Source organism: Nannocystis pusilla (assembly GCF_020073745.1).
Lineage (GTDB): Bacteria > Myxococcota_A > Polyangia > Nannocystales > Nannocystaceae > Nannocystis > Nannocystis radixulma.
The window spans coordinates 1-115,343 of sequence record NZ_JAIRAU010000020.1 but is presented as its reverse complement, the minus strand read 5'-3'; the positions used below and the strand labels follow the sequence as shown (position 1 = coordinate 115,343).

General features: G+C 71.0%; 92 protein-coding genes and 1 tRNA gene (1 of these 93 running past the window's edge). 26 read left to right on the top strand and 67 right to left on the bottom strand.

Features of this window, described 5'->3' with window-relative positions; translation table 11 throughout:
- Positions 1-387, top strand: part of the annotated coding region (locus tag K7C98_RS16630) for a hypothetical protein (RefSeq protein WP_224192659.1) (this coding region is incomplete at its 5' end). Its footprint begins 492 nt before the window's first position; 387 of its 879 annotated nt are in view.
- 344 nt (positions 388-731) lie between these two features.
- Here K7C98_RS16630 and K7C98_RS16625 read toward each other — a convergent pair.
- The gene (locus K7C98_RS16625; protein WP_224192658.1) at positions 732-1,451 is read right to left on the bottom strand and encodes a Crp/Fnr family transcriptional regulator; all 720 of its coding nucleotides are present in this window, start codon (positions 1,449-1,451) and stop codon (positions 732-734) included.
- 142 nt (positions 1,452-1,593) lie between these two features.
- Here K7C98_RS16625 and K7C98_RS16620 point away from each other — a divergent pair, with 142 nt between their 5' ends.
- The 3 genes from K7C98_RS16620 (at position 1,594) to K7C98_RS16610 (ending at position 5,533) form a co-directional block, all read left to right on the top strand.
- On the top strand, positions 1,594-3,096 hold the full coding sequence (locus K7C98_RS16620) for an HAD-IG family 5'-nucleotidase (RefSeq protein ID WP_224192657.1): 1,503 nt from the start codon (positions 1,594-1,596) through the stop codon (positions 3,094-3,096).
- A 15-nt stretch (positions 3,097-3,111) separates the two neighbouring features.
- Positions 3,112-3,531, top strand: a complete 420-nt coding sequence (locus tag K7C98_RS16615) for a secondary thiamine-phosphate synthase enzyme YjbQ (RefSeq protein WP_224192656.1) — start codon at positions 3,112-3,114, stop codon at positions 3,529-3,531.
- Positions 3,532-4,267: 736 nt separating this feature from the next.
- The gene (locus K7C98_RS16610) at positions 4,268-5,533 is read left to right on the top strand and encodes a sigma-54-dependent Fis family transcriptional regulator (RefSeq protein ID WP_224192655.1); all 1,266 of its coding nucleotides are present in this window, start codon (positions 4,268-4,270) and stop codon (positions 5,531-5,533) included.
- 104 nt (positions 5,534-5,637) lie between these two features.
- Here K7C98_RS16610 and K7C98_RS16605 read toward each other — a convergent pair whose 3' ends face one another.
- The 9 genes from K7C98_RS16605 to K7C98_RS16565 form a co-directional block, all read right to left on the bottom strand.
- Entirely contained in the window at positions 5,638-6,405 is a 768-nt protein-coding gene (locus tag K7C98_RS16605; RefSeq protein WP_224192654.1) for a sterol desaturase family protein, read from the bottom strand.
- Positions 6,402-6,776 (bottom strand): hypothetical protein, encoded by a 375-nt coding sequence (locus K7C98_RS16600; protein ID WP_224192653.1) that lies wholly within the window; start codon positions 6,774-6,776, stop codon positions 6,402-6,404. The genes K7C98_RS16605 and K7C98_RS16600 overlap by 4 nt, the downstream gene beginning before the upstream one ends.
- A 141-nt stretch (positions 6,777-6,917) precedes the next feature.
- Entirely contained in the window at positions 6,918-7,838 is a 921-nt protein-coding gene (locus tag K7C98_RS16595) for an N-formylglutamate amidohydrolase (protein WP_224192652.1), read from the bottom strand.
- Between the two features lie 57 nt (positions 7,839-7,895).
- The gene (locus K7C98_RS16590; RefSeq protein WP_224192651.1) at positions 7,896-8,999 is read right to left on the bottom strand and encodes an LBF_2804 family protein; all 1,104 of its coding nucleotides are present in this window, start codon (positions 8,997-8,999) and stop codon (positions 7,896-7,898) included.
- Between the two features lie 366 nt (positions 9,000-9,365).
- Positions 9,366-10,166, bottom strand: a complete 801-nt coding sequence (locus K7C98_RS16585) for an ABC transporter permease (RefSeq protein WP_224192650.1) — start codon at positions 10,164-10,166, stop codon at positions 9,366-9,368.
- Positions 10,167-10,319: 153 nt separating this feature from the next.
- The gene (locus K7C98_RS16580; protein WP_224192649.1) at positions 10,320-11,285 is read right to left on the bottom strand and encodes an ABC transporter permease; all 966 of its coding nucleotides are present in this window, start codon (positions 11,283-11,285) and stop codon (positions 10,320-10,322) included.
- 6 nt (positions 11,286-11,291) lie between these two features.
- Complete coding sequence (gene thpR / locus K7C98_RS16575) at positions 11,292-11,837, bottom strand: RNA 2',3'-cyclic phosphodiesterase (protein WP_224192648.1); 546 nt, start codon at positions 11,835-11,837, stop codon at positions 11,292-11,294.
- Between the two features lie 33 nt (positions 11,838-11,870).
- The gene (locus tag K7C98_RS16570; RefSeq protein WP_224192647.1) at positions 11,871-12,440 is read right to left on the bottom strand and encodes a response regulator transcription factor; all 570 of its coding nucleotides are present in this window, start codon (positions 12,438-12,440) and stop codon (positions 11,871-11,873) included.
- A 66-nt stretch (positions 12,441-12,506) separates the two neighbouring features.
- On the bottom strand, positions 12,507-13,820 hold the full coding sequence (locus K7C98_RS16565) for a sensor histidine kinase (protein ID WP_224192646.1): 1,314 nt from the start codon (positions 13,818-13,820) through the stop codon (positions 12,507-12,509).
- Positions 13,821-13,907: 87 nt separating this feature from the next.
- On the opposite strand from K7C98_RS16565, the gene K7C98_RS16560 reads away from it, so the two are divergent.
- The 5 genes from K7C98_RS16560 (at position 13,908) to K7C98_RS16540 (ending at position 20,570) form a co-directional block, all read left to right on the top strand.
- Positions 13,908-14,891: a hypothetical protein gene (locus K7C98_RS16560; protein WP_224192645.1), complete on the top strand. Its 984-nt coding sequence runs from the start codon at positions 13,908-13,910 to the stop codon at positions 14,889-14,891.
- Positions 14,892-14,933: 42 nt separating this feature from the next.
- The gene (locus tag K7C98_RS16555) at positions 14,934-16,106 is read left to right on the top strand and encodes an SMP-30/gluconolactonase/LRE family protein (RefSeq protein ID WP_224192644.1); all 1,173 of its coding nucleotides are present in this window, start codon (positions 14,934-14,936) and stop codon (positions 16,104-16,106) included.
- Positions 16,107-16,129: 23 nt separating this feature from the next.
- Positions 16,130-17,266 (top strand): hypothetical protein, encoded by a 1,137-nt coding sequence (locus tag K7C98_RS16550; protein ID WP_224192643.1) that lies wholly within the window; start codon positions 16,130-16,132, stop codon positions 17,264-17,266.
- Positions 17,266-18,417: an MYXO-CTERM sorting domain-containing protein gene (locus K7C98_RS16545; RefSeq protein WP_224192642.1), complete on the top strand. Its 1,152-nt coding sequence runs from the start codon at positions 17,266-17,268 to the stop codon at positions 18,415-18,417. Before K7C98_RS16550 ends, K7C98_RS16545 begins: the two co-directional genes overlap by 1 nt.
- 617 nt (positions 18,418-19,034) lie before the next feature.
- Entirely contained in the window at positions 19,035-20,570 is a 1,536-nt protein-coding gene (locus K7C98_RS16540) for a prealbumin-like fold domain-containing protein (protein WP_224192641.1), read from the top strand.
- Positions 20,571-20,843: 273 nt separating this feature from the next.
- Here K7C98_RS16540 and K7C98_RS16535 read toward each other — a convergent pair whose 3' ends face one another.
- From K7C98_RS16535 to K7C98_RS16490, 10 genes are all read right to left on the bottom strand, one after another.
- Entirely contained in the window at positions 20,844-21,647 is an 804-nt protein-coding gene (locus tag K7C98_RS16535; protein ID WP_224192640.1) for a hypothetical protein, read from the bottom strand.
- A 259-nt stretch (positions 21,648-21,906) separates the two neighbouring features.
- On the bottom strand, positions 21,907-22,362 hold the full coding sequence (locus K7C98_RS16530) for a putative ABC transporter permease (RefSeq protein WP_224192639.1): 456 nt from the start codon (positions 22,360-22,362) through the stop codon (positions 21,907-21,909).
- Positions 22,362-24,035 (bottom strand): CAP domain-containing protein, encoded by a 1,674-nt coding sequence (locus tag K7C98_RS16525; RefSeq protein ID WP_224192638.1) that lies wholly within the window; start codon positions 24,033-24,035, stop codon positions 22,362-22,364. The genes K7C98_RS16530 and K7C98_RS16525 overlap by 1 nt, the downstream gene beginning before the upstream one ends.
- Before the next feature lie 58 nt (positions 24,036-24,093).
- Positions 24,094-25,347, bottom strand: coding sequence for a carbohydrate-binding family 9-like protein (locus K7C98_RS16520; protein WP_224192637.1), 1,254 nt, complete (start codon positions 25,345-25,347; stop codon positions 24,094-24,096).
- Between the two features lie 239 nt (positions 25,348-25,586).
- Positions 25,587-26,111 (bottom strand): hypothetical protein, encoded by a 525-nt coding sequence (locus tag K7C98_RS16515; RefSeq protein WP_224192660.1) that lies wholly within the window; start codon positions 26,109-26,111, stop codon positions 25,587-25,589.
- An 81-nt stretch (positions 26,112-26,192) separates the two neighbouring features.
- The gene (locus K7C98_RS16510; RefSeq protein WP_224192636.1) at positions 26,193-29,189 is read right to left on the bottom strand and encodes a DUF5682 family protein; all 2,997 of its coding nucleotides are present in this window, start codon (positions 29,187-29,189) and stop codon (positions 26,193-26,195) included.
- A gap of 10 nt (positions 29,190-29,199) precedes the next feature.
- Positions 29,200-30,351, bottom strand: coding sequence for an ATP-binding protein (locus K7C98_RS16505; protein ID WP_346660291.1), 1,152 nt, complete (start codon positions 30,349-30,351; stop codon positions 29,200-29,202).
- Positions 30,352-30,446: 95 nt separating this feature from the next.
- On the bottom strand, positions 30,447-31,949 hold the full coding sequence (locus K7C98_RS16500) for a vWA domain-containing protein (protein WP_224192634.1): 1,503 nt from the start codon (positions 31,947-31,949) through the stop codon (positions 30,447-30,449).
- Between the two features lie 3 nt (positions 31,950-31,952).
- Positions 31,953-33,362, bottom strand: coding sequence for a hypothetical protein (locus K7C98_RS16495; protein WP_224192633.1), 1,410 nt, complete (start codon positions 33,360-33,362; stop codon positions 31,953-31,955).
- Entirely contained in the window at positions 33,362-33,817 is a 456-nt protein-coding gene (locus tag K7C98_RS16490; protein WP_224192632.1) for a hypothetical protein, read from the bottom strand. Before K7C98_RS16490 ends, K7C98_RS16495 begins: the two co-directional genes overlap by 1 nt.
- A gap of 317 nt (positions 33,818-34,134) precedes the next feature.
- On the opposite strand from K7C98_RS16490, the gene K7C98_RS16485 reads away from it, so the two are divergent.
- Positions 34,135-35,475, top strand: coding sequence for a PQQ-binding-like beta-propeller repeat protein (locus tag K7C98_RS16485; protein ID WP_224192631.1), 1,341 nt, complete (start codon positions 34,135-34,137; stop codon positions 35,473-35,475).
- A gap of 560 nt (positions 35,476-36,035) precedes the next feature.
- Here the strand turns inward: K7C98_RS16485 and K7C98_RS16480 are convergent.
- Entirely contained in the window at positions 36,036-36,797 is a 762-nt protein-coding gene (locus K7C98_RS16480; protein ID WP_224192630.1) for a hypothetical protein, read from the bottom strand.
- Positions 36,798-36,887: 90 nt separating this feature from the next.
- Here K7C98_RS16480 and lnt point away from each other — a divergent pair, with 90 nt between their 5' ends.
- The gene (lnt, locus tag K7C98_RS16475) at positions 36,888-38,480 is read left to right on the top strand and encodes an apolipoprotein N-acyltransferase (protein ID WP_224192629.1); all 1,593 of its coding nucleotides are present in this window, start codon (positions 36,888-36,890) and stop codon (positions 38,478-38,480) included.
- Here lnt and K7C98_RS16470 read toward each other — a convergent pair.
- From K7C98_RS16470 to K7C98_RS16445, 6 genes are all read right to left on the bottom strand, one after another.
- The gene (locus K7C98_RS16470) at positions 38,452-38,910 is read right to left on the bottom strand and encodes an NUDIX domain-containing protein (protein ID WP_224192628.1); all 459 of its coding nucleotides are present in this window, start codon (positions 38,908-38,910) and stop codon (positions 38,452-38,454) included. The two genes, lnt and K7C98_RS16470, sit on opposite strands and share 29 nt — an antisense overlap.
- Before the next feature lie 77 nt (positions 38,911-38,987).
- A complete protein-coding gene (locus K7C98_RS16465; protein WP_224192627.1) occupies positions 38,988-40,076 on the bottom strand; it encodes an alpha/beta hydrolase in 1,089 nt (362 codons plus the stop codon).
- A gap of 34 nt (positions 40,077-40,110) precedes the next feature.
- Entirely contained in the window at positions 40,111-43,278 is a 3,168-nt protein-coding gene (locus tag K7C98_RS16460; RefSeq protein ID WP_224192626.1) for an efflux RND transporter permease subunit, read from the bottom strand.
- Entirely contained in the window at positions 43,271-46,897 is a 3,627-nt protein-coding gene (locus K7C98_RS16455; protein ID WP_224192625.1) for an efflux RND transporter permease subunit, read from the bottom strand. Before K7C98_RS16455 ends, K7C98_RS16460 begins: the two co-directional genes overlap by 8 nt.
- A gap of 3 nt (positions 46,898-46,900) precedes the next feature.
- Entirely contained in the window at positions 46,901-48,091 is a 1,191-nt protein-coding gene (locus K7C98_RS16450) for an efflux RND transporter periplasmic adaptor subunit (RefSeq protein WP_224192624.1), read from the bottom strand.
- A gap of 157 nt (positions 48,092-48,248) precedes the next feature.
- Complete coding sequence (locus K7C98_RS16445; RefSeq protein WP_346660290.1) at positions 48,249-48,938, bottom strand: hypothetical protein; 690 nt, start codon at positions 48,936-48,938, stop codon at positions 48,249-48,251.
- A gap of 199 nt (positions 48,939-49,137) precedes the next feature.
- On the opposite strand from K7C98_RS16445, the gene K7C98_RS16440 reads away from it, so the two are divergent.
- From K7C98_RS16440 to K7C98_RS16410, 7 genes are all read left to right on the top strand, one after another.
- Entirely contained in the window at positions 49,138-50,346 is a 1,209-nt protein-coding gene (locus K7C98_RS16440; RefSeq protein ID WP_224192622.1) for an FHA domain-containing serine/threonine-protein kinase, read from the top strand.
- A 193-nt stretch (positions 50,347-50,539) separates the two neighbouring features.
- Positions 50,540-50,613, top strand: a tRNA-Pro gene (locus K7C98_RS16435).
- 394 nt (positions 50,614-51,007) lie between these two features.
- The gene (locus tag K7C98_RS16430; protein ID WP_224192621.1) at positions 51,008-52,576 is read left to right on the top strand and encodes a vWA domain-containing protein; all 1,569 of its coding nucleotides are present in this window, start codon (positions 51,008-51,010) and stop codon (positions 52,574-52,576) included.
- Positions 52,577-52,744: 168 nt separating this feature from the next.
- Complete coding sequence (locus tag K7C98_RS16425; protein WP_224192620.1) at positions 52,745-55,003, top strand: RCC1 domain-containing protein; 2,259 nt, start codon at positions 52,745-52,747, stop codon at positions 55,001-55,003.
- A 365-nt stretch (positions 55,004-55,368) separates the two neighbouring features.
- Positions 55,369-56,103, top strand: coding sequence for a hypothetical protein (locus tag K7C98_RS16420; protein ID WP_224192619.1), 735 nt, complete (start codon positions 55,369-55,371; stop codon positions 56,101-56,103).
- Between the two features lie 75 nt (positions 56,104-56,178).
- Positions 56,179-57,642: an NCS1 family nucleobase:cation symporter-1 gene (locus K7C98_RS16415; RefSeq protein ID WP_224192618.1), complete on the top strand. Its 1,464-nt coding sequence runs from the start codon at positions 56,179-56,181 to the stop codon at positions 57,640-57,642.
- A gap of 77 nt (positions 57,643-57,719) precedes the next feature.
- Positions 57,720-58,394 carry a hypothetical protein gene (locus tag K7C98_RS16410; RefSeq protein WP_224192617.1) on the top strand — a complete coding sequence of 225 codons (675 nt, stop codon included), beginning with the start codon at positions 57,720-57,722 and terminating at the stop codon, positions 58,392-58,394.
- 75 nt (positions 58,395-58,469) lie between these two features.
- Here the strand turns inward: K7C98_RS16410 and K7C98_RS16405 are convergent, their stop codons facing one another.
- Positions 58,470-59,444: a peptidyl-prolyl cis-trans isomerase gene (locus tag K7C98_RS16405; protein ID WP_224192616.1), complete on the bottom strand. Its 975-nt coding sequence runs from the start codon at positions 59,442-59,444 to the stop codon at positions 58,470-58,472.
- Between the two features lie 390 nt (positions 59,445-59,834).
- Between K7C98_RS16405 and K7C98_RS16400 the strand changes: the two genes are divergently transcribed.
- The 4 genes from K7C98_RS16400 (at position 59,835) to K7C98_RS16385 (ending at position 63,390) form a co-directional block, all read left to right on the top strand.
- Positions 59,835-62,198, top strand: coding sequence for an SIR2 family protein (locus K7C98_RS16400; RefSeq protein WP_224192615.1), 2,364 nt, complete (start codon positions 59,835-59,837; stop codon positions 62,196-62,198).
- 270 nt (positions 62,199-62,468) lie between these two features.
- Complete coding sequence (locus K7C98_RS16395) at positions 62,469-62,717, top strand: hypothetical protein (RefSeq protein WP_224192614.1); 249 nt, start codon at positions 62,469-62,471, stop codon at positions 62,715-62,717.
- Positions 62,714-62,941: a hypothetical protein gene (locus K7C98_RS16390; protein ID WP_224192613.1), complete on the top strand. Its 228-nt coding sequence runs from the start codon at positions 62,714-62,716 to the stop codon at positions 62,939-62,941. The genes K7C98_RS16395 and K7C98_RS16390 overlap by 4 nt, the downstream gene beginning before the upstream one ends.
- Complete coding sequence (locus tag K7C98_RS16385; protein WP_224192612.1) at positions 62,938-63,390, top strand: hypothetical protein; 453 nt, start codon at positions 62,938-62,940, stop codon at positions 63,388-63,390. The genes K7C98_RS16390 and K7C98_RS16385 overlap by 4 nt, the downstream gene beginning before the upstream one ends.
- Positions 63,391-63,567: 177 nt before the next feature.
- Here the strand turns inward: K7C98_RS16385 and K7C98_RS16380 are convergent, their stop codons facing one another.
- The 4 genes from K7C98_RS16380 to K7C98_RS16365 are packed head-to-tail and all read right to left on the bottom strand — an operon-like array spanning position 63,568 to position 67,072.
- Complete coding sequence (locus K7C98_RS16380; protein WP_224192611.1) at positions 63,568-64,023, bottom strand: hypothetical protein; 456 nt, start codon at positions 64,021-64,023, stop codon at positions 63,568-63,570.
- A 9-nt stretch (positions 64,024-64,032) separates the two neighbouring features.
- Positions 64,033-64,974, bottom strand: coding sequence for an NAD(P)-binding domain-containing protein (locus K7C98_RS16375; protein WP_224192610.1), 942 nt, complete (start codon positions 64,972-64,974; stop codon positions 64,033-64,035).
- Positions 64,971-66,683 (bottom strand): 1-acyl-sn-glycerol-3-phosphate acyltransferase, encoded by a 1,713-nt coding sequence (locus K7C98_RS16370; RefSeq protein ID WP_224192609.1) that lies wholly within the window; start codon positions 66,681-66,683, stop codon positions 64,971-64,973. Before K7C98_RS16370 ends, K7C98_RS16375 begins: the two co-directional genes overlap by 4 nt.
- Positions 66,684-66,736: 53 nt before the next feature.
- Positions 66,737-67,072, bottom strand: a complete 336-nt coding sequence (locus K7C98_RS16365; protein WP_224192608.1) for a hypothetical protein — start codon at positions 67,070-67,072, stop codon at positions 66,737-66,739.
- 231 nt (positions 67,073-67,303) lie between these two features.
- Here K7C98_RS16365 and K7C98_RS16360 point away from each other — a divergent pair, with 231 nt between their 5' ends.
- The gene (locus K7C98_RS16360; protein ID WP_224192607.1) at positions 67,304-68,224 is read left to right on the top strand and encodes a hypothetical protein; all 921 of its coding nucleotides are present in this window, start codon (positions 67,304-67,306) and stop codon (positions 68,222-68,224) included.
- 38 nt (positions 68,225-68,262) lie between these two features.
- Positions 68,263-68,658, top strand: a complete 396-nt coding sequence (locus tag K7C98_RS16355) for a hypothetical protein (protein WP_224192606.1) — start codon at positions 68,263-68,265, stop codon at positions 68,656-68,658.
- Positions 68,659-68,670: 12 nt separating this feature from the next.
- Here the strand turns inward: K7C98_RS16355 and K7C98_RS16350 are convergent, their stop codons facing one another.
- On the bottom strand, positions 68,671-69,171 hold the full coding sequence (locus K7C98_RS16350) for a hypothetical protein (RefSeq protein WP_224192605.1): 501 nt from the start codon (positions 69,169-69,171) through the stop codon (positions 68,671-68,673).
- Between the two features lie 23 nt (positions 69,172-69,194).
- On the bottom strand, positions 69,195-70,217 hold the full coding sequence (locus tag K7C98_RS16345) for a hypothetical protein (protein ID WP_224192604.1): 1,023 nt from the start codon (positions 70,215-70,217) through the stop codon (positions 69,195-69,197).
- A 92-nt stretch (positions 70,218-70,309) separates the two neighbouring features.
- Between K7C98_RS16345 and K7C98_RS16340 the strand changes: the two genes are divergently transcribed.
- On the top strand, positions 70,310-70,951 hold the full coding sequence (locus K7C98_RS16340; protein WP_224192603.1) for a hypothetical protein: 642 nt from the start codon (positions 70,310-70,312) through the stop codon (positions 70,949-70,951).
- A 232-nt stretch (positions 70,952-71,183) separates the two neighbouring features.
- Here the strand turns inward: K7C98_RS16340 and K7C98_RS16335 are convergent, their stop codons facing one another.
- The 6 genes from K7C98_RS16335 to K7C98_RS16310 form a co-directional block, all read right to left on the bottom strand.
- Positions 71,184-72,653, bottom strand: a complete 1,470-nt coding sequence (locus K7C98_RS16335) for a YfaP family protein (RefSeq protein WP_224192602.1) — start codon at positions 72,651-72,653, stop codon at positions 71,184-71,186.
- 110 nt (positions 72,654-72,763) lie between these two features.
- Entirely contained in the window at positions 72,764-74,143 is a 1,380-nt protein-coding gene (locus K7C98_RS16330) for a tetratricopeptide repeat protein (RefSeq protein ID WP_224192601.1), read from the bottom strand.
- A 10-nt stretch (positions 74,144-74,153) separates the two neighbouring features.
- Positions 74,154-74,864 (bottom strand): NnrU family protein, encoded by a 711-nt coding sequence (locus K7C98_RS16325; protein WP_224192600.1) that lies wholly within the window; start codon positions 74,862-74,864, stop codon positions 74,154-74,156.
- 30 nt (positions 74,865-74,894) lie between these two features.
- On the bottom strand, positions 74,895-76,439 hold the full coding sequence (locus K7C98_RS16320; protein ID WP_224192599.1) for a reverse transcriptase family protein: 1,545 nt from the start codon (positions 76,437-76,439) through the stop codon (positions 74,895-74,897).
- Positions 76,440-76,804: 365 nt separating this feature from the next.
- Entirely contained in the window at positions 76,805-78,484 is a 1,680-nt protein-coding gene (locus tag K7C98_RS44840) for an SWIM zinc finger family protein (protein ID WP_224192598.1), read from the bottom strand.
- Positions 78,474-81,671 carry a WGR domain-containing protein gene (locus K7C98_RS16310; RefSeq protein ID WP_224192597.1) on the bottom strand — a complete coding sequence of 1,066 codons (3,198 nt, stop codon included), beginning with the start codon at positions 81,669-81,671 and terminating at the stop codon, positions 78,474-78,476. The genes K7C98_RS44840 and K7C98_RS16310 overlap by 11 nt, the downstream gene beginning before the upstream one ends.
- A gap of 234 nt (positions 81,672-81,905) precedes the next feature.
- On the opposite strand from K7C98_RS16310, the gene K7C98_RS16305 reads away from it, so the two are divergent.
- Complete coding sequence (locus K7C98_RS16305; RefSeq protein WP_224192596.1) at positions 81,906-83,510, top strand: M66 family metalloprotease; 1,605 nt, start codon at positions 81,906-81,908, stop codon at positions 83,508-83,510.
- A 78-nt stretch (positions 83,511-83,588) separates the two neighbouring features.
- Here K7C98_RS16305 and K7C98_RS16300 read toward each other — a convergent pair whose 3' ends face one another.
- The 27 genes from K7C98_RS16300 to K7C98_RS44835 all read right to left on the bottom strand — a co-directional run bounded on the left by K7C98_RS16300 (position 83,589) and on the right by K7C98_RS44835 (position 115,032).
- Entirely contained in the window at positions 83,589-85,091 is a 1,503-nt protein-coding gene (locus tag K7C98_RS16300; RefSeq protein ID WP_224192595.1) for a hypothetical protein, read from the bottom strand.
- 267 nt (positions 85,092-85,358) lie between these two features.
- Entirely contained in the window at positions 85,359-86,567 is a 1,209-nt protein-coding gene (locus K7C98_RS16295) for a hypothetical protein (protein ID WP_224192594.1), read from the bottom strand.
- 160 nt (positions 86,568-86,727) lie between these two features.
- Positions 86,728-90,213, bottom strand: coding sequence for a TonB-dependent receptor (locus K7C98_RS16290; RefSeq protein WP_224192593.1), 3,486 nt, complete (start codon positions 90,211-90,213; stop codon positions 86,728-86,730).
- 239 nt (positions 90,214-90,452) lie between these two features.
- Positions 90,453-91,307, bottom strand: coding sequence for a glutamate racemase (gene murI / locus K7C98_RS16285; protein ID WP_224192592.1), 855 nt, complete (start codon positions 91,305-91,307; stop codon positions 90,453-90,455).
- A gap of 1 nt (position 91,308) precedes the next feature.
- Positions 91,309-92,454, bottom strand: a complete 1,146-nt coding sequence (locus tag K7C98_RS16280) for an acyl-CoA dehydrogenase family protein (RefSeq protein WP_224192591.1) — start codon at positions 92,452-92,454, stop codon at positions 91,309-91,311.
- A 40-nt stretch (positions 92,455-92,494) separates the two neighbouring features.
- The gene (locus K7C98_RS16275) at positions 92,495-92,692 is read right to left on the bottom strand and encodes a hypothetical protein (protein ID WP_224192590.1); all 198 of its coding nucleotides are present in this window, start codon (positions 92,690-92,692) and stop codon (positions 92,495-92,497) included.
- Entirely contained in the window at positions 92,689-93,009 is a 321-nt protein-coding gene (locus tag K7C98_RS16270) for a hypothetical protein (RefSeq protein WP_224192589.1), read from the bottom strand. Before K7C98_RS16270 ends, K7C98_RS16275 begins: the two co-directional genes overlap by 4 nt.
- The gene (ccsA, locus tag K7C98_RS16265) at positions 93,006-93,686 is read right to left on the bottom strand and encodes a cytochrome c biogenesis protein CcsA (RefSeq protein WP_224192588.1); all 681 of its coding nucleotides are present in this window, start codon (positions 93,684-93,686) and stop codon (positions 93,006-93,008) included. The genes K7C98_RS16270 and ccsA overlap by 4 nt, the downstream gene beginning before the upstream one ends.
- A complete protein-coding gene (locus K7C98_RS16260) occupies positions 93,683-94,435 on the bottom strand; it encodes a heme exporter protein CcmB (protein WP_224192587.1) in 753 nt (250 codons plus the stop codon). The genes ccsA and K7C98_RS16260 overlap by 4 nt, the downstream gene beginning before the upstream one ends.
- A gap of 76 nt (positions 94,436-94,511) precedes the next feature.
- Positions 94,512-95,267 (bottom strand): ABC transporter ATP-binding protein, encoded by a 756-nt coding sequence (locus tag K7C98_RS16255; RefSeq protein WP_224192586.1) that lies wholly within the window; start codon positions 95,265-95,267, stop codon positions 94,512-94,514.
- Positions 95,264-97,147 carry a carboxypeptidase-like regulatory domain-containing protein gene (locus K7C98_RS16250; protein WP_224192585.1) on the bottom strand — a complete coding sequence of 628 codons (1,884 nt, stop codon included), beginning with the start codon at positions 97,145-97,147 and terminating at the stop codon, positions 95,264-95,266. The genes K7C98_RS16255 and K7C98_RS16250 overlap by 4 nt, the downstream gene beginning before the upstream one ends.
- Before the next feature lie 38 nt (positions 97,148-97,185).
- Positions 97,186-97,881: a hypothetical protein gene (locus K7C98_RS16245; RefSeq protein ID WP_224192584.1), complete on the bottom strand. Its 696-nt coding sequence runs from the start codon at positions 97,879-97,881 to the stop codon at positions 97,186-97,188.
- A 2-nt stretch (positions 97,882-97,883) separates the two neighbouring features.
- Positions 97,884-99,899 carry a heme lyase CcmF/NrfE family subunit gene (locus tag K7C98_RS16240; protein ID WP_224192583.1) on the bottom strand — a complete coding sequence of 672 codons (2,016 nt, stop codon included), beginning with the start codon at positions 99,897-99,899 and terminating at the stop codon, positions 97,884-97,886.
- 19 nt (positions 99,900-99,918) lie between these two features.
- Positions 99,919-100,338: a cytochrome c maturation protein CcmE gene (locus tag K7C98_RS16235; protein WP_224192582.1), complete on the bottom strand. Its 420-nt coding sequence runs from the start codon at positions 100,336-100,338 to the stop codon at positions 99,919-99,921.
- A 6-nt stretch (positions 100,339-100,344) separates the two neighbouring features.
- Complete coding sequence (gene moaA, locus K7C98_RS16230; RefSeq protein ID WP_224192581.1) at positions 100,345-101,394, bottom strand: GTP 3',8-cyclase MoaA; 1,050 nt, start codon at positions 101,392-101,394, stop codon at positions 100,345-100,347.
- Between the two features lie 135 nt (positions 101,395-101,529).
- Entirely contained in the window at positions 101,530-102,078 is a 549-nt protein-coding gene (locus K7C98_RS16225) for a cytochrome C oxidase subunit IV family protein (protein ID WP_224192580.1), read from the bottom strand.
- 22 nt (positions 102,079-102,100) lie between these two features.
- Complete coding sequence (locus K7C98_RS16220; RefSeq protein ID WP_224192579.1) at positions 102,101-102,784, bottom strand: cytochrome c oxidase subunit 3 family protein; 684 nt, start codon at positions 102,782-102,784, stop codon at positions 102,101-102,103.
- A 33-nt stretch (positions 102,785-102,817) separates the two neighbouring features.
- A complete protein-coding gene (ctaD, locus tag K7C98_RS16215; protein WP_224192578.1) occupies positions 102,818-104,461 on the bottom strand; it encodes a cytochrome c oxidase subunit I in 1,644 nt (547 codons plus the stop codon).
- A 31-nt stretch (positions 104,462-104,492) separates the two neighbouring features.
- Positions 104,493-105,521: a cytochrome c oxidase subunit II gene (coxB, locus tag K7C98_RS16210; protein ID WP_224192577.1), complete on the bottom strand. Its 1,029-nt coding sequence runs from the start codon at positions 105,519-105,521 to the stop codon at positions 104,493-104,495.
- Positions 105,522-105,544: 23 nt separating this feature from the next.
- Entirely contained in the window at positions 105,545-106,384 is an 840-nt protein-coding gene (locus tag K7C98_RS16205) for an SCO family protein (RefSeq protein WP_224192576.1), read from the bottom strand.
- A gap of 31 nt (positions 106,385-106,415) precedes the next feature.
- Entirely contained in the window at positions 106,416-107,183 is a 768-nt protein-coding gene (locus tag K7C98_RS16200; protein ID WP_224192575.1) for a hypothetical protein, read from the bottom strand.
- A 17-nt stretch (positions 107,184-107,200) separates the two neighbouring features.
- A complete protein-coding gene (locus K7C98_RS16195; RefSeq protein ID WP_224192574.1) occupies positions 107,201-108,457 on the bottom strand; it encodes a hypothetical protein in 1,257 nt (418 codons plus the stop codon).
- Between the two features lie 2 nt (positions 108,458-108,459).
- Positions 108,460-109,113 carry a c-type cytochrome gene (locus tag K7C98_RS16190; protein WP_224192573.1) on the bottom strand — a complete coding sequence of 218 codons (654 nt, stop codon included), beginning with the start codon at positions 109,111-109,113 and terminating at the stop codon, positions 108,460-108,462.
- Between the two features lies 1 nt (position 109,114).
- Positions 109,115-109,660, bottom strand: a complete 546-nt coding sequence (locus K7C98_RS16185; protein WP_224192572.1) for a DUF3341 domain-containing protein — start codon at positions 109,658-109,660, stop codon at positions 109,115-109,117.
- Between the two features lie 3 nt (positions 109,661-109,663).
- Entirely contained in the window at positions 109,664-111,067 is a 1,404-nt protein-coding gene (nrfD, locus tag K7C98_RS16180; RefSeq protein ID WP_224192571.1) for an NrfD/PsrC family molybdoenzyme membrane anchor subunit, read from the bottom strand.
- Between the two features lie 15 nt (positions 111,068-111,082).
- Positions 111,083-114,352 carry a Fe-S-cluster-containing hydrogenase gene (locus K7C98_RS16175; RefSeq protein ID WP_224192570.1) on the bottom strand — a complete coding sequence of 1,090 codons (3,270 nt, stop codon included), beginning with the start codon at positions 114,350-114,352 and terminating at the stop codon, positions 111,083-111,085.
- A 26-nt stretch (positions 114,353-114,378) separates the two neighbouring features.
- Positions 114,379-115,032: a cytochrome c3 family protein gene (locus tag K7C98_RS44835; RefSeq protein ID WP_224192569.1), complete on the bottom strand. Its 654-nt coding sequence runs from the start codon at positions 115,030-115,032 to the stop codon at positions 114,379-114,381.
- Between the last annotated feature and the right edge of the window lie 311 nt (positions 115,033-115,343).

Here is a 115,343-nt window from a genome sequence, read left to right as displayed (position 1 = left end):
CTCGGCGGCCCGGTCGCGCGCAAGGACATCCCCGGCGGCAAGCAAGGGTTCGACGGCGGCACTGACGAGAGCGTGAAACAGTTCGCCAAGCCCGACGTACGCCTCGCCGGCATCGTCGTCGACAGCGACGCGAAGCTCGACCCCGGCGAGGTCAGCGCCCTGCTCGTCGGCCAGATCGACGGCGCCGAGCTCAAGCGGTGGAAGACGGCCCCCGACGGCCCCGAGGCCCGCGCCGCCTTTCAGATCCCCGCCGGCGAGGCGGCACTCATCGTCCTCGACCCGCAGGGCAACATCGCCATGCGCGAGCTCGGCCGCGTGCCGATGTACAAGTTCGGCGTCCTTTCGGAGTTCATCGGCGTCGAGCTCAGCGACCGCGACGAGCCCTGAGCGTGGTCCGACGCGAGCGTCGAGAACAGACGCACGAGTCCCTGCACGCACCATCCGGGCGACTGCTCGGCTCCCGGCCCTTCGCTGAGTCCGGAGACATGTTTGAAAGGACATGCCCTCTCGACCAGAGAGACGGACGGGTCGCTCCCGCCTGCGGCCCACGCTCCAAGCGCGCCGCCCGGCGAGCGGGTCCGGCGCTCCGCGGTCTCGTCGTCCGTCGACGGCGAGGTTCACCCGCTCCGGCGCGCCATCCTCTGTGGACTCGCGGAGCCTGCCCGGGCACGAAAACCTGTTCGGCGGCGGCCCCGCCGGAGCCGCTCGGCAGTCCGCGGAGGAACCGCTCCCTAGCAGAGCGCCGCGAGACCTTCGAGGTCGACGAGCACGACTGTACGTCCCAGCAAGTTCACGAGGTTGCGCTTGCGAAAGCTCGCCAACGCCAGGGAAATTGTCTCGCGCGTCGACCCGATCAGGTTGGCCATCTCCTGATGCGTGATCTTGAGGTCGACCTTGATCCCATCCTCGGTCTCGTGGCCGTATTCGCGGCCGAGCTCGAGCAGGAGCGCCGCCAGCTTGGCGTGGACATCCCGAAACACGAAGTGCTCGAGCCTGGTCTCGGCGCTGCGCCGCCGTTGCGCCAACACCTGGGCGAAGCGAAACGCGAGCACCGGATCGGCGAAGATGAGGTCGCGCAGCGCTTCTCGCGGCAATAGCGCCACGATCGCGTTCTTCATCGCTTCCGCCATCTCCTCGCGCGGCGCGCCCGCGAACACGCAAAGCTCGCCGAAGAACGCCCCCGGGCCGTGATAATCGAGGGTCAGCTCCTTGCCGTCGCGCGACACCTTGCTGCACTTGACCCGCCCGCCCTGCAGGAAGAACACGTGCTCGCCGGGGTCGCCGGGCAGGTACACGATCTGCCGCCGGCGAAATTCCCTGATCTCGACCACCGCGGCGAGCGCCCTCAGGCGCTCGCTGGCGACGCCCTCGAACAGCGGGATCTTGCGCAGGTACCAGAGCACGCGGCGCTCGTCCCTGGGCGGAGCAGGCTCCTTGGCGGCTTGATGCATGCGCGCTCTCGCTACCTCCTAAGCTACGAGGCTTTGCGGATCCGCGCAATCCGGGAAACGCCCCGCCACCAGCGGCCTGCGCTGCTACCCTGAACGTCCCCCCATGTCGATCGCCAGCGGGCTCCCGTCTCCCATCCGCAGAGTGCTTCAAGAGGGCGAGCTCGTCCTCGAGGCCCCCTTTACCCGCCGGATCTTCACCAACCGTGACCTCGCCTTCGATCAGATCGGCGTCATCGGCTTCGACATGGACTACACCCTCGCGCTCTACCGGCAGGACGAGCTCGAGGCGTTGTCGATCCGCTGCACACTCGACAAGTTGATAGCGCGCGGCTACCCGGAGGCGCTGCGCGACATGCAAGCCGATCCCGCCTTCGCTATCCGCGGCCTCGTCGTCGACAAGACCTACGGCAACATCATCAAGATGGACCGGCACGGCTACGTGGGTCGCGCCTACCACGGCAAACACCTGCTGCCGAAGCCGACCCGCAAGGCCCTCTATCGCGCCCAGCGCCTCGGCACCGAGCGCGAGCGGTTCGCCCCCGTCGATACCCTGTTCGCGCTGCCGGAAGTCACCATGTACGCCGAGGTCGTCGACCGCATCGACCAGCGGCCCGACCTTTGGCCGGCCGGACCGCCGACCTACGCTCAGGCGTGGAACGACGTCCGCGAGTGCATCGACCAGGCCCACCAGGACGGCTCGCTCAAAGATCTGATCCAGGCCGACCTGCCGCGCTACTTCCAGCTCGACCCGGAGCTCGGACCCACGCTCCACAAGTTCCGCTCGGCCGGCAAACGCCTGTTCCTCCTCACCAACAGCCTCCTGCCGTACACCGAGTCCGTGCTCGGCTATGTCCTCGGCGGGCAGCTGTCGGCCTACGCCACCTGGCGCGACTACTTCGATTGGGTCGTGGTCGGCGCGCGCAAGCCGGAGTTCTTCACCGGCAACCAGCCGTTCCAGGAGCTCGACGCAACCGCGAACCCGCTCGGACGTCCCACCGGTGAACCCCGCCGCGGGCGGATCTACAACGGCGGCAACCAGCTCGGGCTGCAAGCCGCGCTCGGCGTCCATCCCGACGAGGTGCTCTACGTCGGCGACCACATCTACGGCGACATCGTGCGCAGCAAGAAGAGCTCCGGCTGGCGCACAGCGCTGGTCGTCGAGGACCTCGAGCACGAGCTGGGCATCCGCCGCGACCGCCATATCGCCCTCAAGGAGATCGAGCAGCTCTCGTCTCTCCGGATCTCCCTCGCCGACGAGCTCTCGGCCCAGCGCTATCTGTCGCGCCTGCTCGCGCGCATGATCCCCGACGACCTCGTCCGCCAGGGCGTCACCCCCGAGGCCGCCGAGAGTCTGCTGGCCGACACGCGCATCCAGGTCCGCCGCCGCTTCGACCGCCTCCGCAAATACGAGGAGGAAATGGCCGCCACCCTGGAGCGCCGGATCGCCGACGTCGACGAGGCCTTCAACCCCTACTGGGGCTCGGTGTTCGCCGCCCGGCGCGACTCGAGCCGCTTCGGCGCCCAGGTCGAGAGCTACGCCTGCATCTACACCAGCCGCGTCACCAACTTCCGCTACGTCTCCCCGACCCGCTACTTCCACTCGCCACACGGCTCGATGCCCCACTGGCACTCGTCCGCCAAGTGAGCGACCCTCGCGGGCATGAAGTCGTACCGCGAAGAGCTGTGGTTTCAAACCGACAACCGCCGCGCCTACCTCAACATCACCGCCCAGGTGGAGGCCGCCGTGCGCAAGAGCGCCGTTCGTGAGGGCCTCTGCCTCGTCAACGCGATGCACATCACCGCGAGCGTGTACATCAACGACGACGAGCCGGGCCTGCTGCAAGACTACGACGATTTCCTCGAGCGCCTGGCCCCTCACGCGCCCACCAGCCACTACCGTCACAATCGTACCGGCGAGGATAACGGCGACGCCCACATCAAGCGCCAGCTGATGGGCCGGGAAGTGGTGGTGGCCATCACCGATGGGAAACTCGACTTCGGCCCGTGGGAGCAGATCTTCTACGCCGAGTTCGACGGCCGCCGGCGCAAGCGCGCGCTGATCAAGATCATCGGTGAGTGACGCGCCCGCGCCGCCGCGTACTCGGCGGCCGGTCGGCTTCACCCAGCTCTCACGCCCGCGGGAGGCTCCCCCCCATACCGCCTGGCGCTCGCATGTCGAGCTGCTGGCCGCGCACGTCGTGACCGTGTGCCGCGCAGGATACGGCACTCGCAGCGCTGTCCCTGCACGGGGCGGACAGGCCTGGCGCGGGCCCCGGACCGCGTTCACGGCCCTGTGAATCGTCTCGCTCACGCACGCCAGAGTATCTCATCGTCCGCCTCCTGCCAGCCGCTCGATTCGTGCGTCCTCACCAACCACAGTTGGATCTACACAATCCAACTTGGCGACCACCCAATAAAGTCGCCTGAATTTAAATCATGGCATGACATGACGGCCTCGATTAGATTCGCGCCATGAATCACGCTCGACCGGTCCCCGGGCTTTCGCCTCAATTCATATCTCAGACCTGGTCCGTCGGGGCCGCGTCGTCGCAACCGTCGCGCTCGTCGCCGTGCTCGCGGCCGGCCTCGCCATGAGCTGTCCTTGAAGGTATGTCACCCCCCAACCCAAGTGGGTGCCCTCCTCGGCGGCTGCCCAACCCGCGTTGGTCCCCCCCTTGGAGCGGGCCCAGGAGCCCTCGCAACCAGTATTGGCCGTTGGCAGGCTTCGTGCAGCGGCCCTCGCCCGACCAGGAGCCCCGCGCATGACCCCGACCTGTCCCGCTGCTGCCTCGCCCACCCGAGATCTCGCCACCGCCATGAATCATTTGAATGTCCTTCAGGACATGTCTCTTGCATCCACCGAACGGATCGTCCAGCGAATCGTGCTACGCATCATTGCCGGACCGGAGGCGGGGCGTACACTCACCCATGAGTTCGAACTCGCCGGGCCCGCGCTCCGCGGCGGTCGAAGCGAGCTGTGTGACCTCGTCCTCCGCGATCCGCGGGCCAGCGACGTGCACTTCGAACTGGTCCCCCAACGAGGCGCGCTAGTCGTGCGCGACCTCGACAGCGCCAGCGGCGTGCTCGTCGGCGACCTGCGCGTCCGCGAGGCCTGGCTGGCCCCGGGAACCGGCTTTTGCGTCGGCGGCACCCACCTCGAGCTGGTCGCGCTCGACGTTCTCGACGTGCCGCTGCTTCCCTTCTGTCACCTCGGCGAGCTCGATGGCCACTGCCCGGCGATGCGACTGCTGTTTGCTCGCCTGACGACGCTGGCCGGCCGCCCGGGGCGGGGTCACGGGCTGTTCTCCGGCGAGGCGGGGACAGGCAAGGCCCTCGCCGCGCGCAGCCTCCACCTCCTGGGCCCCGAGCGCGACGCCGCCTTCGTCGCCGTCGACCTGCGCCGGCTCCCGGCCGATCAGGTCGACCTCGAGCTGTTCGGCACGGCCACACGCCGCGGGCGTCTCGCCGAGGCCAGCGGCGGCACGCTGCTCGTCCATGCGCTCGACGAGCTCTCGCCGGCGAGCCAGGCAGCCCTCGACCGAGCGATCGCCACCGCACCGGTGCGCCTGCTGGCCACCACCCGGCGCGACCTGCAGGGCCTGACCGCGGCCGGCCTGTTCGACCCCGACCTGTGCGCCCGCTTGAGCGGCTTCCACATCGTGCTCGCCCCCCTGCGCGACCGCGGCCGCGACGTAGTCTTTCTCGCCGAGCGCCTACTCGCGCGCCTCGCCGCCGACGGACGCAGCCGCACCCTGTCGGCCGACGCAATCGCAGCCATGCGGGAGTACCCGTGGCCCGGCAACGTCCGCGAGCTCGAGTTCGTCGTCGAACGCGCCCGGCTGGCCGCGCAGCGTGGGACGATCGAGCGCGCCGACCTCGGTCTCGGTCGCGACCTCGACCCGAACCTCGCCCGGGTCGCCGCGCTGATGCGCAGCACCCACGACGAGGCGGTCGCCGGCTTCGAGACGTTGTACTTCCGCCATCAGCTCTGCTCCCACCGCACGAAGACCGGGGCCGCGCGCGCCGCCGGCATGACCGGCGAGGGATTTCGCCTGGCGTGCCGTCGCGTCCGGGTGTTCTGACGCCATGCATTCCCCACGACGACAGCCCGGACGGTTCGACGGCGACGATGCTGGCCCTCACGGGGGCGACGGCGCGGCTGCCCCCCACCGCCGCGGCGCGAGGATCAGTCGCGCCGGAATGGCCGCACGAGCTGCGCCAGATAGCGCCGCGGCCACGGCTGCGTCAAGCCGAGCGGGTACGTCTCCGGACCGCTCGGTCGATGATACGTCCCGAAGATCAGGTCGAGGTACGGCGCCAGATTGGCGAAGTTGTGCCGCATCCGCTCGACGCAGGCGTGATGCCAGTGATGGAGCTCCGGGGCACCGAGCACGATGCCGAGCGGACCGAGCGGCAATCGCACGTTCGCGTGGATCAGGATCGCCCACAACCCCCGGAACGCCGCCAACCCGCCGAGCGCCGCAAACGGCAGCCCGAGCGCGATACCTGGCAGATTCACGCACATCTGCGTCACGATGCCGTCGAACGGGTGCTCGCGGTGCGCCGCCACCCAGTCGAGCTCCTCGGCGCTGTGATGAACCGCGTGGAACCGCCACAGCGGCCCCCACGAATGGCACGCGCGATGGAACCAGTACGTCAATAGATCGCCCAGCACCAGCGCCAGCACCACCTGCCCCCACAGCGGTAGACTCATCGACCATGTCCGAAGGGCCAGGGGCCACACCCCGGCCAGCGCATGGTCGATCGTCGCCAACGTCGCCACCGCGACCGCCGAGAACACCAGGTATTGGCCGAGGAAGAACGACGCGTCGATCCACAGTTCTCGCCGCAGCGCCGCCTGGTGCGGACGGGCCGGGAACACCCGCTCCAGCGGTGCGAAGATCAGCAGCAGCAGCCCCGCGCTGGAAGCTGTCCCGAGGAGCAGGTCGATCACCGCGGCGCCACCTGCTGGGGCGGCGGCTGCGGCGCTTGCTGCTGGACGACCGGCTCCCTGGCGGGCGGCGGCGGGGGTTTGTCATGCTCGATGAACACCCCCGCCTTCGAGGCCGGGAAGTAGTTCTTGCCGACCTCGATGGTGCCGGGCTCGTGCTTCTCCGGCGCCTTTTCGGAATTCCCTTCCGACGCCGGTCCCGGGGGCGGGGCCTGCACGACCGGCGCTGCGACCGGCTCGGCCTCGGGAGCCTTCTTCGCCGAGGGGGCCGGCGCTGGCTGCTGCGGGGGCGGCGAGGCCGGCCCGTCACAGCCCGTCATGCCACCTGCCCGCAAGACCAGGAACGCCGCCAGGCCGGCCGACGACACGAGCACTGCGGCCCGCAGGGCGCTTCGAGCGACACTGACACCGGAGGGATCGCCGTGCTGCATCCCCCCGACCGTCGCACATTCGCGACCGCGTGTCTCGCCGCGAGTCGCCGCCGGCTCTCGCCCCCGGGCGCCCCCGCGCCGGCCTCAGTGGAACTGCCCCGCGAGCGCCCGCGACAGCGCGGCAGCCAGCGGCCGAGTCATCCGTTCGACGTTCGCGGGGCTGATCGGCGACTCTCCGAACGGCACGAACGGATCGGCGAGCAGCCCGCGATTGAGCTCGACGCACAGCACCTGACCCGGGTAGGCCCGCGCGTATTGATAGCCCATCGTCGCCGGATGGAGCTTGTAGGTCGCGTTCTCGCGCGCGTCGACGTTGATCGCCGCGTACTCGGCCTGCACCGCCCCCACCAGCTCGCGCGACGACCACATCGTGCCCTCGGCGTCGGCGCAGATCAGATCGACCGCCGGTCTCTCGGGCCATGTCTCGTAGATCTCGGGCTCGTACGCCCGGCGCAACGCGGTCACGATCTCGCCGTCGATCCGGTCGATGCCCACCGACCTCGGCGCGTACGAATGCAGTTGCAGCACCAGCCCGCCCGCGCCGCACAGCCGGCGATAGGCCCGCTCGGTCAGCGCGTGGTAGCTGGCGTGCAGCTCGCCGAGCAGCGCCTGGTCGCCCGGCTCCTCGATGTACGCGGCGACCGCCGGGGTCAACCCGTCGACCACGACCCCTTGCTTCGAGCCGGCCACCACGCGGTTGCAGTCGATGAAGGTCCGCGGCACCAGGCAGCGCAGCACCAGCGAGCCGAAGCCCTGGGCCGCCAGCTCCTCGGCGAGCCACTGTGCGCATTCCGGAGTGCCGATGTCGGTATTGACATAGAAGAACGCCTCGAGGTTGTCCGGCAGCGCCCCTGTCAGCCGAGCCCGCGTCGCCTCATAATCAGCGGTTCGGGTCGCTCCGTGCGGCAGCTCGACCAGCAGGGTCGGCGCGCCGGGTCGCGGCGGCCTGTACGCGACCTCGCAAACGCCAGGAACGTCGACGAAATCCTCGAATCTGCTCGGCATCGCGCTGCAGCTTGCCAACCCGGTCCGGAGCTGTCGACCGGCTCCGCTGATGCAGACTCACGCGGGCGCCAGTTGACGCGTCAGCAGCGCCTCGAGCCCTGCCCCCCGGACGAAGTCGCGGCACATCACCCGGACCTCGGCGACGGAGAAGCGAAACACGCCCCGCTCCGCGAGCTCGCGGATCCGTCGCCGCTCGCGCCAGGAGATCTGGCCGTCGAGCACGAACCCGATCACGATCAACAGCACCGCCGCCCGGCGCAACCGCTCCGGCGCGGCTTCGAGGCGTCCGAGATAGTCCTCGAGCGAGCCCTGGCTCGGTTCGACGGCGATCGCGTAGCGCTCGATCAGCGCCTTCGTCAGCGCGAAGTGGTTCTGATGGAAGTCGCGCTTGCTCACCGCGATGAAGCGGAACGTGTCGTACAGCAGGGCCTTGTCCTCGGCGCGCGACGCCAGGTCGGCAGGCAGACGCACGCACAGGTGCTCGATGAGCTTCTGGCCCATGATGATCACCTTGGCCTCGTGCAGCACCGAGTGGGTGCACCAGGCATTGATCGCCATGTAGATCGGCATCCCGGCGAAGTCGAGCACCTCGCGCACCGCGAAGCGTCCGAGCAGCCGCTGGACCGCGTAGCGCAGGATCTTGCTGCCGAGCCACCCCTTGAGGCGCAGCAGCAGGTTGACCAGGAACAGCAGCCACGGATTGACGCCGAGGAACGGGTCGATGCCGTACTGCAGGAGCCCGCGGTGCTTGTTCTCGAGGCCGATGTCGATGAGGGTTCCGGCGACCTCGGCCTTGTTGTGCGGCCCGAGCAGCCCGGTCGCCGCCGCGATCTCGTGCACGCCCCACAAGTTGAGCAGCACCAGCGCGTAGATCTCGATCACCATGAGGAGCAGGCCCCACAGCGTCTCCGCCCACGGGAGCGCCACCTCGCTGCCGAACAGGGTCGTCGTGACCGTCGGGAACAGCTCCGGCGCGCTGTACACCGGCATGAAGTACAGCAAAAACCCGACCACGCTCATCGCCGCCGCGCTGGTCACGGCCACCCGGTGCGTCCGCCGGACCGCCGCGAGCTCCGCGTCGCTGAGCAGGTGCAACTGGCCGTCACTGGCGATCGCGCGCACGGGCAGGCGGTCGAAGAATCGGCGGAACAACGCGCTCATGTCGTCCGTCCTCCACTATCACGGCGCGGCGCTCGTTCGCTAGCTCGTCACGTCCGCGCGCGACCGCAGCCACCGCCCCGCCTCGCCCGCCCCGTCCCCCACCACGCAGCCGCGCAACACCTCGAGCACCGCAACCGGATCGCCGCCGCAGGGCCCGGAGGTTCAGGCGGAATTGACCTCGACGACCGCCCATCCCCGGCCCTCGATCGCCACGACATGTCCCAAAGACCATGTGGCCCGCGCGGCCGAGCGCGCCGGACCACCTCCGCTGATTTACCGACGACTCGCCGCCAGCCGCGCCCCTGCGCACGACGCCGACGAGCGCCCGCGGCATCCCGCTGGCGGGGAGACGCCGGGGGCCCGGGTTCATCCGACCGATCGACGCCACCGGTCGGCGAGGACCTGCGCGCACAGCACGAGCAGGGCCAGCGGCGCGCTGGCCGCCAGGGTCGGCCACCACACCCCGCGCGCCAGCTCGCTGCCGCTGCGCGCCAGCAGCTTCCCCCAGCTCGGCAGCTCCGGCGCGCTCGCGCCGAGATAGGCCAGCAGCGCCTCGACCTTGACCGCGTGGGCGAACAGGACCACCAGCGCGGACAGCAGCACCGGTCGCAGCGCCGGGACCACGTGCCAGCCGATCTGGTGGAAGGTGCCCGCGCCCATCGCCTGCGCCGCGCGGTAGTAGTCGGCCGCGCGCAACCGCTGCCCCTCCGCACGAGCGGCCCGGAACACCCCCGTCCACTGCGTCGCCGCGATCGCCAGCACCACCGTCGCCACACCTGGCCCGAGAGCCAGGGCCACCGCCAGCAGCGCGACGACCGGCGGGACCGCGGCGAACGCGTCGGTCGCCCCCGACAGCAGCCGATCGGTCCACCCGCCCCGCAGCCCCGCCCACGCGCCGAGCACCCCGCCGACGCTGACCGCACCGAGCGCCCCGCCCCCGCCCGCGACCAGCGACACCCGGGCGCCCTGCAACGCCTGGGCCCACAGGTCGTAGCCGAGCGCGTCGGTACCGAGCCACGCGCCTGTCCCCGGGGACATGTACGGCCGCCCCACCGGAACGTCCCACGCCTGGGCCCACAACCCGGCCGCCGCCCCGAGCGCCAGCACGACGAAGCCGCCGATCCCGCCCAGCGCCAGCCACCCCAGGCGGCCGAGCGCCGGTCTCACCGCCCCCCTCCGGGCGGGCGCAACCCGACCTGTCCCGCGAGACATCCGTGCCCGACCTGCCTCATCGCCCGCCTCCGCCGACCCCAACATGCCCATGAAGACATGCCCGAGCCGCCATCTCAAAACATGCCACGCGCGCCACGACCACCCGCCTCACGTGACGTCCCCTCGCCGCACCCGCGGGTCGACCAGCCACACCACGCCGTCGCACAGCGCCTGTCCGACGATCGTCACCGCCGCGGTGGCCACCGCGATCGCCTGCACGAGCGCCGCGTCGGCCTCGTGGATGGCGGCGACGAGCAGGGCCCCGAGGCCGGGGATGTTGAACAGCTCCTCGATCACCACGCTGCCGACCACCACGTGCGCCAGCCGCTGGCCGATCCGGGCCACGATCGGCCCGACGGCCGCGCGCAGCACGTGCCGCGCGACCCGTCGCTCCGGCACGCCCCGCGCGCGCAGCCCGTCGAGGTGCGGGGCCGCCAGCTCGCGCTCGAACACCGCCCGGTAGTGGCGCACGTCCGGCCCCCACTGGAGCAGCGCCCACACCAGCGCCGGCAGCACCACGTAGGCGAGCGGGCTCGTGCCCGCGCCGCCGAGCGGCCAGCCGAGCACGGGGAACCATCCGAGGCGGTGCGCCAGCAGGTGCTGCGCCAGCGCCACCACGATCACGCTCGACGTGCTGATCACCAGCGTCGACAGCCCGAGCAGCGCGCGATCGAACCTGCGCCGGCGCGCGGCGGCCAGCCCGCCGGCGATCGCCGCCGCCGTCCCGAGCAGCCAGCCCGGCAGCGCGTAGGCCAGCGTCGGGACCAGCGCTTGGAGCATCAGCTGGCCGGCCGGCGCGCCGCGGGCGTGGCTGGTCCCGAAGTCGAAGGTCATGGCCCTTGCGACATGTTCCAGGAGACGTGTCCCGACAGGCAGGTCGAGCCCCATCGCCGCGCGCAGGGCCGTCAGCGCCTCCGGGCTGGCGCCGCGGCCGAGGCGCAGCGCGGCAGGGTCGGCCAGCCACTCGAAGGTCGCGAACACCAGCGTCGCCACCAGCGCCAGGCTGGCCGCCGCGACCACCAGGCGCCGCAGCAGGGCCAGCCAGGGGGGCGACGCGGAGGGCCACGCGAACATGGTCGTTCAGACAGGTCGCAACGGGAACCCGGCCTCGACGCGGTAGGCCGAGCCGCGGTGTGTCTTGACGCTCGAGTACAGCAGCACGCGCTCGACCGGGAACTGCTCGGTACGGACCAGCGCGTGCTCGGCGAGGTAGACCATCACGTCCTCGACCGTGCAGTCGCCGACCCGGGCGATCGTCACGTGGGGCGCGAACTTGCGCGGGTCGGGCTGGAGGTCCGGGACCTTGCGCAGGCAGGCGTCGACCTTGTGCTTGAGTGCCACCACCGGGCCCGGGTCAGCGATCCCCGCCCACACCGACGTCGGCAGGCCGCGGGGCGGGAACACGCCCATGCCCTTGAGTCCGAGCATGAACGACGGGCTGTCGAGCTCCTGCAGCGCGTCGACGATCTCGCGGTGGACCCGGCCGTCGACCTCGCCGATGAAGCGCAGCGTGAGGTGGAACTTGTCGGCCCCCTCCCAGCGAGCGTCGGGCAGGCCGTAACACATCATCTCGAGGTGGTCGTCGACCCCGGGTGGCAGATCGATCCCGACGAACAGGCGCGGCACCCGACGACTATAGCGCGAATGGCCGCCGCCGGCTCACGGCGCCTCGGGCGGCTCGTGGTTGGGGCGCCCGCGGGCCAGCTTGCGCTGCAGGCTGCGGCGGTGCATCCCCAGCCGCCGCGCCGCCTCCGACACGTTGCCGTTGCAGTCGGTGAGCACTTGCTGCAGGTGCTCCCACTCGAGCTCGTCGAGCGGCTTGGCCGCGTGCGGGCTCGGCGGTTCGACGATGACCGGCTCCACGCGCTCGAACGCTCGCAAGATCTCGTCGGGCTCGGCCGGCTTGGTCAGGTAGTAGGTCGCCCCGAGCTTGATCGCCTCGATCGCCGAGGCGATGCTGCCGAACCCCGTCAGCACCACGATCGCCATCGTCGGGTCGAGCTTCCGCAGCGCCGCCACCAGCTCGAGCCCGCCGCGGCCCGGCATGCGCAGATCGACCACCGCCCGGTCCGGCGCCCACGCCTCCGCCTCGGCCATCGCGTCGTCGAAGTTGTGGGCCACGATCGCGGCGCAGCCGCGGCGGCGCAGCGAGCCGGCCAGGGCGGCGCAGAACGGCTTGTCGTCGTCGACCACGAGCACGGTGCTGTGGCTGTCCTCTGCCTCCGACATGGCGCGCTCCTCCGCGCCAAGCATCCCGCGGCAGTGACGTCGCGGCAAGTCTGCGCCGGTGCGGGGTCAGCCGCCGCGACCGTCGGTCGCACCCTCACGCAGGGCCTCGCGCAGCGGAAACCGCACGGTCGTCGTGGTCCCGCGGCCGTGCTCCGACTCGAGCTCGATCGTTCCGCCGAGCTTGCGCAGGTGCGCCCGGGCCAGGAACAGCCCCAGCCCCATCCCCTTGCCCTCCGGCTTCGTCGAGAAGAACGGGTCGAACGCGGCCGTGACCGCCTCCGGCGGCATGCCGACCCCGTCGTCGCGCACGCGCAGCAGCGCGTGGTCCGCCGTCGCGTCGATCGCCACCCGCACCCCTTTGCTGCCCGGCTTGGCGCGGCAGGCGTCGACCGCGTTGGTGCCCACCGCGCGCATGATCTGCAGCACCACTTCTTGCGGCTGGGTCGTCGTCGCCGTCGCCCCGGCCGCCGACGTCTCGACCGTCACCTCGCTGCCGAGCGAGCGCAACTCGTCGCCGAGCTCGGCCAACAGCCACGGCTCGGCCGAAGCGGCGAGGCTGCCGACGCGCAGCTCCGGCGACGACATCTGCTGCAGGATGTGCTTGCAGCGCGCCAGCTCGTGCCGGATCGTCTGCATCGCCTCGTCGCGCTCGCGCGGCTCCATCACCTGCAGGTCGGCCACCAGCACGCCGATGGTCGCCAGCGGCGAGCCCAGCTCGTGGGCCGCGCCGGCAGCCAGAGTCCCGAGCGCGGCCAGCTGGCGGTCCTGCTGGGCCGTCATGCGCAGCCGCTCGAGCTCGGCGCGCTGACGCGCCAGCGACAGGGCGATGCGGTGCACGAAGTAGATCACGAACGCCGCGGAGATCCCGAACGCGACCCACATGCCGCGGATGTGGCCGAGGAAGTGCTCCTCGTGCCCGGGCGGGCCGACCGGCGCCGGCCCGAGCACGAACAGGCTGGCGAAGCCGAGCAGGCACGCCCCGCCGATCGCCCACGCCCAGCCCGGCGACAGCTGGATCGCCAGCGTCATCGGCACGAAGTACATCGTCGTGAACGCGTTCGACACCCCGCCCGAGAGCGCCAGCAGGGCCGTCATCGCCGCCGCGTCGAGCAGCAGGTGAGTGCCCGCGATCGTCATGGTCGCGCGCCCGCGCGACAGCACCCGGCGCGACACCACCAGGTTGGCGACCGCCATGATCACCACGACGATGCTGGTTCCGATCGGCTCCGGCGGCGGCGGGAACCACGACACGATCTGGCGGAACAGCGTCGGCCGGACCGCCTGCAGCGTCCAGCCGAGCGCGATGAGGGCGAGCATCACCCAGCGGGCCACCACGAACAGCCGCAGCGTGATCTGGACCGAGCTCGTCAGCCTCTGCATCGCGCGACGATGCCACAAAAGTCGCGCCGCGCCCCCGCGCCCCCGCCGTTGCGACCGCCGGTCGCGCCGGTATGGTACCGTGCCGCCATGCGCCGCGCCGCCTTGACCTTTTTTGTATTCGGCCTCTCCGCCTGCCCGCAAGCCCCCGGCGACGACGCCACCTGGGAGATCGTCGAGAAGGGCCTGCCCGGCTCGCTGATGAGCGTGTGGGGCCGCGGCGCCGACGACGTGTGGATCGTCGGCGCCGACGCCGGCAGCGGCCCGGCCGTCAAGCACTGGGACGGCGCCGCCTGGTCCGAGCTCGACGCCGGCAGCCCCGGGCACCTGTGGTGGGTCAGCGGTCTGGGCGACGGCGTGTGGATGTCGGGCGACGCCGGGCGCGTCCTCCGATATGACCGCAACGACATGTCCTCCAAGACATGGGCCATGCCGACCACCGAGCGCCTGTACGGGGTGTTCCCGCTGGCCGAGGACGACGTGTGGGCGTGCGGCAGCGACGAGCAGAACACGGCCGGCGTGATCTGGCGCTATGACGGCGATGTCTGGGCTGCGCCGGCAGACCTCACGCCGGAGTTGATGGCCGGCTTCGCCTGTTTCAAGATCTGGGGATCCGGTCCCGACGATCTGTGGTTCGTCGGCTACGGCGGGGTCGTCCTCCGCTACCAGGGCGGCACCTGGAGCCGCATCGAACTGCCCGCCGACCGCCCGCTGTTCACCGTGCACGGCGCAGGCGGCGACGTGTTCGCCGTCGGCGGTGCGGTGTCGGGCTACATCGTCGAGCTGGGCGACGCCGGGGCCCGCGACGTCACGCCGAAGGGGGAGGTCCCGCAGTTCGCGGGGATCTACGCGGGCGAATCCGCGACGGTCGCGGCCGGCCTCGAGGGCGCGATCTGGCAGCGAGGGGATGACGGCGTCTGGACCGAGATCGAGGCTGCCCCGACCACCCCGCTGGAGTACCATGCCGTCTACGTCGACCCCGACGGCGGGATCTGGGCCGTGGGCGGCCGGATCTACACCGGCAACCTGAGCGACGGACTGCTCACCCATTACGGCCCCCCGCTCCCGCAGTGAATGCTTACACCTGCCCTAAAACCCCAGCTCGGTAATTACACGATGACGCGCAGCCAACCCCTCCTCTCGCTCCTCGCAGTCGTCGCCCTCGCGTCCGCATGTGACAGCGACGGCCCTCCGCCCTGCCCCGCCACCGTCGGCACGATCTGCACCTGGGCGGGCAACGGCGAGGCCGGCTTCAACGGCGACGACGAGCCCCTGTCCGAGGCCCGCCTGTACTGGCCGGTCGACGTCACGATCACCAGCGGCGGCGAGTTCTACATCCTCGACTGGAACAACCATCAGGTCCGCCTGCTCACCGAGGAGGGCAACCTCAAGACGGTGATCGGCACCGACTTCGTCGGCGACGGCCCGTTCGACCTGTCCGACCTGACGCCGCCCGGCACCGCCGGCACCAACATCAACCTCAACCATCCGACGCAGCTCCTCGAGGAGGCGAGCGGCACGCTCCTGTTGGTCTCGTGGCACAACCACAAGATCCGCCGCTACGACCCGAAGACCGGCAAGGTGGTCGTGATCTGCGGGCGCGGGGCCGGCTACGCCGGCGACGGCGGCCCCATCGACGACCCGATGGCGCGGCTCAACCAGCCCTCGGGCGGCGTGCTCGACGAGGACGGCAACCTCTACCTGCTCGACCAGCGCAACCAGCGGATCCGCCTGCTCTCGGCCGACGGCTCGATGCTCAGCACCGTCGCCGGCTCCGGCGAGATGGGCTACGCCGGCGACGGCGGCGCGCCGATGGCGGCGCAGTTCCACTTCCCGCCGGGCAGCAACCCCCCGCCGGCCGGCACGCTCGCGCGCGACAGCAAGGGCCGGCTCTACGTCGCCGACACCCTCAACCACGCGATCCGCCGCATCGACTTCGCCGCCGACACCATCGAGACGGTGGCCGGCACCGGCGAGGCCGGCTACGGCGGCGACGACGGCCCCGGCACCGCGGCCAAGCTCAACAACCCGCGCGACATCGAGATCGGCCCCGACGGCCGGCTCTACATCGCCGACGAGCTCAACCACCGCGTCCGCGCCCTCGACGTCGAGTCGGGCGTCATCACCACCGTGGCCGGCAACGGCCGCGCCGAGTACTCCGGCGACCGCGGCCCGGCCGTCGACGCCGGCCTCAACCGCCCGACCGGCGTCGCCTTCGACGCCGACGGCACCCTCTACATCAGCGACAGCCACAACCACCGCGTCCGCAGCGTGGTCCTCGCCAAGTAACTTAAGCACAGGAACTTAAAGCCATGTCCATCAAGACCACCGCCCCCCTGCTGTCGCTCGCGGCCCTGGCCTTCGCGGCGACCTCCGCCTGCGACCGCGGCGACGAGCGCTGCGTACCTGGCCCCGGCACGATCTGCACCTACGTCGGCACCGGCGAGGCCGGCCTCAACGATGACGGCCTCGACCGCGAGGACACCCAGCTCTACCTCCCGCAGGACCTCACCTTCGCGGCCGACGGCCTGGCCTACGTGCTCGACTGGAACAACCACCGCATCATCACCGTCGGGCCTGACGACACGGTGACGCAGGTGGTCGGCACCGGCGAGCTCGGCGACGCGCCCGACGGCGAGGCGCAGTACACCAACCTCAATCATCCGACCCACCTGAGCAACTCGCCGACCGGCACGCTCATCATCTCGGCCTGGCACAACTCGAAGATCATCGAGTTCGACCCCAAGCGGGGCACGCTGACGACGATCTGCGGCAACGGCATGCGCAGCTACGGCGGCGACGGCGGCCCGGCCAAGGACGCGATCCTCGACCTCCCGGTCGCCACCGCGTTCGACGCCCAGGGCAACATGTACATCACCGACCAGGCCAACCAGCGGATCCGCAAGGTCGGCACGGACCACGTCATCGACACCTTCGTCGGCAACGGCATGGCCGGCTTCACCGGCGACGACGGCCCGGCCTCCGCGGCCCAGATCAAGCTCCCGGGCGGTCAGTCGGCCCCGCCGGCCGGGCGCCTGGCGATCGACGGCGCCGGCAACATCTTCCTCGCCGACTCCGGCAACCACCGGATCCGCAAGATCGACCCCGACGGCATCATCACCACCTACGCCGGCAACGGCGACCCGACCTTCGGCGGCGACGGCGGCCCGGCGCTCAAGGCCTCGCTGTCGCGCCCCAGCGACATCGACCTCGACCCCGACGGCAACCTCTACATCGCCGACACCGACAACTCCTGCGTGCGCAAGGTCGACACCAAGGGCGTCATCACCACCGTCGCCGGCCAGTGCGGCAGCCCCGGCTACGGCGGCGACGGCGGCCGCGCCGCCGCGGCCCTGCTCGATCGCCCGTACGGCGTCGAGTTCGAGGACGGCTTGCTCTACATCGCCGACACCCACAACCACCGGATCCGCGTCGTCGGCCTCGAGTGATGCCTGTCCTTCGGGACATCCTCGTCGGCGCCGCGCTGACCGTCGCACATCTCTGGGCCCTGTCGCCGCGCCTCGCATGGGCCGGCGACAACGGCCTGCCGCGAACCGAGGTGCAGCACAAGGGCGAGGCCTGCCTGACCCGGGTCGACCGCAGCGTCGACCCGGTCGTCCACCTCGAGTACACGATCCCGCTCGTCGACGTGTGCCTGACCGAGGACGAGCCGGCGGACAGCCGCACGCACCAGTTCGTCGCCTTCTGCCGCGACGCGCTACCGTTCACGATCCCGCCGTGGATCACCTGGGCCGACGTCGACTCGAGCCTGGCCGCCGACCCCGAGATCCCCGAGCCCGTCACTTCGGAACAGGTCCTCGAGGACAGCCCGGCCTTCGCCGACTGCTGGTGGCCGATCACCAGCGCCGCCGAGCGCCGCGCGATCACCTGCGAGGCTGCGCGCCCCGGCGTCGACTGGGACACCTCCGCGCTCGCGCCCGGCGCCTACGTCGTCGCCGGCTACACCTACATGCCGTGGCTCAACCGCTGGACCCCGCGCCGCGGCGTCTACCGCGTGCACGACGGCGACCCCGACGCCGCCCCGCCGGCCGCGGCGCTGTTCACCCGCATGGTCGACGTGTGGCACGGCCAGCCGATCCACCTCGCGGCCTGCGTCGACGCGCCCGCGGGCTCGACGTGGAAGCTCGAGTTCGCGGTCAGCCCCGACGCGCCCGAGCCCGAGCTCGACTGGCAGCCGCTGCTCCCGATCGCGCCGGTCGACGGCAGTGATCTCGACATCACGTTCGACGTCCCCGAGGAGCACGCCGGCGTGCGCCTCACCGTGCGCCTCGTCGTCGAGGACCCGGAGGGCCGCACCATCGTCGCCCACATGCCCGCCCCCGGCACGGTGATGATGCGCAAGGAGACCGGCGTGAGCGGCAGCGGCGACGAGCCGAGCGACTTCGACTTCTGCCGCGACAACCCGGCCGCCGACGACCCGCCCCACTGCGCGAGCGCGGGCGAGCCCGACTCGACCGGCGACACGGCGGCGCCGCCGCCCGGAAGAGACGGCTGCGCCTGCAGCTCGGCGCCCCGTCCTGGCCTCGCGCTGCTCGGCCTCCTCGTCCCTCTCGCGCGGCGCCGACGACGCCGCTCGTGACGCCGCCGCGCCGGGCGGCGACGCAGCGCATGTCCTCAGGAGCAGGTGCTGCGACGCGGATCGCACTCGCGTCGCGTTCGCACTCGCAACATTTGCCGGAGCCGCGCGACCGCGACGTCGACACGCACTGAGCTCGACGATCGCCTGTGGCCGTCCTCGCCGGCGCCGCGCTGGTCGAGACCGAGGGACTCGACATCGAGTTCGACCTCGGACCGTATGCGCCGACAGTCCTGACTGTGCGGCTTCTCGCCGAGGACCCACAGGCGCTCACCGCCGTCATTCGCAATCTCCTCGCCCGAGCTGTCCGACCCACGGAGTTGCGGCGAATTCGTCCACCTGCGCCGTCGTACAGGCGCGCAACGGTGCGAGGGCGCTGCAGGGCCGGCGCGTGGACGCGGTCCCCGACCGAAAGGCGAGCGCGATCAAAAGGTTGGCGAGGTCCTCGTGCGTTGGTTCTCACCGTACGTCGGACAGCGCTGGCGTGCTTCTGGCTTTGGCACAAGCTGCTCCTGTGCGTCGCCATCGAGGGGAATCCCTTCGGGAGACCCACTGACCACGTTGAGAACTACGACACTCGACCACTGCAGAGCCATGAGCTCTGGGAGGGTACATTGATCATGTCCAGGACGAACGCAGCCTATTCATTCGTACGGAGACACCGGCTCCTATCAGTCAGCGTCGGCACGCTCGTGCTCTGCGCTCACGCTGTCGCATTCGGGCTCACCGGCAGCAAATTCGAGATCGACGGCAACCAGATCGAGGATCCTGCACTGCCCATCAGCATCGACTGGCGGCCCTCCACGAACTCGCCGCTCGCCGATCTGATCCAGAATGTCGACTGCGGGCTACCCGGGGCCCACCCCGGCTGTTCGGGCAGCAAGGACGACGCCTTCAAGGGCGGCGTGAAGGAGGCCGACAAGGTGGCCTTCGCCTTTCCAGGCATCCCCCCGAAGGACGACCTGACGCGCCTCATGGTCTACACCGAGCTGCCCGGCGCGGGCCAACCCGACGTGTTCCTGAACCTCGCCTTCGAGCGGCAGTCGCCCTCGACCCTGAACGGCGACGCCAACATCGACTTCGAGATCAATCATGACAAAGTGCTGCCGGGGAACGACGTGCCGGTGCGTAAGGTGGGTGATGCGCTCGTGGCCTTCAACTACTCGTCGGGCGGCGGCACCAGCACGATCTACCTGATGCGATGGATCGACTCGGCCGCCCCGGGCGCCAAGTGTGCCATCACCGGCAACGATCAGCAGAACCGGTGCTGGGGCGCGTGCCAGCGCATCCTCGCCGAGGATCCCACCGAGCCGCTCGAGCCGAACTGCGATCCTGAACCGAACCCGAACCCGAACCCGGTGGCCTCGGCGAGAGTCAACACCGGCCCGCTCGCGGCCAACGCGACGGCCCCGTTCGACGGGTCGTCTCTCGGCCCGGCGCTCCAGGCGCTCCAGTTCGGCGAGATGAGCATCAATCTGTCGGACGCGGGCCTCCTCACCGGCTGCGACGCGTTCAGCTCCGGACACATCAAGAGCCGCGCGTCGACATCGATCAACTCCCAGCTCAAGGACATCATCAAGCCGGTGGACCTCAACATTTCGCTCTGCAAGACGATCAAGATCGTCAAGACCGACGACGACACTCCGGGCAACCCGCTGCCCGGCGCCAAGTTCTCGATCTACAAGAACGTCGGGACGACCGGCAACGCGTTGAGCTGCACCAGGGCCGAGGACGTGGATGGTAAGGTGGCGGTCGGCAACTGCACGACCGGGCCGGACGGCACGTGCTCCGTCCCCGGCCTCCCCGCGGACGAGTATTGCGTGTTCGAGACGGAGGCGCCGCCTGGATACGATCTGGCCAGCCCGCAGATTCAATGGGTCGACGCCACGGGCGTGGCGCCCCTGTTCACCGTGAACTTCATCGACCCGCGCCAGCACAAGGTGTTCGTGTACGTCTGCCACGAGGGAACGGACACGCTGCACCCGAGTACCTACAAGCTCGACAATTCGGCGGAGTTCGACACGCTCGCGGCGTCTGACCTACCCAATCCCGCGCTCGAGACGCTGCTGTGCAGCCTGCTGGACGGTGACACGGGTTATAGGCACGGAACGACGGTGAAGGATCTTACCGTCAATATCCCCGCGACCGGCCATTGATGCCGCTCGCTCGCAGCCCCGGGCCGCTCGCACTCGTCCTGGCTCGCTGTGCAGCCAGCACTGCGGCGCTGTCACACGGCTCGTCGGCCATGTCGCCAGAGACGAGCCGTCGTCGTATTCACCACAATTCCTGCTGCCTTCTCCTCATCGCCGAGTCCGTCAATGAATGTCCGCAGAGATTTCTGCCGCCCGCGTGCCTGGCCGCGCGAGCCGGGCGGCGCGAAGCGGCGCCTGTGCGCCGCTCCGCATCTCCGCCCGCGAGTGCGCCCTCGATCAACCGGCGACCCGCTCGAGCCACGTCGATGTCATTTGGAGCATGTCCTCCACGCCATCCGCCACGAACAGGCGCGGCTGCAGGTCCGCGGGCGAGTAGTCGGTCGCTGCGATCGCATCGAGGTCGAACGCGCGGTGCTCCGTGTGCAGCACCCCGCGCTCGATCTCCTCCACGGAAGAAAGCAGCCCTGCGCCGAGCGCTCGCACCTCGCCGTCTTCGCGCACCAGGCCGAACTCGAGCGTGAACCAGTACACGCGTTCGATCGCCGTCATCGTCGCCTCGTCCGCTCGCAGGGCCGCGCGGCCGAACTGGCGGTTGAGCTCGGCCACGCGGGGGTCTGCGAGCGTCGCCGCGTGGCCGACCAGCTCGTGGATCACGTCGGGTTCGGGCGTGTACCACGGCCGGCTCGCGTGGCGGATGTACTGCGTCGACAGGAACGTATCCGCCGCGAGCGCCGCCAGGAAATCGCGCGCGGTGATGAGACCTGCCACCGGGCGCAGACGGAACCCCGAGGCTGTGCGCAGGCGCGACGAGACCGTCGCCAGCTGCGGGATGTGGCTCGTCGACAGCGGGAACCGCTCGAGCATCGCTTGCACCTCGCGGGCGGCGAAGCGGCGGTGGAGCGGCGTCAGGGCCGTCTTCACCGTGCGCCACACCGCGTGCTCGGCGGCCGTGTAGGGCGCCTCGGGGATCGGCCCGTCGCCGGCGTAGGTCTCGGCGATCTGGGCGATCTGGTCGCGACGGGCGCGGTACGAGCGGTCGTGGAAGCCGGGGTGGTCGGGATCGAGTTCGACGATGAACATGACGGGCCTGCTGGGGTTTGGGGGGACTCCCGCGGCAGGCCACGTCGTACGACGAAGGGGCCTGCCCTCCGCGGGCGGCCCCTCGTTGACGCGACGAGGTGCTACGCCCGCGCGCCGGAATAGCGATAACCACCGGTGAAGGCGGCATCGATTCGGGCCGTGCGGGCGAGGCTCACGGGCTCAGCATGCCGCGCACCAGCGGCCCCGTCAATCGGCGCCTGCGCCGCCGGGACCTCGGCCACAATCGCCGCGTCTCGCGTCAATTCAGGCCGCGCAGCGCGTCGTGGAGGCGCTCCATGACCAGCCCGAACGCGAACCACACCGGCGCATAATCGAGCCGTACCAGCCCGTGGACGTGCCAGCGGGCGTAGCTGTAGTCCCACGGGCAGCGCCCGCCTGCGGCGCGCAGCAGCCGGCCGGCCGCGTACTCGACGGCGAAGATGGCGAGCGTCCAGATCGTCCCGCGGAGCGGCCACGGCCACGCGCGGATCCATTCGTGACATGGCTCGAAGGCCAGACCGCCCAATCCGTACAGCGGGAACATCCACAGGTACGTGTGACCGGCCAGCTTCCACCGCTCGGGCGGCGTCATTCGCACGCGCACGCGGGGGTCGAGCGGGTCCTTGCGTGTACCCGAGACCAGCTCGTACCCGGCCGTCCACACGATCTCCGCCGCCCAGCCGAGCACCCCGTAGAGGAAGAACCGCAGCAGCATCAGCGCGCTCCGACGGCGATGATGACGATCAGCGCCCCAGCGTCCTTGCCCTTGGTGATCTTCGCCACCCCGACGCCGACGGCCCCGCCGACCGGCTCGGACCACAGCTTCACCCCGTCGAGCGACGCGAAGCTCGGGGCGATGACGCGGTGCGTCTCCACGCGGGCGAACTTGTGGCCCTCGAGCATCGCGTCGTACTGCTTCGTCGCGCGCCCCTCGTTGCCGCCGGCGATGCCCTCGGCGAACGCCTGCGCCGCCTCCGACAGCCCGCGGTGCCAGCCGATCGGCGCCAGCCCCTTCTGCGAGCGCAGCCCGTCGACGCGGTCGCGCAGCGCCTTCGGCATGTCGCTCGCGGGCGCGTCGGCGCCGACCTTCGAGTAGTAGTTCTGGGTCAGCAAGATCGGCCGCGGCGCGTCCTTGGCCTCGGTCTCCGGCGGGGCGATGACCACGCCGATGCCGACGTGCGTCACATCGGTCGCCAGGATGTTGACCCGGTGCCCCGGGCTCTGCATCAGCCCCTGGTGGATGGACCATGGCCCGTAGCCGCGGCCCACGTTCTCGCGCGCCACCGCCGACTTCACGCCCGCGCGGGCGAAGCGGTCGTCGACGTCGCCGGTGGTGGGCGACGTGTGTCCGACGAACCCGCTGCGCAGCATGTCCTCGCTGTGCGCCTGCGCGATCGCGGCCGCCTGGTTGTCCCACTGCAGCAGCGGCAGGCCTTGGCGCGCGCGCGTGTCGTTGAGCGCCGCGAAGTTGGCCCGTGCCACCTCGGCCGCGTCGACGCTCGCGTCCAGCCGCTCGACCTCGATCCGCAGCGCCCCCGGCGGATCCTCGCCGCAGTACAGCGGGAAGTTGGCCACGACCTCCGGCCCATATGTCCCTTCGGCCAGCACCTCGACCTGATAGGCCCCGCGCCCGCGCTCGCACGAGAGCGTGCCGACGAACTCGCCGCGCGACACCTTGGCCGGGATCGGCGTCCACCGGCCCTGCGGGTCGAACACCTCGAACGACGGGTTCTTCCGCTTGCCGAGCAGGCGCCCGCGGATCTCCGCCCGCCCGCCGGCCGCCAGCGTCTTCGCCATCGGCTCGATCGCCGCCCCGCGCTCCGTCAGCGCCACCACCAGGCGGATCGTCCCGTCGGCCAGCGTCACTACACCTGCCCCGAAGTACACCCCGCCCGCGCGCGCCTGCTCGCGCATCGACTCGCGCGCCGCCTTCGCCAGCATCGCGATCGCCTCGCGGCAGCTCGCGCTCACCTGCTCGCCGCACGGCGCTCCGTCGGGCGGCAGCTCGGAGATCGCCAGCCGCGGCGGCGGGTCGAACAGGCCGACCCACGACGTGATCCCCGTGATCAGCGCCCCCGGCACATTGCTCCGGTCGGGCGCCGTGCGGGCCAGCTCGCGGGCCGCCCGCGACAGCCCCGGGTCGTGCCGCAGCCCCGCGCCGGACATCGCCTCGACCAGCGCCGTCTCGGCCGCGACCAGCGTCTGCTGCACCGGCGTGCCGTAGCGCGGCGCCGGGGCGGTCGACAGCCGCACGTCCTTGACCTCGACGGAGATCCCGCGCACCCGCGGGGCCGTGGTGGCGCCGTCGGCCAGCACGCCGCCGGCCCCGCCGCCCCCGCCGCCGGGCCCGCCGCCGGGCGAGCCCGCGCATCCAGTCCCCGAGATCATGCTCAAAAGGACAAGTCCGAACATACATGTCTTAAAGTTCAGCATCGTCCCTCTCGCGTCACAGCAGCCGCAGCACCGCGGCGTTGTCCCAGGCGTGGAAGTCGGGCGCGCGGGTCGGGCTCAGCGACAGGCCGATCGGCCGCTTGCGACCCGCCCGCTCGAGGCGGAACGCGTTGACCCGCAGCTGCATTCCCGCGCGCGGCGGGCACACGACCTCGGTCTCGGCGCACAGCTCGTCCCACGGGATCGCCACCTCGACGACGAAGCCGCGGTCGCGGTCGCGCGCCGCGTCGACGGTGCCCTCGGCGCGCACCGCCGTCTGCCAGCGCGAGTCCCACGCCTCGTCGCCGGCGCGGTAGCGCGGGAACCGGGCGTCGAACGTCACCCCGCGGGCCGACACCTGATACTCGAGATAACGCCGGCCCTCGTTGGTGGCCGCGACGAACAGCTCGAACGCCTCCTGCTTGTACAGCGGGTCGTCCTGCTGCGTGTACTCGGTCCACAGGTCGTCGTCGGGCACGTCGGCGGCCGCGTAGAGGTACGCGTCGTCCCACGCGAACGCGACCCGCGTCCCGAACTCCGGCGCCAGCGCGCCGAGTGAGCCCGCCTGCGGCTGCGCCGTCGCCGTCGGGTCGGGCTCGCCGTCGAGCGACAGCGTCAGCGCCGCCCCGGCTTGCTCGGTCCACGCCGGCTCGTCGAGCACCCCGTCGACCACGATCGATCCGGCGCGCACCGCTGCGACCTGCATTGGCCCCGCCGCCACGCGCACCGCCCCGAGGATCGCCACCCCGTCGGCGCGCCGCGGCCCCGCGATCGCCACGTCGCCGACCAGCTCCGCCACGATCACCGCGTGGCTCGCGTGCCACGGCGACGCCAGCGTCAGCGCGGCCTCGCCGGCCTCGATCGGCCCGGCGAGCTCGACCCAGCGGTCGCGCGGATCGTCGACCTGCCCGCGCGGCACGCTCGTCTGTCCCCGCGCCTCCTGCAGCCCTGCGATCTGCGGCGCGCGCAGACCGATCCGCAGCCGCATTCCTGCGCCGATCCCCGCGGCCGGGAAGCGCACCGTGATCGCCTCGCCCGCGCGCGGGTCGGCCGGCGTGATCTGCCGCGAGCCGATCGTCGCCCCGCTCGCGAACGTCACGTCGCCGTCGAACCGCTGCCCGCCCTGCGGGTCGGCGAAGTCGCCCGCGCGGAGGGTCGGCTCGACCGGCGGCTCGGCCCGCTCCGCCGGCCCGCGCGGGTCGCCGCCGCAGCTCGACGCCGCGACGAGATGTCCGCAAAGACAGCTCGCAGCGAGGCCGGCCCGGCGCATTGCGGGCTCACGAGACCACACCGGGTCCGCCTTGGCAAGGCGGCCGCAGCAGGCCTTGTACGGCCCCACGCACCCCGCGCGTCCGCCGCAGAAATCACCACACGACCCTGGCGCGACCCGCGAACCGGCTCGGTCCGGACGTGCTTGGCGGACCCGAGCTCCGCCGCTCTCCGAATACCTGTCCGAAGAGACAGGCTATATCCTCCGATTAACATGTCCCGACGGACATGCATCCTGGCTCAATGCAACAGCGAGATGTGGTACTCGCCCGTCGCAATGACGTAGTGACCGGCCACGCCGTCGGCGAGGCGATGCTTCAGACTGAGCCCTGGCCAGTCGCAGTAGTCGCTGCGCCGCAGCGGGTACGCGTTGGGGTAGCCGAGCCAGGCCGCGACCTCCAGGCAGTCCATGTCCTCGGGGACATGTCCGCGAACACCGACGCAGCGCCCGTCGCGGAGCTGCAGGTGCACCCCGTCGTCGGCCGGTGTGGTCGCCCAGCCGGTCTTGGCGACGCGCAGCGCCCCGAACTGCGCCTCGATCTCGACGCGGGTGCGCCCGAGCACCTGCGCGGGCACGAGCCTCCGCGCCTCCGCCTCCGCTGCGACGGCGGTCTCCGGGACCTGCGGATCCGACCCCGCCGCGGCCGCAGCCTCCGGCGCCTGAGACCGTTCCGGCGCCTCTGCGCCCGGCGCCGCGACCTCCTCCGGCAGCTCGACCGGCTGGCCCGCGTGCTCGGCCGCCGCCGAACCTGTCTTTTCCGCCATGTCCCGCGAGCTCGCGCAGCCGGCGAGTCCGACGATCAGCAACCGCGCGCCCAGACCTCGCACGGCCTCAGCGTGACACGCTCACGTGAGCGCCTGCAAGCGCGCCGCGAGGGCCTGCAGCGCCTCGGGGTGGGCCGCGAGCAATTGCGCGAGTGGCGTATCGGCAGCGCTCGCCACCGGCTCCGCGACCGGCTCCGCCTCGGCCTCCGCTGCGCTCGCCGTCGCGGCCTCCGGCGCGCCCGCCAGCGGCGTCCACGTCGGCGCCACGCCGAGCAGCCCCGCCAGCGCGTCGAGCGTCGCCGGCTCGGCGCGCAACAGCGTCGCCACCGCCAGCTCCACCGGCGAGCGCTCCACCGCCAGCGCCGCGGCCGGCTTCACCTCCGACCTGGCCTTTGGAGCAGGTGGAGGAGCCACCGGCACGCTGCGGTCCCACGCGAACTCCCACGCCTCGAGCTTGCCGAGCTCGCGCGGGAACGCCAGACCGGCCTCCTTGACCAGCGTCTGCATCACCCCCGAGCCGAGCGGTCGCAGCGTGACCACCAGCTTCGGCAGCCACGGCACCAGCACCTCGTCGGGCAGGGCCGCGAACGCGCGGCTGAGGAACTCGACCGCGAGCCGGGAGATCCGCGGCGTGAACTCGAGCGCGAGCAGGAAGCCCGCCATGTACTCGGGGAACGCCGGCAGCAGCCACTGGCTGTGGAGCAGGTGCTGGAAGTCGGCGCGGATCTCGTCCTCGCTGCGCTGGCCGAGGATCCACTGCGCCGCCCAGCGCAGCGCGATCTTCGGCGGATCGTCGGGCTCCGCCTGCGCCACCGCGATCAGCAGCTGGCTGCGCTCGCAGCCCATCGAGAACGCCAGCGCCTCCTGCGTGAAGATGAACGCCAGCATCGCCGCCAGCTGGCGCGGCGCCGTCCCGCGGTCGGTGAACGCCGTCGGTAGCAGCGTCGCGTAATGGCGATAGCCCGTGGACACGAAGTCCTTGATCCAGTCCGGCATCCCCAGCGTGCGGTAGTAGTGGACCAGCCCGCGCACGCGCTGGAAGATCTCCGGCGCGTCGTTGCCCCCGAGCTCCGCGCGCAGCAGCTCCGTCGCGCGCAGCCCCAGCTCGCGCGTGAGCCGGCCGCTGCGCAGGTACAGCACGCTGTCCTCGGCCGCCTCGAGCGCCTTCGCGGCCCGCGACGTCGCCTCGAACGCCTTGGCCTTGAGCCGCTTCTCGAGCACCTGCTCGATCGTCAGGCCCTCGTAGCCGAGCTGGATCAGCGAGCTCTGGTGCTTGCCGATCTCGATGTCCCACGACTCCTGCTTCGGCTTGTGGCCGAGCGTGCGCTCGCCCATGATCGGCCGCACGCCCGCGCCGAGGTAGCGCAGGCGCCACAGCAGATCGGACGCCGGCAGCAATTCGGGCCGGCCCTGGATGTCGAGCAGGGCTCGCTCGATACGGCTCGACTTCAGATTGACGCCGAGCACCGCCAGGCGGTCGTACACGTCCTGCGCCAGCGGCGGCAGCGACTCGTAGCCGACCCGGCCGAGGCGGTCGCCGCCGAGCAAGATCTGGCACAGCCGCCGCACGTCGCGCCGGCCGGGCACGCGATCTTTCTCGAGGCACGTCACGGCAGCGTCCTGGAAGTCGTACGGCGACGGGTGCGGTCGGTCGCGCAGCCGCGCCAGCAGCGTCGCCGTGTGCAGGATCGCTATCGTGTCGGCGGTCGACGATGTGTAGCCGTTCTTGCGCGCCAGCCGGACGATCTCGACGCACCAGCGCATCAGCTGCTCGTCGTCGGCCGCGACGAAGGTCGGCGGTCGCGTCAGGAAGTCGCGCAGCCCCGCACCACTCACCGCCGCCGGCACCACGTCGACCGGCGCGCTCGCGGCGGCTGGCGCCGCCGCCTTCTTGCGCACCGTCGGCTTGTTCTCCGACTCTTTCTTCTCGGCTTCTATTTTAAACGGCTTGAGGTCGAGCGCCTGCAGCCCCTTGTCCCACATTGACTGCGCGATCGAGATCTCGCCGGCGGGCAAGCTGAACTGCCGCTCGATCGCCGCGTAGCTCGAGGGCACCACGCCGTAGAACCACTGCGTCGGCGTCTTCGCCGGCACCGTCCAGGCGGTGCCCTTCGAGCCGAACTCGGGGATCGGCGAGACCGCGTGGATCGCCCCGCACACGTACATCGCCTCGCGCGGGTCGATCGCGTGCGCCTTCATGTGCTCGCGGATCCGCGTCCACATGTAGCGCTCGCGCTCGCAGTCCGCGACGCGGTCCTTCTCGGTGATCCCGATCCGTCGCAGCAACGAGCCGACCAGGAAGAACACCTGGCGGTAGGTCCCGTAGTCGCAGGCCAGCGTCGGCCCCTCGACGTATTGCGTCCACCACTCGCTGTAGTGGCGCACCTTCGCGTTGCGCAGCAGCACGTCGAGGAAATCGCCGAACGTCGGCTGCATCGCCCCGATCTGCAGCCCGACAGCGCCGCCGTGCAGGTTGCCGGTGTTGCCTGCGCTCTCGCCCTCGCCCGCCTCGGCCTCGGCCTCCTCCGGCTCGGCGCCGCCGTCGTCGGCCTCGTCGTCCGAGCCCGGCGGAGGGCCGCCGCGCGGCATCCACTGGAACACGTGGTCGACCGAGCGGTCGACGAACACCAGCTTCGTGCCCGGGTTCTGCAGGCAATACGCGATCGCCTGGTACTCGGCGGAGAACTCGGTGAGCGGCAGCACCACGTTGAGCGGCGTCCAGTCGACCGGGAACGCCGGGGCCTCGGGCGCGTACGCCTGCAGCGCGACCGGGAAGCGGCAGTGGTGCAGCCCGGCGAGCGAGGCATTGAGATCCTCGCAGCCCTCCATGTAGATCACCTTGGGCGCGCGCGCTCGCAGGCGTCGCAGCATGTGCAGGGCCGACGCCGGCGAGTGGTGCTTGACCGGGAACACCTCGACCGGCTCCGCGGTCGCGCGCTGCACGTCCTCGATCATCGCGCGCAGCAGCGCCCCGAGGTGCGCCGAGTCGCCGGCGAACGCCGCCGCCGCCGCTTCGAGCTGCGTGCGGAGGGCCTGCAGCGCCGGGTCGAGGAGGGCTGGGTCGAGGATCGAGGTCACGCGGTACCGCCTACTTGAACGACGTCAGCGCCTGCTTGCCGCCGGCGACGAAGGCCTCCCACTCGGGCGACTTGTCACTTTTCGGCGCCGCGGACGTGGCCGCCTCCTCGCCCTTCTTGCGCTTCTTCACGCCCTCGGTCTCGGTCGCGCTGGCGTGCCAGAACTTGTTGAGGATCGACACGTCCTCGGGCACGCGGCGGACCAGCGTGCCGACCAGCGACCGGGCCAGCGTGCCCGGCTGCAGCGCCTTGTCGCCGAAGAAGTTGCTGTGCAGCAGCGCGTCCTCCAGCACGCCGATCTGCTCCGCCGTCGACAGCGACGACTCGAGCCGCTGGTCCTCCGACGCCGTGTTGGCGGTCGCCTCGCGCAGGTCGGCGAACGTCTGCAGCAGGATGTCGAGCATCGTCGGCGGCACGTCGACCGAGATCGTGTGGCGGGCCATCAGCTCGCGCGTCCGGAACAGCACGATCTCCTTCTCCGACTTCTTGTTGGTGACGATCGGGATCGTGACGAAGTTGAAGCGCCGCTTGAGCGCCGTCGACAGCTCGTTGACCCCGCGGTCGCGGCTGTTGGCGGTGGCGATCATGTTGAAGCCCGGCTTGGCGTAGACCACGCTCTCGTCGCCGCGCAGCTCGGGGATGGTGATGTACTTCTCCGACAGGATCGAGATCAGCGCGTCCTGCACGTCGGAGCCGCAGCGGGTCAGCTCCTCGAAGCGACCCATCTCGCCGCGCTGCATCGCCGTCATGATCGGCGACGGGATCATCGACTCGCGCGACTGCCCGCCCGCGATCACCATCGCCACGTTCCACGAGTACTTGATGTGGTCCTCGGTGGTGCCGGCCGTGCCCTGGACCACGTGCGTCGAGTTGCCCGAGGTCGCCGCCGCCAGCAGCTCCGCCAGCCAGCTCTTGCCGGTGCCCGGGTCGCCGATGAGCAGCAGGCCGCGGTCCGACGCCAGCGTCACGATCGCGCGCTCGACCAGCGACGCGTCGCCGAAGAACTTCTGCGCGATCGGCCGGTCGAAGCTGTCCCCCGGGCCAGCTCCGAGGATGAACGTGCGGATCATCCGCGGCGACAGCCGCCACGCGAACGGCCGCGGGTCCTTGTCGACGCTCGCCAGGTACGCCAGCTCGGCCGCGTACTTCTCCTCGGCCGGCATGCGCAGCTTGGTCTCGCTGGACGCGGCGGCGGTCGCGGGCGCGGGCGCGGCGGATTCAATGTTCGCGGGGGTAGAGATCTTCTTCGCCATGGCGACTACATCACCTTTTTGATCTGCTCGATCAGCTTCTTGGGGCTGCCGCTGAGGACCGGCGCGCCGATCGCCTTGAACTTCGCGCTGTACTCGGGGTTGACCGAGAAATACCCGGTCGTGTGCAGCGACCCGACCGGGATCAAGTGACAGCCCGACTCCTTCCACTGGCGCAGCACCGAGAAGAAGTCGCTCCAGTCGTAGAAGTCGGAGATCACGACCACCGCGGTGTTCTGCGGCGAATCGATGCACGGCGCCGCCAGGTCGAGCGCCAGCCGCATGTCGTTGCCGCCGCCGAGCTTGGTCCGCAGCAGCGTCTCGACCGGGTCGTGCACGTACGGCGTCAGGTCGATGACGCGGGTGTCGAACGCGAACAGGTGGACGATCACCTTCGGCAGCGCGGCGAAGATCGAGGCCAGGATCGTCGTCTGCACCATCGCCGACGTCATCGAGCCCGACTGGTCGACGATGATGATGAGCTTCGTCGGCAGGCTCTTCTTGCCGGTGCGGCGGAAGAACAGCCGGTCGACGTACAGCCGGCGCTCCTTCGGGTCCCAGTTGGTCAGGTTCTTCCAGACCGTCCGCTTCATGTCGAGGTTGCGGAAGATCCGCCGCGGCGGCACCCGGTTGTCGTGCACCCGCGACGTCACCTGGCGCATCTGCAGCTTCAGCACCTTCGACAATTCGTCGACGTAGCGGGCGATCAGCCGCTTCGCGTTCTGCAGCGCCGGCCCGCTGAGGTTGCCCTTGTCCCACAGGATCTGCTCGAGCAGCGCCATCGACGGCGCCAGCCGCTCGCACAGCACGGGGTCCTTCAGGACCTCGCGCAGATCCATGCGGTGGATCATGTCGGCCTCGAGCGTCGCCAGCCCGGCCTTGAGCTCCTCGTCGCCGATCGGCGGCCGCGTCGCCTCGCCGCCCCCGCCCGACGGCGGCCCCGAGCCGTGCCCACCGCTGCGACCGCTCTGCCGCAGCGAACCCGGCGGCAAGCCGAGCGCGCCCTCGAGCCACTCGACGTCGCGGGCCCACGCCCCGTACTGCTGCGCCGTCACCGAGCCCTGCGTGTTGGGCCCGAACGCGTTCAGCAGCAGCTTCGAGACCACCAGCGCCCGCTGCACCGTCCCCTTCAGATCGGTCGGCGCCTCCGCCCGCTGCGACGCCTCGCCCTCGGGCCCGGACGATTCGCCCTCAGGCCCGGAGGGCCGTGCAGCAGAGCCCTCAGGCCCGGAGGGCCGTGGAGAAAAGCCCTCAGGCCCGGAGGGCCGTGGAGAAAAGCCGGGCAGCGGCCGCGAGAACTCGGGCTTCAGCTTCGGGAAGCGATGCACGAGCACGTCGACCGTCACCTTGGGGTCGAGCAATTCGGAGGGCAGGTCGCTCGTCTGCGCCAGCTCGCGCGCCAGCGTCTCGAGGTTCGGCGCCGCGTCGCCCTGCTCGAACAGGGCCGACATCAACCGCCAGTAGAGCCCCTGACGGGCCCGCTGCATCAGCTCCGTGTCGCCGGCGGTCATACGTCAGCTCTTCTTGCGCAGCAGCTTGCCGGCGCGCTCCTTGAGGGTCGCCAGGTTGCCGCCCCTGGCCTTCGCGCGCGCCGACTGCAGGCTCGTGCCGACCATCCGCGGCTTGCCCTTGTCGATCATCACCGGCTGCAGCGACCAGCGCCCGCCGTCGAACCGCAGCAGCGCCACCAGCCCCTTGCTGCCCGCGAGCTCGGCGAGCGGCAGATCGTCGCTGACGGGCACGCGCTCGGACGCCAGCGGGAACGGCGAGCCTCCGAGCGACACCTCGCGCGGCTCCTTGCCTGTCGCCGCGTAGGCCTCGGCCGGCAACCACACCAGCTCTTCGATGACCGCCGGGTGCCGGTCCTCGGGCCGCGCGCTCGGCCGCAGCGCCGTCGGTGTCGTCAACACCGCGGCTGCCTCTTCGGCCAGCTTCAACTTCGCCGGCAGCACCTCCGCGCGCGACTCCTGCCATACCAGGTCGCCGGTCGCGTGCAGCAGCATGCCCGCGATCTTCAGCCCCTGCCCGCCCGCGATCGCCTCGAGCAGCTTGCCGCCGACCTCGTTGAGCAGCCCCGCGAGGTCCTCGCCCTGCAGCACGTCGACCTTGAACGCCGACACGCTGGTCCGCACCACCCGCGGCGGCTTGCCCGGCTCGTGCAGCGCGCCGAAGGCGACCAGGCACACCACGTGATCGTGCTGCCGCAGGTCGGTGGCGAACACCCGCAGCTCGCCCTTGACCTCGCGCGTGGCCACCGGCGCCGGCGGGGCCAGCGACAGCACCATCGAGCGCGCCCACAAGTCGACCCACCGCAGCCGCGGCACCTCCGGCTTGCCGTGCGCCGGGAACACCGTCAGGAGCTCGTCGAGGAAGCCGCTCAGCAGCGCCGCGTGCCGCACCAGCGCCGGCTCGGCCATGATCGCGTCGAGCGTGGCCTGGAACGGCAGCAGCGCCCCGACTTCGAGGTTGGCGAAGCCGGCGATCGCCAGCTCCATCAACCACTGGCGCACGCTCTCGAGCAGCACCGCCGCCCGCGGCGGGGCCTCCTGCGCCGGCGCGGCCGCGAACACCTCGAGCTCCGGCCGCGGCCGCGACAGCGCCGCGCAGGCCTGGGCCACCAGCGCGTCGTGCATCGCCCCGTGCGCCGCCGCCCGCGCGGCCGCGATCACGGCGAAGTGCCGGTCGACGAACTCGGAGCGCCCGAGCCCGGCGATCGCCGCCTGCAGCGGCTCGGCCAGCGGCGTGCCGGCGAAGCTGCTCGCCAGCGACGCCAGCGTCTGCAAGTTGGCGCTCGACAACCTGCCGAACCCGGACTCGAACACCTCGTCGAGCTGCGCCAGCAGCCCGGCGGTGTGCGTCACCGGCTCGGGAACACTCTTCAGATCGAGCAGGCCCGGAGGGCCGTGAAGTGGGTGCAACGGCATCAGCGCACGAACCAGGCCATGTCGGGCAGCGGCACGCCGGTCGGCGCCACGCTGACGTATTGCAGATAGGTGAGGAAGCGGCTGAACACCATTCCGGCCTCGACCTTGTGCGGCCCGCCCTTGATGTGGCGGAGCAGTTCGCCGCCCGACTTCACCTTGTCGGGCTCGGCCTGCAGGCCCAAATACGCGATCACCCGCGCCGCCCCGTACTGCAGCACCCCCTCGTTGAGGAGCTCCACCAGGTGCTTGCACGGCGAGCCCCGCAGGCCGCCGCACGGGCGATTGTTGTTCGTACTACAATAGAAGTTGCCGCTCCCCGCCTCGAAGTACGAGACGTACACCCGATCCTGGTCGGACCCGCTCGAGACCACCCCTTGCAGGCGACCGGCGTACAGCTCGACGAACGGGACTTTCTGGACCTTGCGCGCACGCGGCAGCACGCGGGGGCGAATCACGGAGCGGGGGGACGCAGCAGACACGCGAGCGGACCATACAACGATCACCACGCGCACCGCAACGCCGACGATCGCTCGCTCCTCTCGAGGTTCGACTCGCCGCCATTTCACCGTCATTGATGGGTCGCGAGGACGCGGCAAAACAGCGGCTCCAATCCGCGCGATCGCGAATCGACGCATCGCGCGATCTCCGCGCGTTTCTGCGCCGGACCTCCGACGATCGGGCCCGGGTGTGATCGACCCGTCCTCCCGCGTTTGCGCATCGCAGGCCCGGCGTCATCACTCGGAGTGAGCCCGCGCCTGCGCGGCCCGTCGCCATGCTCGCCCGCCTCGCCTCCGCTCGCCCCTCGTCGCCGTGGCTGCCCCTGCTCGCTTCCCTGTTCCTTGACGCATGTACCGATCGACATGTCGCATCGGACAGTGAGGACGGCGCGAGCGACACCGGCGCCCCCGACGACGCGACCACGAGCGCCCCCGACGTCCCGCCGTCGACCACGAGCGCGCCGCAGCCGATCCCCCCGAGCGAAGAAGAGGATACGGCGACCACCGCGGCTCCGGACGACCCGTGCGGCGACGGCGAGCTCGATCGCGGCGAGGGCTGCGACGACGGCAATCGCGAGCCGGACGACGGCTGTCTGCCCGACTGCACCACGGGCCGCGGCACCCCCTCCCTCCCCGTCTGGGTCGGCGAAGCCTGGACCGTCAATCTCGCCGTCCTCGACGGCGCGCTGGCGGGCGCCGGCGCCGACGCGCTGGTGCTCGCCGGGAACCCGTGGCTCGAGCTGGTCCCCCTCGCGCCCGAGGGACCCACCGCGTGGACCTACACCGACGGACCGCTGCGACCGCGCATGGCCGTGGCCGTCGCGAGCGACGGCGACATCGTCAGCACCGGCTTCGACGTGGCCGCGACGAGGCACATCTGGCTCGCTCGCCACACAGCCACAGGCGAGATGCTGTGGACCCAGGACTACCCCGCTCTCGGCTTCGCCCCGCAGCAGGTCCTGCTCGCGCCGGGCGGCGACATCGTCGTGTTCGAGGCGCACAACGGGATCCACGTGTTCGACCGCGACGGCGCGCTCCGCTGGTCGCACGTTGCCCCGCCGGGTTCGCCCTCGGACATCGGCTACGAGCACGCCGCGATCGCGGCCGACGGCACGCTCCACGTCGTCGGCACCACGCCCGCCGCCCTGATCGTCGACGCCCTCGATCCGCAAGGCGCGCTGCTGTGGCGCCGCGAGCTCGCGTCGCCGCGTCGGCTCGCGTCGCCCCGAGCGGTCGAGACGCCGTCCGGCGGCCTCCTCGTCGTCATGAGCCAGAAGATGCCCGGCACGCCCGCCCCGTTCGAGATCGCCGCCCTGGCCCAGTTCGACGCCGCGGGGACGCTGCAGTGGTGGCGCGACGACGAGCTGACGTGGGCGAAGGACCTGTTCGCGGTCGACGTCGTGGCCATGCCGGCCGGCGGAGCCTTCGTCGCCTGGCAACACAGCACGGACTTCGACTTCAAGTACGCCGTCGGCCGCTACGACCCCACGGGCGCGCGTCTCTACCTCCACGGCACGCAGGAGGTCGTGCTCGACCTGGCCGCGGGGCCAGACGGCCAGGTCTACAGCCTCGAGCTCGTCAACGGCACCGCCAGGGTCATCCCATACCTGCCTTGATCGACATGCTCAATAGGACATGCTATCCTGGGCATGCTCCGAACGACATGTCCGAAGCGACCGGCACGCGGGCGACCAAATAGGCGGAGCCCCAGAGTGTAGCCTACTCTGGGGCCCCTGGGGTCCGCGGGACTGGGTGCGGCAGCACTTGCGCCCGCGGGGTCGGATTTCGTCGCTCACGGCATTTTCCAGCCCTTAGATCTGAAGACCCGCGTCTTGACGTTGGACCACCGGCACATACGATTGGCGTGCCAGGCCGGAATCTAACCGGCATCTCGAGTCGGGGTGTGGCTGGGCGTCGAGAGAGCGGCGTCCGACCTGCTTGAGTTTGGGAGAGAAGTTGAGCTTGAGCGCCGCGGAGACCGCCCTCCTACGAGGGTGCGTCTACCCTTTCGCCACCCCGGCGCGAGGCGACCCGCGAGGGGTCGTGAATGTCGGGGGAAGGACTCGAACCTTCATGGCTCCGCGTTTGCGTGGTGAGCTTGAACTCCAGCTTGAGCTTGTCTCCCTGGTGGGAACTCGTGGCCTCCTTCGTGCGAATGGGGTCCGCGCGGCGGTGGTTACTTCTTCACCGGGCCCTCGGCCTGGACGCCCTCGAAGATGAAGTCGAGGATCCGCCGGCCGGCGGTGACCTCGACGGCCTCGATCGAATTGGCGCGCTCGCGGGCGAACTTGACCGCCTCCTCGAGCCTGGTGATCCGCTCGAGCAGCGCCTTCTTGCGCGGGCGGGGGATCGCCCCGCTGCGCTTGATCGTGGTCCAGTGACCGACGACCACGTCCTCGGTGATGAGCTGCGTCTGCGCCGGGTGGTGCTCCGTCGCGTGGTACAGCACGATCGGCCGCTGCTCCTTCTTGGTCTTCTGCGTCTGCACCGGGTCGCTCTGGTGCAGCCCCGTGCCGGCGTCGTACGACCAGCGCTCGGCCGGGTCGAGCTCGACCATCTTCTCGATGAAGGTCTGCAGGTCGTGCAGCTCCTTCTCGAGGAACAGCAGGAACGTCACCGGCACCTGCGGCAGGAACACCTTGCCGTCGACCACCACGTCGGCGCGCGCCTCGCAGTTCGACCAGTCCTTGGTGGCGACCGTGTCGAGCAGCGACACCAGCGCCCCCGTGATGTCCTTGATCGCGGCTTCGTAGGTCAACTGCACCACCTGCGAGTCGTCCGGGAACGTCTCGCCGTCCTCGCGCCGCGGCGTGAACTTCTTGTGGTGGCCCGTCATCAGCGACGGCTGCTGCGTCGACTTGTGCAGGCTGGTGATGAGCGTGTGGAGCTCCGTCCGGCGGCCCTTCTCGACCGCGAGGATGGCATTCAGCTTCGGCATGGCGCCTCCGAGGGTCACACAGGCTATCCGCCCGGCCCCGCCAGTCAAGGCGCGGTTGCACGCGGGCCGCGACGCGGTTAGATGTCGCCTGTGCCGACCCTCCGCGCGCCGACGCTCCGCCTGCTGGCCGCCGCCGGGAGCGGCGCCCTCCTGGCCGCCTCCTTCCCGCCGCGCGGCCTGCCCGAGCTGGCCTGGGTCGCGATCGCGCCGCTGTGGCTCGCCGCTCGCGACGCCCCGAGCTGGCGCGCGGCCGTGCGCCTCGGCCTGGTCGCCGGCGTCGTCATGGGCGCGATCGGCTACCCCTGGATGATCGACCTCCTCCACACCTTCGGCGAGCTCGACGTGTGGCTGTGCCTGCCCCTGTTCGCCGCGTTCGCCGCGTGGACCGCCGCGCCGCTGGCCGCGTGGGCCGCCCTCGTGTCCATGTGGACAGGTCCCTCAAGACATGCCCCTTGGGTCCTGTCCCTCGCGCTCCCCGGGCTGTGGTGGGCCTGGCCGGCCGTGTTCCCGTTCTCGCTGGCGATGGGCCTGGCCGGGCGCCCGGCGGCGATTCAGGCCGCCGAGCTCGGCGGCGTCGCGCTCGTCGAGGTGCTGATGCTGCTGTCCGGCGTCCTCCTGGCCGAGGCCTGGCGCACGCGCGGCCCGGCCCGGCTGCGGGCCTGCGCGCTGGCGCTGCTGATCCCGCTCGTCACCACGACGCTCGGGCGCTGGCGCATCGACGCGCTCGCCGGCGAGACCACCCGCACCGTCGCCGTCGGCCTCGTGCAGCCCAACATCCCGCTGCTGTGGTTCGACCGCCAGGCCAAGCTGGAGCGCCTGCGCGAGCCCTCGGCCCGCGCCGAGGCCGAGGGCGCGGCGCTCGTCGTGTGGCCGGAGAACATGTTCCCGTGGACCCTGAACCGCCCGTTCGAGCGCGACTTCAGCGACGACGACCGCGTGCTCCGGCGCCACGCGCTACCGACCCTGTTCGGGGCCGGCACCGCCGCCGACAGCGACCTCTACGGCTACAACTCGGTGCTCAACATGGCCGCCGACGGCCAGATCCTCGGCCGCTACGACAAGGTCTACCTCGTGCCGCTCGGCGAGGAGATCCCGCTCGTCGATCCGGCGTGGGCCAAGGGACTCGTGCCCGGCATGGCCCACAACTTCCGCGGCGACGGGCCGGCGCGCCTCGTCGTCGTCCCCGGCCCGGCCGGCAGCGACGCCGAGCCGATCGCCCTCGGCCCGCTCGTCTGCTACGAGGACGTGCTCGCCGGCTACGCCCGCGCCGTCGCGGCCCAGCCGGGCGGCATCGCGGCGTTCGTCAACCTCACCAACGACACCTGGTTCGGCCCCACCGCCGAGCCGTGGCAGCACCTCGCGCTGTCGCAGTTCCGCGCCGTCGAGCACCGGATCCCCGTGCTCCGCGCCGTCAACTCCGGCCCGAGCTCGCTCGTCGACCGCGCCGGCCGCGTCGTCGCCACCACGCCGCTGCGCGCCGCCAGCGTCGACGCCCCGGTCGCGCCCGAACACCTCGTGGTCGAGCTCGAGCTCGGCCGCGACACCGCCGCCGCCCCGACCGTGTTCGCCCGCGGCGGCTGGCTCTTCGTACATGTCTGTCAGGCCAGCCTCCTGGCGACGCTGCTCCTGCTGTGGCGCCGCCGCCTCACGAACCTCACCGCCACGGCGCGCCCTCGGGCGTGATCAGCGACAGCGGGTACGCCGGCAGCCCGCGCTCGACCGCCGCGAACAGCTCGTACACCTCCTTGCCGCGCAGCGGCAGCGCGCGCAGCTCGGCCAGCGTGACCCACCGGGCCTCGAGCGAGTGCTCGTCGGCGTGCGACTTCGGCGGCCGCGCGTCGACCGGCGCCGCCGTCAGGAACACCCGAACCCGCGTCATGTCGGCGTGGGCGGTGTGCTCGACCCGCAGCACGCCGGTCAGCTCGACCGGCACACCTGTCTCTTCGAGCACCTCGCGCACGGCCCCCTCGAACAGCGGCTCGCCCGGCTCGACGCGCCCGGCCGGCAGGTACCACAGCTGACCGTGCTTGGTCTCGCGAACGACCAGGAAGCGGTCCGCGCGGCGAACCACCACGAGCGCGAAGTAATACGAGGGGATCGGTTCACGGGCCATGTGCGATCGAGCCTACGACTCGGGACCGCCAGGCGCGATCTCGCCGCGATCCGCCGAACCGCCGGACGCCGGCACGTTCACAGCCCGCAGCCGGGATCGCCGTGGTCGCAGCAGACGCAGGCCGCCTCGTCCCTGCGGATCGCACAGCGACCGGTGTCGCGCGGCGATCCTTCCGGGTCGCCGACGGTGCGGCAGTGCAGGACGCAGTTCGTCGCGGTCAGCTTGCCGCGCTCGCAGGCGACCATCGCCGCGCCGTCGCAGTAGGCGTCGCTGGTCTCCGGCACGCAATCGGTGCCCGGCCCGAAGCCGCACGCCAGCTCCGCGTTGCCCTCCTTCGGCACCGCGGCCGGGTCGTAGGCGAAGTCGAAGCCCTGGTCGCGGCACAGCTCGTCGGCAGTGCGCAGCACCGGGCCCGCGCCGTCGACTCGCGGGTCCTCGCCGCGCCACGGCACCTTCGGCGTCATCAGGTGCCACAGCTCGGTCCACGTCTGCCAGTCGTGCCCGCCCGGGCGCGTGAACACGTGCTCGCGCGGCAGCAGCTGCCCCAGCATCATCCGCCCGCGGTCGCCGTCGTGGATCCCGTAGCCGAGGTAGATCGGCGGGTTCTGCGTCACGCTCGCCTGCTTGAGCCAGCGCCAGATCTCCTGGTCCCACTTGCCCGGCTCGGCCGGAGGCTGCCACGCCGCCACCCCGACCTTCTCGATCGCTCGCAGCGTGCGCCGGCGCCCGAGGTACGGCGCCAGCAACACCACCCCGTCGACCGCGCCGGGGTGCATCGACGTCGTCCACAGCGCCCCCATCCCGCCCATCGAGATGCCCACCAGCCACACGCGCGCGTACCCGGCCGCGCGAGCCGGCGCGACGATGTCCTCGTAGATCCGCGCCTCCGCCGTGCGGTCGGCGTAGTAGCCGGAGTGCGCGTCGGCCAGGACCACGTCGACCCCCGCCGCCTCGAGCAGCGCCACGAACCCGTGGTCGATGAAGCGCTGCGGCGCGTCGCCGTGGCCCTGCAGCAGGATCGCCACCGTGTCGCTGCGCTCGCCGGCGTGCGCGAGGATCTGCATCGCGCGCATCGGCCTCTGCGTCGCGCGGGGGAACGGGCAGGCCGTCAGCGCCGCGAGCGCGAGCGCGCCGAGGCCGGCGGCGATCCTGAGAACCTGGCTCATGAGACACCTCTCCGAGCCGGAAAATTATCACTGTTCAGCGCCTGCGCCACAGCACCCGCCGGGCCCACTCGTCGGCGGCGACCCGGAGGTCGTCGAAGTACGTGTAGGCCACCGGCACCACCACCAGCGTCAGCACCGTCGCGGTGGTCATACCCCCGACGAGCGTCTTGCCGAACGGCCCGTAGTCGAGGCCCTCGCCGTTGGGGGTCGTGAACGCGAGCGGGATCATGCCGCCCACGGTCGTCAGCGCGGTCATCAGGATCGGCCGGAACCGCTGCATGCCGGCCTGGACGATCGCCTCCTCGCGCGACAGGCCCGAGGCGCGCGCGCTGTTGATGAAGTCGACCAGGACGATCCCGTTGTTCACCACCACCCCGAGCAGCAGCAAGATCCCGATCACCGCCAGCGCGTCGATCGGCGAGCCGGTGATCATCAGGAACCACCACACGCCGATGAACGACAGCGGGATCGACGGAAGCACGCTCATCGGCAGGATGAAGCTCTCGAACAGGAAGCCCATCACCAGGAAGATGAACGCCGTCGACAGGATCATCGCCCCGACCATGTCGTTGCGCAGGTCGTCGCTCTCGCGCATCGCCTGGTCGGCGTCGAAGCTGATCCCGGCCGGCAGGCGGTAGCCGGCGATGAACTTGCGCAGCCGGTCCTCGGTCGCCAGGCGGTCCTCGGCGGCGAGCTCGAGCCGGATCAGCGCCGCGACCCGCTTGTCGTTGCGGACCAGCGCCTGGTCGCCCTTCTGCACCGTCATCTCGGTCAGCACCCGCACCGGCACCACCGAGTCCGGCTTCTTCTCGCTCGGGATCTTGAACTCGAGCAGCTCGCCGAGCTGCTCGCGGTCCTCCTTGCGGTAGCGGATCCGGACCTCGATCTCGCGGTCCTCCGTGGCGCTCTGGAACCGCGGCAGCACCTGCCCGCGGATCGCGTAGGCGATCGAGCTGGCGATGTTGCCGGCGGGGATCCCGAACCGCTCGGTCATCGTTCGGTCGACCGCCAGCGCCAGCTCGTCGCGCCGCACCGCGTCGGCCCCGCGGTTCGACACCCCGACCACCCCCGACTGCTGCAGCAGCGCCGCCTGCAGCGCCTCGCGGGCCTCCTGCACCGAGTGGTGGTCGTCGCCGTACAGCGTGACCATGAACGTGTTGTCCTGGCCGCCGTCGGCCCCGCCGAAGCGCGCCTCCTTCACCCAACCTGGCCGATTGGGCATCTTGTCGTAGACCTCCTGGCGCACCTCGTTGAACGGGCGCTCCCCGGGGGTCTGCGGCTCGAAGAACACCTGCACCTGGGCGAAGCTGCCGTCGAAGCCGATGTACTGCCCGGCGATCCGGTACTCGTCCTTGACCTCGGCGATCGACCTCTCGACGTCGAGGAAGAACGCCTCGGCCTCGGCCGTGGTCACGTCCGACGGCATCGAGTAGTTGGCCCAGAAGTTGCGCGTGCCCATGTTCTCGCCGCTCGAGAACTTGACGTGCTGCATCGGGATCGCGCAGGTCGCCACCAGCATCAGCAGCGACGGCACCACCACGTCGACGCGCCGGCGCAGGCTCGCGCGCAGGAGCGCCCCGTACCACGCGTTGACCCGCCCGAGCGTGGCCGTGTACGCGCGGCCCATCCACGCCTTCCACCAGGCGTCGACCGCCAGCACCGCGCGCCAGCGGCCGCCGCGGCGCAGCGGGTCGGCTGTCCCGAGGGCCAGGGCGCTGGTCATCGGCACCAGCACCAGCGCCACGAACAGGCTGGCCAGCAGCGACACGCACACCGGCGTGACCATGCGGATCATGAAGAACTGCGTCGGCCCCGAGCTGAGCAGCGCCGCCGGCGCGAACACGATCATCGTCGTCAGCGTCGCCAGCGTGATCGGCAGCGCCACCTCCGACGCCCCGTGCAGCGCCGCCGCGTACGGGCCCATCCCGCGCTCGCGGTAGCGGTCGATGTTCTCGGCCACCACCACCGAGTTGTCGACCACCAGGCCGACGCAGATCATCAGCCCGAGCAGCGAGATGATGTTGATCGACTGCCCGAGGAAGTACATCACCGGCAGCGACAGGAAGATCGACAGCGGGATCGAGGCCGCGATCAGCAGCGTCAGGCGGACCCGGCGCAGGAAGAACAGCAGCACCACGATCGCCAGCACCCCGCCCTGCAGGCCCGAGCTGGTCACCTGGTTGAGCGAGTAGCGGATCGCGTCGCCCTGGATGAAGAAGTCCTTGATCTCGAAGCCGGCCAGCGCCGGCTCGCGCGAGGCCGCAGCGACCGCCGCGCGGATCTTGTCGCACACCTCGACCGTGTTGGCCTGCGACTCCTTGAGCACGAACATCACCATCGACGGCCGCCCGTTGAAGCGGTCGATGCGGTCGCTCTCCGGGTAGTCGTAGACGACCTCGGCGATGTCCTTGAGCCGCAGGTTCTTCTGCCCGACGATCGTGTCCTCGAGCTGCTGGACCGTCTGGTAGGTCGCGAGCGAGCGGACCACGAAGCGCCCGTCGGGGTCGCGGATCTCCCCGCTGGCGAGGTTGAAGTTGGCCTGCGACAACTTCTGCGCCAGCGTGAAGATGTTGACCCCGGCCGCCTCGGCGAGCGGCCGGTTGAGCTCGATGCGGATCTCGCGATCCTCCTTGCCCCACAGGTTGACGAACGCGACCCCGTCGATGCGCTCGACCGCGCGGACCAGGTGCTTCTGCAGCTTGTCGCGCGGCAGCTCGACCGACTCGTCCCAGGTCACGCCGTAGAAGGCCACCGGGATGCCCGCGCCCGACTGCTTCTGGATCCGCACCCGCTGCACGTCGCTCGGCAGCTCCGGCCGCGCGCGCGCGACCCGGTCGCGGACCTCGCGGTAGGCGATGTCCATGTCCGTGTCGCCCTCGAACACCAGCGTCACGCTGGCCCGGTCGGCCCGCGACGTCGCGCTGATCTCCTCGAGCGCCGGCGTGGTCGCCAGCGACTGCTCGAGCGGCCGCGTGATCCGGTCCTCGACGTCCTGCGCCGTCGCGTTCGGGTACGGCACCTCGATCATCAGGAACGGCGGCGAGAAGCCCGACGGGATCAGCTCGATGGGGATCCCCACCAGCGCGACCACCCCGATCACCACCGCGCTGAGCAGCGCCATCAACATCGTCACCGGCCGCACCAGCGACAGGTGGACCATGCCGTTGTCGCGGACCATGGGCCGGTGGGACGGGTCAGTCATGCTTCGCGCCCTCGACCTCGGACGCCAGCTGCTCCGGCGTCACCGCCCGCACCTCCCGCAGCAGCGCCACCTCGCGCGACTCCGGCACGCCGCCGCCGAACAGGCGGTCGACCCCCGCGTAGATCGTCGGGATGACGACCAGCGTCAGCAGCGTCGAGAAGCTCAGGCCTGCGATCACGGTGATCGCCATCGGCGTGCGCAGCTCGGCGCCGTCGCCGAGCCCCAGCGCCATCGGCACCAGGCCGAGCACGGTCGTCAGCGTCGTCATGAGGATCGGCCGCAGCCGCACCTGCCCGGCCAGCGCCAGCGCCTCGTCGGTGCCGTGCCCGCGCTCCTTGAGCTGGCCGGTGTAGTCGACCAGCACGATCGCGTTGTTGACGACGATGCCCGCCAGCAAGATGAGCCCGAGGATCACCAGCACGCTGACCGGCACATCGAGCAGCAGCAGCGTCCAGACCACCCCGACCAGCGCCAGCGGGATCGAGATCAGGATGATCAGCGGGTACAGCAGGCTCTCGAACTGCGAGGCCATGATCACGTAGACGAGGAAGATCGACAGCCCGAGCGCCAGGTACAGCGAGCGCGACGAGGTCTCCCACTCCTCGCTCTGCCCGGTCACCGCCGTCGTCACCCCGGCCGGCAGGCTGAGCTTGGTCAGCTTCTCGTCGATCTCGCGCGCCGCGCTGCCGAGGCCCGAGCCGGCCAGGTTGGCCGTGACCAGACCGACCCGCTGTTGACCGATGCGACGGATCTCGTTGGGCCCGCGCCCGAGCGTGATCTCGGCGACCGCCGACAGCGGCACCGGCCGCAGCTGCCCGGGGTTGACCACCAGGTCCTCCAGCTCGCGCACCGTGGCGGTGTCGATGTCCTTCAGCCTCACCCGCACGGGGATCTTGCGGTCCTTGCGGTTGAACTTGGTGGCCTCGTAGCCCTGGACCTTGTTGCGCACCAGCTCGGCGACCGAACGGATGTCGAGGTTGAGGCGGGCCAGCGCGTCGCGGTTGTAGACGATCTGGACCTCCGGGCTGCCCGGCAGGATCGACGACTTGACGTCGCGCAGGTCGGCGATGCCCGCCAGCTCGTCGCGCACCTTGCCCGTCGCCTCGGCCAGCTCGTCCAGCTCGTAGCCGCGCACCTGGACCTCGATCGGCGTGGCGAACGAGAACAGCACCGGCCGCGTCACGTGCACGATCGCGTCCGGCACCCCCTGGAGCAGCGGCCGGATCACCGCCAGCGCCGCCTCCTCGGCCGCCGCCGGGTCGATCTTCTTCGCCGGCGGGGCCGGAGCCGCCTGCTCCTCGGGACCTGCCCCTTCAGACTCGCCCTTTTCGCCAGGTCCTTCAGGACCTGTCCCTTCAGACTCCTTCGGCGCCCCCGGCGCGGCCCGCTTCTCGCCGAGCGCCACGCGCAGGCGGGCGGTGTGCTCGCCGCGCTCGCCCGACTCGCTCGAGTCGCGCTGGCTGCCGATCGTGGTGATCAGCGTGCGCAGGTCGGGGATGCCGGCCAGCAGCTGGCGCTCGAGCGGCGCGGTGGTCTCGTTGGTGGCGAGCAGCGGCGTGCCGACCGGCAGGCTCATCTCGACCGTGAACTCGCCCTGGTGCAGCTCGGGGATCAGCTCGGTGTCGAGCCGCGGGGCCGCCCACAGCGTCGCCGCGCCGGACGCCAGGGTCAGCGCGTAGACGACGAAGCGGTTGCGCAGGCTCCAGCGGATCAGCACCGGGTAGCCCCGCTCGAGCAGGCGCAGCAGCCCGTCGAACAGCCACAGCACCGGGACCAGCGGCCAGCTGATCAGCCAGCCGAACAGCACCACGCCGCGCACCGCGACGAAGCTGAACAGCAGGAACAGCGCGGTGAAGAACTTGGCCAGCAGCTCGAACACGAAGTGGAGGACGAAGCGCAGCAGGCCGTAGACGATCGGCACCAGCGTGATCCACCACCAGCGCGGGCGGATCGCCCGCCGGAGGTCGCGCAGCGACTCCCAGCCGAGCCACAGGCGCCCGAGCGAGCGCCAGAACCCGACCTCGGGCGCCTGGTTGTTCGGCGGCCCGCCGACGAACGGGCGCGACGCCAGCATCGGGATCAGGAACAGCGCCACCGCCAGCGAGGCCAGCAGGCTGAACACCACCGTGAGGCCGAGGTCGCCGAACATCTGCCCGGCGATGCCCTCGACGAACACCATCGGGAAGAACACCGCCACGGTGGTGAGGGTCGACGAGACGACCGCGCTGCCGACCTCGGACACGCCGCGCACGGTCGCGCGGATGTAGTCGTCGCCCTCCTCCTTGCAGCGGTGGATCGACTCCAGCACCACGATCGAGTTGTCGACCAGCATGCCGATGCCGAGCGCCAGGCCGCCCAGGCTCATGATGTTGAGCGAGACCCCGGCGATGTTGAGCGGGGCGAAGGTGACGAGCACCGAGATCGGGATCGAGACGGCGACGATCAGCGTGGTCTTCACGTCGCGCAGGAACAGGAACAGGATGATGACCGCGAGGATGCCGCCCGACAGCGCGGTGCCGCGGACCTCGTCGATGCTCGACTCGATGAACTTCGAGCGGTCGGTGAGGATGTCGACCTCGGCCCCGTACTCCTTGAGGATCTTCGGCTGCACGCGGCTCTCGACCGCCGCGGTGACGCGCGCCGCCATGTCGACGATGTTGGCGTCGGCCTCCTTGTGCACCTCGATCTCGACCGCCTCGCGGCCGTCGACCCGGGTGATCACGTCGCGGTCCTTGAAGCCGCTGCGGACCTCGGCGAGGTCGCGCAGCTTGATGTCCTTGCCGTCGCGCGAGACGACCACCAGCTCGCGGATGTCGTCGAGGTCGCGGAACTCGTTGACCGTGCGCACCAGGTAGCGCGTCCGCCCGTCGCGCATGCTGCCGCCGGCGAGGTTGATGTTCTCCGCCTGCAGCCGCTTGATCACCGTGTCGATGTTGATGTTGGTGCGGCGCAGCTGGTCCTCGTCGAGCCGGACCTCGATCTCCTCCTCGAGGCCGCCCTTGACCTTGACCGCGGCGACGCCCTCGAGCGGCTCGAGCAGGCGGCGGATGTCGCGGTCGGCGATCCGCCGCAGGTACTTGAGCCCGGACGTGCCGGCGAACGCGTCGTCCTCGGTCGCGCCGCTCGGAGAGTGGATCGACAGCGTCAGCACCGGGTCGAGCGTCGGGTCGTAGCGCAGCAGCAGCGGCTGCTTGATCTCGGTCGGCAGCGTCGGCTTGATCGCGTCGATCTTCTCGAGGACGTCCTGGTTCGCCTCGTCCATGTCGGTGTCCCAGGCGAACTCGAGGATCACGTCGCTGTAGCCGCCGCGCGACACCGAGTCGATGCGCGTCAGCCCCGTGACCACCCCCAGGATCTCCTCCATGGGCCGAGAAACATTGTTCTCGACCTCTGCCGGGGCCGCGCCGGGGTACTCGGTGCGGACCGTCAGGCGCGGATAACTGATGTCGGGCATCAGGTTCAGCGGCAGCAGTCGGATGCTGAACGCGCCGAACACCACCACCGCGAGGAACACCATCAACACCGCGACCGGCCGCGTGACCGTGAAGCGGTAGCGCTCCATCTCGCGGGCTCGGGCCGCCAACTGGAGGTCGCCGGACTCCGGACGAACGGGCTCCACGGCTCAGTTCTCCTTGGTGGCGGACTTCGTGTCTTCGGCCTTCGCGTCTTCGACCTTCGCCTCGGCGGGCTTGGCCTCGCCCTCGGGCCGGCCCTGCGCGTCGACGCGGACGATCTTCGCCCCGTCCTTCAGGCCCGTCTGCCCGGCGACGATCACCGCCTCGCCGGCCGCGAGGCCCTTGAGGATCTCGACCCGCTCGGCGTCCTGCAGGCCGAGCTCGACGCGCACGCGCCGGGCCTTGTCGGCCTCCGGCACGAACACGTAGGTCTGCTCCTCGTCGTGGACGATCGCCCCCTTCGGCACCAGCGCGACGTCCTGGCGGTGGTCGACGGTGAGCGTGACCTCGGCGTACATGCCGGGCAAAAAGCCCTGGCCGCCGGCCAGCTCCTGCGGCAGCGCGACGGTCATCTTCACCGTGCCGGTGCCGGCGTCGACGGTCGGCGAGATCCGCAGGACCCTGCCGACGCCCTTGCGGCCCTTGGCGGCCTTGCCGACCACCAGCGCCTCTTGCCCGACCTTGACGCGGTCGAGCTCCTTCTCGGGCACGAACACGCGGGCGACCAGGGTGTTGAAGTCGGTGATCTGCAGCAGCTCGGCCCCGTTGGTGACGAAGCCGCCCTCGGTGACCTTGCGCTGGGTGATCGTGCCGGAGAACGGCGCGGTCACCTTGGTGTTCTTCATCTCGCGGGTGCGGTCGCGCAGGTCGAGCTCGGCGATGTCGAGCTGGTTGCGGGCCTTCTGATACTCCTCGTGGCCGAGCACGCGCTCGTTGTAGAGCTGCTCGATGCGCTGGAAGTCGGTCTGAGCCTTGGCCAGCGAGGTGTTGGCGCGCAGCAGCGAGTTGGCCTGGGCGTCGAAGCGGATCCTCGCCAGCACCTGGCCTTCCTTGACCTGGTCGCCCTCTTCGACCGACAGGTCGACGAGGCGCCCGACCGACTCGGCGTTGACGGTGACCTGGCGTTCGGCCTCGATCGTGCTCGCGGCGGAGATCGTCGCCGTGATCGCGCCGCGCTCGACGGTGCCGACGACGACGGGGCTCGGCTGCTCGACGACCTCGGCGTCCGCGGCAGCCTTCTTCTCGAAGCCGCCCGCGCTGGCCTGACAGCCGAGCGCGAGCGTGGCGAAGAGCTGCATCAGGAGCAGCAGCGAACGACGCGACGGACGGTTCCTCGTGGGGGCGGGCGAACTCAGCATGTCCGGGCCTTACGCCTCGCGGCATAGCACGAAAGCGGTGCGATCGCCGCGGACTCCCGCAGCGCGCCCGCGTCCCATGGACCGCGCGGTAGAGGCTTGCGACATCCGCAACATGCGCCTGGTTTCAGGCGCCCCCGAAATTGTGTTCGCCGTGGTCTCACGCCCCGCCGGCCAGCGCCGCCAGGACGGCCTCGGCCATCTCGACGAACCCCGCGCCCTCGCGGGCCCCCGTGATGTATTGCGGCGCCTCCGGCAGGTATTGCAACTGCCCGGCGATGTCGGCGGTCCCCACGGTGGCGCCGAAGCGGCCGCCGACGAACAGGCCCGCGTCGTTGGGTGCGTCGCCGATCGTCACGATCGCCCGCGGGTCGAGCCCGTGCTCGGCGGCCATCTGCAGGACCGCCGCCCCCTTGTCGGGCACCGATTCGGCGAGGTGCACATGCACGTTCGACCACACGAGGTGGACCCCCATCTCGGCCGCCAGGTCGCGCAGGCGCACCAGCTCGGCCTCGTCGCGGCCGTCGCGTTCGTAGGCGATGTCGCCCAGGCGGCAGAAGTCGTCGCCGGTGAGCCGCAGCGCGGCCGCGTGCTCGGCGTTGAGGCGCTCGCCGACCTGGCGAAGCCGCGGCTTGTCGGTCGGTTTGCCGAGCCAGCGCGGCGCCCGGTCCGGGATCACCTCGAGCAGGCCGTTCTCCGCCAGCCCGCGGGTGACGCCGGGCAGGTAGCGACAAAGCCCCGTGACTTCACCCGCGGGCCGTCCCGACACCGGCACCACCGCGACCCCGGCGGCGACCAGGCGGGCGATCGCCGCCAGCGCCGCTGGGTCCAGCTTTCCCGCCCGGGTCAACGTTCCGTCGACGTCGGTCGCAATCAGCGCAGGCCGCCGGGGCATGCTCAGGCGCGAAATCGGCGTAATTTCCGGGGCTTTACCCGATGTGCGCTCGGGGGTGGGTCGGCTCGGCAGGTGTGTGTTCATGGGACCGGCGGCTCGTTCGCGGGCCCCCTTGCTGTCTCGCGGGGCCCTCGTGATAGTTTTCGTGCGGGCTATGGCGCTTGTACTTCAACCCGGGGATGTCTACGCCGGAAACATCAAGATCCTGCGCGTCCTCGGCAGCGGCGCCTTTGCGAGCGTGTACAAGGTCGAGGTCCGGGGTTACGACAAGCCGCTCGCGCTCAAGCTCACGCGCGAGCCGGTGACCTCGGGCGACCAGGCCCAGCGGGCGCTCCGCGAGATCACGATCTTGCGCTCGCTGACCAACCCGCACGTGGTTCGCACGTTCGACTGCGGCCTGCGGCCTGACGGCCACGTGTACATGTTGATGGACTACCTCGAGGGCCAGACCCTCAACACCTGGCACAAGTTCGACCAGCCGCTGCACCCGGCGCAGGCGGTCACGATCGTGCATCAGGCCTGCCTCGGGCTGGCCGAGCCGCACGCCCAGGGGATCGTCCACCGCGACGTCAAGCCGGAGAACATCTTCGTCCAGGACAACGGCCAGATCAAAGTGCTCGACTTCGGCCTGGCGCGCTCGTGGGACGGCAAGAGCGTGATCGGCATGAACGCGACCCAGATCCACATGGTCGTCGGCACGCCGCACTACTGTCAGCCCGAGCAGCTCAAGACCCGCGTGCTGTCGCCGGCGAGCGACGTGTACAGCCTGGCGACCATCCTCTACGAGCTGCTGTCGGCGCGCTCGCCGTTCCACGGCGAGCGCCCGCTCAACGCCGTGCGCGAGGAGTACCGCGAGAAGCCGGTGCGATGGTTGCACGCGCACGCGAGCATGCCGGTGGTCCCGATCGACAAGCACGAGGGCTGCGAGAACCTGCCGCGCACGCTGGTCAAGGGCCTCATGGCCTCGCTCGACAAGGAGCCCGAGCGGCGCCCGCACGACGCCGGGGTCCTGGCCAACATCCTCGGCGAGGTCCTGCACCGCGAGCTCGGCATCCCGGTGGCCGCGACCCTGCGCCTGCGCTGGCCCGAGGGCGGCGTCGAGGAGCGGATGTTCCTCCCGGGCAGCTACCGGATCGGCAGCGGCGAGCGCTGCGAGATCATGCTGCCCGACCACCACTCGCAGCACATCCGGCGCGTCCACGCCGTGCTCGAGTGGAGCGGGATCCCCAACCATCCTTTCCTCAGGCCGATCATCGGCGACGGCTCCGTGCGCGTGAACGACATGCCCGTCCAGCGGCCCGTCGAGCTCGAGGAAAACGACAAGGTTTGGGTCGGTCCGTACGAGATCTCGATCGTCACCTGAGCCGCCGCGATCGCCGCATTCCCGGATTCGGTGCACGATCTCCGCGCCCTCGCGTCGCGCGGGCGCTGCGCCCGCCGGAACCGGCGGCTCCCAGCTCCTCGGCGTGACCTAACCGGGCAAAAGCCGGGACCTCGATCACGTTTTACCCTTTGACACGGACGCCTCGTTTCCGCTATCTACCCGGCCTCCTCTTCGGGGTGTAGCGCAGCCTGGTAGCGCACCTGGTTCGGGACCAGGGAGTCGGAGGTTCAAATCCTCTCACCCCGACAACAAACTCAAGCAGGCCCGCGGCCCTTCCGGCCCGGGCCTTCTTGTTTTTGGTCGGCCGCCGTCGCGGCCGAACGGCGACCCGCGCCGGAGATCTCCATCGGCGCGAGCAAGTCGCTCGCACCCCGGTCGGCAGGCGCTCGCCCTCGCCCGAGATCTCCCGCGTCCCCGGCTCGCCGCAGTCCGCCCGACCGTCGTCGCCGCCTCGCCGACAGCCTCCGCCTCGAGCGCGTGGGACACACGCTCTCGCCACCGCGTTCGCGCCCGGCCGCGCATGTCCCTCGCAACATGCCTTGAAAGACATCTGATTCCGCCGCTCCGCGTCAGCCGCGAGCGCGGGCGCGCGTCGCCGGGTCTGTAAGTGCCTCGCGGAGGCCGGCGTTCGAGCCGCCGCATGTCTCGCTCGCGTCGACTCCCCCTCCTCGCCCTGCTGCTCCTGACCCCGGCCTGCGCGAAGCGGGTCTCCGACGTCGGCGCGAGCCGGAACTGGACGACCGCCGCCGCCCCTGCCCCCGAGGCGCCGAACAGCGAGAGCTACGCCCACATCGCCGAGAACGAGTTCAAGCGGGTCGCCGACGACCCGCTCTCGACCTTCTCGATCGACGTCGACACCGCCTCCTACAGCAACGTGCGCCGCTTCCTCGAGGACGGGCAGCTGCCGCCGGCCGATGCCGTCCGCATCGAGGAGATGATCAACTACTTCACCTACGCCTACCCCGAGCCGCAGGCCGGGCAGCCGTTCTCGGTGCGCACCGAGGTGGCCGCCTGTCCGTGGAACGACCGGGCGCGGCTCGTGCAGATCGGCATCAAGGGCAAGTCGCTGGCGCCGACGGAGATCCCGCCGCGCAACCTGGTGTTCCTGCTCGACGTCTCGGGCAGCATGGCGAGCCCCGACAAGCTGCCGCTGCTGCAGCGGTCGCTGGCGCTGCTGGTCGCCGACATCCGCCCGGTCGACAGCGTCGCCATCGTCGTCTACGCCGGCGCCGCCGGCGTCGTGCTCGAGCCGACCTCCGACCGCGACAGGATCGTCACCGCCCTCGACGGCCTCCACGCCGGCGGCTCGACCAACGGCGGCCAGGGCATCGAGGCCGCCTACGTCCTGGCGCAGCGGGCCTTCCGCAAGGGTGGCATCAACCGCGTGATCCTCGCGACCGACGGCGACTTCAACGTCGGCGTCAGCAGCGAGGGCGAGCTGCAGCGCCTCATCGAGGCCAAGCGTGACAGCGGGATCTTCCTCTCGGTGCTCGGCTTCGGCACCGGCAACATCAAGGACAGCACGATGGAGATGCTGGCCGACAAGGGCAACGGCAACTACGCCTACATCGACAGCCTGCAGGAGGCGCGCAAGGTCCTGGTCGAGCAGGCCGGCGCCACCCTCGTCACGATCGCCAAGGACGTGAAGATCCAGGTCGAGTTCAACCCGATCAAGGTCGGCGCCTACCGCCTGATCGGCTACGAGAACCGCATGCTGGCCCACGACGAATTCAACGACGACCGCAAGGACGCCGGCGAGATCGGCGCCGGCCACACGGTCACCGCGCTCTACGAGGTCCTGCCGCCCGGGGCCGAGGGCGCGCTGCCCGACGTCGATCCGCTGCGCTATCAACAGCCCAGGGCCGTGAGCGCGGCCGGCAGCGCCGAGCTCATGCACGTCAAGCTGCGCTACAAGCTGCCCGAGGCCGACGACAGCCTGCTGCTCACGATGCCCGTCGCCGACCCCGGCACCGCCCTCGACGCCGCCTCCGACGACCTCCGCTTCGCCGCCGCGGTCGCGATGTTCGGCATGAAGCTGCGCAACTCCGAGCACGCGCGCGGCGTCTCGTACACGCAGATCCGCGGCCTCGCGGAGGCCGCCCTCGGACCTGACCTCAAGGGCTACCGGCGCGGCATGCTGGCCCTCCTCGGCCTCGCCGCCGGCAAGCAGGGCGAACCTCTCGACGCCCCCGCCAGCGTCGCCCGCTGAGGCGTCGCGTCGCACGTCGGCGCTCGGGCGAGCAGGCGCAGCGAGTCGCGCGCACGGCTCCTGACCGCTGCCTCGTGCCGCACGCCCTGCCCTCGCGCCTCGCGCCGATCTCGCACCCGCCCGCCCGATTTGCGGCCGCGCGCGCCCCGGCCCGGGCATACTCGCCGCATGCGCCGCTCCCCGCGCGCCCTCGGCCTCGCCGCGGGCCTCCTCGCCCTCGCCGCCTGCGCCACGGGACCACGCGGCTACCCGACCCAGCCGTCGGCCAAACCTGGCTCTCAGAACACGTCCCCCGGGACAGGTCCTTCACAACCTGTCCCGAACAACAACGGCCCCGACCCCGCCACCGCCGTCGCCGCCGGCGGCGCCCACACCTGCGCCCTGCTGCGCTCGGGCGCGGTCGACTGCTGGGGCCGCGGCAGCAGCGGCGAGCTCGGCGACGGCAACCTGCGCGACAGCCCGCGCCCGGTGCGGGTCGTCGGCCTCGGCGACGTCATCCAGCTCGCGCTCGGCGACCAGCACAGCTGCGCCCTCGTGCGCGGCGGCCAGGTCCAGTGCTGGGGCAGCAACGCCGCCGGTCAGCTCGGCGACGGCGCCGGCCGCCCCGGGGCCCAGAGCGCGCGCCCCACGACCGTCCGCAACCTCACCGACGTCGCCGCCATCGCCGCCGGTCCCACCCACACCTGCGCCGTCCGCAAGACCGGCCAGGTCGCCTGCTGGGGCGACAACCGCCACGCCCAGATCGGCGACCTGAGCCGCCAGGTGTGGGTCTCGCCCGCCGCCGTCCCCGGCGTCAGCGGGGCCGGCGAGGTCGTCGCCGGCGCGCGTCACACCTGCGCTCGAGTACAGGGCGGAAAGGTCATGTGCTGGGGGACAGGTTCTCACGGACAGCTCGGCGATCGCGGCAGCGCCCGCGCGCCCGGGCCGGTCCCCGGGGTCGACGGCGTCTCCGCGCTGGCCGCCGGCCAGGGCCACACCTGCGGGCTCAAGGCAGGGGGCGGCGTGCTGTGCTGGGGCGCGGGCTTCGGCAAGAACCCGGTCGAGATCGCCGGCGTCTCCGGGGCCGTGGCGCTCACCGCCGGCGAGGCTCACACCTGCGCGCGCACCGGCGACGGCGCCGCGCGCTGCTGGGGCGACAACGCCAGCGGCCAGCTCGGCGACGGCACCGCGGAAGATCGCAAGGCCGCGGCTGCGGTCGTCGGCCTCAATCAGTCCGTCAGCCTCGCCGCCGGGGCCGAGCACACCTGCGCCGCCCTGCGCAGCGGCGGCGTGGTCTGCTGGGGCAGCAACGAGGCCGGCGCGCTCGGCAACGGCGTCGAGGGCGAGGAGACCATCGGCGTCGCCGTCAGCGTCCGCAACCTGACCGGCGTCAGCGAGATCGCCAGCGGCGACGACTTCACCTGCGCCCTCTCCGGCGGCCAGGTCCAGTGCTGGGGCGCCGGCAACATGGGCCAGCTCGGCGACGGCTCGCAGGGCGACCGCGGCGGCGCCGACGACGTCAGCGGCATCGACGACGCCGTCCAGATCGCCGCCGGCCGCAACCACGCCTGCGCGCGTCGGCGCAGCGGCGCCGTCGCCTGCTGGGGGCAGAACGGCCGCGGCCAGCTCGGCGACGGCAGCAAGCAGGCCCGCACCCGCCCGGTCGCGGTGGCCGGCCTGACCGACGCGATCGAGATCGGCGCCGGCCGCGATCACACCTGCGCCGTCCGCAAGACCGGCCAGGTCGTCTGCTGGGGCCGCGGCGCCGAGGGCCAGGTCGCCGTCGGCAAGATCGAGGACGCGACCCGGCCCACCGTCGTCACCGGGTCTTTCGGACAGGTCAAGCAGCTGTCGCTCGGCGAGGTCCACAGCTGCGCGCTGCAGTCGAACCGGATCCCGCTGTGCTGGGGTCAGAACCGCTGGGGTCAGCTCGGCAATCTCGCCGGCGTCGGCACCCAGACCGGCCAGGCCGTCGTCCCGGTCATGAAGCTCCTGCCCGCCGAGGAGATCGCCGCCGGCGCGCTGCACACCTGCGCGCGCATCAGCAACGGCGAGGTCTACTGTTGGGGCAACACCGACGACGGCCAGCTCGGCGCCGGCCTCACCATCGCCTCGGTCGCCCGGGTCCGCGTCAAGGACATGCGCGGCGCCATCGCCATCGCCGGCGGCGAGGCCCACGCCTGCGCCGCGGTGGCCGGCGGCCAGATCTACTGCTGGGGCCGCGGCAACGCCGGCCAGCTCGGCGACCGCGGGACCCAGATCCAGCGCTTCCCCGTCGCCGGCCCGCGCATCGACGGCGTCGTCCGCCTCAGCGCCGGCGCCGAGCACACCTGCGCCCTGCGCCAGAACGGCCGCGTGCTGTGCTGGGGCAGCAACCAGCGCGGCCAGCTCGGCGGCGGCGCCGGCAGCCAGTCGACCACCCCGACCCCCGTCGTCGACATTCCATGACTGCCTGAGGAGACATGTCCATCGCGGCATGTCTCTGAGAGCATGTCTCCGAGAGCATGTCCTCGAAGTCGCAGGGCCGAACCGATGTGCTCGAGGTCGGCCCGGGGCAGGCGAACCGCGACAACCTCCACCTGCTCGACAGTCTTCGCCCCGCGAGATGACGCGGACCCCAACGCGAGGCGCTCGCCTTCATCACCCGATCGCGCGCGGGAAGTCGCCGACGAACAGCCACGGCCCCGACAGCGGCCCATGCGACCCGGCGTTCACGTTCGCCCGCTCGCCTGTCCCGCCGGCCCTGCTCCAGGCCGCTCGCGGATCGCTGCCGGCGCATGGACAGCGCTCGCCGACCCGCGCATCCTCGGCCCATGCGCTTGTCGATCTTCTCCTTACCTGTCTTTTCGGTCATCCTCGCCTGCGGCCCCGGCCTGCCCGGCGAGACGGACACCGAGCCCGCGTCGACGACCACGCCCGACGAGGAGCTCACCGACACCGGCCCCACGACGGCCACGACGACCACGACCCCGACCACCACCACGGGCGACGACACGACGACGACCGCCACCATCACCACGGTCGCCACCACCGAGGCCAGCCCCACCACCTTCGAGCCCACGACCACCGGGCTGACCACCGACGGCGTCGAGACGACCACCGGCACCACCACCGACGCGTCGACCGACACCACCGACGGGACCTCGACCGGCGGTCCGCCCGACGTCGCCTTCGCCGCCCAGTTCTGGGCCGGCGGCCTCGATCACCTGCAGGTCCGCATGGCCGACCTCGAGGACGAATTCTGCGTCGAGCTCCGATTCGCGCGGCCCGGCGACGTCGGCCCGCCCGAGCTCACGCTGCCGACCGACTGGTGGTACCAGGGCGCCACCGTCTCGCAGGGCGCCGCCGACTGCCTCGACTTCATGGCTCCGCTGCCGCAGGCGGTCGGCGCCGACAGCATCGCCGGCGTGGTCGCATGGGACGACCAGCCGTTCTGTCCGCCGGTGGTCGACCTGATCGACGTCGTCGTCGGCTTCCCGCCGGACCAGGCGTGGGTGCCGACCGAGGTGACGCTGACCGCCGACGTGATCCCCGTCGACGGCTGCTGAGCCGGGAGCATCGTTCTGCGGCCGCGGGCCCGCCGACCTTTCTGGGCGCGCGGCGGGGCTGATAGCATCGCTCGTATGTCCACGCAGGAGCAGGACGGCCTCGTCGAGCTCACGAGTCCGCCGGACGACCCGGGCCTCCGCAACGCCGACCTCGACCCGACCCCGCGCAGCGCGCGGACGTGGAACCGCTGGAGCCTCGCCGCGCTGTGGGTCGGCATGAGCGTGTGCGTGCCGACCTACGTGCTCGCGGCCTCGCTGATCAAGTCGGGCATGAACTGGTGGCAGGCGATGCTCACCATCCTGCTCGGCAACCTGATCGTGCTGGTGCCGATGATCCTGTGCGGCCACGCCGGCACGCGCTACGGCATCCCCTTCCCGGTGTTCGCCCGCGCCGCCTTCGGCGTCCAGGGCGCGCACATCCCCAGCCTGGCGCGCGCCCTCATCGCCTGCGGGTGGTTCGGGATCCAGACCTTCATCGGCGGCCAGGCGATGTCGCAGCTGATCGGCCTGCTGTGGCCCGCGTGGTTCGAGCTAGGCGGCGGCGCGACCTTCATCGGCCTGTCGCTGCCGATGTGGCTGGCCTTCCTCGGCTTCTGGCTGCTCAACGTCGTGTTCGTCTACAAGGGCACCGAGTCGATCAAGTGGCTCGAGAACCTGGCCGCGCCGTTCCTGATCGTCGTCGGCCTCGCCCTGCTGTGGTGGGCCTGCAGCCGCGCCGGCGGCCTCGGCGTCATCCTCGCCGGCTCGCATGCGCTCGTACACGCCTCTCAGGACATGTCCTCCTGGACATGGTTCGTGCAGGTGTTCCTGCCCGGCCTGACCGCCATGGTCGGCTTCTGGGCCACGCTGTCGCTCAACATCCCCGACTTCACCCGCTACTGCCGCAGCCAGCGCGAGCAGCTGCTGGGCCAGCTGTACGGCCTGCCGACCACGATGCTGCTGTTCTCGTTCATCGGCGTGGCCGTCACCTCGGCGACGGTGATCCTCTACGGCGAGGCGATCTGGGACCCGGTGGCGCTGGTGGTCCGCATGTCCGAAGAGACAGGCTCGACCTTGCTCGCGGTCCTCGCCATGCTGACCCTCGCGGTCGCCACCCTGTCGACCAACATCGCCGCCAACGTGGTCGGCCCCGCCAACTCGCTGGCCAGCGCCTTCCCGCGCGCGCTCGACTTCCGCCGCGGCGGCCTGGTCGCCGCGGGCCTCGGCATCGTCGTCTGCCCGTGGCTCCTGCTCGACGTCTACCAGGCGTGGCTCGTCAGCTACTCCGGCCTGCTCGGCGCCGTCAGCGGCGTGCTGCTCACCGACTACTGGGTCGTCCGCCGCACCCGGCTCGACCTCGCCGGCCTCTACCGCTCGCAAGGCCCCTACACCTACCGCCGCGGCTTCAACCCCGACGCCATGCTGGCGATGGGCGTCGGCGTCGCGGTGGTGCTGCTCGGCAAGCTCGTACCTGGCCTCGAGTTCCTGTTCTCGGGGGCATGGTTCTCCGGCTTCGCCGCCTCGGCCGCGGTCTACCTCGCCCGCACTCGCAGAAGTTAGCGCGCGGCCGCATCCCCGCTCGAAGCGCTCGCCGGCGCGCGACTCGACACCGCGGCCCGGTCCTCTATACTGCCCGGATGCGAGCTTATTTTTACGCAATTCCCCTGATCTTGCTGATCCCGGCCTGCAACACCGTCCCCGTGTGCGGCAGCGGCGAAGGATTCCGCTGCTCCCAGCTCGACCCGCCGTTCCCGAGCGAGGGCACCGGCACCGAGACCGGCCCCGGCACCGACAGCGGCACCAGCACCGAGGACCCGACCGGCACCGGCGGCGAGACCTCGACCACCGACGACACCACCAGCACGACCGGCGAGACCTCGACCACCGACGAGACCTCGACCACCGAATCCTCGACCGGCGAGGCCACCGGCGGGCTGATCGTCGGCGACCCGGGCACCCACGGCGAGGCCTGTGCGCCCGACGACGGCCCCGCGGTCGAGTTCAAGATCGATCTCGCCGAGCGCGCCTGCGACTCCGACTGGCCCGAGGACGTCCCGCTGTTCCGCATCGTCCTGTTCGAGGACGTCGCCGGGCTCGAGCTCGGCGAGCACCCGCTTTCGGGCGGCTGGGGCTTCGCCTGGCTGGACGACGGCGACGGCACGCCCGAGTCGACCGACCAGGGCGTCGTCGTCATCACCGAGATCACCGGCGACGGCCTGCGCGGCACCTACGAGGTCACCCTGCCCGACAGCACCGTCCTGAGCGGCGCGTTCGACTCGCTCTACTGCCCGGCCGACGTGCTGTGCGGTTGAACATGTTCGAAGGGGCATGCCCGAGCAGGCATGCCCCTTTGAACATGCGCGAACGGTCAGCCCATTCGCCCGCCGCTACAGCCGCGGGTCGACGTGCGTCTTGGCCCGCAGGCTCGCGCGCAGGTCCTGGACCGCGCGGGCGAACGACTCCTGCTCGAGCTGCATGCGGATGCGCTCCTTGGCCTGGTCGAACGGCAGCACGTTGCCGGTGTCGTGGCGGACGACCTTGACGACGAGGAAGCCCTGGCCGGTCTCGAGCGGGCCCACGGTCTCGCCGACGCGCGCGGCGAAGATGGCGTCCTCGATGGCCGGCGCGACCTCGCCGCGCGACAGCGTCGCCTTCGGCTCCTTGATCAGGAACTCCTGCGCCAGCGCCATCGGGTCCTCGCCCGCGCGCATGCGGCGGGCGACCGCCTGGGCGTTGGAGTAGGCGGCGTCGCGGGCCTTGGCGGTCTGCTCCTGCGGCGTGAACACGAAGCGCAGCAGCTCGGCCTTGATGTCGACCCCGCGGACCATCTTGCGGTACTGCTCGCGGATCTGGGCGTCGGTCACCGACGTGTTGGCGAGCGCGCGGGTCGTCTGATAGACGAGCAGCTGGTCCTTGGTGTCCTGGATGTAGTCGGCCCAGCTGCCGTACTGGCCGCTCTGCTCGACCGCCTCGCGCAGCTGCTTGGTGTTGGAGAACCCGTTCTCCTGCGCGATCTGCTGCAAGTAGCGGTCGACGTCGGCGTCGGTGATGCTGATCTGGAAGCGCGCCGCCTCCTTCTTGATCAGCTGCTGGTCGATCAGCTCGTCGAGCGCCTGCGTCCGCGCCTCGAGGGTCGCCTGCTCGATCTGCTGCTTGGTCGGGTTGCGACCGTACTTCTGCAGCGCCTCCTGCATCAGCGGCGAGCTGGCGACCAGCGTGTCGAGCTGGCTCAGGAGGATGATCTCGTCGCCGACCACCGCGACGATCTTGTCGAGCACCATCCCCTCGGCGCGCGCCAGACCCTCGGGCACGGCAGTGAACCCGGCGACCACGAGCGCTGCGACGCGTGCGACCCTGCGCATGCGCTCCTCGTAGCACCCCCCGCCCGCCCGCACAAGGCCGCGGCGCCGGCGGCCCGACCGCGGTCCGCAGGCCCCCGAGGGCGAAGCTGTCCCCAAAGCCAGGAATAAGCCCCCGGACCGAACCACCGCCGACGAGGCCGGCCGCCGCATGGCCCACGCGGCGGCGGCCCGGGCGCGCGTGCGACGCGGCCGGGGCCTGATTTCGAGCTGTCCCGAAGGTCAGCTTCTATCCCGCGCCGACGCGACGGCCGGCGCCCACGGGCAGCGTACCGGACCCGCCGCTCCGCCGGGCGCCCCGGGCGAGCGCCGGCCCGGACCGCCTCCGTGCTGCGGCGCCGCCGTCTGCCGGCCCTTGCGAGGTTCGCCCGCGGGGGGTCATCCTGTGCCCGCATGAGCGTGGCCGAGCCCGAGGAGTGGGGTCCCGAGGGGTTGTGCGAGCAGTTCTGGGACGTCGACCGCAAGATGCACAACCGCCGGTTCGCCTTCATCCTCGGCGCCGGCGCGTCGGCGCAGTCGGGGATCCCCGCGGCCGGCGCGCTGGTGTGGCGCTGGCTGACGGAGCTGCATCGACGGCTCAGCCACCACGGCCCGCCGCTCGAGCGCTGGGCCACCGCCGAGGCGCTCGAGATCGCCGACTTCGCGCTCGAGCGGGCACCGTCGTTCTACAGCCAGGTGTTCGCCCGCCGCTTCCGCCAGCACCCCGACGAGGGCTACGCCGACCTCGAGGACATCATGCAGGGCAAGGACCCGAGCTTCGGCTACTCGGTGCTCGCCCACATCCTCGCCGAGACGCGCCACAAGCTGGTGATCACCACCAACTTCGACAACCTCGTCAGCGAGGCCCTGTCGATCTTCACCGGCACCGCGCCGCTGGTGTGCGGCCACGAGTCGCTGGCCAACTTCGTCCACGTCGAGCCGCGCAGGCCGGTGGTGGTCAAGATCCACCGCGACCTGTTGATGGCGCCGATGAACCGCGTCGCCGAGATCGCCGCCCTGCAGAGCGCGTGGGTCGAGCCGCTCACCAAGGTGTTCCGCAGCTACACCCCGATCGTGATCGGCTACGGCGGCAACGACGGCAGCCTGATGGGCTTTCTCAACGGCCTGCCCGAGGACTCGATCCCCGGCGGGATCTTCTGGTGCTACTACGGACCCGCCGGCCCACCGGGGCCGGAGATCCGGCGCCTCGTCGCGCGCCACCGCGGGATCCTCGTGCCGATCGAGGGCTTCGACGAGCTCATGCTGCGGCTCAGCGCTCGCCTGCGGATCCCCCTGCTCGACCAGGTGATCGAGTCGAAGGCCCGCGCCCGCGTCGACAACTACCGCCGCCGCGTCGAGGAGCTGCAGGCGCGCCTGTTCCCGCCGGCGCCCGCCGAGGCGCTGCCCGAGACCGCCGACGAGGCCGAGCCGGCCCCCGCCGGGGCGCTCGAAACGAGCCGCGCCGAGCCGCCGCCGCCACCTGTCCTCTCGGCCAGGTCTTCGCCGCCGGTCGCCCGCCGCGACAACGGGCGGCCCGGGGAACGCAATCCCCACCCGGTCACCCGCGGAGACGAGCGTCGACACGCGTACCCGGGGCCCCCTGTCGCCTCAGCCAGCGCGCCTGAGCCGCGCCCCATCCTCCACGCGGACGAGCCCCGCCGTGCGCCCTCGGTGCCACCTGGTGCTTCAGCCAGATCGGGCGAGACGAACCCCATCATGCACGGGGACGAGCCCGGCCCCGCGTCCTCGCTCCAACCTGGTTCTTCGGCCAGCTCGGCCGAACCCCGCCCGGCACCGCCGCCACAACATGCCTCTTCGGCCAGCGCCCCTCCGCGCCGCGGGCTCGAGGTGGCGCGCACCCCCTCGCCAGAGGCTGCCCCTTCGGACAGGCCTCCGCCGACCACGCTCCCCCACGCGGACGCATTCGCGGCCGGTGGGCACGCCGAGAGCGAGGCCCCCGGCGCGGCGCGAGACGATACGCTGCTGGCTCTCGAGACAGACGCGATCAAGCAGGCCGAGCGCGCGCAGACAGGGGCCTCCGAGGCTCCGCCCCGCCCGTCGGTGACGACGGCGCCGCGCGGCTGGACCACCGGCCGGCTGGTCCGCGTGCCCGTGCGCGACGCTCCGCTGCAGCGCGCGCTGCTGCAGCTCACCGGCGACGCGGCGACCCACAGCCCGTGGACCCTGTGGATGCAGGCCCGCGCCGAGCCGAACCGCGAGAAGGCGCTCGCCCTGCTCCGCGCCGCGCTGGACGAGTTCCCGGGCAACGACCTCCTGTCGCAGGGTATCGCCGAACGCGTCGCCGACCCGCCCACGTCCGAGACGGTGGCGCTCGCCGTCCGGACGGTCCTGGACGTCCTCCGTCAGAACCCCGACAACGAGGCCGCGCTGTGGCACCTCACGCTGCTGCTGGCGTGGCAGGACGACTTCCCGCGCGCCATCGACGTGCTCGAACGAGCGGCTCGCCTCGCCGGCGATCGACCGCGCGTGCGCGCGGCCGTCGTCGCGTTCCTGTGGGGCCTGCTCGCCCGGTTGCAGGACCTCGACGACGAGCGGGCGCTCGCCCAGTTCAAGCGCCGCAGCGAGGGCCTCACGCTGCGCACCCACCCGCCCCGCGCGCTTGTGGCGGCGCTGACGAGCCGCCTCGAGCCCGCGAGCCAGCGCCTCTACACCCACCTGTTCCAGCGCCTGGCCGGGACGCTCTCCGAGGCCGAGCTCCTCGCCGAGGAGCCACGGTTCGCCGCGATCGAGCCGGCGCTGGCGGACGCGCTCGAGTGAGCCTGCGGGTGCGCCAGCCCATGGCGGTACCTGGCCCATGAGACAGCCCGTCCGGCCGGCTCGACGAGGCCGTCCTCCTACCTGTCCCGAGGGACAGCCGAACCGCCAGACCTGAAATTCGCACCGATCGCCGCGGCGCGGCCCACGCAAGCGCCGATCGATTCCGCGCCGGCCCCGCACAAGGCGTCCTTCGGGCCCGTACAGGGCGTTCCGCCACGACTTGAAAATGATATTCAAAACCCATATCAATTACTCCTCTCGAGAAAACCCATGCAACCCACACGCCCCTGTCAGCGGACCCGCCTCGCCACCAGCGCGATGGTCACGATCGACGCGTGCAGCTGCGCGATGATCCACGTCAACGTCGGCGCCACCACGCTGCGCTTCACCCCCGAGGCGTTCGAGGGGCTGTCGGCGCTGATCCTCGAGGCCGTGGCCGAGCTGGCCGCCCGGCCGCCGAGCGACCACGACGGCGGCCTGCCGCTGCACCTCGGCCGGCGCGTGCGAGGTGAGGCATGAGCGAGCGCGTCGACCCCGTGGTGCTGGCGAGCGCGCCTGGCTACCGCATCGAGCTCGCCGACGACGGCGTCGTCCACGTCCACGCCGGGCCGCTCAGCTTCCGGCTCGCGCGCGACGCCTGCGAGGCGCTGACCACCACGCTCGCGCGGGCGATGGTACGGCTCGCCCACGTCTGTCCCAAACGACCTGTCCTCGAGGTCCTACCCGGAGGCGGCGAGGGGTGACCGCCGGCTGGCCCGCGAGCGAGGCGCCCGAGGCCGGCGCCCTGCGCCTGGTCCTGACCCTGGCGCTGAGCCGGCGCGAGGCCGCCGGGCTGCTCGCCCGCGCCGGCGACAGCGAGTGTATGTGGCCCTCGGCCGTGGTGGCGGCCCTGGGCGACGCCCTCGTCGGCGACGAGCAGCTGTGGCGCGAGGTCACCGCGACCCTCGACCACCGCCTCGCGCCGTGGCTCGCCGAGCTCGGCGGACGGCCGCTGCGCGACCTCCTCGCCCGCGTCGACGCCGACGCCGACGTCGACGTCCCTGCCCTCACCGCCCTGCTGTGGTCGTTGATCCGCAGCCGCCAGCGAGGCCTCGGCCCGCTGCTCGCCCGCGTCGTCCGCGAGGTCGAGGACCGCATCGTCGCCGACGCCGGCCGCCGCGCCCGCGACCTCCGCCGCGAAGCCACCGCCTGAACCCGCCCGCCGCGAGCCGAGGCCCGCGAGGTCGACATGCTTGATTGAACATGCCTGAGAAGTCATGCCCGATCGAGCATGACTGAACGGACATGTCCGAACAGCCTGCTCGACCCCCTGTTGCCGTACAGCGGCCCGGGCTCCGGCTCGTCTCTGCCGCTCCTGCGGCCGCGCGGCCTATCTGCCGCCGCTCGTCGAGCCGGTGTCGGTCGCGGTCGTCGACGTGCCGGTGTCGGGCTCGCCGGTGGTCGTGCCCGCCGTGTCGGTGTCGCCGGTCGTCGCGCCCGTGGTCCCCGTCGCCGTCGTGCTCGTCGAGCTCGCGCCGGTCGTCGGCGCCGTCCCGGTCGTCGGCGCACCGGAGCCGGTGCTCGTGCCCGTCGTCGTCCCCGTCGTCGTCGAGGTCGCGTTGCCGCTGGTGAACGACGAGTCGGACTCGGTGGCCGGCACGCCGTACACCGCGCTCGCCAGGCAACCCGACAGCGACAGGCTGGTGAACAGCAGCGCCGCGGCGCCCAGCGAACCTGCCCATTCGGACAGGCTCGCGCCGCAGTGGGGGCAGCGCCCGGAGCCGGCGTGGAGCAGCTCGGCGCAGGCGGGGCAGGACGACAGGCGGGTCTCGGGCAATACGGTCATGGCGTCAGATTACTCCTCGCCGACCTCGCGCGACATCAAGGCGGCGACGGCCTCCTCCGCGGGGATCTCGCGCGCGAACGCGGCGGCGCACAGCGTGATCACCGGCGCGTGCAGCTTGACGCGCCGCGTGTAGGCCGCGATCCGCCCCGCGCTCTCGAGGCCCTCGAAGTAGGTGCCGCCGATCGACCCGATCTGCTCGAGCGGCTGGTTCTCCGCGATCGCGCGCCCGATCGCCAGCTCGGGGCGGTCGTCGCCGGCCACCGCCGCAAGCAGGTCGCCGAAGCCCGCGAGGCCCATGAACGTCTCGTGCTTGCCGCCGAGCACCACGCCGATCCGCGCCGCCTCGGCCATCGCCCGCGTCGCCAGCATCGCCTGCGCCGCCGGCCCGAGCCCGTGGCCCTGGGCGAACCCGATCGCGGTGGCGAACAGGCCGACCGCGGTCGACGCGAACTCGGCCCCGGTGACGTCGTCGGTGCTGTAGAGCCGCAACGCCGGCCCGCCGAGCGCCTCGCGCACCGCCGCGCGGACCTCGGGGAAGCGGCTGGCGACCACGCCCCCGCTCGGCGCCCCGGTGATCAGCGCGTCGGCCACCAGCGGCCCCGCCAGCGCGCCGACCCGCCGGCACGGCGTCTCGCTGCGCAGCACCTGGGTCAGGCCGAGGAGGTCGTCGCCGACCACGCCGCGCGAGATGTGGACCAGGAAGTGCCCGCCGTCGAGGTGCACGCCGAGCTCGCGGGCGATGGTGGCGACGTACGGCGACGGCACGGCGAAGAAGATCAGCTCGGCGGCCGCGAGCGCACCTGGCCCCGAGACCAGCTCGATGTGCTCGGTGCCGGCGCGCTGCGGCCGGCGGCTCCACAGCAGCGCCTCGCGCCCGGCCCGCTCGACCGCGTGCGCCAGGCCCCAGCCGAAGTTCCCGCCTCCGATGATCCCGATCGGCGGCGCGCTCATGCCTTGCCTCCCTGGTTGACGATGCTGCGCGCGGCGGCCAGCGTCTCCTCGGTCGCCAGCTCCTCGGCCCACGGCAGCAGCCGGTTCTGATAGAACAGCAGCAGGTTCGGGTCTTCGATCAGCACGTCGTCTCCGACCTCGCGCGCGACGATCTTGGTGTGGTAGTCGCGCCACGCCGACAGCGCCTCGGACACGATCCGCTCCGGCGACTGCGAGCGCAGCACCGGCCCGACGCGGACCCGCCCCTCGGCCTCGGCGAACAGCAGGCGGTCGCGCGCCTCGGCGACCTCGCGCACCAGTTGGTCGCGCGGCATCGCCACCTCGCCGCGGCGGCGCTGGCGGCTGAACAGGTCGAGCTCGGGTGTCGCAAAGACCAGGTGGCGGTAGAGCACGTGCGCGACCAGCTGCGTCCAGATGATCACCGTCTCGCGCTGGTACACGCGGGCGATCGCGTCGCCGAGCTCGCGGGTGTAGCCGGCGTCGCGCGCGGGGTCGACGGTGGCGACGCCGCGCCGACTGACGTACGAGCCCGGGTCGACCGGCTGGCCCGACGGGGCGATCGAGCGGCCCTCGTCGTCGACCGGGTTGCAGAACGGGTCCATCGCGTCGCCGAAGCGGACCACCAGCGCCGAGCGCAGCGTGACCAGCTTGGTCATGAACGCGTAGACGCGGTCGACGCGCGAGAACTCGTCGTCGTCGATGATGTAGCGGGCCTGGCCGGCCCCCTTGAGGTGGTCCTCGATCAGCGTCTCGGCCTCGAGCACGAGCGCGTAGTTCAGCGTCGCCGGCACGAAGAACACCGGGCGATGCAGGCCGCGGGCCTGGTTGCGCGAGAACGCCTCGACCGCGGTGCCGGCCAGCCCGAGCTTGAGCTTGCGCTCGATCATGTTCGAGCGCGAGCGCGTGCCGCCGGGGAAGAACAGCGAGTGGTAGCCGCGCTCGATCATCAGGCACGAGTAGGTCTTCAGCGCCTCCTTGTAGAGCACGGCCGAGACGCGGCGGTCGACGCGGTAGGCGCCGAGGTTGTGCATGAAGAAGCTGATCAGCGGGTTGCTGAACAGGTTCTTGCCGGCGCCGTAGACCACGGGCGGCAGGTTCTCGCGCATGAGCACGTAGCCGAGCGCGACCGAGTCGAGGTTCGACGAGTGGGTCGGGACCAGCACCAGCGTGCCGATCTGGGCCAGGCGGCGCAGCTTGTCGAGCGGGCCCTCGGCGGAGATCAGCGCGTCGAGCTGGCTGAAGCCGCCGGCGAGCAGCTGGTTCGGCAGGCCCATCGGGTTCATCACCGCCGTCAGCACCCCGGGGATCAGGCGCGTCGCCAGCTTGTACACCCGCGCGTCGAAGTTGCCGGCGATGTCCTCGGCCATGCCGCGGCTGATCGCCCGCAGGCTCTCGGTCCGCTCCTCGTGCGACATCTTGCCGAGCCGCTTGACCAGCCGGCGCCACGAGCCCAGCGCCTGGTCGGCCTCGGCGTCGCCCTGCGCCGACAGCCGCCGGATCTCCGCGTGACCGGCCTCGTTGAGCGCGTACATCAGGCGCTTCGGATCGGCCGCGAAGTACTCCTCGGTGCGGCGCACGACCTCGGCGATGATCTGCTCGCGCTCGCTGTTGAAGCGGAAGATCTGCGGGTCACCCGGCCGAGGCCGCGGCCCGAGGATGGCCGGCAGGCGCAGCGGGCGGGACAGCAGGCGGTGCACGATCGAGCGCATGGGCGGAGGGAGCATAGCCGGCTCGCGCCGCCGCCTCTACTCCTTCACGGCGCTCACAGCGAGGTGATCGGCTCGCAGTAGAGCGAATACATCTCGTTGGTGTACCCGGGGTTGCACACGCAGCTGGGCTTGGCGTCGACGGGCACGCACTGGCCGGCCTCGCCGCAGAAGATGCCGCGGCACACGTTGAACTTGTCGTAACAGTAATCGCCCTCGGGATCGCACACGCTCGTCGGCCCGTTGCACAGCCCACCGGGCGCGCAGAAGCCCCCCGGCGAGCCCGGCGGGGGCTCCTTGGGCCCCGGGCCCTCGTAGCACGCACCAGCGAGCAGCGCGCCGAGGAGCGCCGCGCTCAACCACTTGCGAAGTCCGTGGCCGCCTGTCGTCACGCCGACACGGTAGCCGCAAAACCGCGCCCGGGGGAAGAGCACAAGGAGCCGCGTCGGCGCACAGGGACCGCGGACGCCGACCGGGCCTCGGGGTCAGGTCGAGCTGCGGTGTGGAGACCCCGCCGCGCCCGTGGTGGAATTCGGCGGCGACGCTCGCAGCTTTCACGCCCGGTGGTTCGCGCCTCGAGCGCGATGTTTTCCTCCGCCGCGGGCCCTGGTACCGTGCCCGGGATGATCGCGCACTCGACCCCACGGCCTGCGGAGCGCAGACCTGTCTTGAGGCTCGCTGCGACGCTGCTCGTCGTCACGCTCCCGACCACGACCTTGCCGCTGCCGGCGCACGCCGCCGAGGAGGTCACGCCCGCGAGGGCCTCGGGCGTCCGCAAGGTCGTGCAGGATCGCGCGAAGCCGATGATGTCGAGCGATCCTGGCGGCGCCGCCGAGCTGCTCGCGGGCGAGGCCAAGAAGACCAAGGACCCCGTGCTCTTCATCGACGCCGGCGAGGCCTACCTGGCCGAGGGCGTCGCCGAGCGCGACAAGGCGGCGCTGACGGCCGCCATCGAGCAGGCCTCCATCGGCCTCGACATCGCCGCCTTCCAGCAGGACCCGCGCTGCGACCCGGAGTGGCAGCACCTCGAGGCCGGCGAGTTCGACCGCGAGATCGCCCGCGGCAAGCAGGTCATCGAGGACAGCGAGAAGGCCATCGCCGACCTCGACAAGCCGGTCGAGGCCCCGCCGCCGGTCGAGGAGAAGAAGCCGGACAAGGGCGCCCCGCGGGACGGTCGCGGCCTCATCGCCGGCGGCTCGCTGATGACCGCGGTCGGCGTCGGCGGCCTGGCGATGATCGGCGCCGGCCTGGCGCTCAGCGCCAGGGCGCAGAAGGACGTCGAGGCGCTCGACCCGTCGGCGATCGACTTCGACGCCCAGTTCGACGACATCGACAAGAAGGGCAAGAACGCCAACGTGGTCGCCTACGCCGGCATCGGCGTGGCGGCCGTGGGCCTCGGCGTCGGCATCGCCCTGCTCGCCCTCGGCGTCAAGAAGCGCAAGGCCTACCGCGCCGAGCACGGCGGCAGCGAGACGGCCGGCGTCCACGTCGCCCCGGCGCTCGGCTACGGCTACGGCGGCATCTCCCTCGGCGGCCGCTTCTGACCGTGAGGACATTTCCCTTCGACCAGGAACTTTCGGCCATGTCCCTTCGCACCTTCGCCGCCCTGCCCGCCCTCGCCCTCGCCCTCGCCCTCGGCGCCGCCGCGCCGGCCCGCGCCGCGGCCTCGTGCTCCGACGCCAGCGGGGTGTGCCTGTCCGACGACAAGGCCAAGTGGGAGCCCGACGCGTCGCTGTCGGCCAAGCAGCTCAAGGCCAAGCGCAAGGGCCCCGCCTGCAAGGTCGCGTTCGAGATCGACGGCGGCCGCGGCAGCGTGTTCGTCGACGGCCGCTACGCCGGCACGGTGCCCGACGCGAGCCTGTCGCTGCTGCCCGGCAAGCACGACGTGCAGGTCCGCGACGGGCAGAAGATCCTCGCGGAGGGCGTGCTCACGGTGCCCAAGGGCGGCAGCCTGCAGGTCACCGTGCGGCACGGGTAACCCGCGCGGCGGTCACAGCATCGGGCAGTCCATCGCCGGGTCCGGCGACCACGTGCACGCGACCGTCACCGTGGTGCCGGCCGGCGCCTCGCCGGCGCGGAGGATGAAGTACTCCGCGTTGGTGCCGAGGTCGAGGCACGCCTGGCCGAGGTCGTCGAGCTCGGACGGGGTGATGAAGCCGTCATCGAAGCGGAACGAGAAGCACGCGGTCTCGCCCTCGGGGATCTTCAACCAGCCGAGCTCTTCCCGGCACTCGACCAGTGGTTCGCAGGTCTCCTCGCCGGGAGGACGGTCGCAGACCTCGCAGTCGGCCTCGATCTTCGTGATGGTCGCCGGGTCGACGTCCTTGACGCACCTCGGCACGCACCCCGCCGCGTCGAGCTCGACCGGCGGCTCCTCCGGCGCGCCGGTCGTGGTGTCCGAGTCGGTGCCGGCGGCCGTCGAGTCACCGCAGCCGGACGGGAGGAGGACGAGGAGTAGGGCCGCGCCGGACAGGCTCGTGCGAAGGTTCATGGTCATGCTCGGGAGCGCCGGTCTTACACTCCGTTGAGCGCGTCGACCACCGCGAACAGATCACCGCGTTCGTAGTAATCCACCGCGACGAAGTTGGGGAAGTCGCCGCTCTCTTGCATACACTCGACCACGCGCGCGTGCAGGACCTCGTAGGTGTTGACCTCGATCGCGTTCATCTCGAGCGGCAGGTCGAGCACGCTGTTGACCCAGTGGTTGACGAGGAACAGCGGGTTGTCGGTGTCGCCACGGTTGAGGGCGCACGAGAACTCGTCGGCGCTCATGTACGAGTACGGGGTGTCCCACGCGAGGTCCCACAGGTGGTGGTACCAGGCGGGCGGCGGGCCGCCCTGCTCGGCGGTGACGACGAGGCGCGTGTCGGCGGCGATCATCTCCTCGAGCGTCGGGAACGGGCCGCCCTCGTACACGAACAATTTGTCCGCGAGGTCGAGGGCGGCGTAGTCGGCGGCGATGTCCCCGACCGGGGCCGAGTCCTCGTAGAGGATCGTGACGACCTCGCGCGGGTTGGCGGCCAGGAACGCGGCGATGTCGGCGAGCACGTCGACGTGCGGCGTCTTGCCGTACGTACATGTCCCATGGCACAGGGCCGTCTCGCCCTCGTCGAGGTGGACGTCGAGCATCAACGCCCGCACGCCCTCCTCGAGCTGGACGGCGACGGTGCGCCGCTGGTTGGCGACCAGCGGGGTGAAGCCCGCGTCCTGCGAGGAGTAGCTGTTGTGCGTGCACGGGTAGGCGACCTCGTCGTAGCGGCGCCCGCACAGCGCGACGTGGCCGTTGCAGCCGAGGGCCGGGTCGTCGCCGGTGGTCGGTCCGCTCGTCGCCTCGGTCGTGACGTCGCCGGTCGAGCCGCTCGTGCCTGTCGGCGCCGTCACACCCGTCGTCGACTCGGTCGCGCCGTCCCCGCTGGAGCCGGATGTGGTCGTGCTCGCCGTCGAACTCTCACCTGCGTCGGAGTCGGTCACGGACGTCGCTGGATCTCCGACGCAAGCGGCCAGCACGGGGACGAACAGCAGCACTCGGGAGCTCACCGGCCCAGGATATCCGACGCAGGCCGATCGCTGCACCGCGCGGGCTCGCCCGTCGCGCCTCGCCGCGGGAGTGATACGCTGGCCGCACGATGATGAAAGCCTTCCCCTCGCCTACCGACCACGCCCCCCGTCACGCCCTCGCCACCGACCTGACGCTCGGCGGCGCCGTCGGCACCCTGTTCGGTCTGCTCGTGGGCCTGTCCGGCTCGACCGCCGTGCTGGCGATCGCGGCCGTGGCGACCGCCCTGGCCGGCTCCGTCGTGGTGCTTCGCGGCTCCGAGGCGGCGATCCGGCCGGCCCGCGCCGGGGCGATCGCGGTGACCGCGATCGCCTCCCTGGTCCTCGGGACATGGCTGCAACGCCATGACGCGTTCGGCCCGACGCCCGCCGAGGACGTCGCCGCGTGGCAGGCCGCGGGCCTGAGCAAGCGCGAGGCCCAGGTCGTCGCGGCCGGCATGTGGACCGGCGCGCCGCTGCAGGCGGTCCCCGCCGCCGCCAAGCCCGCCGTCGACCCCAGCAAGCTGACCCCGGCGAAGCGCATGGCCAAGCGCACGGCCGAGCAGTACTGCGCCGACCTCGACCGCCGCAAGTACACGCCCACCGAGGAGCTGCGCTCGTGGAAGCTGCGCGGCGACTCGTGGGCGCAGGCGGCCAAGTTCGTCGAGACCCTGCCGTGCAGCCTCCGCGTCAAGACGATGAACGAGCTGCGCGCGCTCGCCTGCGGCCGCCACTGATCGTCATGACCCCCGGCGCGGGCATCGAGGCCGCGCCGGTTCGCTGTCGCGATCTCCGGCCGCCGCGCGCGCGGGCCTCGAGCCCGCGCTGATTCGTCGGCCACTTGCTGTCGACCGGCGTCGTTTCATCGGACGCGACCGGCGCGGCGAGGCCTGTCCCGCGGGACAGGTCCAGGTCCGGCGAGCGCCCGACTCGGCCGACCGCGCGGACTCACATGACCCCAGGGACAGGTCACAACCGGCGCGAGCGACCCGGGGGAGCGCTGACCGGAGCCTGCACGGAGGGGGGCCCGCCGGCCCGCCAGGCGGCGGCGAGCGCTCCGAGGGTGCGGAACGCCTGGTCCTGGCGCAGGTCGAGCTGTTCGCGGCCGCGCATGTCGGCGATGTACTCGTCGAGCGTGCGGCCGCCGCCGGTGATGGCCAGCGCGCCGAGCATGACATCGATGATCGCCTTCGGGTCCTCGATGCGGAGGATGTGCGGCTGCGGCAGGACCTCGCCCCACTGGCGCAGGATCACGTCGTCGCTGTAGCTGGCGTACACCCCGGCATCGGCCGGGTGCTCGGCGGGGCGCTGACCCGGGTCGTAGTCGAACTCGAGGATCTGCACCTCGCTGTCCTGCCCCGTCTCGCCCTTCTGCGAAATCACCTTGCTGAAGTGCTCGACCTTGCCGTTGATCTCGACCTCGACGCGGAACTGCGTCGGGCCCTCGTCGCGCTCGTGGAAGCGGTAGTTGTGGACGAACACGCGGTACCGGCCGGCCGGGGCCGAGCCGCGGATCCACTGCACGTTCTCGACCGGCTTGGTCGACTCGCCGCGCACGTTCATGTCGACGTCGAGCCAGCCGCCGCACTGCGAGCGCTTGTGGGCGTAGTAGATGTGCTCGCCCGACGGCGCGATCACGTGGAGGTCGAGGTCGTTGCGGTTGTCCCAGATCAGCGACGCGCGGATGTCGACGCCCTCGTAGCGCCCGCCGGCCTGGAGCACCCGCTGGCGGATCTCCGCGTCGATGTCGGCGCGGCGCTCGGACATCGACTTCTGCGGGTAGATCAGGAACGTGTGGAACTTGTCCTGCAGCTCGCGGAAGATCGTGCGGCTGTCCACGCCGGTCGCGCCCGGGCGCGCCTCCGGCATGTCGTGGCCGAGCACGCGCCTCACCTGCTCGGCGCTGACCTGCGGATAGAAGCCCTCGTCACCGAGGAAGAAGAAGTAGCCCTTGGCGCCCTGCTCGAGGCACGCGAGCCTGGTGTGGCGGGCGTAGTAGTAGGCCGCGAGCTCGTACGACTCCTGGCCCGAGCCGCCGCCGCCCTCCTCGATCCAGCACTTGCTGAGCGCCTCGTCGAGGCGGTTGTCCGCCTCGAACTGGCCGATCTGGATCGGGGCCTTGTCGCCGGCGGTGGCGTCACCGATCGCGCAGAAGCTGATCGCGGCGCCCGGCACGTAGCCCTTGAGCTCGATCTGGCCGATGAACAGCGGCAGCTTGGCGTAGATGATGCGGGTGTCGTCGCCGCGCGAGCGGGTGACGTCCATCGCCACCACGATCGGGGTCGGGTTCATGCACTCGCGCACCCGGCCGGACGCGTCGAGTAGCGGGTGCACCCCTCGCGGGCCGTGCGGGCTCGCCTCGCCGCGGTAGGTGAACACGTCGCCGCCGCGCGAACGCGACTCCCTGGCCACTTCGCCGTCGTAACTTCCGCCGCCCATGCTCGCTCCGGGCGCGCGGAGGATGGTCTTCGGGACAGGTCAGCCCCGGGCCGCGCGCCGGGCTGCACGGTAGCGCGGGCGGCCCTGCCGCTCAACGGGCGCGAACGCGCTCAGCGATCGCCGAGCTCGGCCAACTTGCCGGTCAGGCGGTTCACGTCGTGCATGCGGGCCATGCCCTCGCCGCCCGAGGTCGCGTACGAGGCGTGCCGGGCGAAGTCGCCGTAGGCGAGGCGGTAGAGGCCGAGCGCGCCGGCGGCGTCGCCGTGGAGGCGCGCGCGATCGCCGAGGAGCTCGGCCGCCGCGGCGCGGCGCAGCAGGTGGACCTCGTCGCAGGTCTCGATCGCGCGCAGGGCCGCGACGGCCGCCGCGAACTCGCGCTCCCCCGCGAGCCGCTCGACCTCGGCCAGCGCCGAGGCCTCCGGGTCGGGCTCCTCGCGCGCCAGCAGCTCGTCGTGGAGCTCGAGCCAGATCCGCCGGACGTCCTCGGCCACCCGCCGCAGCGCGTCGTACCGCTCGCCGGTGAAGGCGGTCGCCAGCAGCTCGATCGCCAGCGCCGGCGACTGGTCGGCCCACCGGGGCTGCAGGGCATGCTCTGAAAGACATGTCTCTGCGGCCATCAGCCCCATGCGGCCGACGGTGAGCAGCTGGTCGGCGGGATCCTCGGCGACCCGGGCGAGCTCGCCGCGGACGTCGGCCAGCACGGCGGCGATCGGCCGGGCGGGGCGCGTCTGGCGGTCCGTGGTCATGCGCCGGGTCTCCTCGTCGGCGTGGAGGAAGAAGCGGCCGCGGTGCAGCAGCGCGTTGCCGCAGCGCACCACCCCGCCGGTCGCGTCCTGGGCCAGGTCGCCGGCGCCCAGCTCGACGGCGCGGCGGAAGTGGCCGAGCGCGCGGCGGAGGTGCCCGCGGCGCTCGTGGAGCTCGCCGAGGCGGTGGTGGGCCTCGGCCGGGCGGAAGCAGCCGATCCGCAGGGCCTGGCGGAGCGCCGACTCGGCCGCGGCGTGCTCCGCGAGCGCGAGGCAGATCCGGCCGCGGTTGAGGTAGGCGTCGCCGTACCAGCCGCGGAAGCGCAGCGCCTGCTGCAGGTCGTCGAGGCCGCCGCGGGGCTCGCCGCCCTTGACCCCCCGCAGCCAGCCGCGCAGGTTCCACGCCTCGGCCCAGTCGGGCCGCCGCTCCAGCGCGGCGTCGACCGGCGCGAGCGCCTCGGCGACTTGACCGAGCGCCACGCAGGCGTCGGCGAAGTTGTAGAGCGGGCGGGTGTCGTCGGGCGCCGCGGCGATGGCGTCGCGCAGCAGGTCGAGGCCCTGTCCCATCGCACCTGGCCGATCGCGCAGGCGCGTGGTCAGCAGCCAGCCGGCGTAGTTGAGCGCGGCGGGGTGGCGCGGGTCGAGCTTCAGCGCGGCCTCGAACGCGGCCAGGGCCCCCTCGTGGTCGCCGCGCTGGTCGCGGCGCTCGCCCTCGGCGCAGGCCTCGTCTGCTGTCTTGAAGGACATGTCTGTAAGCTCAGGAGAACGGCAGCGCCGACACGCCGATCACCAGCGGGTGGGCGGCGACGATCGCGGCGGCGACCAGGAGGGCCACGCCGGCGCGCCACAGGCCGATCTCGCCGGCGACGAACTGGTTGCGGCCGGCGGCGATGGCCGCGAACGGGACGATCGAGGTGACGGCGGCGTAGCGCTGCCAGCCGACCGGGTCCCGGCGGGCGCGCTTGCGGTCGATGCTGAACATGCCGCACAGGGCCGGCACGGCGATCGCGGCGAACAGCACCAGCGAGGCGGCGTCGCCGTTGGCGACCGCGTGCGCCGCGGCCCACAGCACGAAGCCCCACAGCAGCGGGTGCCGGGTGACGCGCAACATCCCGCGGGCCGGCGTCGGCGCTTGCAGCACGCGCTCCATGCCGACCGAGGTCGGGTTCGGCGTCGTCAGCGAGCCGACGATCAGCAGCAGCGCGACCGGCATGACGACGAGCGGCGTCCACAGCGCCGCGTGGCTCGGCACCCACAGGTCGACGTTGACGCCGGGGGCGGCGGCGCTGCGGTAGGCCATCACGAGCGCGACCAGGCCGGCCAGCGACAGCAGCGAGAAGATGCCCTGAAAGCCAGGTTCACGGACCCTGGCGACGATCACCCGCCGCAGCGGCGAACCGGCGACCACGAGGTGGAGCAGGATCCACGCCGCGGCGGTGACGATCAGCGCGGTCAGCTCCGGCGTCATGCCGGTGACTGTCGCACGGGCCGACGGGGCCTAGAAGAGCTTCCAGCCCTTCTTGGCGGGGGCTGCCGGCGTCGCGGGCGCGGCGGGCTTGGGCGCTTCGGGGGCATTGGCGGTTGGCGTGGCCGGCGGGCTCACGCGCGGGCTCGAGCCTCCGGGCGGCTTGCTGGGTCCACCGTGCTTGGCGAGCAGCGCCCGCGTGCGCGCGAGCAGCGGCTGCCCGCGCGACGGATCGACCATGGCGACGAACGACGCGTAGCCGTGCACGGCCGCCAGCACGTCGCCGCCGTTGCCCCAGCGCTTGCCCGCGGGGCCGTCCTTCTCGATCTGGAACAGCGTCGCCCGGAACTTGCGCAGCTCGTCGCGCGGCACGCTCGGCTTGTCGTTGACGACGACGCCGGTGACCTCTTGCCGGCGACCGCGACGCATCACCCGCGTCTTCTCGGGGTGCACGACGAAGCCCTCGTGCGCGACGATGTCGGCGACGCCGCGCAGCAGCTTGCCGACGCGCTTGCTCTCGGCCGCCTCGCCGCGGCCGCTGAACGTGAGGTCGTCGGCGTAGCGGGTGTAGACGAAGCCGAGCGCCTGGGCGAGGCCGTGGAGGCGGCGGTCGAGGCGGCGGCACAGCAGGTTGGTGATCGCCGGGCTGCACGGCGAGCCCTGCGGCAACACGCGCTGGCCCCTGGCGACGAACCAGGTGGTGCCGTCGAGGGCGACCTCGTCGACGTCGGGCTCGGTGCACACCAGCGCGAGCGCGGTGGCGACCGACTCGCTGTAGCCGAGGTGGCGCAGCGCGCCCTTGACCCGCGGGAACGAGACGGTGGGGAAGAAGTCCTTGAGGTCGAAGTTGACGACCACGTCGGCGCCGACGTGGGGCCTGGCGTTGGTGACGATCGAGCGGCCGGCGACGAAGCCGTGGGCGGCCGGTTCGAAGGTCAGCTTGTCGAAGATGTGCTCGAGCGCCCAGGCCTGGGCCCGCTTGAGCCGGGGCATCGGCGCGGAGATCAGGCGATGGCCGCCTGCCTTTTTGGGCAGGAGGAAGCGGCGGTAGTGCGAGACGCGCGAGACCTTGCGGTTGTAGGCGAGGAAGCGCAGCGCCTTGACCTCGATGCCCATCGCCTTCGCCAGCTCCTCGGCGCTGGAGATCGCGGGCACGCCCTGGGCTTTGATCCGCTCGGCGTCGGATGTCTTGTGGGACATGCCCCCGGAGACATCTTCACCGAGGTACACGATCTCGCCGGCCTTGCGGGCGGCCCACTTCTGGGCCCGCTCCTGGCGCTCGCGCTCGCGGCGGGCCTTGGTCTCTTTCTGCTTGCGCCGCGACTCGGCCAGCCGCTGCTTGCGCTGCTCGGCGATCAGCGCCTTCTCGTTGTAGAGCTTGCGCCCCTTCTCGCGCAGCTCCGCGAGCTGCCGCTCGAGCTCGCCGCGGCGCCGGATCTCCTCGGCCGGGTCGTGCGGGACGGTGCCCTGCGCCGGCCAGAAGCCGAGGCGGATCATCTCCTCGAGGATGACCTCTTCCTTCGAGGTGCTGCGGATCCGCTCGTACAGCGCTTCGCGGGATGTCGGTTGGCCGGCCATTGTTCGAGGCGGGGGGTCAGCGAGTCAGCGACTCGAGTCGCGTAAAGGGAGCGTGCGCGGAATAGGGTGTCATGACAACGGCGAAGACCCGCTACGAAGGCTCAAAGGACTGGACCGCTCAACTCAAGCGGCCCCGGGTAGCTGTCGCTCAGTCGCTTCATGGAAGTCCCACCGGAATAGCGACAGCTACCCGATGGGCCGCACAGTCAAGAGCGGGCCAGTGAAGCGTGAACGAGCATGTCGCAAGGACGGCGATCCGCCGCCCGGGTTGCTAGGCTCGGCCTTCGCCGTTGTCATGACGAAACTAGATGGGTGGTGCGCCTCGCGGAGTGAATGATCGGAGTGCGAATGGGGGGTCGAGCGACTCAGAGGCTCCCGCCGTGGGCGCGGCGGTGCTGGATCCGCAGGGCCAGTATATGCTCACACGGCCCCTTGTACAGTTTATTTTGCTGGTAGAAGTTGCACGTGCACGACGCGGAGCTGAGCCGCTCGTCGCGGTCGACAACGAGCTCGGCCTCGTAGTTGTGCGATCCAGACCCGGAGGGTCGTGAAGCCAGGTCGTCGCGGACGCGTCCGCGCAGCACCAGGCCGCCCTCGCCCGACGGCACCGCCTGGCGCACCGTGGCCATGTTCTGCTGGACCAGCGTCTGCGCCGAGGCCTCGCGCTCGTTGGCGAACCGCAGCTTGTCCATCGGCAGCGGGTCGCGGCTGAGCTCGCGGACGCGGTAGACCTGCTTGTCGAGGTCGTAGATGGCCCGGCCGGCCTGCGTGTACGCGGCCAGGGCCCCGTAGACCGCGGCGGTGTCGAGCTCGAGCTCGCGCGCGAGCGCCTCGGGCTTGTAGAACCAGTGCTTCTTGAGGCCGTCGAACACGCGCCGCTTGGTGAACTCGTCGACGGTGGCGCGCGGGGCCATGAGGTCGAAGTTGCCGGCGGTCGACCAGTCGTTGGCGGTCCATCCGGACAGGCCGAGGGTGAAGTTCATGTCGCCGAGGTCGGCGATATAGAACGACGGCAGGCCGGTGCCGAGCAGGTGGACGGTGAACTTGTTGGCCAGCTGGATGAGCCGCTCGAGGATGAGGATCCGTCGCCGGCCCCACACGCGGACCTCGTGCTCCTTGTCGCCGCGGTAGATCGAGCGCGGGAACACGATCTCGCGGTTCCACGGCTCGAACACGACCTTGACCGGGTGGCCGGGCTTGAGCTTGTACCGCAGGCTGCGCGGGCCGACCTTCTCCTTGTGGCGGCGGAGCACGAAGCACAGGTTGTGCACGTCCATCGGGTGGAGGTCGAACGAGATCGTCGGCAGCGTCATCGCCGCGCTGACCTGCAGGAACCCGCGCACCCACGAGTCCGGCAGGTCGATCTTCAGCTCCTTGAAGTCGTCCTCGGCGGTGGTCTGCACGCCGAAGCCCGACGGGTCGACGGTGAACATCGTCTGCTTGTAGCGGCGGATCTTCTGGAACTCGTCGTAGAGCGCCGCGGAGTAGTCGATGTTGGTGGTGCCGCAGGCGAACTCCTTGACCTGGCTGAACACCTCGTAGCGGGCGCCCAGCCGGCCGTAGGTCGACTCGTCCTGCGAGAAGCACTCGAAGAACACCTCGTCGGGGTGGACGGTGATCACCGGGTCGAGCACGAACCAGGCGTCGCGGTCCTTCTGGTACAGGTAGTCGAAGTAGCGCCGCTTGGCGCTGTTATAGCCCTGCATGCGCTGCGAGCTGGTGCGGTACAGCCCGTCGAGCTCGGCCTGCATGCGCTTGATGTCGGCGGCGTTGCGCGAGCGCTGCAGCGCGACCTGCTGCCAGTTGACCTGCTCCTGCTTGGCCAGCCAGGCCATGTACTCGGTGCGGTCCTTGGGCTTGAAGCGCAGGTCGCTGACGACCACGTCGTGCAGCGCCGAGATGGCCTCGCGGAACTCGAGGCACTTGCCGAGCTCGCCGACGAAGTAAGTCGGCTCGCGCCGGGTGTCGGGCGAGAACGACATGCTCGTCGCGCGCGCCGACGAGTCCACGGCGGTGCTGCCGTGATAGCGGTACTCAAACTCCACGCTGCACCTGTCCCTTCGTCCGCACCGGCGGCTGGCGGATCTCGATCGGCATCGGCACGTCGCCGAAGCGCTCGCGCACCCCGACCATGGCGACGATGCTGGCCGCCCGGTCGCCGATCGCCATCGTCAGGCTCTGTCGCGTCATCAGCTCGGCGACCAGCTGGGCCGCCTCGGGGCTCTTCAGCGCCTCGGCGGTGAGGAAGCGGAACACCCGCGCCTTGGCCACCCGGCCGCGGTTGACCCGCGACAGCACGCCGAGGAAGTACGGCGTCAGCTCGCGCAGCCGCTCGATCGAGCCGGCCGCGTACTGCTCGAGGTAGTTGGTGGCGAACAGCTGCACGTCGGCCGAGGGGTGCTCGCTGAGGCGGCGCAGGTAGTCGAGCCCGTGCTCCTCGCGGAAGCAGCGGGTGATCATCTCGCGGCCGAACGCCTGCACGTCGGCGCGCACCGAGTCGGCGATGGCGACCAGGACGTCGGGCGGGTAGTCGGCCGGCTGCAGGCTCTCGCGGAAGAACCCGAAGGCGAACGCGCGCGAGTCGTCCCACTTGGCGTCGAGCAGCTTGATCGCGACCGGCAGCTCGCGGCGGACGCGGTCGACGTTGCGCTCGAAGAAGCGCCACGCGGCGTGGCGCACGGCCAGGATCTCGTGGCTGCCGAGGCGCGCGACCTCGCCGACGTCGAGGCTGTCGGGGTCGACGTTGCGCGCCAGCAGCAGGCCGCCGAGCTCCTGCGCCGCCGGGGCCTTGGCCCGCAGGAGGCGCATGACGAGGTCCTTGTCGACGCTGCCGAGCGCGGCGTCGAGGTCGGTCTTGAGCAGGCGCAGCACGAAGCTGTGCACGCCCTCGTGGGCCTCCTTGACCAGCAGCGCGCCGATCAGCGGGCCGACGATCGCGGCGGCGAAGGCCGGGTCGCGGCCGGCGAGGCGCTGCACCACCGGGCGGATGGCGTCGCGCTGGTCGACGTGCGCCGAGGTCAGGAAGGCGAGCATGAGGCCGCCGCGCTGGACCAGGACGCTGTCGGGCAGCTCGCCGAACAGGCGGATGCCGAGGCTGCGCACCGCGGCGTGCTTGCTCTCGACCGCGAGCGCGGCGATGAGCTGCTCCGGCAGGTCCTCGGGCCGCGTGTCGTGGTTGAGGAGGATGTTGGCGGCGAGCGTCTGGGCGCCGAGCAGCGGGTGGGCGACGAGGTCGACGACGACGCCGAGGCCGACGCTGCGCAGCGGCCGGGCGAAGGCCCGCATCAAGGTCTCGCCGACGTCGCCCGCGATCGCGGCGGCCTCGGGGGTGTCGGGCAGCGCGAGCACGCCGGCGACGACGCGGGCGATCAGCGTCGAGGCGGCCGCCGCGGGCAGCGGCACGCCCTGCAGCAGCACGCGGGCGTAGGCGCGGGTGTCCTCGTGGCGCGAGAACAACAGCGCGACCAGCAGGTCGTGGGCGCCGGCGAAGCGGTTGCGGTCGGCGTCGATCCACCCGTGCGCCAGCTTGCGCGCGGCCGGGACGGCGCAATTGGCGACGGCGGCGATCAGCGCGAGGTCGGGGTCGTCGGGGTTGTAGCGCGCCCTGGCCAGCTCGAAGCCGAGCTGCGCGGTGACCTCGAACGGGCGCTCGAGCAGCATGACGATGCCGTCGACGTCGAGCTCGGCGAGGAAGGTCTTGTTGTCGCGGATCGCCTTGACCGCGAACTCGTGCACGAGCGTACATGCACTTTCGGACAGGAGGTGCATGAGGCCGAGCGGCACCTGGTCCCAGACCTTCGGGAACGACTCCTCGCGGTGGGCCGGGGCCGGGTCGCCGGGCTTGTAGTTGCTGCGGCAGCGCCAGGTCGCGCCGCGCACCCGCGGCTCGTAGCGCGGGCTGTTGCCGCCGTACAGGATCGCGTTGAAGGCGTGGTAGGCGGCGAAGCGGTCCCAGCGGGTGACCTTGTTCTTGCGCGTGCTGTAGCTGTAGCGCGTGGCCTGCCGGATCTCCTGGCCGTCGGCGTCGGTGAACGGCAAGAGCACCCCGACCGCCAGCTTGACGTAGCCGAGCGCATCGCCGGCCTCGGCCAGGCGCCGCAGGCTGCGGAAGGTCCGGCGCCGCAGGTAATCGCGGGTGTTGCTCGAGTAGGCCAGGCGCGAGTCGGTGCGCTTCAGCTCCTTGGCGACGTCGGTCCAGCGGCCGCCGAGGTACATGTTGCGGCGCGAGCCGAAGGTGGCCGGGGTCTTCTCGATGCGGTGGGCGATGAGGCCGAACACCTCGGCGTCGCCGCGGACCTCGGCCATCTTGAACACGTGGCGGACGTGGCGGAACGAGCCGACCTGCAGCGGAATCGTGCGCAGGCCGGCGAGCAGGCCCGGGCGCACGGTGTCGTCGTCGATGCGGTAGACGTCCTCGAGCGTGGCCGCGTCGCCGGCCGCGAGCCCGGCCAGGAACACGGCCGTGAAGGCGTCGGGATCACCTTTTCCAGCGAACTCGCGCAAGGTCGGCGGCAGGGCGGCGCGCGCCCTCGCGGCCACGGCCTCGCGCAGCTCGTCGCTCCAGCCGCGCAGCATCTCGAGCGTCATGCGCATCACGAGGTCGCTCTTCTGCGCCCGCGGGATGAACAGCTTCAGCGCCTCGTCGAGGCTACTGGCCTGAAGGCCAGGTTCGTTGCGGGCCCGCGCCAGCGCGGCGAAGGTGTCGCCGTCGCCGCAGCGGGCCAGCGCCCAGGCGATGCAGTAGTCGAGCAGCTGGTCGCCCGAGCCGATCAGGCGGATGAGGTGCGGCACGGCCTCGCGCAGGCGGTACTCGCCGGCGCGCCAGGCCACCCGCGCCGGGCTCCACGGCTTGCGGCTGGCGGGCGCGCCCTGGAGGCGGGCGAGGATCGCCTCGGCCGGGCTGGTGACGCTCGAGCTGGCCTTTCGGGCAGGCGCCGCGGGCGCCGCCTCGCTCGCGGCGCCGCCGAGGGTCCGCCCCACCGCCGCCGCCTCGGCCGACTCGGTGTAGCCCTTGCGCTTCTTCTCGTCGACCAGCTTGGCGAACACCGAGCGCGCGGTGTTCTCGCTGACCGGCGCATCGGTCTTGGTGCCGTCCTTCAGCGGCGCGCCGCGCCGACCGAACTGGAAGTTGACGACGAACTTGCCCTTGCTCACCTCGCACAGGTCGACGATGTAGACCTTGTCGGAGGAGCCTTCGCGCAGGCCGAGGGAGACGCGACGGATCAACTTCACGGCACTCCCGCTATAGCCCTGACCGGCTTGCACCTGCAAGCAGGTGCGCACGCCGGACGAGATCACGCGGGCTCCCACACGCGCGCAGCCGCCCTCCCGCGCGGGCCCGTCGGGAGACGGCCGGGAGCCTCGGGAGGCCCGCTGCGCCGCTTCGCAGCCCGATCCGCGCCTGACCTTCCATACTCCTGGTTTCTCGCCCGCCACACCCCGCCGGGCCTGATACAGTCGGACGCGATGTCGCGCTCCCACCTCGCGTCCGTCGTCGCGCTCGCCCTCCTGCCCGCGTGCGCCGACGACCCGGCGAGCGGGACCGAAGCGCTGCCGTCGTCGACGAGCAGCACCGGCGAAGCCTCGACGTCGACCGGGACCGAGGCGCCGACGACGACCTCGACGTCGTCCGCGACCACCGGCGACGAGACGCCCGCGCTCGAGTACGCCCGGGGGATCCGCCTGACCCGCGCGACCGTCAATCAAGGTGTTCAGGTGGAGATCGTGCGCGACGGGGTCGAGGTGCCGAGCGCCGAGCTCGGGGCCCGCCTGCTCGCCGGGCGCAAGGCGGTGATGCGCGCCGACTGGCTGCTCCACGCCGACTTCACGCCGCGCGAGATCGTCGGCCGCCTGACCTTGTGGACAGCCGACGGCGAGACCCGCGTCGACGAGTTCAAGGTGATGGTCAGCGGGCCGAGCAACGACGGCGACCTGTTCACCACCTTCTCGTGGGAGCTGCCGGCGGCGCTGGTCGGGCCGGGCCTGCAGTACCGCATCGAGGCGCTCGAGCCCGACCCGATGCTGGCCGCCGGCGAGGTCAGCGATCCGCCGCCGCTCCTGCCGCTGGCCGGCCGGGGCACGCTCGCGGTCGAGGACGCGTCGATGGAGATCAAGGTCGAGCTGGTGCCGATCCGGCACGTGTTCGGCGGCATGACCTGCACGCCGACGATCACCGACGCCGACGTCGAGGCGATGAAGGTGTGGCTCGAGCAGCACAACCCGATCGAGCGCGCGGTGCTGACGGTCCGCGAGCCGTGGGAGTACACGGCGTCGATCGGGAGCGAACCGAACGGCTTCGTGCCGATCCTGGTCGCGCTGCAGGAGCAGCGGGCCGCGGACAAGCCGGCCGACAACCTCTACTACTACGGCCTCATCGACAGCTGCGACGGCTACCCGGCCGGGCTGCTCGGCCAGGCCGCGGGCATCCCCGACCAGCCGACGCCGGGCTACGCGTACCAGCGGCTGGCGGTCGGTCGCTGGCAATCGTCAGGGGTCGGCGCCCGCGACACGTTCGTGCACGAGATCGGCCACACGCAGGGCCTCTATCACATCCGCTGCAGCGGCGGCGAGGCCGGAGCCGACCTCGACTACCCCTACCCCAACGGCCGGATCGGCCGCTGGGGCTACGGGATCCACGACACCGTGATGCGCTCGCCGACCAGCTTCCGCGACTACATGAGCTACTGCGCGCAGTCGTGGGTGTCCGACTTCGGCTGGGAGAAGACCTTTGACAACATCCGCGAGCTGACGTCGTGGGACGCGGGCGGCGCCCCGCACGACCCCGCGGCGCGGCCGATCGTGGTCGGCACGCTGATGCAGGACGGCAAGGCGCGCTGGTACACCACGGTCGGCGCGGTGCCGCTGCGCGGGCGCGCGGACGGCACGTTCGTCGAGTTCGCGGTCGACGGCGAGACGGTGCGCGAGCCCGCGGCCGCGCTGCCGATCCCCGACAGCGACGCGACGATGGTGGTCGCCGCGCTGCCGCCGGGGGCGCTCGCGGGCCTGTCCTTCACGGCAGGCGGCCAGCTGCGCGCCCACGCGGCGGCGGCTCAGGTCGTGCGGCTGCACTGAGCCGTGCCTTAAGGACATGCCCGAAGGAGCGTGGTCGATGGGACATGACCGGCAGGGCATGTCCCTGCGTGCAGGCGCTCACGGCCGGAACAGGCCGACCCAGCTCTGCTGCTCGCCGGCGTTGACGAGCGTCCCGCCGACGTAGGCGGTCGCGTCGGCGCCGACGGCCGCGTCGTAGGCGACGACGTCGGGCGGCAGCAGGTCGGGGCTGGGGGCGCGGTGGCGGACCTGGCAGCGGGCCGCGCCGTCGTTGCCGAGGCGCGCGAGCCAGGCCTCGCGCCACTCGAGCTGGCCCTGCTTGTCCTTGACGCGGAAGCCGCCGGCGAGCACGACCTCGCCGTCGGGGTCGAACCCGGCGCCGTCGAGCGTCCACTGGTCGCCGTCGACGGCGAAGTCGGCGAGGGCGCGCTCCCACAGCACGGCCTTGTCGGCGCCGAGCTTGTAGACCCAGAAGTTGGGCACCGCGCCCGACAGGCGCACGGCGGTGTAGAGCGCGTCGCCGGCGGCGTCGACCGCGACCCATCCGGGGCCGTGGCTGTGCACGCTGCCGTCGGCCAGCGGCGAGAACACCCACTCGGCCGGGCCGCCGCCCTCGGGGAACTTGAGCAGCACGGCCTCGCCGATGTTGTAGTCGACGTACTCGCGCGCGCCGACGTAGACCGAACCGTCGGCGGCGACGGCGAGGCGGCCGGCGTCGTCGTTGGAGAACATGCCGTTGCCGGCGCCGCTCCAGCCGGCGGTCCAGACCTCGGCCCCGTCGTCCGCGGCCAGCTTGCGGACCCACACGTCGCCGCCGAGCGGATCGTCGGTGACGTCGCCGGCGACCACCACGTCGCCGTCGGGCGCGAGCGCGATCCCGCTGGCCCGGTCGTCGCTCATCGGCTCGGCGCCGTCGTGGTCGATGGTCCAGAGGACATGTCCGTCGGAACCTGCGAGCTTGACCACCCTGACGTCGTCCCCGTCGGCGCCCTTGACGGTCGCGGCGACGTAGACGTCGCCGGCCTCGTCGACCACCCCGCCGACCGGGGTGAGGCGCGCGTCGGCGGGCGCGAGCAAGATGTCCCACGCGGCCTGGGCGTCGGGGCCGTAGTAGATCACCCGCGTGCGCGCGAGGCCGATCGTCTGCATGCCCTCCTCGTCGCTGATGATCTCGCGCTGGCGCGCGATCGCGGCGAAGCTGCCGTCGAAGGCGGGCGCGACCGCGACCACCCACAGCTCCGACTCGGCCGAGGGCGACAGCGCGACGACCTCACCGGCGAGGCCGCACGGCACCAGGCAATCGCTGGCGCAGCCGTCGTCCTCGACGGCGTTGCCGTCGTCGCACTCCTCGCCGCTCTCGCGGTAGCCGTTGCCGCACACCGGCGCCGGCGGGTCGAAGCCGGGCTCGCCGCTGCTGCTCTCGTCGCCGGTGGTGGTCGGCACGACGGTGGTGCCGGTGCTCGAGCTCGAGCTCGTGCCGGGCTCGCCGGTGCTCGTGGCCGCGGCGCTGCCGTCGTCGGTCGCGGTGCTCGCGGCCGGGTCGTTGCACGCGCAGAACAGCGCGAGGAGGGCGACGGAGCGGATCGCGGGCGAGCCGTGCATCGGCGCCAGGATGCCGCACCGACGCGCTCCGGCGCAACCCGAGGCGCCGCGCGGCGCGAAGTCGAGTGGCGCGACCCGGCGCGTGGTGCGTCGCATGCTCGCCGGTTATCGTCGACGCGAAAGGAGGGTCCGATGAAGACGAAGTCGAAGGTGAAGGCGGGCGGCCTGAACGTCAGCGGGCTGTGACCGCGGGCGCGCCATGGCGGCGCGCCGGGGGGCCCGGCGAGTCGACTCGACCGGGCCCTTCGCGCTCGCTCGCCGCCGCGGTCACGAGCACTCGTCCTTGTCGCACGGCTCGGGCGGCGGGACGGCGTTGCCGGCCCCGATCGCGCACCAGTCGGGCATGCCGGCCGGGACGCCGAACTCGGTGTAGGGCGACTCGCCGGGCGCCAGCCAGTACGGGTGGTCGAGGAAGAAGTCCCACAGCGGCGCGAAGGTGGTCTCGCCCGGCTCGACCGGGAACGGCGGCGTCGAGTGGTTGCAGTTGTGGATGCACTCGAGCACGAAGTGACCGCCGGCCTCGAGGTTCATCTCGAGGTCCTTCGAGGTCTGCTCGAAGTCGATGACGATGCAGAAGTCGTTCGGCCCGCCCCACAGCACCATCGCCGGCATCTTGTGCGCGGGCGCGGTCCACGGCTTGATCGTGCCGCCGCCTGTCCCTCCGGACAGGGACATGAACGACGACAGCACGTCGCCGCGACCGCCGGCGAGCTGGCTGGTGAACAGCGCGCCGGCGCTGACGCCGGTCGAGGCGACGCAGTCCTTGTTGACGTTGAACTGCTCGGCGACGCACGACAGCATGTCGTCGAAGAACCGGAACTCGGCCTGCAGATCGGCGTCGCTGTCGATCGCGCTGAACGGCCACTTGAACAGCAGACCCTCGCGCGCCTCGGGGATGACGGCGATGAAGCGCTTCTGATTGACCGCGTTCTGCACGTCGCCGCGCTCGTAGAAGTCCTGGGCCTCGCCGCCGAGCCAGTGCCACAGGAAGATCACCGGCAGGCGCTCGTCGGGCCCGGCGTCCTCGGGGGCGATGACGAGGAACAGGCGCTCGACGGTGCTGTTGCCGAGCTGCTGCGGCAGCACGTTGAACGCCTGACCGTCCATGTAGCCGATCTCGAGCGCGGGGCAGGTGCCGCCGTACGCGGGGATGTCCGGCGCCAGCGTGGCGCCCTCGGGCGGGTCGTCGTGACAGCGCAGGAATTCCTCGCCGCCGCCCATGTCGGCCTTGGCCCCGGTCGTCGTCCCGGTCGTGCCGGTGGTCGGCGCGCCGGTGCTGGTCTCGCTGCCGCTCATACCGCCGCTCGTGTCCTGCGTCGGCTGCGAGGTCGGCGCAGAGGGCGACGTCGACTCCGAGGAGCCCGCGGTCGTCGACTCGCCGCTGCTGCCGAGAGTCTCGGGCCCGCTGTCGCCCACGAGGTCGTCACCGCACGCCAGGGCTGCGAGGAGAGGAAGACAGAGGAGGCCACGATGCATGCTGCGCGACAGCAAAGCACAGATCGCCGATCGATATCGATAGGTCCGCAGGAGAAGGGCCGCCCCGATGACGGCGAGCGGACAATGCAGCGAGCCCCGGTGCGAGCATTGGCTCGACCGGGGCCCGGGCACCCGTGAAGGGTCACGCGTTCGCTGACCGTCAGAACCGGAGGCGGAGCTCGAACTGCGCGCCGATCGGCTGCTGGAACACGGTCTGAACCAGGAAGTTGCCCTGCGGCGGGAGGACGCCGCGCTGGAAGAAGCTGGTCGGCGCGTTCGGGCTCTGGACCTTGGCGTGCTTGAGGTCGTCGAGGTCACCGCCGGCGATGGCGCGGCCCTGCGAGTACGAGTAGGTCTCGTCGACGCGGAGGACGGCCTTGTTGTTGGTGATGTTGACGAGGCGCGCCGAGACCTCGAGCTCGACCTCGCCGGGCAGCGGGTAGGCGTAGCTGATGCCGACGTTGGCGAAGTAGTTCGGCTCGAGCCGGCCGCCGGCGCCGCGCGGGATGGCGTAGACCAGGAACTGGCTGGGGTAGCGGTTGTTGTCGGCGAACACGCTGATCGGCGTGCCCGACTGGTAGCGGAAGTTGAGGCCCAGGGTCAGGCGGCCGGCCTTCTTGAGGTCGAACGAGTAGTAGCCGTCGAACTTGATCTGGTGCGGCCGGTTGTCCCACAGCGGGCCGTAGCTGTTACGGACCAGCTCCGGGATGTCGTAGGTGGTCGTGGTGCCGAGGTCGATGGCGCCGGTGTTGCGGTTGACGAAGCCGTCGTAGTTGCCGATCAGGCGGCTGTAGATGTAGCTGGCCTGGATCGTCCAGTTCTTGGCGAAGCGCTTGGTGATGTTGAACACCCACGCGTCGTAGTTGCGGACCGGCTTGTTGAACAGCGTGCCGACCTTGGTGTACGCGTCGGCGAGGAAGGTGCAGCGGTTGAGCTCGCGGGCGAACACGTCGCGCTGCGGGTCGTCGTCGGCCGCCGCGTCGAACTTGTTCTGCAGCTCGGTACACGCGGCCTGCTGACGGGCGATGTCGGCCTGCGAGACCGACTCGCCGGGGTTGGCGATGATGAAGTTGAGGCCGCCGTTGGTCGACACGTCCTCGACCGCGCGGCCGAGGCTCTCGTGCTGCCACTTGACGCCGACGAGCAGGTCTTCGACGACCTCCTGCTCGTAGCCGACGACGAACTTCTGCGTGTACATGCCGCGCAGCTTCGGCACGACCGAGCCCGCGGTGAGGCCGGTGGTCGACTGGTTGAAGTCGGTGCACCACTCGGTCGGGGCGCCGTTGATCGACCGCTCGCGCGCCTCGCCGCCGATGAGCACGGGCGTCGAGCAGTCGGACGCGCGATAGGTGCGCTGGACGTTGACGAGGCCGCCGAAGGCGCGGTTGTTCAACACGACCGGCAGCTGCTGGTAGAACCAGCCGTACGAGGCGTACAGGCGGCTCTTGCCCTCGTCGGTCCAGTCGTACACGAGGCTGACGCGCGGCGCGACGTTGTCGTTGATGAAGATGTTGCGCTTGCCGAACACGTCCTTCATGTCCTGCATCTCCCAACGCACGCCGGCGTTGAGGTACAGGTTCGACAAGATGGACCACTTGTCCTGGACGAACAGCGCGTAGTTCTGGGTGGTCAGCGTCGAGTTGTAGGCCGAGACGCGGACGCCGGCGCCGATCGGGCTGGCGATCGCGCGCAGGTCCTCCTGCTCGTAGCGGACGCGGCCGAAGCCGAGGGTGCGGCGGCTGTCCGGGTTGTCGGCGTCGACGATGACGATGCGGTTGTTGTTGACCCGGTTCGGGCTGACCTCGCCGCCGAGCAAGTAGTTGTTCATCGCGGGGTCGTAGCAGTACTCGCCGCCGCCGACGGTCCCCACGGGACAGTTCTGGTAGAAGTCGCCGTCGTTCTGGCCCGAGTACGCGGTGCTCTGCTTGAGGCGCACGCTGTCGATCTCGGTGCCGTACTTGAGCTGGTGCGCGCCGGCCCGCTTGCCGCTGAGGAAGTGCGTCAGCGCCAGCTGGCCGCCGACGCGGTCGGCCACGCGCTGCGAGTAGGAGCCGATGCCGCCCGACAGCCACACGCGCGTCGGACAGGTGAGGCCCGGCAGGTTGGCGTTGTTACACGCCTCGTCGACGCCCTGGACCAGGCGCACCGCGCCGTCGCGGTCGAGCAGGTCGTAGAGGTTGCGGCCCTGGCTGTCGGTCTCCTGCGTCAGCGGGATGTTGCGCTGATTCTCGTTGTCGAGCTTCCACGCCTGCTTGTCGCTGAAGCGCGAGTAGTAGATGCCGGCGTCGATCTCGAGCTTGTCGTTGGCGACGCGGCCCTCGTAGTCGAGGCCGACCTGGGTCTGGTTGCCGAAGTCGCTGCCGAAGCTGTTGTTGACGACGCCCGAGCCGACGCGCGAGGCGCCGCCGATCGTCGCGTTGGGGTTGGTGCCGAACGAGTTGGGCTCGGAGCCCGGCGGCTGGCGGTAGCTGCGGCGCTGGAAGCCCGGGCCGCCGCCGCCCGACAGGCGCAGGCGGTGCTTGGGGTTGATCTGCCAGTCGAGGGCGATCGTCCACCCGAGGTTGAAGCGGCCGGTCTTGAACCGCTGCTCGGCGAACTTCACCGAGTCGATGTAGTTGCCGTTGGCCGCGCAGTCGTTGGTGCCGTTGTCGTACGGACAGTCCTCGTAGCCGCCCGAGCGGTCCTTGTCGCGGCGCTTGTAGAACGACTGGATCAGCGAGTTGTTGGTGCCGCCCGGCGCGACGCCGATGGCGAAGAACAGCTTGTCCTTGATGATCGGACCGGACAGGGTGACGACGCCCTGGCCCTCGTAGTTGTTGATCTCGGCGACGCGCAGCGACTCGTCGGTCGCGCTGATGAAGCGCGGCAGGGCGATGCGCGGGGTCATGCGGAACAGCACCGTGCCGCGCAGCTTGTTGCTGCCGCCGATGCGGCGCGCCTTGACGAGGCCGCCGGTGGCGCCGCCGCTCTCGGCGTCGTACACGCCCTCGACGACCTCGACCTCGTCGATGAACTCCTGGACGATCGTCGCGCCGACGGTGCCGAACGCCGGGCTGGTGGCGTTCTGGCCGTCGACGACGTACTTGCTCTCGGCGCCCGTCGCACCGCCGAGGCGGATGCCGGCGGCGTCGCGGCTGGCGGTCGGCGACATGTCGACCACGGCCGTGAAGTCGCGGCTGGCGCCGCCGACCGGGATGTTGCGCGCCTGGTCCATCTTCACCTTGGTGACCTGGGCGGCGTCGTTGCGCGTCTTGGTCTGGACCTCGATGTCGACGCGGAACTTGAGCTTCGGATCGATCTGGAAGTTGGCCCGCATCTTGGCGCCGGGCAGCACGTCCATCGTCTTGTTGACGTTCGCGTCCTGATACAGGACCTGCACCGTGTACTTGCCCTGCGGCAAGTTGCGGAACGTGTACAGACCGTCCGCGTTGGTCATCACCTCGCGCGCGCCCTGGAGGCACGTACACTGGATGATGACGAGGGCGCCCGAGATCTTCTGGCCGGTGTTCTGGTCGGTGACGACACCGCTGATCGTGACGTCGGAGGCCGCCAGCGCGAGGTTGGGGGCCATCGCCGCGACCGCTGGCGGGATGATGACCAGCGGCAGGGACAGCGAGTACTTGAGCAGAGAGCGGCTTGTCTTCACAGGAGGGTGCTCCTTGCGGTCACGGCGAGCGCCTCGGGCATCGGTCGGATACCAGCGGGGGGTATATCACAACGAAAGCAACACTGAATACGGGAATCTTGCCTTGAGTGGGTCCCCCCCGGGGCCGGACGGCGATCAGACTTCCGGGCCCCCTGCCGCGAAAACCGCCGCGGGCGCGTGGCAACGTGCTGCTGCGACGCGGAAACACAGGCAGAAGACAGGCGAGGACCACGAGGCCGTTACAGGTCGACGAGCTCGACGTCCGCGGGCGCGATCGCCTCGCCGAGGAAGACGGCACCGACCCGCACGAACCGGGCGGGCGCGTCGGTGGCGAGGAAGCGGACGCCCCCGTGCCCTGCCCCGCGGGTCCCCTGGCCGGCGCGCAGCCCGGATCGCAGCAGGCACTCGCGCACGACCTCCGCGGTCGTCTCGGCCGAATCGACCAACCTGACGCGCGGGCCGGTGGCCGCGGCGATCGCCTCGCGCAGGACCGGGAAGTGCGTGCATCCGAGGACCAGGCAATCGAGCGCCGGTCGCTCGGCGACCACGCCCGCGAGGTAACGCCGTGCGACCGCCTCGGCGATCGGCCCGCCGGCCCAGCCCTCCTCGGCGAGCGCGACGAACAGCTGACACGCGACCGACACGACCTCGGCCGCCGGACGGGCGGCCCGGATCGCCCGCTCGTAGGCGCCGCCGCGCACGGTCCCCTCGGTGGCGATGACGGCGATCTGCCCGCTCACGGAGGCGGCGCACGCGGCCGCGGCTCCCGGCTCGATGACCCCGATCACCGGCAACGGCGCGAACACTGTCGCCAGGTGCCCGAGCGCGACCGCGGAGGCGGTGTTGCAGGCGACGACCAGCAGCTTGATCCCGCGGCCCACCAGCACCCGCGCGGCCTGCTCGGCGTATCGCGTGACCGTCTCGCCGCTCTTGGTGCCGTACGGCAGGCGGGCCGTGTCGCCGAGATAGATGAACCCTTCGTCCGGTAACGCGGACCGCAGGGCCCGCAGGACCGTGAGTCCGCCGACACCGGAGTCGAACACGCCGATCGGTAGATCGGCCTGGGCAGCCCCGTTGCCTTGCGCCGCGGTCACACTAGCCTCGAGCGAGGATGTTCTTGGCGATCACCATGCGCTGGACCTGCGAGGTGCCCTCGTAGATCTGCATGAGCTTGGCGTCGCGGTAGATCTTCTCGACCGGGTACTCGCGCGTGTAGCCGTAACCACCGAACACCTGCACGGCGTCGGCGGCGCACTTCACGACGCTGTCGGCGCCGACACACTTGGCGATCGCGCTGGTGTTGGTGCGACGAATGCCCTTGTCGACCTCCCACGCGGCCTTGTTGTAGAGGAGGCGCGTGGTCTCGTAGGCCATCGCCATCTCGGCGATCATAAACTGGATCGCCTGGTGCTCGGCGATCGGCTTGCCGAAGGTCTTGCGCTCCTTGGCGTAGCGCGCCGACTCGTCGAGGCAGCGGCGGATCATGCCGGCGCACTGCGAGCCGATCATCGGTCGCGAGCGGTCGAACACCTCCATGGCGACGTAGAAGCCCTTGCCCGGCTCGCCGAGGATGTCGTCGTCGGTCAGCGGGACGTCGTCGAACATGACGTCGCAGGTCTCGGAGGCGCGCTGGCCGAGCTTCTTCTCCTTCTTGCCGATGCTGATGCCGGGGCGGTCGCGGTCGACGACGAAGGCCGTGATGCCGCGGTGCCCGAGCGCCGGGTCGAGGGTGGCGAAGCCGGTGAAGATGCTGGCGTGGCCGGCGTTGGTGATCCACCGCTTCTGCCCCGAGAGGCGCCAGCCGTTGCCGTCGCGCACGAGGCGGGTCTTCATCGACGCGACGTCGGAGCCGGCCTCGGGCTCGCTGCAGGCGTAGCTGATGAAGATGAACTCCTCGGCGAGCCGGCGCAGGTGCTTCTGCTTCTGCTCCTCGCTGCCGGCGACCAGCAGCGGCAGCGCGCCGAGGTGGTTGCACATCACGCTGGTGGCGATCGCGGCGCAGCCGTAGGCGAGCTCCTCGGAGACGACGCAGCCATCGAGGGTGTGCAGCCCGAGGCCGCCGTAGGCCTCGGGGATCTCGATGTTCATCAGGCCGAGGTCGAACGCGGCCCGGAACACGTCGACGGGGAACTTCTCCGACTCGTCGTACTCGTGCGCGACCGGGATGATCGATTCGCGCGTGAATTTGCGCGCGGTCTGAATGAGGGCGTTCTGCTCGTCGGTATACGTCGGGTCGAACACGGCGCCCCCGCATACCACGGGCGCCAAGGCGACGCCAGCGTCACGGCTGGGCGTCGCGCGGGGCCGGAGGATCGTGAGACGACTCCGACTCCGACCTGGCCCTTCGGGCAGCTGCACGCCGGGCCACGAGATCGCGGTCGGCCGCGCTGCTCGCGGCGGCTCGACCGCCGAGGATGTACCCGATCAGGATCCCGAGGAGGAACACGCCCGGGATGTACAGGAAGTGGCCGAGCGTCACCCTCGCGGCCCTCCGCCGGCCTCCGTCCGCTCGAGCGCCCGGCGCAAGACGTCGACGTCGGCGCGCAGCCGCGCGGACCGGCGCCACAGGAACAGGCCGTAGGCGGCGAACAGCGCCCACAGGATGCCGTAGGCCCAGACGATGTGCTGGTAGTCGCTGGCGGTCTTGGCCGCGGCCTTGTCCTCGAGCGTGGCGAGGATCTCCTTCTCCTCGCGGCTGGTGCCGACCGCGGGCACGTAGTCACCGACTTCGGCCGGCGGGGGCTCGGCGTGGAAGGCGAGGCCGGTGATCAGGACGGGCGGGGCGATCGGTGTCATGCGCGAGAGTCCTCCAGGCGGACGTAGGCCTCGTCGAGCTCGCCGGCGAGGATGAGCTGACGGGCGCGGATGGCGAACAGACCGAAGCTGACCAGCAGCAGCGCGGCGAGCCCGGGCCAGAAGGTGGCCCACATCTCCGGCGGCAGCTTGGCGACCACGCCGGTGGTCGGGTGCGTGGTCTTCCACAGCTTCACCGCGTAGTAGATGAGCGGCACGTTGACGGCACCGAAGATCGCCAGCGCGGCGGCGAGGCGCTCCGACGCGTGCTGACCGAAGTGACGCAGCAGCAAGTAGGCGGCGATCACGAGCCACAGCAGCGCCGTGGTGACCTGGCGGGCGTCGCCGGTCCACGGGGTGCCCCACGTGGCGTGGCCCCAGATCGGGCCGGTGAGCAGCACGCCGAGGCCGCCGAGGAAGCCGATCTCGGCCGCGGCCAGGGCGACGGCGCCGGCCGTGCGCGAGCGCCGGCGCAGCTGCACGTAGGCGGCGATGCCGGAGATCAGGGCCATCAGCATGCACAGCCAGCCCATCGGCACGTGGAAGAAGAAGATCTTGAACGCGGTGCCCATCGTGCGCTCGTTGGGCGTGTGCAGGAAGACCCGCTGGACGCTGTAGACGACCAGCGGCGCGGCGGCCACGAACAGCAAGGGGACCACGAGCTCGGACTTCCGCTTCATGGAGACTCCTGACGGCGCGCGCCAGCCCGCGCGGCCCGTTGTGCCGCCGCGGCCGAGCGCGCCGGCGCCGACCCCACGAGCACCGGCTCGAACAGCAGCGCGCCGACGCCGAGCAGGATGACGTCGAGCGCGGCCATCTGGCCGAGGTAGCTGGGGAGGTTGGGGTTGTTGTCGAGCAGCGCGCGGGTGGTGACCAGCGCGAACATCAGCACCGGCGTGGTGACCGGGTAGAGGATGACGGCCAGCAGCATGTTCTTGCCGCCGCCGCCCGCCAGACCGGCCGCGAACAGGGTGCCGATGGCGACGTAGCCGAGGCAGCCGAGGACGACGAGCGCGGCTGTCTCGAGGGGCATGTCCCAAAAGACCTGTCCTGCGGGGAACATGCTGGCGAGCCCCGGGACCAGCAGGGCGCAGCAGACCAGCAGGACCAGCAGGGTCGAGCCGGCCTTGGCGACGTAGATCGCCAGGCGCTCGACCGGCGCGGCCAGCAGCGCGCGCAGGGTGTCGGCCTCGCGCTCGCGGTCGAACGCGCGCGTCAGCGTGATCGTGCCGACGAACGCGACCGTGAGCCACAACAGCCCGGGCACCGCCGGCAGGGTGTGCTTCTTCTCGAGCGCCGCGAACGACAGGTAGAACATGCCGAGCACGACCAGGGTGAAGAAGGTCGAGGTCAGGACCAGCTCGAGGTCACGCAACTCCTGCCGCAGCTCGCTGCGGAGGAGGAGCAGGCTCTGACGGAGCAGGCGCACCGGCGCCAGGTGTAGCACAGGGTCGGCGGGCGGCGGTACCGGGCCGTCCGCCCGCCTGCGGCCCGCGGACGCGGCCTCAGGCGGCGTGATCGTCGGGGCCGACGGCGTCCAGGACCGCGGCTGCGCGGACGGCGAAGGCGGCCGGGTCGTCGCCCCCGCGCTCGACCTCGCGGACGATCGCGCCGGCCTCGAGCAGCACCAGCCGGTCGCACACGCGCAGCAGCGTGCCCTGGTCGTGCGAGCTGAGGAGGATCGCCGCGCCGCGGTCGCGCTCGGCGAGCAAGGCCCCCGCCAGCTGCGACCGGCCGCGCGCGTCGAGGGCCGTGAACGGCTCGTCGAGGAGGAGCAGCTCGGGGTCGCCGGCGACGGCCCGGGCCAGCGCGACCCGCTGGGCCATGCCGCGCGAGAAGGTCGAGACCGGCCGGTCGAGCGCGTCGACCGGCAGGCCGAGGCCGCGGAGGACGTCGTCGGCTGGCCTCGAGGACAGGCCGGCGGCGCGTCGCAGCTCGGCGAACAGCTCGAGGTTGGCGCGCGCGCTGAGGCCCGGGTACAGCTGCGGCGCGTGGGCGACGAAGGCCAGGCGCGCGCGCAGCTCGAGGTCGACGTCGCCGACCTCGCGCCCGCCGAACCGCCGCTCGCCGCCGTCGGGCTGCAGGAGACCGGCGAGGATCAGGAACAGGGTGGTCTTGCCGGCCCCGTTGGCGCCGACGAGGCCGGTGATGCTGCCGGCGCGCAGCTCGAGGTCGACGCCGCGCAGCACGACCTTGCGGCCGAACCTCTGGGAGACCGATCGCAGGACGATCGGGGTGATCGGCGCCGGGGCGCCGGTCATGCCTTGTCCTGCCAGGCGGCCCCGGGGTCGGCGTGGCGCGGACGCGCCTCGAGGGCGTCGAGCTGGCAGAACACCTGGTCGAGCGCGACGACGATCGGCTCGCGCTCGGCCGGCCCCGCCGCCTCGAGCTGGCGCAGCAGCGCCGCCTTGCGCTTGAGCAGGCGGTCGCGCAGGCTGGCGCGCGGGCGCAGGGCGAAGCCGAGGCCGAACGCGACGGCGACGAACACGCCGAAGCCGAGGCCGAGCCATTGATAGATCCGCGGGCGCGTCACCAGGCCGTCGATCTGCAGGTCGTAGGCCTGCCCCTGCGGCAGCGCGCCGATCTCGTAGACGTCGAGGTCGACGCGGCTCTCGCCGTTCTGGTGCGGCGGCCGCACCGGCCCCTTCTTGGCCCCGCGCACCAGCTTCAGGCCGTCGACCACGACCGCGCGGCCGTCGACGATCGGGAACGGGGCGCTCCAGTGGATCTCCGCGGTGCCGTCGTGCTCGAGCAGGTACGCGGTCGACAGGTCGATGAGCTCGCCCGGGGGCAGCGGGCCCTCGATCGTGGTGAACGGGGCCTCCGGGGTGTGCTCGAGCAGCTGGTCGGCGCGGTCGCGGACGATCAGGCCGGTCGCGCCCTCGGCGGCGAGCAGCTTGTAGGGCTTGCCGGGCCAGTAGGCGGAGTCGCCGTCGACGTAGACCTGGAACAGGTGGTCGACGCGGGCGAGGTCGTTCTCCATCGACTCGACGCCGAACTGCACCGCCGAGCGCACGCGCGTGAGGTCGGTGGTGACCGGGAACACCCGCATCTCGACGGCGACGCCCATGCGTTCGTCGAGGGTGAAGAAGGTCGAGCGCCACGGGGCGCCGGCGTACGAGGCCTCGACGCGGAACAGGCCCTCGCCGGTGAGCGGGATGTCGCCGATCCGGGCGACGCCGTCCTCGCCGGTCGCGTCCTCGTAGCGCTTGCTGAAGCCGGTGGTGTCCTGCTTGATCACCGTGACCGGCACGCCGTCGATCGGCTGGTCGTCGGGGCCGAACACGGTGACGCGCACGGTGCCGGGCAAGATCGTCGGCACGGCCCGCGGGCCCATCGTCTGCCGCCGCGCCGGCGCGCTCGGGCCGACCACCGCGAGCACCACCGCCATGCCGGTGTCCTGGCCGGCGAGCGAGAACGGCTGGCTGCGCTCGGTCCCGGTCGACAGGTCGGCCTCGGCGACCAGCGAGACGTCGGCCGCGAGCGCGTCGAGGCCGGGGAAGCGCGCGGTGCCGCGGCTGTCGCTGACGGCCTCGCGCGTCTCGCTGTTGCCGTCGGGCCCGGTGAGCACCAGGCGGACCTTGGCGCCCTCGATCGGGGTGCCGCCGCGCAGGTCGAGGGTGCCGACCAGCAGCGTGCCCTTCGGCGTGCCGGGGTTGACGAACGCGACGCCCGGCAGCGGCACGTCGCCGGCGCTCGGCGGCGCGGCGCCGGTCGCCGGGCCCGTCGCGGCGGCGCCCGACGAACCTGCCCCTTTGACCAGGAGCACGCGGTAGCCCTGCGCCGGCGACACGGCGATCGGCTGCGAGCTCTGGCGCTCGCCGTCGAGGTCGGCGCTGGCGACCGCGGTGCCGCCGTGGAACGCCGCGAGGTCGGCGAAGCTGGCGCGCCCGTCGCCGCCGACCACCGCGGTGCGCGTCTCGGTCTTGCTGCCGTCGGCCGACTTGAGCTCGAGCGAGACGGTCGCGCCCACGGCCGGCTGGCTGAACCCGCCGAGCAGCGCGCGCACGGTGATCGTGCCCGGCTCGGTCTGCGGGTCGGCGCGCGGGATGCCGGACATCGCCCGCGGGTCGATCGGCGGGCCGCCCGGCGGCTGCGCCATAGCCTGTCCCGTAAGACATGTCCCGGCGAACATGAACATCAGGGCAGCAACACGCAGCCCCCGCCGTCGGCTCGCAGTCATGTGCCGATCTCCCCCGAGCTGGTCGCCCCGCCGCGCTTGGCCGTGCCGCTGATCTTGTTGCGCTCGAGCGAGACGCCGCAGTGCTTGCAGAACTTGGCGTCGTTCTCGTTGTGGCCGCTGCAGCTGCCGCAGATCCGCGAGGTGCGGTCGAGGTCGGGCGAGCTGATCTCGGTCATGTTGGGCGCCGGCGCCCCGCCCTCGCCGCTGTGCTTGCGCTCGAGATCGGCGAGCACCTTCTGCAGCTCGGGGTGGAGGTCGCCGCCGCCGTCGAGCGCGCGCATCACCTCGATCGCGCGCACGCGGTAGGTGCCGATCACGGCCTCGAAGTCGGCCGACGACAGCTTGCCCATGCCGTGGTCGAACTCGAGCTCCTTGATCGCGCGCAGCAGGCGGCGCTTCTCCTCGCGCAGCTCGGACTGGCTGAAGTGGCCGACGCCGCGGCCGACCTGGGCCAGGCTGTCGGGGCGGGCCAGGGCGCGGACCACCGCGTACATGCGGCGCAGCGCGTAGACCAGCGCCGCGCCGCAGACCGCGAGGGCGATGGTCGCCTCGTCGACGGGGCCGGCGGCGCGGGTGGCGACCAGCACCAGGACGAACGCGGAGGCCGCGAGCCCGGCGGTCAGCAGCGCGGTGCGCGGGCGCCTCGGCCCTGCCGCGGCGCGAGCGTCCTTGCTCTGCGTCGCATCGGTCACGCTCAGGACTCCTCTCCGGGGCCGTCGCTCTTGCGCGTGCCGACGCAGATCAGCGAGCCCGCGAGCATCACGGCGAAGCCGAACCAGATCCAGTTGACGAGCGGGTTGATGTAGAGGCTCATCTGCGTCCAGCCGGTGGACATGTCGACCTCCTGGATCGAGACGTACACGTCCTCGCCGAAGGTCATGTAGCGCGAGACCTCGGTGGTCGGCTGCTCGGGCAGCTGGAAGTACCACCAGCGCGCCGGCAGCAGCGTCGACTTGAGCTCGCCGTCCTTGAGCACCGCGATGTGGGCGGTGATCATCTCCTTCTGCCAGTCCTCGGTGGCGCGCAGGCCGTCGTGGCGGACCACGTAGTCGCCGAGCTCGGTGCTCTCGCCGGGGCGCATCGTCACCTTGCGCTCGATCTTGTAGGCGTTGCCGGCCCAGCCGAAGAACATCAGCACCACGCCGAGGTGGACGATGTAGCCGCCGTAGCGCCGGCGCGCGCGCAGGACCAGGCCGATCAGCGCGTCGAGGACGCTCTGCGGGCGCTGGCGCCGGCGCAGCGCGACGCCGCGGTAGAACTCCTGGACGATGGTCCAGAAGGTGAAGGCGCACAGGCCGAAGCAGGCCAGGCCCCACGGCGAGCCGAGGCCGGCGACCAGCAGCGCGACGACGGTGACGACGCCGGCGATCAGCGGGCCGAGGAACTGCTTGACCAGGTTGACCTGCGAGGTCTTGCGCCACGCCAGCAGCGGGCCGACGCCGGTCAGCAGCAGCAGCGACAGGCCGAGCGGGCGCATGTAGCGGTTGAAGAACGGCGCGCCGATGGTGACGCGCTCGCCCGGGTCCTGCCACGCCAGCCAGTCGGGGTAGCGCTCGGCCAGGATCATCCGCCACTCGGTGAAGGTCGGCCACATGGTCGCGCCGAGCACGAAGATCGCGGCGACCAGGAACAGCCAGTTGTTGACCAGGAACGCGAACTCGCGCGACAGCACGCTCTCGAGCTCGCCGCGCGAGCGCAGCAGCGGCAGGCGCCAGACGACCAGGCCGAAGCTGAACAGCACGATCGCCAGCATGAAGGCGCCGAAGGTCCACGCCAGCACCGGGTCGGCGCCGAAGGCGTGCACGCTCTGGACCACGCCGCTGCGGGTCATGAACGTGCCGACGATCGTCAGCAGGAAGCTGACGATCACCAGCGACACGTTCCACACCTTCATCATGCCGCGGCGCTCCTGGATCATGATCGAGTGCAGGAACGCGGTGACGGTGAACCACGGCAGAAGGCCCGCGTTCTCGACCGGGTCCCAGGCCCAGTAGCCGCCCCACCCCAGCTCCTCGTAGGCCCACAGGCCGCCGAGGATGAGGCCGAAGGTCAGGAACATCCACGAGAACAGGGTCCAGCGGCGGACGCTGCGCTGCCACGCGGCGTCGACCTGGCCGGTGATCAGCGCCGCCATGCCGAACGCGTACGGCACCGCCAGCGAGACGTAGCCGAGGTACAGGCTCGGCGGGTGGATGATCATGTACAGGTTCTGCAGCAGCGGGTTCAGGCCCTTGCCCTGGCTCGGGATGTCGAGCAGGTAGAGGCTGAACGGGTCCTTGATGAACAGCAGCAGGCCGGCGAAGAACGCCGTGATGACCGAAAGGACAGCCGCGGCGTGCGGCACGAACTCGCGGTGGCGGTCGCGGTTGGCGTGCAGCGCCAGCGAGGCGAACAGGGTGTGCAGCAGGACCCAGAACAGCATGCTGCCGTCGAGCCCGCCCCAGAACGACGTGATCTTGTAGAACAGCGGCATCGCGGCGTCGCTGGTCTTCTGCACGTACTGGATCGAGTAGTCGCCGGCGACGAAGGCGTAGATGATGAGCGCCGAGGCGAACGCGGCCAGGCCGAAGCTGGCGTACACGCTCTGCAGCCCGGCCTCGATCAGCCGCTCGGAGCGGCGGGCCGCGCCGATCGCCGAGAAGCCGGTGCCCGCGAGGCTGAGCACGAACAGCAGGAGGATCGAGGCCGTACCGAGGGTGGCGATGGACATGAGTGCTCCTTCGGACAGGTCAGCGACCGTTCTTGTCGGGGTCGGCCGAGGGCCGCTCCTCGTACTTCGACGGGCACTTGGCGGCCATCTCCTCCGACTCGAAGCGGCCGTCCTGCAGCTCGCCCGTGAGGATGACCTCGCCGCCCTCGGCGAAGGTGTCGGGCACCATGCTGGTGAAGTGGACCGGCATGCGCCGGCCCTCGCGCTCGATGTCGAAGGTGTAGTCGCCGGCCTCGCCCTTCTTCTGCTTGACGGTGCCGGGCACCACGGTGCCGTGGACCTTGATCATGCGGCCGCTGTACATCGCCGGGTTGTCGACGACCTTGTCGACGAAGATGTAGTCGAGCACGCCCTCGCCGCTGCTGGTGCTGACGAGGTAGAACACCGCGCCGCTGACGAAGAGGCCGATGAAGACTTTGGACGAGACGGGGAGCGCCATGACGGGTTAGCCTCCGATGCTGATCATCGCCTTGTCCGGGCCTCCGTGGCCATCCAGGGCGAAAGTGTGGCCCGACTGCTTGTAGCCCAAGACGGCGCGCACGCGCGCCGCGAGGGCGACCGCACCTTCGGATCGCAAGACCGAGCGTAGATCGCCGGCGTCGTCGCGGGCGAGACAATTGTGGAGCGAACCCGCGGCAGACAGCCGCAGGCGGTTGCAGGAGCCGCAGAAGTTCTCGGTCATGGGCGCGATGACGCCGACCCGCCGGCCTGCGTGGGGCCCGGAGGCGACGCGCCAATAGGTCGCAGGGCCGAGGCCGCGCACGCCCTCGCCGCTGTCGGCGACCAGCGGCGCCCCGGCCGCGAGCGCCACGCGTTCGCGGATCTCCGATGCCGGAAGCAGCTCGCCGGGGACGTACAGGCGGCCCCCCGACATCGGCATGACCTCGATGAAGCGCGGCACGTGGCCGCGCTCCCACGCCCACAGCGCCAGCGCGCCGAGCTCGTGGTCGTTGAAGCCGCGGATCGCGACGGTGTTGAGCTTGATGCCGGTGAAGCCGGCCGCGCTCGCCGCCTCGAGGCCGGCGAGCACCTCGGCGAGCACGCCGCGGCGGGTGATCGCGGCGAAGCGCCCGGGGTCGAGGCTGTCGAGGCTGACGGTGAGGCCGCGCAGGCCGGCCTGGCGCAGCGGCGCGGCGAGCCCGGCGAGCCGGGCGCCGTTGGTGGTCATGACGACGTCGAGCGGGAGGGCGGCGAGCGACGCGACCAGCTCGACGAGGCCGCGGCGGACCATCGGCTCACCGCCGGTGAGGCGCACGCGCTCGACGCCCATGCCCGCGAACACCTGGACGATGGTCGCTATCTCCTCGAGCGTGAGCAGGTCGGCGCGGGCGATCCGGTCGATGCCGTCCTCGGGCATGCAGTAGGTGCAGCGGTAGTTGCACCGGTCGGTCAACGAGACCCGCAGGTAGCGGACGCGACGCGCCTGCGGGTCGACCAGAGGCCCTCCGACCACCGCGGACGGCGGCCGCGCGGTGCGGAGTTGAACCAGGGTCATGCGCGGACAACTTGCTGTGTCGAGCCCATGTTACCACAGGCGCGAGCAGCGCCCGCCGGACGCAGAAAGCGAGCCCGGCCACGGGGCAGCCAGTGCCTCGTGGCCGGTCGCTCGCGCAGGGGCGCGGGGGGCAGCTCAGTGCGCTGCGGCCTTGTGCTCGGCCTTGGCGTCGGTCTTGTGCTCGCCGCCGCCGTGGCCTGCCTCACCATGGCCGCCGCCGTGGCCGCCGCCGTGGGCCTCGATCTCGGCGAGGACCTTGGCGCGGCGCTCGGGGACGTTGTCGACGCCGACCGCGAGGCCCTTGCCGGCGTTCTCCATCTCCTTCCAGCGGACGAACGTCTCCTGCTCGTCGTTGAGGGCGTCGCGGCTCTTGAGGTCGAACATCGTGAAGCCGAAGAAGATGCCGACGAAGATGATGGTCCCGAGGAAGACGAACAGGTGGTACTTGTCGTCGTACTTCAGGTGCATGAAGTAGGCGACGACCAGCGACGCCTTGATGAACGCGACGACCATCGCCACCGTGAGGCTGGCGGGGCCGAGGTCGGCGAACGAGACCGCGAAGGTCAGGCCGGTGAGGACGAACAGGGCGCCGATGACGGCGTTGTACGTGCTCATCGGCGAGATGTGCTCGTGGACCTCGTGGGCGTGCTCGACCGGTTGACCGTTGAGGAAGACCTTTGCCATGACAATCAACTCCGGGCGAGGGTCACTTGACCAGGTAGAGGAGCGGGAAGAGGAAGATCCAGATCAGGTCGACGAGGTGCCAGTACAGGCCGGTGTTCTCGATGGCCACGTAGTTCTTGGCGTTGAACTCGCCGCGACCGGCGCGGACGAACATCCACAACATGATGGCGAGGCCGATCGCCACGTGGATGCCGTGGAGGCCGGTCATCATGAAGTAGACGCCGAAGAAGATGTGCGGCAGCCCGTCGATCTCGTAGCCGTGCAGGTGCGCCGAGTAGAACTTGCCCGGCAGCATGCCGTGCTCGAACTTGGCGCTGTACTCGAAGTACTTGACCACCATGAAGATGCAGCCGCACAGGATGGTCAGCACGAGCATCAGCCGCAGCTTCTTGACGTCGCCGAGCTGGATCGAGCGGACCCCGAGGGCCATGGTGTACGAGGACGTCAGCAGGACCACGGTGTTGATGCCGCCGGCCCACTTGCTGAGGTACTCGTGCGCCTCGAGCACCATCTCCGGGTAGAACATCCGGAGGATGAAGTAGGCGAGGAACAGGCCCGAGAACATCAGGATCTCGGTGGCCAGGAAGAGCCACATCCCGAGCTTCGCGGCGGCCGTCTGCTGGCCCATCGTGTCGAAGTGGTGGGCCAGGTGCGGGTTGTGCTCGTCGTCGTCGTGGGCGGGCGCGTGGGCGTGTTCGTTGCTCATGGCTTCGTACCCCGTGGAACTCGCGTAAGTGAATCAGTGGTGAGCGCTGCCGCCCGACTTGTCGATCTCGGGGAAGTCGTAGGGGCTGCCGTGGACGTGCGGCGTGTCGTGGAAGTTGTGCTCGATCGGCGGGCTCTGGGTCTCCCACTCGAGCGACACGCCACCCCACGGGTTCGACGGCGCCTTCTCGCCCTTGAACAGCGAGTGCACCAGGTAGATGAGGGTCCAGAGCAGGCCGGCCGCGAGGATCCACGAGCCGATGGTCGAGACCTGGTGCATCGTCTGGTACTCGGGCAGGTAGGCGTAGTAGCGCCGCGGCATGCCCTGGTGGCCCAGGAAGAACTGGGTCATGAAGGTGACGTTGAAGCCGATGAACACCAGGAGGCAGCCGATCTTGCCGGCGGTCTCGTTGAACATCTTGCCGGTCATCTTCGGCCACCAGTGGTGGAGGCCGCCGATGAAGGCGACGACGGTGCCGCCGACCATGACGTAGTGGAAGTGCGCGACCACGAAGTAGGTGTCGTGGAGGTGCACGTCGATGGCCAGGGTCGACAGCGGCAGGCCGGTGAGGCCGCCGACCGTGAAGGTCCACAGGAACGCCATGCCGTACCAGCAGGCGGTGTTGTACTGGATGCTGCCCTTGTAGAGCGTCGCCACCCACGAGAACACCTTGATCGCGGTGGGCACGCCGACGGCGAAGGTCAGGAAGCTGAACAGCACGCCCGCCAGCTCGGACTGGCCCGAGACGAACAGGTGGTGGCCCCACACGACGAACGAGATGACGGCGATGGCGACCGAGGACAGCGCGATGGCCTTGTAGCCGAAGATGTGCTTGCGGCTGTGGACCGTGATGATCTCCGAGATGATGCCGAACCCCGGGAGGATCATGATGTAGACGGCCGGGTGGCTGTAGAACCAGAAGAAGTGCTGGAACAGCACCGGGTCGCCGCCCATCGCCGGGTCGAAGATGCCGATCCCGAGCGACCGCTCGATGATGAGCAGCAGCAGCGTGATCGCCAGCACCGGCGTCGCCAGCACCTGGATGACCGCGGTCGAGTAGATGGCCCACACGAACAGCGGCATCCGGTTCCAGTTCATGCCCGGCGCGCGCATCTTGTGCACCGTGACCACGAAGTTCAGGCCGGTGAGGATCGACGAGAAGCCGGCGATGAAGACGCCGGTCGTCGCCGTGATCACCGCCGTCCCTGTACTCGTGGAGTACGGCGTGTAGAACGTCCAACCCGTGTCGAGGCCGCTCGTCAGGATGGCGACGATCAGGAACACCGCCGCGACCGAGTAGACGTAGAAGCTCAGCAGGTTGAGCCGCGGGAACGCCACGTCCTTGGCCCCGAGCATCAGCGGCAACAGGAAGTTGCCCAGCGCCGCCGGGACGCTCGGGATGATGAACAGGAACACCATGATCGCGCCGTGCAGCGTGAAGACCTGGTTGTAGGTCTGGGCGCTCATGAAGTCCTGGTCCGGCGTGAACAGCTCGGTGCGCAGGGCGATCGCCAGGATGCCGGCGATCAGGAAGAAGAACATCACCGAGGCCAGGTACATCAGGCCGAGCCGCTTGTGGTCGACGGTGACGAGCCAGGACATCAGGCCCCGCTTCGACACCAGGTAGCTCGGCTCCGTGGCGGGGTGTGGGTCGTGCGACTGGACAGCAGTGGACATGGGAGACTCCGTGGGTGCCGCGGGCGAAGCGTTACTTCTGGGCCTTGATGTAGGCGATGAGCGCGGCGATCTGCTTGTCGTCGAAGCGCCCGGCGAAGCTGGGCATCTGCGGGCTGAAGCCGGACACGATCTTCGCGTTGGGCTCGAGGATCGACTCGCGGATGTAGTTCTCGTCGACGGTCACGGTGCTGCCGTCGGACAGGGTCTCGGTCTTGCCGAACAGACCCTTGAAGCTCGGGCCGGTCTTCACCGTGCCGTCGGTGGTGTGGCAGCTGGCGCAGCCGCCACGCGTGACCACGCGGGCGCCGAAGTCCTCGGTCGACTCGGTGTCGCCCTGCTTGAGCTCGCAGGCCTTGGCCAGCACCGCGTCGTACTCCTCCTGGGCGACGACGTGGACGCGGCCGACCATGCTCGAGTGCTCGTCACCGCAGTACTCGGTGCACATCAGCGGGTACAGGCCCGGCTTGGTCGCCTCGAACCAGAGCACCGTGTAGCGCCCCGGCACCACGTCCTTCTTCAGGCGGAACGCCGGCAGGTAGAACGAGTGGATGACGTCGAGCGAGGTCATCGTCAGGCGCATCGGCTGGCCGACCGGGACGTAGAGGTCGTTCGTCAGCGAGCAGCCCTTCACCTCGGGGTACTCGATCGTCCACGACCACTTCTGCCCGGTGACCCGCACGTCCATCGCGTCCGGCGGCGGCGTGACCTGCTTCATGTATTCGATCTCGCCCCAGGCGAACAGAATCACGAAGAAGAACGTCGGGATCGCGCTCCAGATGAACTCGAGCTTGCCGTTGTGGGTCAGCGGCGAGGTCTTGGCGTGGCCCTCGGCGGGCTTCTTGTACTTCCACATGAAGTACGCCTGGACGCCGATCATGCCGACGAAGGCGATGCCGCAGAGGATCCAGAAGAAGATGTAGAGCGAGTCGAGCGCCTCGGCGTTGGCCGAAGCCGCCGGCAGGAGGCTCCACGGGGAGTCCGACATCGGCGGCGTGCCCGGGTTCGAGGGCGGCAACGCGGCTTCCGCGGCGGCAGGGGCGATCAAGAGCGAGAAGAGCACGGGTTTACCTCCGCAGGTCCCTGTCAGGCCGTGGCCCGGCGTTCACGCCGCCAGTACACGAGCAGGGCTGTTCCGATCAATAACACAGTCACGGCGCCCGCGATGCGCATGAGACCGAACGCAAACGGGCCGTAGCGACCGAGGGTCGCGTCGTAGTGAAAGCAGCTGAGGATCAGCCGGTCGATGGTGCTGCCGACCCGACCCTCGCTCGCCTCGATGAGGGCGAATTTGAGGTCGTTGGGCATGTACGACAGGCCGTAGACGTAGCGGGCGATCTTGCCCTCGGGGGACAGGAACGCGATCACCGCCGGGTGCGCGTACTGGTCCTGCTCCGGGTCGTACGTGTACGAAATCCCGAGCTGGGCCGCGAGCAGGCGCACGTTCAAGGCGTCGCCGGTGAGGAAGGCCCAGTCGACGTCGTCGCCGCGCTCGAGCGAGTGGAGGTGGCCCTGCCGCTTGGACCTGGCCAGCTCCGTCGTCTCCCGCGGGTCGATGCTGACGGTGACGATCCGGAAGTGCTCGTCCCCCGCCGTCCAGTCGAGCTTGTGCAGCGTGTCCGTCAGCTCGTTGAGCTGCACGTTGCACAGCACCGGACAGCGGAAGTAGTTCATCGTCACCAGCACCGGCCGCTTGCCGTCGAGGTAGTCACCGAGGGTGACGCTCTTGCCGGTGTGGTCGACGAAGCTGAGCCCGCGGTCGACGTCGAGGCCGAGGTGCTCGTCGACGTCGATCGCCGTCATCGCCGGCGCCAGGACCTGATTGCTCCCCGACGGCTGCGCGTCCAGCGGAGCAGCGCGCACGCCGGCGGCTGACCCGAAGGCCAGGGCGGCGGAGAGGCAGGCTGCGGAGATCCGGCAGGACATGGCGAACGAGGACGGGCTTCAGGGCAGGACGTCAGTGCGCGGGCGCAGGCGCGGGCGCGGCGGGCTCACCGGCTGGATGGCTCTTGGAGCCGACCGGCTCGACGGTGCCTCCGGGGACCGGCTTGGCGCTCTCGCGCTGGCCCTTGTCGAGGTCGAGGGGCATGGCGTCGTCCTTGTTGACGGTGGGCATGGTCGTCCCCCCGGCGGGCGGCGTGCCAGCCGGCGCGGCACCCTCGGCGGGCGCAGCGGCACCCTTGGCGGGCGCAGCAGCGGCACCCTCGGCGGGCGCGGTGGGGGCCGCGCCGTCGACGGGCGCACCACCGGCACCCGGGGCCGGCGTGCCCTCGGTCCCGTCAGGCGCCGGCGTCGGCACCGGGGCGGCCTTCTGCCCGCCCGCGGCGACGTCGTCGGGGTGGATCCACCCCGGCGGCGGGGCGAACGCGCCGAGCTTCTCCGGCTTGGCGAGGATCAGGTCGCGCGCCGAGGCCAGCGGGATGTAGTTGTAGCGGCCGACGACCTTGCCGGTCGCGTCGGTGATGCTGTCCTCGCCGGCGCCGCGGGTCCGCGTCTCCATGTCCTTGCGGTACTTGGCGAGCAGGGCCGAGCCCTCCTTGCCGCGCTCGGACTCGAGGTCGCGCGCCTGGTCGTTGAACAGCTGCACGCAGGTGATCAGCGAGAGCAGCGTCAGCGCGCCCAGGCCCCAGACGATGTTGAACAGCTCGCGGGTCGGCGGCGCGTCGAGCTCGTGGCCACCGCCGTGTCCGTGCCCGCCGTGCGAATCGTTGTGATGCTCGGTCATGACTGCCTCCGCTCCGCTCAGAAGTTCTCGAACTGGACCGACTCCTCGATCCGCGGGTCGCCGGTGGGGACCAGGGCCTTGCGGCCGAGCGCCCAGGTGAAGGCGGCGATGAACACGCCGGCCGCGCCGAGCAGCGCGAGGATGTCGACCGCGCCGATGTGCATGTGCATCACGTGGTCACCGCTCTCCAGCGCGTGGTGGTGGGCACGCACCGGCTGGATCAGCCAGAACATGTCGACCACCTGCATGAACAGCACCCACACCGCGGCCAGCGTCAGCGTGAAGGCGTTGCGCTTGACCCCGCGGCGCAGCAGGAAGAAGAACGGGATGAAGAAGCGACCGATGACCAGCAGGAAGGTCAGCGGCAGGAAGTCGTCGGCGATGCGGTAGCCGAACCACATCGTCTCTTCCGGGATGTTCGCGTACCAGATCAGGAAGTACTGGCTGAACGCGATGTACGTGTAGAACACCGTGAAGCCGAACAGGTACTTGCCGAGGTCGTGGTAGTGCTCGGTCGTGACGACGCCGCGCAGGTAGCCCGACTTGTGCAGCAGGATGACCGTCAGCGTGATCAGGCCGAACATGCTGAGGGCGCTGCCGGCGAAGTAGTAGACGCCGAACATGGTCGAGAACCAGTGCGGGTCGAGCGACATCAGCAGGTCGAACGCCGCGAAGGTCAGCGACAGCGCGAACAGGAACAGCGCCGGGGCCGCCCAAAAGCGCATGCTGTGCGCGGCGCGGATGCCGAGCTCGGGCTTGCCGTCGCTGCCGGTGCTCTTGCCGTAGAAGAACAGCGAGAGCAGCGTCCACACGCCGAAGTAGACGAACATGCGGATGCGGAAGAAGCCCTCGTTGAGGTAGGCCTTCTTCGCGTTGAGCATGAAGTCATGCTCGACCGCGGCGACGTCGGTCCAGTGGTAGAGGTCGTGCGCGCCGAGGAAGATGATCGGCAGGCCCAGCAGGCACAGCGCCGGCAGGGTGATCATCATGTTCTCGGCGATCCGGCGGACCGCGATCGACCAGCCGGCGCGGACCAGGTGCTGGAGGATGACGAAGAACAGGCCGCCGAGGGCGAACGCCAGGAAGACCATGTAGCCGACCAGGTACGCGTACCAGAAGGCGTGCGTGTCGCCGTGGCTGGTGGCCCAGGCGCCGCCGATGCCGGCCGCGCCGAGCAACAGGCCGATGATCGGCATCTTGCGCCACATCGACCCGGCGGGGATGTGGATCTGATCGGCCGGGAGGACGAACGGCTTGTCGTGATCGTGGCTCATGGCTACTTGGCCTCCTCGGGCGTGCGCGCGACCTGCAGCGTGCGGACCCACACCGTGATCGCCCAGCGGTCCTGGGCCGAGATCTGGGCGGCGTAGGGCTGCATCGTGCCCTTGCCGTTGGTGATGACGTCGAAGAAGTGCCCCAGCGGCATGGCCCGGATCTGCGGGTCGTTGAGGTTCTTCGGCGCGACGCTGAAGCCGCCGCCGCGCAGGGTGGCGATGCCCTGGCCGCCGCCGGTGTAGTCGTGGCAGGGCTGGCAGTAGATGTTGTAGCGCTCCTCGCCGCGGGCCATCAGCTCGGTGCTGAGCTTGATCGCCGCCGGGAGCCGGTCGATCAGGCGGCCGTCGGCGCCGCGCCCGCGGTACAGCTCGTCGTCGTCGTGCAGCTGCCCGACGGCCACGGTGCCGGCCACCGGCAGGCGCGCCGCCCTGCCCTCGCACTGGTGCGGGTTGTGGGCGTTGGCGCAGTCGACGTCCTTGAAGAAGTCGTTGACCTCCTGGGCGTCGAAGCGCTGCTGGAAGTCCATGTTCTGGATGAGGTGGACCGGCGGCAGCTCGGACCGGTTGCCCTGACAGCCGACCGCACCGATGAGAGCGCAGCCGAGGGCGATGGCCGAAGCAGACCCGAAGGGACTGGGAAGGAGTTTGCGTGCCATGTCAGTCCTCGACCTCCTCGATGTGCAGGGCGCCGGTGCGCTCGAGCAGCTCGCGGGTCTTCTGGGGGTCGTACTTGGGGTCGCGCGCCTCGATGGCGATGAAGAACTTGTCGTCCGTGTGGCGCAGGAACCGCTCGCTGTTGAACAGCGAGTGGTACCACATCGGCAGACGGTTCAGCCCGAGCATGCCGAACACCGCGCCGAAGGCGGAGAACAGCACGCCGAGCTCGAACGTCACCGGCACGAAGGCCTGCCAGCTGAAGTACGGCTTGCCGGCGATGACGATCGGGTAGTCGATCGTCGAGGTCCACCACTGCAGCAGCATCGCCAGCGAGGCGCCGGTCATGCCCATGGCGAACACGATCCACGGCAGCACGCTCGGCCCGAGGCCCATGGCCTTGTCGAGGTTGTGCACCGCGAACGGCGTGTGCGAGTCCCACACCTTGTAGCCGGCGTCGCGGACCTGTTCGCACGCGTGGTAGATGGCCCGGGCCGAGTCGTACTCGGCGAGCAAGCCGTAGGTCTTCTTCTTGAGGGGCTTACTCATGGCTCAATGACGCTCCCCGTGCGCACCGTCGCCGTGGTAGTGCGGGTTGGCAATCGACATCACGCTCTTGACCTCGCCGATGGCGACGGTCGGGAGGTAGCGGACGAACAGGCAGAACAGGGTGAAGAACAGGCCGAAGCTGCCGACCAGGGTCGACACGTCCCACACCGTCGGCGAGTAGTAGTCCCAGCTCGACGGCAGGAAGTCGTGGTGGAGCGAGGTCACCGTGATGACGAAGCGCTCGAACCACATGCCGATGTTGACGAAGATCGAGAGGATGAACAGCCACACCACCGAGCGCCGGATCCGCTTGATCCAGAAGAACTGCGGGGTGATGACGTTGCAGCTCACCATGATCCAGTAGGCCCACCAGTAGTCGCCGAACAGGCGGTTCTGGAAGGCGAAGCTCTCGTACGGGTTGCCCGAGTACCAGGCGATGAAGAACTCCATCGCGTACGCGTAGCCGACCATCGTGCCCGTCAGCAGGATGATCTTCGCCATGTTCTCGAGGTGCTTGATCGTGATGATGTGCTCGAGCTTGAACCAGGCCCGCAGCGGCAGCAGCAGCGTGAGCACCATCGCGAAGCCGGAGAAGATGGCGCCGGCGACGAAGTAGGGCGGGAAGATCGTGGTGTGCCAGCCGGGCAGCTGCGACACGGCGAAGTCGAAGGACACGATCGTGTGCACGGAGAGCACCAGCGGCGTGCTCAGACCGGCGAGGATCATGTAGGCCTTCTCGTAGTTGAGCCAGTGCCGCGTGGACCCGCGCCAGCCGAGCGCGAACAGCCCGTAGGCGAAGCGCCGGATCGGCGTCTTGGCCCGGTCGCGCATCGTCGCCAGGTCGGGGATCAGGCCGACGTACCAGAACAGCAGCGAGACCGTGAAGTAGGTCGAGACCGCGAACACGTCCCAGAGGAGCGGGCTGCGGAAGTTCGGCCACATCTCCATCTGGTTCGGCAGCGGCAGCGGCCAGTAGATGAACCAGGGACGGCCGGTGTGGAACGTCGGGAACTGCAGCGCGCAGATGACGGCGAAGATCGTCATCGCCTCCGCGGCGCGGTTGATCGACGTGCGCCACTTCTGGCGGAACAGGAACAGAATCGCCGAGATCAGCGTTCCGGCGTGGCCGATGCCGACCCAGAACACGAAGTTGACGATCGCCCAACCCCACGCCACCGGGTTGTTGAGGCCCCAGATGCCGGTGCCCATGTAGAGCAGGTAAGCGATCGAGATGAGGTACACCCCGAGCAACATCACCGACGGGATGAACGCGATCCACCAGCGGCTGCTGGGGACCTCGATCGGCCGCGCGACGGCCTCCGTCACGTCGTGGAAGGTGACGTTTGCACCGTCGACGAGTTCCTTGCGGCCGGTGATCGGGTCGAGTTCGTCTTGATACTGAGCCATGTGCGTCACCTGGGCTTAGTGCGCCGGGGCGTGGTCGGCCTTGTGCTCGGCAGCGGCCCCGTGGGCGGGGGCAGCGGCCGGCGCGGCGGCCGGGGCCGGAGCGGACGGAGCGAGCTCGGTGTTGGGGTTGCGGATCCGGCCGAGGTAGGTGGTGCGCGGCCGCGTGTTGAGGTCGGTGAGGACGCCGTAGTGACGGACGTTGGTGCGGGCCTGCGAGACCCGCGTGGTCGGGTCGGCGACATCGCCGAACACGATCGCCTGCGAAGCGCACGACTGCTCGCACGCGACGACGATGGCGCCGTCCTTGACGGTGTCCTCGCCGGCGACGTGGGCCTGGATCTTGGCCTCCTGGATGCGCTGGACGCAGTACGAGCACTTCTCGATGACGCCGCGGAAGCGCACCGTGACGTCCGGGTTCTTCTGCATCCACAGCAACTTCTCGTCGTCGCTGTTCATCGGGTCGCGGTTGAAGTTGAAGAAGTTGAACCGGCGGACCTTGTACGGGCAGTTGTTGGCGCAGTACCGCGTGCCGATGCAGCGGTTGTAGGCCATGTCGTTGAGGCCCTCGGGGCTGTGCGCGGTCGCGGCCACCGGGCACACGTTCTCGCACGGGGCGGTCTCGCAGTGCTGGCACAGCATCGGCTGCACGACCGCGGCCGGGTCCTCCTTGGCGCCGCTGTAGTAGCGGTCGAGGCGGATCCAGTGCATCTCGCGGCCGTTGGCGATCTGCGAGCGGCCGACCACCGGGATGTTGTTCTCGGCCTGACAGGCGACGACGCAGGCGCTGCAGCCGTTGCACTTGTTGAGGTCGATGACCATGCCCCACTGCTGCTTGCCGACCAGCGCCGGCGCGCCGAAGTCGGGGTGGGTGTTGTGGTCCCACAGCGAGACCAGCTTGTCGGGCGCCATGAGGTCGCCCTTGATCGCGAACTCCCGGCCGTTGGCCTTGAAGTCCTCGACGGTGGTCTCGCGCACGATCGGGCGGTCGGGGTAGCCGCGGCCCGGGTTCAACAGGTTCGGGTCCATGTCGTCACGCGTCGACGCCATGTCGATCGCCGGCGACAGCGAGCCCCAGTCCTGCGTGGAGAAGATCTTGCGCTGGCCGCCGAACTTGGCCACGTCGCCGCCCTGCACGAACCAGGGGTTGGCGGCGCTCTGCAGCGGGTACACGTCGACGCCGGCGCCGTTGGCGGCGAGACCGATGTTGTCCCGGCCGTAGCCGAGCGCGAGCGAGACGGTGTCGTCGGCCTGGCCCGGGGCGATCCAGATCGGGATCTGGACCGAGCGGCCGCCGACGGTGACGGTCACGAGGTCGCAGTTCTCGACGCCGAGCTTGCGCGCGGTGGCGATGCTGACGTAGGCCGCGTTGTCCCAGGTCAGCTTCGTCATCGGGTGCGGCAGCTCCTGCAGCCACGCGATGTTGGCGAAGCGACCGTCGGCGACCTTGGGGTCGACGTGGAAGTTGACCTCGAACTTGGAGGCCGTGAAGTCGGCCGCCTTGATCGCCTCGGCCAGCTTGGCGAACTCGCGCGGGACCGGGTTCTGGCCCGAGCGCGGCACGCCGTGGACGACGCCGTCGTGCAGCCAGCGGCGCCAGACCTTGTCGGACCACATGGCGCCGAGGACCTTCCGCCAGTAGCCCTGGACGAGGCTGTAGCCGTCGACCTCGGCGCCGCTGGCGATCCACGACAGCAGCTCGAGCGCGCTCTTGCTCTGGTGGAGCGGAGCGATCAGCGGCTGGACGATCGAGACGGTCGCGTCGGCCGCCTCGAGGTCGCCCCACGCCTCGAGGTACGTGGTGGCCGGCAGGTGCCAGGCGGCCAGCTTGCCGGTCTCGTCGTTGTAGAGGCCGTGGTGGATGACGGTGACGCCCTTGAGCTTGGCGGCCAGCTCGAGCTCGCCGGGGGTCTCGTAGGCGGGGTTGCAGTCGATCACCAGGACGGTGTCGACGCCGGCGCCGAGCGCCGCCGCGAGGCCGGCGATCGGCTCGGCCGCGACCGCGGTGTCGTCGTGGCGCAGGCGGACGCTGCTGCCGACGTTGCCGAGCATGGTGTTGATCAGCAGGCCGAGCGCGTGCGCCCACGCGGGCTGACGCTCGCCGACGATCACGAGGCTGTGGGCGTCGCGGGCGTCCTTGGCCGCCAGCAGGTCCTTGGCCAGGACCTTGACGAACTTCTGCTCGGCGTCGGTCAGGGTGACGGCCGGCAGCGCGTCGAGCACCGCCTCGGCGCCGCTCGGGGCCTTGCTGCTGCCCTTGATCTCGTTGGCCAGGGCGATGAGGACCGCGCCGACCTGGCCGGCGCGCATGCGCAGGCGGTGGTCGGCCTGGGCGCCGGTGATGCTGAAGTGCGGCTCGACGACGTAGAGCCGGTTCATGCTGGCGGCGTCGGCCTGCGAGTGGACCTCGCGGCCGGCCGCGAACTCGCGCTGCAGGCGGACGCTGTCCTGCTCGCCGCACAGGAAGTCGCTGTCGGCCGAGAAGATGACGCGCGTGCCGGCGGCGGTGATCTGCCCGGCCGCGCTGCCCTTGCCCTGGATGTGATAGGTGAAGCGCGCCCCGGCGCCGCACAGCAGCTCGGCGCCGGCGTCGGCGTTGTGCGAGCCGACGACGTCGCCGTTGAACAGCTTGGCCTTGGGGAAGTTGGTGGTGAAGGTCTTGAGCGCCTCGCGCAGCGACGGCGACAGCACCGTCGGCAGCACGACCGCGAGACCCTCACCCTGCTTGCCGCGCAGCTCCTTGAACTTGGCCCCGAGCTCCTCGGTGACCGTGTCCCAGTCGCTGGCCTCCTGCGCCTCGCCCTTGCGCTTCAGCGGGGTCCGCGAGCGCGCCGGGTCGTAGAGGCCCATGACGCTGGCCTGCGCCCACGAGTCGGTGGCGCCGAGCGAGCCGCTGTGGCGCGGGTTGCCCTCGACCTTGGTCGGGCGACCGTCCTGCGACTCGACCAGCAGGCCCTGCACCGTGCCGCCGACCTGGTACGCGGTGGCGTAGTAGACGGCCTGGCCGGGGATCGTGTCTTCGGGCCGCTTGCTCAGCGGGACGATGTGCTCGACCGGCTTGCGCACGCACCCGGCCGAGGCCAGCGCCGTCGAGGCGCCGACGAGGCCCATGAACTTGCGCCGCGCGAGCGAGGTGACGGGCACGAAGCTGCTCGCGCCGCCGTCCGAGCTCTCGCTCGCGCTCGCGTCCTTCAGGCCCGGGAACTCGTCGTGCTGCGGGGCCAGCGTGCCGTCGTGATCCGCGAGGCTGCGCCAGTATGCCTTGAGGTTGTCGGTGGACTTGGTCATGCGAAAAACCTGTCGCTGGCGGCGGGTTAGCGGTGGCACCCCGAGCAGTGCTCAGGCGGGTTGACGTCGCGCTTGCGCTTCGGGTCCTTGGCGGCGTCGTAGGCCTTGCCGTCGGTCGCCGGGTCCCACGCCATGTTCGTGATCTGGTCGACCGGCCGCAGGTTGGGCTCCGGGTCGCGGTGGCACTCGAGGCACCAGCCCATCGACAGCGGCTTCGCCATCTCGACGATGGTCATCTGATCGATGCGACCGTGACACGACGAGCAGCCGACGCCGGCCGCGAGGTGCGGCCGGTGATCGAAGAACGCGAAGTCCGGCAGCTGGTGGACGCGCACCCACGGGATCGTCTCGCCGGTCTCGAAGCTGTCGCGCACGAGCTTGAGACGCGGGCTGTCGGTCTTGACCAGCGAGTGGCAGTTCATGCACGTCGCCGCCGGCGGCACGGCCGCGACCGCGGCCTTCTCGACCGTGTTGTGGCAGTAGCGACAGTCCATGCCCATGTCGCCGGCGTGCAGCTTGTGGCTGAACGGCACCGGCTGGATCGGGCGGTAGCCGGCGTCGGTGTACTTCGGCGAGAAGTAGTACCAGACGAAGCCGACGAGGCCGGCGAGCGCGAAGGGGCCGAGCACAGCGACGGCGAGCGGGATGTTGTTGGTCCAGCGGGGAAAAATGGCCGGCACTTCAGTTCACCCTCTTCTTAAAAGGTCCAGGGAGGCCGCAGGGACCCCCCGTGCTGGGACGTGTTCGTGGCGCGACATGAAAGCAGCGAGAAACGACCAGGACCCTTGTTTCGCGGCGCACCCTAACAGCACCGCGGGCGCCAGTGCAACAGTCGTGAGCGGGCCCGAGGTCGAAGGGGCCGGCAAGTTTCGCGGCCGTCGCCTGTATGGATCGTGATCGACGGCCTCGGCGCCGACGACCGGTGCGACCGCCTGACTCGGTCCAGACCGGTCGACCGCACGGCGCATCGCTCCGTACGGGTGTTCGCAAT

What these genes read in the sequence shown, in the direction of transcription:
- K7C98_RS16525 (WP_224192638.1), bottom strand. Translation starts at nt 24,035, where the DNA reads ATGATCTCGGGGACTGGATGCGCGGGCTCGCCCGGCGGCGGGCCCGGC.
- K7C98_RS16515 (WP_224192660.1), bottom strand. Translation starts at nt 26,111, where the DNA reads ATGGCGGAAAAGACAGGTTCGGCGGCGGCCGAGCACGCGGGCCAGCCG.
- K7C98_RS16360 (WP_224192607.1), top strand. Translation starts at nt 67,304, where the DNA reads ATGATCGCGCACTCGACCCCACGGCCTGCGGAGCGCAGACCTGTCTTG.
- K7C98_RS16560 (WP_224192645.1), top strand. Translation starts at nt 13,908, where the DNA reads ATGCGCCGCGCCGCCTTGACCTTTTTTGTATTCGGCCTCTCCGCCTGC.
- K7C98_RS16250 (WP_224192585.1), bottom strand. Translation starts at nt 97,147, where the DNA reads ATGTTCATGTTCGCCGGGACATGTCTTACGGGACAGGCTATGGCGCAG.
- K7C98_RS16240 (WP_224192583.1), bottom strand. Translation starts at nt 99,899, where the DNA reads ATGTCCATCGCCACCCTCGGTACGGCCTCGATCCTCCTGCTGTTCGTG.
- K7C98_RS16460 (WP_224192626.1), bottom strand. Translation starts at nt 43,278, where the DNA reads ATGACTGACCCGTCCCACCGGCCCATGGTCCGCGACAACGGCATGGTC.
- K7C98_RS16450 (WP_224192624.1), bottom strand. Translation starts at nt 48,091, where the DNA reads ATGCTGAGTTCGCCCGCCCCCACGAGGAACCGTCCGTCGCGTCGTTCG.
- K7C98_RS16530 (WP_224192639.1), bottom strand. Translation starts at nt 22,362, where the DNA reads ATGCTGCTGCGGTTCTTCCTCTACGGGGTGCTCGGCTGGGCGGCGGAG.
- K7C98_RS16190 (WP_224192573.1), bottom strand. Translation starts at nt 109,113, where the DNA reads ATGGCACGCAAACTCCTTCCCAGTCCCTTCGGGTCTGCTTCGGCCATC.
- K7C98_RS16500 (WP_224192634.1), bottom strand. Translation starts at nt 31,949, where the DNA reads ATGACCGCCGGCGACACGGAGCTGATGCAGCGGGCCCGTCAGGGGCTC.
- K7C98_RS16375 (WP_224192610.1), bottom strand. Translation starts at nt 64,974, where the DNA reads ATGAGCGCGCCGCCGATCGGGATCATCGGAGGCGGGAACTTCGGCTGG.
- K7C98_RS16520 (WP_224192637.1), bottom strand. Translation starts at nt 25,347, where the DNA reads ATGCGCCGGGCCGGCCTCGCTGCGAGCTGTCTTTGCGGACATCTCGTC.
- K7C98_RS16440 (WP_224192622.1), top strand. Translation starts at nt 49,138, where the DNA reads ATGGCGCTTGTACTTCAACCCGGGGATGTCTACGCCGGAAACATCAAG.
- K7C98_RS16625 (WP_224192658.1), bottom strand. Translation starts at nt 1,451, where the DNA reads ATGCATCAAGCCGCCAAGGAGCCTGCTCCGCCCAGGGACGAGCGCCGC.
- K7C98_RS16370 (WP_224192609.1), bottom strand. Translation starts at nt 66,683, where the DNA reads ATGCGCTCGATCGTGCACCGCCTGCTGTCCCGCCCGCTGCGCCTGCCG.
- nrfD (WP_224192571.1), bottom strand. Translation starts at nt 111,067, where the DNA reads ATGGCTCAGTATCAAGACGAACTCGACCCGATCACCGGCCGCAAGGAA.
- K7C98_RS16235 (WP_224192582.1), bottom strand. Translation starts at nt 100,338, where the DNA reads ATGGCGCTCCCCGTCTCGTCCAAAGTCTTCATCGGCCTCTTCGTCAGC.
- K7C98_RS16485 (WP_224192631.1), top strand. Translation starts at nt 34,135, where the DNA reads ATGCTCGCCCGCCTCGCCTCCGCTCGCCCCTCGTCGCCGTGGCTGCCC.
- K7C98_RS16295 (WP_224192594.1), bottom strand. Translation starts at nt 86,567, where the DNA reads ATGCATCGTGGCCTCCTCTGTCTTCCTCTCCTCGCAGCCCTGGCGTGC.
- K7C98_RS16350 (WP_224192605.1), bottom strand. Translation starts at nt 69,171, where the DNA reads ATGAACCTTCGCACGAGCCTGTCCGGCGCGGCCCTACTCCTCGTCCTC.
- K7C98_RS16580 (WP_224192649.1), bottom strand. Translation starts at nt 11,285, where the DNA reads ATGTTCGCGTGGCCCTCCGCGTCGCCCCCCTGGCTGGCCCTGCTGCGG.
- K7C98_RS16570 (WP_224192647.1), bottom strand. Translation starts at nt 12,440, where the DNA reads ATGTCGGAGGCAGAGGACAGCCACAGCACCGTGCTCGTGGTCGACGAC.
- K7C98_RS16205 (WP_224192576.1), bottom strand. Translation starts at nt 106,384, where the DNA reads ATGTCCTGCCGGATCTCCGCAGCCTGCCTCTCCGCCGCCCTGGCCTTC.
- K7C98_RS16415 (WP_224192618.1), top strand. Translation starts at nt 56,179, where the DNA reads ATGTCCACGCAGGAGCAGGACGGCCTCGTCGAGCTCACGAGTCCGCCG.
- K7C98_RS16540 (WP_224192641.1), top strand. Translation starts at nt 19,035, where the DNA reads ATGTCCAGGACGAACGCAGCCTATTCATTCGTACGGAGACACCGGCTC.
- K7C98_RS16555 (WP_224192644.1), top strand. Translation starts at nt 14,934, where the DNA reads ATGACGCGCAGCCAACCCCTCCTCTCGCTCCTCGCAGTCGTCGCCCTC.
- K7C98_RS16615 (WP_224192656.1), top strand. Translation starts at nt 3,112, where the DNA reads ATGAAGTCGTACCGCGAAGAGCTGTGGTTTCAAACCGACAACCGCCGC.
- K7C98_RS16400 (WP_224192615.1), top strand. Translation starts at nt 59,835, where the DNA reads ATGAGCGTGGCCGAGCCCGAGGAGTGGGGTCCCGAGGGGTTGTGCGAG.
- K7C98_RS16200 (WP_224192575.1), bottom strand. Translation starts at nt 107,183, where the DNA reads ATGACCGAGCATCACAACGATTCGCACGGCGGGCACGGACACGGCGGT.
- moaA (WP_224192581.1), bottom strand. Translation starts at nt 101,394, where the DNA reads ATGACCCTGGTTCAACTCCGCACCGCGCGGCCGCCGTCCGCGGTGGTC.
- K7C98_RS16405 (WP_224192616.1), bottom strand. Translation starts at nt 59,444, where the DNA reads ATGCGCAGGGTCGCACGCGTCGCAGCGCTCGTGGTCGCCGGGTTCACT.
- K7C98_RS16480 (WP_224192630.1), bottom strand. Translation starts at nt 36,797, where the DNA reads ATGCCGAAGCTGAATGCCATCCTCGCGGTCGAGAAGGGCCGCCGGACG.
- K7C98_RS16610 (WP_224192655.1), top strand. Translation starts at nt 4,268, where the DNA reads ATGAATCATTTGAATGTCCTTCAGGACATGTCTCTTGCATCCACCGAA.
- K7C98_RS16325 (WP_224192600.1), bottom strand. Translation starts at nt 74,864, where the DNA reads ATGACGCCGGAGCTGACCGCGCTGATCGTCACCGCCGCGGCGTGGATC.
- K7C98_RS16420 (WP_224192619.1), top strand. Translation starts at nt 55,369, where the DNA reads ATGCGCTTGTCGATCTTCTCCTTACCTGTCTTTTCGGTCATCCTCGCC.
- K7C98_RS16330 (WP_224192601.1), bottom strand. Translation starts at nt 74,143, where the DNA reads ATGTCCTTCAAGACAGCAGACGAGGCCTGCGCCGAGGGCGAGCGCCGC.
- K7C98_RS16300 (WP_224192595.1), bottom strand. Translation starts at nt 85,091, where the DNA reads ATGCACGGCTCGCCCGCGATCCGCTCCGTCGCCCTCCTCGCGCTGTTC.
- K7C98_RS16195 (WP_224192574.1), bottom strand. Translation starts at nt 108,457, where the DNA reads ATGAGCCACGATCACGACAAGCCGTTCGTCCTCCCGGCCGATCAGATC.
- K7C98_RS16220 (WP_224192579.1), bottom strand. Translation starts at nt 102,784, where the DNA reads ATGAGCAACGAACACGCCCACGCGCCCGCCCACGACGACGACGAGCAC.
- K7C98_RS16430 (WP_224192621.1), top strand. Translation starts at nt 51,008, where the DNA reads ATGTCTCGCTCGCGTCGACTCCCCCTCCTCGCCCTGCTGCTCCTGACC.
- K7C98_RS16425 (WP_224192620.1), top strand. Translation starts at nt 52,745, where the DNA reads ATGCGCCGCTCCCCGCGCGCCCTCGGCCTCGCCGCGGGCCTCCTCGCC.
- K7C98_RS16225 (WP_224192580.1), bottom strand. Translation starts at nt 102,078, where the DNA reads ATGGCAAAGGTCTTCCTCAACGGTCAACCGGTCGAGCACGCCCACGAG.
- K7C98_RS16595 (WP_224192652.1), bottom strand. Translation starts at nt 7,838, where the DNA reads ATGCCGAGCAGATTCGAGGATTTCGTCGACGTTCCTGGCGTTTGCGAG.
- K7C98_RS16335 (WP_224192602.1), bottom strand. Translation starts at nt 72,653, where the DNA reads ATGGGCGGCGGAAGTTACGACGGCGAAGTGGCCAGGGAGTCGCGTTCG.
- K7C98_RS16545 (WP_224192642.1), top strand. Translation starts at nt 17,266, where the DNA reads ATGCCTGTCCTTCGGGACATCCTCGTCGGCGCCGCGCTGACCGTCGCA.
- K7C98_RS16550 (WP_224192643.1), top strand. Translation starts at nt 16,130, where the DNA reads ATGTCCATCAAGACCACCGCCCCCCTGCTGTCGCTCGCGGCCCTGGCC.
- K7C98_RS16305 (WP_224192596.1), top strand. Translation starts at nt 81,906, where the DNA reads ATGTCGCGCTCCCACCTCGCGTCCGTCGTCGCGCTCGCCCTCCTGCCC.
- K7C98_RS16470 (WP_224192628.1), bottom strand. Translation starts at nt 38,910, where the DNA reads ATGGCCCGTGAACCGATCCCCTCGTATTACTTCGCGCTCGTGGTGGTT.
- K7C98_RS16535 (WP_224192640.1), bottom strand. Translation starts at nt 21,647, where the DNA reads ATGTTCATCGTCGAACTCGATCCCGACCACCCCGGCTTCCACGACCGC.
- K7C98_RS16380 (WP_224192611.1), bottom strand. Translation starts at nt 64,023, where the DNA reads ATGACCGTATTGCCCGAGACCCGCCTGTCGTCCTGCCCCGCCTGCGCC.
- K7C98_RS16565 (WP_224192646.1), bottom strand. Translation starts at nt 13,820, where the DNA reads ATGCAGAGGCTGACGAGCTCGGTCCAGATCACGCTGCGGCTGTTCGTG.
- ctaD (WP_224192578.1), bottom strand. Translation starts at nt 104,461, where the DNA reads ATGTCCACTGCTGTCCAGTCGCACGACCCACACCCCGCCACGGAGCCG.
- K7C98_RS16465 (WP_224192627.1), bottom strand. Translation starts at nt 40,076, where the DNA reads ATGAGCCAGGTTCTCAGGATCGCCGCCGGCCTCGGCGCGCTCGCGCTC.
- K7C98_RS16590 (WP_224192651.1), bottom strand. Translation starts at nt 8,999, where the DNA reads ATGAGCGCGTTGTTCCGCCGATTCTTCGACCGCCTGCCCGTGCGCGCG.
- K7C98_RS16505 (WP_346660291.1), bottom strand. Translation starts at nt 30,351, where the DNA reads ATGCCGGCCGAGGAGAAGTACGCGGCCGAGCTGGCGTACCTGGCGAGC.
- K7C98_RS16255 (WP_224192586.1), bottom strand. Translation starts at nt 95,267, where the DNA reads ATGACCGGCGCCCCGGCGCCGATCACCCCGATCGTCCTGCGATCGGTC.
- K7C98_RS16175 (WP_224192570.1), bottom strand. Translation starts at nt 114,352, where the DNA reads ATGACCAAGTCCACCGACAACCTCAAGGCATACTGGCGCAGCCTCGCG.
- K7C98_RS16395 (WP_224192614.1), top strand. Translation starts at nt 62,469, where the DNA reads ATGCAACCCACACGCCCCTGTCAGCGGACCCGCCTCGCCACCAGCGCG.
- K7C98_RS16270 (WP_224192589.1), bottom strand. Translation starts at nt 93,009, where the DNA reads ATGACACCGATCGCCCCGCCCGTCCTGATCACCGGCCTCGCCTTCCAC.
- K7C98_RS16495 (WP_224192633.1), bottom strand. Translation starts at nt 33,362, where the DNA reads ATGCCGTTGCACCCACTTCACGGCCCTCCGGGCCTGCTCGATCTGAAG.
- K7C98_RS16390 (WP_224192613.1), top strand. Translation starts at nt 62,714, where the DNA reads ATGAGCGAGCGCGTCGACCCCGTGGTGCTGGCGAGCGCGCCTGGCTAC.
- K7C98_RS16185 (WP_224192572.1), bottom strand. Translation starts at nt 109,660, where the DNA reads ATGAGTAAGCCCCTCAAGAAGAAGACCTACGGCTTGCTCGCCGAGTAC.
- K7C98_RS16355 (WP_224192606.1), top strand. Translation starts at nt 68,263, where the DNA reads ATGTCCCTTCGCACCTTCGCCGCCCTGCCCGCCCTCGCCCTCGCCCTC.
- K7C98_RS16410 (WP_224192617.1), top strand. Translation starts at nt 57,720, where the DNA reads ATGCGAGCTTATTTTTACGCAATTCCCCTGATCTTGCTGATCCCGGCC.
- K7C98_RS16320 (WP_224192599.1), bottom strand. Translation starts at nt 76,439, where the DNA reads ATGGCCGGCCAACCGACATCCCGCGAAGCGCTGTACGAGCGGATCCGC.
- ccsA (WP_224192588.1), bottom strand. Translation starts at nt 93,686, where the DNA reads ATGAAGCGGAAGTCCGAGCTCGTGGTCCCCTTGCTGTTCGTGGCCGCC.
- K7C98_RS16340 (WP_224192603.1), top strand. Translation starts at nt 70,310, where the DNA reads ATGAAAGCCTTCCCCTCGCCTACCGACCACGCCCCCCGTCACGCCCTC.